Below are 112576 nucleotides of genomic sequence, written 5' to 3'. Positions count from 1 at the left end.
GAACCCGGGCAGCCCCGTCAGCTGCTGCACCAGCCCCAGCGACACCACCTCATTGAGCACGCAGACGCTGAGATAGGCCAGGAACAGGCCGCTCAAGGGGGCCCGCGTGCCCAGCCAGAACACCAGTTGCACGCCGATCAACAGCAGGTACAGCCCGAAATACAGGCCGAACGACAGGGCCTCGCGCCGCGTGTGGTTGTCGAACGCCAGTCGCTGCCACAGATCGATGCGGGTGACGAGCGCGTTGCGCGCGCGCAGGCGCACCAGCAACTCGTAAGACCCAGCGACAGGGGGCTCGAACTGGAATGCCGGACTGCGGTAGTCCACCGGCCAGGCGTGGCGCGGCACTTCTTCGCCGCTGCGCCCCAGCAGCTGCCAGGGGCCACCGGATCTGCGCACGTGGACCTCCACCTCGTCCAGCAGGGCATTGCCCAGCAGCAGCATCCAGCTGCCGGGCTGCTCCACCTGCAGCGGCATGCGCAGCCAGACCGCCACCTGCGTGAAGCTGGCGTTCAGGTGACCGGGCAGCGGCTGCCATCCAGGGGCGGCGTCGGCCTGCCCGGCGTCGAGCAGGCCAGCGGCGTCATCGAGCCGCTGCCACTGACCGGCGGTCTCCAGCATCGGCACATCGGGGTTCAGCAGGAGCGCCTGGGCCTGGGTCAGCAGCGGACACAGCAGCCAGGCCAGCAGCAGGAGGGTTGCACGGTAATATCGCATCGGAGGTCCACCACAGGGCCGCCAGCGTACACCAGCCTCCCGGCCTCGCCGCTCAGCCCCCTTCCCCCATGCTTGATGTGATCCTGCTCGAAGACGAGCCCGTGCTGCGCCATGAACTGGGTGAATTCCTGGAGGGCCTGGGCTACGCGCCGCAATGCGTTGCCAGCCTGCAGGAGTTCGACCGCCACTTCGACGCCCGGCGCCACCGCCTGGCCATCATCGACATCGGCCTGCCCGATGGCAGCGGCCTGGCCCTGATCCAGCGCCTGCGCCAGCAGGGCCAGCAACTGGGCATCATCGTGTTCAGCGCGCACAACACCAGCGCCAACCGCATCGACGGCCTGGAAAACGGAGCCGACCACTACCTGGGCAAAGGCTGTGATCTGGACGAGCTGGAGGCCACGCTGGCCGCGCTGGTGCGCCGCCTGGGCCTGCAGCAGCGCCAGGCGCGCTGGCTGTTGCAGCTGGGTCCGAGCCGCCTGCTGCCCCCATCGGCCCCGCCGGTCGCGCTCTCCCAGCAGGACCTGCTGGTGCTGCAGTGCCTCATGGGCCAGGCAGGCACCGAGGTGAGCCGCCGAAAGATCGTGCAGGCCCTGGGCGGCGACTACCTGGTCTACGACCAGCGCCGCCTGGACACCCAGATGCGCCGGCTGCGCCGCAAGGTGGAGGAGGCCAGCGGCCAGCAACTACCCGTCAAGACGCTGCGCAACAGCGGCTATTGCTTCTACCAGGCGGGCGAAGTGCAGGCCTGAGGGCGGGCCTGAAGGCGCCCGGCCTTGGGACCCGCAGAGAAATCAGACGACCGAACGCACCCAGCGCACGATCTCGCCGGCCGGCAAAGCGCCGGAGACACGGGCGATCTCGCGCCCTTCCTTGAACACCACCATGGTCGGGATGCTGCGGATGTTGTAGGGCGCAGCAGCCTGGGGATGGGCTTCGGTATCGAGCTTGGCCAGTTGCACGCCGGGCGCCAGCGCCTGCGCCGCCTGCTCGAAGGCCGGCGCCATCATGCGGCAGGGGCCGCACCAGGGCGCCCAGAAATCGACCACCACCGGCGCCTGGCTGCGCCCCACATGCCTGGCAAAGCTTTGCGCATCCAGCGCCACGGGCTGGCCGGTGACCAGCGGCTGGTGGCAGCTGCCGCAGTCAGGCGCGCTGCCGAGCTGGTCGGCCGCAATGCGGTTGGTGGTATGGCAATGGGGGCAGACGAAATGCAGCTTGTCGGACATGGGCGGCCTCTTGTTCGGAAGTCATGGGAGCAATGCCTGCATATACGGGCGGCGCGCCCGTGCTTCAAGCCATGCTCAGACCAGCTTGGCGATCAGGGCGGCAATCACGCTGAGCAACACGGTGCTGGCAATGGGCAGAAAAATCACGCGGCCGAACAGGCGAAAGCGGAAGTCGCCCGGCAGGCGGCCCAGGCCTATGCGCTCCAGCCAGGCGTGCAGGCCATTGAACAGCAGCAGGGCCAGGAAGATGACAAGGAGCCAGCGGATCATGGCGCCGAGTGTACGGCGGCGGCGCGTCATGGGCGGGACACATGGGCGTCCTACATTGGGAAAGTCCCGTGGCGGGAGGCTTCGGGACCATTCGCGACACGCCCCCTTCTTCCATGGCTCCATGCCGCAACAAGACAACCCCACCATGCAACACACATCCAGGCGCCTTCTTCTCGCCATCCTGCCTGCCGCCCTGCTGGCGGCCTGCGCCAGCGCTCCGGCCCCCACCACGGCAGCCGCAGCGTCGGGCGCCATCGACAACAGCGCCCTGCAGCGCAGCGATTTCCGCGCCCACCAGGCCACCTATGGCCTGGTCTACCGCCTGCCGGCCGATGCCACAGCCATCATGGACAGCCAGGTCACGCCCGTGGTGCACGAGCAGTTGCTGCGCCTGAAGCTGGTGGCCGAGGCCAACACCTTCAACCTGCCCCATGTCACCGTGGTGCATATCCACAGCGCCGACCCGTCCACACCGCGCAAGATGCTGGCCGCCCTGCCGGCATTGCCGCCCGTGCTGCAGGAGGTGCACCTGAAGAATTTCTACACCACCGAGGCCGCCAAGGGCGCCGGCAAGCCGTGGTGGCTGGACCTGGGCATCGTCAAGTCCGGCCCGGCCTACGAAGCCATGATGGACTTCAACACCCGCGCCACCGCCGCCATGGCACCGCTGCGCGACGGCCCGCTGCCGCGCGTGACGGGGCCCGTCTATGCCCGCATGAACGATTCGGCCAAGGCCATGGTGCAAAGCGTGGGCGTCAGCGGCATCAACCAGGTACAGGCCGGCAAGGAGGTGCGCAGCCACAACCCGCACAACACCCTGGTCTACAGCGAAGCTACCTTCACGCCCGAGATCGAGCGCGCCATGGGCGAGACCGCCGCGCGCCTGAACCGCATCCTGCCCGGCGGCTTCACGACCACGTTCGAGAACCTGTCCATCGTGGAGCTGGGGTTTTCCGGCAACGTCACGCGCGAGATCTACCGCATCAACCTCAAGGACCAGACGGCCTACGAGGTGAGCAACGGCCGCAGCGTCCAGCGCTGAGGCCGGGGCGGAGCTCTGGCCTCAGCGCTGGACGCTGCGGCCGGGGCGGAGCTCTGGCCGGCGGCTACAGGCGGTGCGTGCGGTCGCCGCGCACAAAGCCCATGGCATCCCAGGGCTCCACGCCCTTGGCCAGGCCGATGACCTTGAACAGCTCGCCCATCTCGTGCTCCATCATCAGCTTGGTGGCCATGGCGCGCGGGCCCTGGGCCAGGGCGTCGAGCTTGGGTCCCAGGCCGCAGTTGATGAGGAAGTGGGCCTGCGAGGTATAGCCCAGCACCTCGAAGCCCGCCTCCTGCGCGGCCACGGCCGTGCCCGTGAAGTTCACGTGGGCCGTGATGTCCTTGAGGCCGACCTCGGCCAGCGGGTCGTCGTCCACCTTGTGCAGGCGGTGGCAGACCAGGGTGCCCATGTGACGCTGCGGGTGGAAGTACTCGGACTCGCCGAAGCCGTAGTCGATGAAGAAGGCAGCGCCCCGCGCCATGCGCTCGCCCAGCGTGCGGATGAAGGCCTCGCCCTGCAGATGGATCTCGGTCAGGTAGTCGTGCTCGCCCTCGATCTCCATGGGCGGGCGCAGCTGCGTGGGCCGGTCTTCCCAGCCCAGGCTGCCGTCCGGCTGCAGCACCACGCCGCGCTCGTGCCAGACACCTGCCTTGCGCACCAGCAGTTGCACGGGCATGGCATCCAGCACCTCGTTGCCGATGACCACGCCTTCGAGCCGCTCGGGCAGGGCATCGGCCCAGTGCACCAGTCCTTCGTACTTCACCAGCCTGAGCTGCTGGCGCGCACGCAGCGTGCCCGACAGATCGACGATGGTGTAGCGGTCCGGCCGCACGCCCAGGGCGGCCAGCTCGTCCAGCACCTGCAGCGCCAGCGCGCCCGTGCCGGCACCAAACTCCCAGACTTCGCGGGTATGCGTGCGCTGCAGCGCCTCGGCCACCTGGGCGGCCAGCAGCTGGCCGAAGACCGGGGACATCTCGGGCGCGGTCACGAAATCGCTGCCCGACGATGGCATCAGCCCGAACTTGGCGGTGTCATTGGCGTAGTAGCCCAGGCCCGGCTCGTACAGTGCCAGGGCCATGAAACGGTCGAAAGCCAGCCAGCCTCCAGAGGACGCAATCTCTTGCGCAACACGGGATTGCAGGGCGGCCGTTAAAATTGAGGGTTCTGTCGTCACGATCCGTACATTGTCCTCGAATGTCCACACCTGCCCGAACACGCACCGTTTTGGTGACCGGCGCGGCCCGCCGCCTGGGGCGCGACATCGCGCTCGCGCTTGCCAGCGCCGGCTGGCAAGTGGCCGTGCACTACCGCGACTCGCACGACGAGGCGCTGGAGACGGCCGCCGCCTGCGCTGAACTGGCCGGCGACAGCGCCGCCCTGGATGCCGATTTCTTCAACGAGGATTCGGTGCGCTCGCTGGTGCCGCGCGCCGTGGCGCACTTCGGCCACCTGGATGCCGTGGTCAACAACGCCTCGCTGTTCGAGCATGACGATGCCGGCAGCTTCAGCTACGTGGCCCTGGAAGCCCACCTGCGCAGCAACACCGGCGCGCCCATCCTGCTGGCCCAGGCGCTGCATGCCCATATCGAGGACCGCGTGGCGGCCGGCGAGGAGCATGCCAGCGGCGCCGTGATCAACATGCTGGACCAGAAGCTCTGGAACCAGAACCCCGATTTCCTCAGCTACACGCTGTCCAAGGCGGCTCTCGAGGCCGCCGGCACCATGCTGGCGCTGGCGCTGGCCCCGCGCGTGCGCGTCGTCGGCGTGGCCCCGGGCCTGACGCTGACCAGCCACATGCTGAGCCAGGAGCGCTTCGAGTCGCTGCACCGCCTCAGCCCGCTGGGCCGCTCGTCCAGCGCGGCCGACGTAGCCGCCACCGTGTGCTTTGCGCTGGACAACCAGTCCATCACCGGCACCACCTTGCTGGTCGATGGCGGCCAACACCTGCAGCGCTTCGAGCGCGACTTTTCCATGATGTAGGCGCCTGCGCGCGCCGCCCAAACACTCCACGGCTTTTCCCCATGCACTCCGCCACCGGACAACAGATCCTGACGCTCACGGGTTTGCGCTTCGACGCCAACCTGGGCATCCTCGCCCACGAAAAACAGATGCCCCAGCCCATCCAGGTCGATGCCGAGCTGAGCCTGGGCACCCAACCGCTGGCGCCGCGCGACGACGACATCCTGCATGTGCTGGACTACCGCAAGGTGCGCCAGATCATCATCGATGAATGCACGGCCGAGCACGTCAACCTGCTGGAGAGCCTGATCGGCAAGCTGGCCCAGCGCCTGATGCAGCTGCCCGGCGTGCTGGGCGTGCGCGTGAAAATCGCCAAGCTGGAAATCTTTGAAGACTGCGAAGTGGCCATTCGCATAGAAACCGGACAATGGTGAACCCCATGAATGCAGTGACCGACAACCCCTGGCTGGCCGAAGAAGCCGCCCCCGAAACCGCCGCCGCCGATGCGGATGCCCAAGCCAATACCGCGAACGGCAACCGCATCAAGATCGAGCGCGAACAGGTCAAGCTGGAAAAGCGCCTGTGCCGCGAGGTGGGCCGCGCCATCACCGACTTCAACATGATCGAGGAAGGCGACAAGATCATGGTCTGCATGTCGGGCGGCAAGGACAGCTACACGATGCTGGACGTGCTGCGCAAGCTGCAAAAGCGCGCGCCCGTCAAATTCGAGCTGGTGGCTGTGAACCTCGACCAGAAGCAGCCCGGTTTTCCTGACCATGTGCTGCCCGAGTACTTCAAGAGCATCGGTGTGGACTACCACATCGAAACGCAGGACACCTACAGCGTGGTCAAGCGCGTGGTGCCCGAGGGCAAGACCACCTGCGGTCTGTGCTCGCGCCTGCGCCGCGCCATCCTGTACAAGGTGGCCGACGAGCTGGGCTGCACCAAGGTGGCCCTGGGCCACCACCGCGACGACATCGTGCAGACGCTGATGCTCAACATGTTCTACGGCGGCCGCATGAAGGGCATGCCCCCGAAGCTGGTCTCGGACGACGGCAAGCATGTGGTGATCCGCCCGCTGTGCTACGTGCCCGAGAAGGACACCGTCCGCTGGGCCCAGTACCAGAACTTCCCCATCATCCCCTGCAACCTCTGCGGCAGCCAGGACGGCCTGCAGCGCGTGGCCGTGGGCGAGCTGCTGCGCGAGTGGGACAAGAAATTCCCGGGCCGCGTGGAAAGCATGTTCCGCGCCATGGGCCACATCGTGACCACGCACATGATGGACCCCGAGCTGCACGACTTCAAGAACGCCAAGGCCACCGGCATTGCCGACCCCAACGGCGACATGGCCTTCGACCATGAAGAGATGCCCGTCTCCGCATCACTGCCCGGCCTGCAGGTGGTACAACTGTCGTCCTGACGGCTGAACCTATAACAATCGCCCCACTCCAACCAAGGCCCGTGCAAACGGGCCTTTTTTCGACCAAGGAGTACACCATGAAGCTGCGCTGCATCCATGTCCTGGCCATCGTGGCCACGGCCTTGCTCACGGGCTGCGCCAGCGTGCGCGAAGTCCAGAGCACCGTCCAGAGCTATTCCACGCTGGGCGCCCTGCCCGCGCCGCCCACCTACCGCCTGGAGGTGCTGCCCTCGCAACGCGAGGCGCAGACGCACTTCGCGGCCATCGAGTCCCAGGCCCAGCAGGCCCTGGGCCGCGTGGGCCTGCAGCGCGACGACTCCCGGGCCAGCCTGATCGTGCAGATCGGTGCCGACGCACGCTATGCGCGCGACTACGCCGCCTGGCCCTACTACGACCGCTGGGGCGGCCCGCGCTGGGGTTGGGGCGTGGGCTACGGGCGCGGCTGGGGCATGGGCTTTGGCGGCAGCTTCATGTTCGACGGCCCGCCGCTGGAGTACTACCGCGCCGTCAGCATCGTGATGCGCAACGCCACCACGCAGCAGATCGTCTACGAGACCTCGGCCCAGCGCCAGGATGTCTGGACCGATGACCCGGCCATCTTCGGCATCCTGTTCGACGCCGCCCTGACCGGCTTCCCCAACCCGCCCAAGGGCTCGCGCGTGGTGCGCACCACCATCGGTCCGGTGCAGCAGGGTGGCGCGCCGGCGCAGCCGCCGGCCCAGGCGGCACCTGCGGCGCAGGCGGCACCGGCCACGCCAGCACCCGCCCGGTAAGCCATCGTGTCTCAGAAGCAAAGGCCTGCATCCGCAGGCCTTTTTTGCATGGTGATGGCGCGTGAAGCAGTGCCTCAGTGCACATGCTCCATATCAGGCACGGCAGCCATCAGCGCGCGCGTGTACGCATGCTGCGGCGCATCGAGCACGGCGCCGGCCTCGCCGGCCTCGACCAGGCGGCCGCGCTGCATGACGCCGATGTCGTCGCACATGTGGCGGATCACGGCCAGGTTGTGGCTGATCAGCAGATAGGTCAGGCCGAACTCCTCCTGCAGGTCGCGCATGAGGTTGAGCACCTGGGCCTGGACCGAGACGTCCAGCGCCGAGGTGGGCTCGTCGCAGATGATGAATTCGGGCCGGCTGGCCAGGGCGCGCGCGATGGCGATGCGCTGGCGCTGCCCGCCCGAGAACTGGTGCGGATACTTGCGCGCATCGTCGGGCTTCATGCGCACGCGGCGCAGCGCCTCCTGCACGCGCTCGGCCGTCTCGTCCTTGCCGGCCGTGAGGGCCAGCACCTGCAGGGGCTCGGCAATCAGTTCCTGCACGGTCCAGCGCGGGTTCAGGCTGGCATACGGGTCCTGGAAAATCATCTGGAAGCGCCGGCGCATGGCCACGGTCTGGGCGGCCGGGCTCCACTTGTCCACGCCGTCGAACAGCACGGTGCCGCTGGTGGGCGGCGTCAGCCCGGCCACCATGCGCGCCACCGTGGATTTGCCCGAACCGGACTCACCGACCAGGCCGAAGGTGGAGCCCCTGCGGATCGAAAAGCCGACGCCGTCCACGGCCTTGAGGATCTTTTTGTCCTCGCGCGCCAGCAGCCGGGCCAGCCAGCCACTGGACAGGTCGAACTCCTTGCACAGATCCCTGACCTCCAGCAGGGCAGCCGCGGGCTCCTGCGCTCCGGCCCTGGGCTGCCAGGGCACGGCGGGCGCGGCCGGGCCGCCGCCCACCTCGGGCACGGGCAGGCGCTGCACGCGGTGGTGCACGCTGGGAATAGCGCCCATCAGCACCTGGGTGTAGGGCTGCTGCGGCGCGTCCAGCACCTGGCGCACGGGGCCGGTTTCCAGCACGCGGCCCTGGTACATGACCATGACGCGGTCGGCCGTCTCGGCGATCACGCCCATGTCGTGGGTGATCAGCATGGCGGCCGCGCCGCGCTCCTTGCACACGCGGCGCAGCAGGGCAATGATCTGCGCCTGCACGGACACGTCCAGCGCCGTGGTGGGCTCGTCGGCGATGATGAGTTCGGGCTCGGCGCACAGCGCCAGGGCGATGGCCACGCGCTGGCGCATGCCGCCCGAGAACTGGTGCGGATACTGGGCCATGCGCTCGCGCGCCTGCGGGATCTCCACCTCTTCGAGCAGGGCCAGCGCGCGGGCCTCGGCCTCGTTCTCGGAGACGGGCAGGTGCGTGCGGATGGTCTCCACCAGGTGCCGGCCCACGGTATAGACCGGGTTCAGGCTGGTCAGCGGGTCCTGGAAGATGGAGCCTATGCGCCGGCCGCGTATGCGCCGCAGGTCCTCGCCGCGCAGCGTGTCGATGCGCTCGCCGCGCAACTGCACCGTGCCGGCCGAGATGCGGCCCGGCGGCTCGATCAGGCCGATCACGGCGGCGCCCGTCATGGACTTGCCCGCGCCCGACTCGCCGACCACGCCCAGGATCTCGCCGGGCGCGATGTCGAAGGACACATCGTCCAGCACCTGCACGGGGCCCTTGTAGGTGTCGAAGGTGACGGACAGGCCGCGAACGCTCAGCACCGGAGGCTGTGCAGGGGGCTGCCCGGATTCTTGTGTCGTGCTCATTGCAGCTTGGGGTTCAGTGCGTCGCGCAGCCAGTCGCCGACGAGGTTGACGGACAGCGCCAGCGCCAGCAGCACCAGCGAGGGAAACAGCAATATCCACCACTCGCCCGAGAACAGGAAGCCCTGGCCGATGCGGATCAGCGTGCCCAGCGAAGGCTGGGTGGGCGGCAGGCCCACGCCCAGGTAGGACAGCGTGGACTCGGCCACGATGGCATGCGCGAAGCTGATGGTGGCGATGACCAGGATGGGCGCCAGCAGGTTGGGCAGGATGTGGCGCACCAGGATGGCCACGCGGCTGCGGCCTATGAGCTGGGCCGCCAGCACGTAGTCCTTGTGCTTTTCCACCATCACCGCGCCGCGCACGGTGCGTGCGTACTGCACCCAGTCGGACAGGCCGATGGCCACGATGATCACGAAGACCGCCATGTCGTCGCGGTAGCCCTCGGGCAGCAGGCCGCGTGCGATGCCGAAGACCAGCAGCGCCACCAGGATCACGGGAAAGGTCAGCTGCACATCGGCGATGCGCATCATCAGCGTGTCGAACCAGCCGCCCGCATAGCCGCAGACCAGGCCCAGCGGCACGCCGATCAGCAGGGACAGTCCCACGGCCGACACGCCCACCAGCACCGACATGCGCAGCCCGTAGAGGATGGCGCTCCAGACATCGCGGCCCTGGTCGTCCGAGCCCAGCGCGTACAGCGTGCCGCTGGTGCCCGCCTGGCCCGGGGGCGTGAAGGCATCCATCAGGTCCAGATTGGCCGGATCGAAGGGGTTCTGCCAGGCCAGCCAGGGCGACAGCAGCGTGGCCGCCACGATCAGCGCCAGCACCAGCGCCGCCGCCTGCACCAGGCGCGAGCGTGCAAAGGCGCGCTTGACCGGCGAGTCGCTGGCGCGCCAGCCCGTGGGAGGGATTGCTTGTTTGGCGGAATCGGTCATCGGTTTCTCAAGCGGGGGTCCACGATCACGTACAGGAAATCGACGAGCAGGTTGATGCCCACGTACAGCAGCGCGATGAACATCAGGTAGGCGGCGATCAGCGGCACGTCCACGCCCTGGATGGAGGAGATGAACAGCAGGCCCACGCCGGGCCACTGGAACACGGTCTCGGTGACGATGGCAAAGGCGATCAGCGAGCCGATCTGCAGGCCCGCGATGGTGATCACGGGAATCAGGGTGTTGCGCAGTGCATGGCCGAAGTACAGGTCGCGCTCGCGCAGCCCGCGCGCGCGGCCGAAACGCATGTAGTCGGCGCGCAGCACCTCCAGCATCTCGGCGCGCACCAGGCGCATGATCAGCGTCATGTTGTAGAAGCCCAGCGTGATGGCCGGCAGGATCAGCGCCGACCAGCCAGAAGCCGTCAGCAACCCGGTCTCCCAGCCGCCCAGCTTCACCGTCTCGCCGCGCCCGAAGGACGGCAGCCAGCGCAGCTCCACGGCAAACAGGTAGATCAGGGCGATGCCGATCAGGAAGGTGGGCAGGGACACGCCCACCAGCGACACCGTCATGATCGAGCGGCTCAGCCAGCCCTCTCGCCGTATGGCCGTGTACACGCCCAGCGCCACGCCGATGACCAGGGCGAACAGCGCCGCCGTCATCGCCAGCTCCAGCGTGGCGGGCAGGCGCTCGGCAATGATCTCGGTCACGGGGCGCTTGAGCCGGTAGGAGATGCCCAGGTCGCCCTGCAGCACCTTGCCCACGTAGCCCAGGTACTGCAGGGGCACGGGCTTGTTGAAGCCCAGGCTTTCCGTCAGCGCCTCGCGCTCGGCAACCGTCGCGTCCTCGCCCAGCAGGCTGATCGTGGGATCGCCGATATGGCGGAACACCATGAACGAGACAAAGGAAACGGCCAGCAGGACCAGGGCGGACTGGCCCAGCCGGCGCAGCAGATGGACCAGCATCGGCGCTTACTTCTTCTCGAACTTGACGAACTTGAAGTGCAGCGCGTTGTCCGGGTGCACGGGCACATTGATCCGGAGCACGGACGCGAAGTGGATCACCTGGTCATGCAGCGCAATGTAGAAGCGCTCCTTTTGCACCGTCTCCCAGATGCTCTTGATGGTGGCATCGCGCTTTGCCTTGTCGCTCTCCGAGGACAGGGACAGGATCTTGGCATCCACATCGGCATTGCTGTAGTGCGTCGCGTTCTGCGCGCCACGGCTGTCCTTGCCGCGCGTGTGCACCAGGAAGTCGAAGATGTAGGCCGAGTCATAGGTGGGCACGCCCCAGCCGTACAGGTAGAAGTCGCTGTCCGCCTTGGTCAGCGAGACGCTGTGCATGGCGATCGGCCGGGCCGAGACTTCGGTCTTGATGCCGATGCGGCCCAGGAAGCCCGCCACCGCCGTGGCAATGGCCTCGTCGTTCACATAGCGGTCATTGGGCGTGTTCAGCGTGATGGTGAAGCCGTTGGGGTAGCCCGCCTCGGCCAGCAGCTGCTTGGCCTTGGCGGCATCCGCCTTGGGATAGGCCGCAAAGGCCTTGTCATAGCCGTTGACGAACGACGGCGCGATCACGCCCGTGGGAATCGACAGGCCGCGCATCACCGAGCGCTTGATCGCATCGCGGTCGATGGCCAGCTCGATGGCCTGGCGCACCTTGGGATCGGCCAGCGGATTCTTGCCCTTGACGTTGCTGCTCTTTAGCTCGGCCGCACCCACGTTCAGGCCTAGGAAGATGGAGCGGTTCTCGGGGCCTTCATTGATGCGCAGGCGCTTGTCCTGCTTCAGGCGCGCCACGTCCTGCGCGGGAATGTCCTGGGCGAAGTCCACCTCGCCCGACAGCAGGGCCGCCACGCGCGTGGCCGGGGACTTGATGGGCAGGTAGATCAGCTCGGTCACCTGCAGCGGGAACTGGCCCTTGCCCCAGTAGTCGGGGTTGAGCTTCATCACCGTCTTCGAATCGACCTCGCGGCTGGCCAGCACGTAGGCGCCCGTGCCGTTGGCCGCGCGCGTGGCGCCGTTCTCGGTCTTGCTGGCCGTGTCCTGCGTGGTCTCGGCGCCGTTGGCCTTGGACCACTTCTCGCTCATGATGAAGAGGTTGGTCAGGTTGTCGGGGAAGATCAGGTTCGGGCCCTTGGTCTTCACCTGCACCGTGAGATCGTCCACGGCCTTGGCCTCCTCCATCGAGGACAGCAGGGACTTGACCTGGGCGTTCTCGCCCTTGGCGCGGTTCAGCGAGAAGACCACGTCGCGCGCCGTGAACGGCGTGCCGTCATGGAACTTGACGTTGGGACGCAGCTTGAACTCCCAGACCGACGGGTCGGAGGTCATCTTCCACGAGGTGGCCAGCGTGGGCACCAGCTTGCCGTCGGCCGAGCGGATGACCAGGGTTTCGTAGATCTGGTGCAGCAGCACGAAATTGGTGCCCACGTTGAAGGCATGCGGGTCCAGCGAAGTCGGATCGGAGCCGCGCGCCCAGCGCACGGTCTCGGCCTGGGCCAGCGCGGCCGAGGTCAACAGGCCTGCGGCCAGCAAAGAACTGCCCAGAATCTTCATGATCATTTGTCTGCTCCCCTGTGGATTGATTGGAAGGGCGGCGGTCATGCGACGCAGCAGCCCGGGCGCCGCAAGAAGCGGGCCATATAGGTGCGCCCCACTGTAAATAACTTTTACAGCTTGTTGAATTGATTTTTATACTTAAAAGCCATTTCCAAATAACAAGACCGCCGCCTGCGGCCCGCCATTGGCGTGCGGCCATCATGGACAGGCCAACGGCTTTGACAGCTAGTGAAAACGCGAAAGACCGCCACGGCCCACTCTGGCAAAGGTTTGCAATCGGGCACAGGTCTGCGCCGCACGGCGTGCTAATTTCAGGCCCTGTATCGAGCCTGCGGGTTGCCGCGGAAAGGAAGCATCCATGAAGACATCCATTGCCAGCGCACTGCTGTGCGCCATGCTGGGCCTGGGCGCCCTGCCCGCCCAGGCGTCAGGCCTGGGCGATTCGCTGCGCCAGGCCTCGGGCCTTGGCGGTGACAAGGCGGCCGCCAGCAGCGAAGGCGCCGGCTCCGGCCTCGGCGGCATGCTGGGTGCGGGGGCAGGCGGTGCGGGTGCGCTGTCCGCCCTGGGCCTGAGCCCCTCGGCCACGGCCGGCAATGCGGCAGGCGTCATCTCCTACTGCATGAAGAACAACTACCTCAATGCCGACAAGGCGGCCCAGGTCAAGGACCAGTTGCTGGGCAAGCTGGGCATGCAAAAGCAGGAAGAGCCCAAGGACACGGGATTCCAGAACGGCCTGGGCGGCCTGGTCACCGGCTCCAACGGCAAGAGCTTCAGCATCGACAAGCTCAAGGGCGACCTCAAGGAAAAGGCCTGCGATTTCGTGCTGAACAACGCAAAATCGCTGATCTGACCCCCTGAGCGGCTGCGCCGCTTCCCCCTTCTCGCTTCGCGGAGGGGGACGACGCCTTCGGCTGGGCGCCCCCGCCGCGAGGCGGCTCTTGCTCGGCGTCCCTGAGTTGGGCCGCGCCAGTTTCAACGGTGGCGCGCGATGCAGGCTTGCCTGGCTTGCGGGACAATGCCTGCTCCTTTTTGCAGCACCCCACGCCAGCCCCCCATGCAAGCCACGCGCATCATTGCCATCCGCCACGGAGAAACCGCCTGGAATGTGGACGCCCGCATCCAGGGCCATCTGGACATTCCTCTGAACGACATGGGACTTTGGCAGGCCGCCCAGGCCGGCAAGGCCCTGGCGGGCGAGCCGGTGGCCGCCATCTACAGCAGCGACCTTCTGCGTGCCTATGTCACGGCCGAGGCCGTGGCCGCAAGCACGGGGGCGACGCTGACGGCCGACAAGGGCCTGCGCGAGCGCTGCTTCGGCAGCTTCGAGGGCCAGACCTTCAACGATATCGAGGCGTCCCACCCGGAGGACGCGCTGCGCTGGCGCAAGCGCGATCCCGAGTTCGTGCCCGCAGGCGGTGGCGAGTCGCTGCTGATGCTGCGCGACCGCATCTCGGCCACGGTGAACCGGCTGGCCAGTGGCCATCCCGGCGAGCAGATCGTGATCGTGGCGCATGGCGGCGTGATGGATGTGCTCTACCGCCTGGCCACGCACCAGGAAGTGCAGGCACCACGCACCTGGGCGCTGGGCAACGCGGCCATCAACCGCCTGCTGTGGACGCCCCAGGGCCTGGGCCTGGTCGGCTGGGGCGATGTGCAGCACCTGGAAGGCGGTGCGCGCGACGAGGTTTTCAGCTAAGCACCCGCACGGGGAAGGGCGCCGCAGCGCACCTCACCGCCACTTGTCGCTTACCAGTTGTCGTCGTCCTTCTTGCCGACCGGGGCATCGGCCTCCTTGGCGGGCGATGCCGCGCGGCGTGCTGCGGGCGGTTGTGCAGCACGGGCCGGTGCGGCCTGGGGCTCACCGACCGCGGCCGTATCACCTGATACAGCCTGTGCGGCCAGCACGGGCGCGGCGGATGCCTTCAGCACTTCACGCACCTGCAGCCCGCCCGGTGGCAGGTCTTCCATGCCGCCGCGCATGTTCTCCAGGTGGCCGTAGGAGAGGTTGGGGGTCACGCGATCGACCACCAGTTCGCAGCACGGTGACTCCAGGCGCCCCAGGCTTTGCCCGGTCTGCGGGTCCTTCATCTCCTTGCCCATGGCCACCACCTGGTAGCGCGCGCCCTCCTTCACGGCCTGGCCGCCCTGGCTCAGCACCACGCTTTCGCCATCGCGGGCGACCACGGTCAGCGGAAAGGTGCGCTGCAGGATGGAGCTGACCACGCCGGCGACCAGCGCATCGCTCATGTCGGTCATGACCTTGTTGCCATCCACGCCCGCGCCCAGCGTGGTCGGTGCCGTGGAAGGGACGGAGCCGCGCAGCGAATCCGATGCCGTGACCTGGCGCGTGGCCACGTTCACCAGCTTCTGCGACAGGGCCCAGCCGCCCGAGTAGCTCACCAGTTGGCGGTCGCTGGTCTTGAGCTGGCGGGCATGGCGGTTGTAGGCAAAGCTGCTGACGCGGGCGCTCCACACCAGATCGGCGCTGGCGGCCTGGGACAGCTTGGCCAGCTCGGCGCTGGGCGCCTGGCCCGTGGCGATGATGGCCAGTTCCTGCTCGATCTCGGGGCTGAATTCGCGGTCCAGCACGGCAAAGCGGCCCGTCTGCACCAGGGCGTCGCTGATGCGTTGCCTCAGCGTTGCACCCACCTCGGCGGCGGAAACGCTGCGGTCGCCCATGGGCAGCGAGGCCTGCTCGAAGCGCACCGGCCCCACAACGACCTTGATCTTCTGCATCTCGGCCGAAGGCTTGAACTTGGAAATGTTGGCCTTGATGGTGTACTTGTAGCGCTTGGCCCAGGGCTTGGGCTCTTCCAGATCCACCACCTGGACCGACTGGATGACGCCACCGGACTTTTGCTTGACCACCTCGGCGAAGGCGCTGGCGCGCAGCGACGCGGCGTCCTGCCCCAGCGCCACATCCAGACCGTACTTGGCCGTGACCGAGGCGGACTGGATCACCGCGCCATTGACCTGCAGCAGCGCCATCTGCAGCGCCTGCGCCATGGCTTCGCCAGGGGACTGGCCCAGGCCGATGACCTGGACCTCGACGGTCTCCAGCCTGCCCACGTCGGGCACGGGCGGGGCGACGCTTTGGGGTTGTTCAGGCGCGTCGGTCCTGGGCTGCTCTGACGGCTTGTCGCCACAGCCGGACATGGCGGCGCAGGCAGCCACGACGGCCGCAATGATGCGGATACGCATAGAAAGTGCTCCTTGCCTGTACCGGATCACAGCTTGAGCGTGCCCAGCGCGGCCGTGGCGTCAGCCGCATTGGCCGGCACCTCGATGTCGTTGGCCCGCGCGAAGGCAATGGCCGTCTGCACGGTGCTGAACAGGTCGGAGGCCGAGCCGGGGAACTTGGACACCACCCAGGCCGCGGAGGTGAGCTTGGTCAGCTGCATGGGGTTGGCGCTTTGCAGGCTCTTGCCCATGACCGACACATCCTTGCCCATGCCGGCGTACTTCACGCTGCCGTTGACCAGGTGCACCAGCCCCTCGGCGAAGGTGGCCTTGGACGCGGCATCGAGCACGGGCTTCTTCGCCATGGACTCGGCAATCGCGCCGCTGGTGTCCGAGACCACCTTGTTGCCATCGCCCAGCGCGCCGATGGTCGCGCCATCGCCCAGGCTGTCCGCCGTGCTGGCGGCGCTGGCGGCCTGCTCCTTCAGGCCCAGGGCCGTGGCCATCTTGGCATTGGCGCTGAGCACCTCCTTACTGGCGCCCACATAGCTGCGCACCAGGGCGTCGCCCTGGCCGGCCACGTCGGCAGAGCCGCTGCCGCCCATGAGCTTGCCGACACCCGGGATGGAGGGCATGGAGAACTGGGCCTGTGTCAGGGCGGGGCTGGCCATGGCGGCGGCAACGGCGACGGTGGTGAAGAGCTTTTTCATGGAGATGGACTCGGGTTGCAGCAGTCCGTGAACGCGGACGGCGAAGATAAAAACGAGGTAGGCGTGGAAAACGTGGAAAGCGAAAGAACGGAAAAAAGGTCCGGCTGCATGGCAGCCGGACCTTGGAAGCCGCAGCGCTCAGCGCAGGCCCAGATTGGTGACCTGGCTGGTGAGATCGCGGGCCGCGTTGTTGGCGGCCAGCTTCAGCGCGTTGTTGCGCGCCTCATCCTCGGACGGACCCATGCCCGCGTACAGCACGGGGCCGACGGCGGCAATCGTGTCGGGAATGGTCTGGGCGATGTCCAGGATCTTGGCGTTGACCGTCACGCTCACGCGCATCAGGCCGGTCTGGGGATCGGGCTCGCCCATGCCCACATCCAGCGTGCCCAGGGCGATGTAGGGAATCTGCGCCGTGCGCATGCCGGCCACCATGGCCGCCAGCGTCGAGGGCTGCAGGTCCATGCCGCTCTTGTAGTCGTTCTCCACGGCCGCGACCTTGAAGTGGCCGCCCGTGTAGGGCTCCACCATGGCAGCCTCTGACACCTTGAAGCCGGCCTTGGCGAAGTTGGAGGAAAAGACCTGGGACAGGTTGGCGCTGGGGATCACGCGCCAGGTGGACTCGGCCGAGCGGCGCGTCGTGCTGCCGCCGGTTTCGGAAGTGCGGCTGCTCTTGACCGAGGCAGTGCCCGAGGTAGCCGTGGAGGCATTCGTGCTGATGCGTCCGCCACGGATGGATTCACCCTCGCTGCCCTTTTCAGAAGCGCTGACCTGGGCCTTGACGTCCTCGGTCTCGTCCACGCGCTTGTAGACGCGGTCATCGAAGGACTTGGTCGTGGCCACCTGGCGCGAGACGAACATGAAGGCCAGCGGCGACCGGCCTGCGGGACCGGCCTTGACCACGGCAGAGTTGGCCTTGACGGCATTGCGCAGATTGGCCACGTTCAGCGCCACGCGCACGGAGACCGTGTACTGCTTTCTGTCGGCGTTGTCCTCTTCGCTGAGCACGGTGTGCTCAAGGATGTAGCGATCGGGGTTGGCCAGGATCTTGTCGCGCACGGCGTCGAAATTCTCGGCCTCCGACTGGCCCGCTTCGGCGTAGTAGAACTCCACGGCCTTGAGCTGGGCCGCCATCAGCGCACGCTCCTTGTCCTGCGGGCTGACCTTTGAATCCTGGTAGCTGACCGAGGCCTTGCCGCGTGCCTGCTGCACCTGCGCGCCCGCACCGGCCGCGAACAGCGCCATGGAAAGGCACAGGAGGATTTTCTGGATTACTTGCATAGATTCATCAGGTCTTTTGTTTTGACAATTTGCGCTTCGATGTCGCTCTCGGCAGCAGCCGACTTGAGCCAGTCATTGCCCCGTCCAGCCGCCACCGTCTCGGCCAGCTTCACGAAAAGGCCGTTGAGCGAGTCATAGAACGCCGGAAAATCATCGACATGGGTTTGCGTGGAAGGCACCACCTTCACTTCCGCGTTCTTCAGCGAGGCGCCGAGAAACACCGGTCCATTGGGTTCCTGGATGCGCATATCGGCAAAGGTGCCGTAGACATAGCTGGTGCCGGCGCTGGATTCCTTGAACTTGAGCTTCTTGAATCCCTTGAAATCGACGCTGATGGCGTAGTCGGCACTGGGCAGCTGCAGCGTGTAGACCTCTCCGTCAAGCACCTGCATGCGCATCACATTGCCCACGGCATAGCCCATGGCAAAAGGAATGATGGGCACACCAATGCGGCTGGAAATGGCCTCGCCCACGATATCGGCCGCCCAGGTCTTGTGCACCTGCGGGTCCTGCAGATAGCCGGGCAGCATCTCGGCCATGGCGGCGGGAATCTGGATATCGGTGACCTGCAGGAAACGCGGAGTCTGCGAGGGCACGGTGGCCGTGGCCAGCACCTGGGCAAAACGGCCGAAGATGCCGGGCTTGCCTCCCGCGCCTTCGTATACCTTGGTCACGCGCTCCATGATTTCCTCTTGCGACGGCTCGTGGCGCAGGTTGTCGATGAAGGCAAAGCTGAGCGGATACGAACGCACCGCCGTCATGGACTTGAAGTCAAAAAACAGGGCCTGTCCACGAATCAGGATGAACAGCTTGCGCACGCCGCCAAAGCTTTCCACGGAGACCGTCTCGGAATTGAGCACCAGAGAAACCACCAGGGCCTGGTCGCGCCCCTTGAGCTCATCGATGGGATTGGTGGATATCTGCAGGTGCTGTGCAGGCGCCTGCTGCACGAATGCCAGTGCCCGTGCATAGGCACTGTGCCCGGCGGCCTTCAGGCGGCTCTCATACTGCTTTGAATAAGGGAATCGCTGTTGCTGCGAACTGGCGTCACCCGAATAGGCGACTCCCGCAAAAGTGACAGTGGGCCGGTCCTCGGCCATTGCAGCGCCCGACGCTGCAAGCGCAAAAAGCCAGAGCCATGCCATGGCCCGGCGCATGATTTTCTCCACCCCCACACCGCCCCCTTAAAAATGTAAGCGGAGGGTAACAGATTTCACACACCAATACGTGGCACTCGGCGCACAAAGGCGACTGCAGACAATGCCGCCGATTTCGCCGGCCCTGTCTTCATTCAATGGAAAAAAGCGGTCACCCGCTGACCGCCAGCGCGGCCTATTCCACCTGGATATTGGCGGACTTGACGATCTGCGTGTAGCTCGCCTTTTCCTTCTTCAGGAATTGGGCGAACGTGGCCGGCGTGCCCGAGCCGGGCGTGGCGCCACTGTCCTGCAGGCGCTTGCGGACCTCGGGCAGCTTCAGCACCTCGGCCAGTTCGGCGGCCAGGCGGCTGACCACGGGTTCGGGTGTGCGGGCGGGTGCGAACAGGCCGGTCCAGGCCTCCAGCTCGAAGCCCTTGAGATCAGGCGCCTCCGCAAAGCTCATGACCTCGGGAATCACGTCGATGCGCTGTGCCGAGGTCACGCCCACGCCTTCCAGCTTTTTCTGCTGCACCAGCGGCGTGGCGCCGGTAGTCATCAGAATGCCCAGATCGACCTGGCCGCCCATGACTTCGCTAGTCACCTGGGCCACGCCGCGATAGGGCACATGGACCAGGCGGATGCGGGCGCGCTCCTGCAGCCGTTCCATGGCCAGGTGCAGCACCGTTCCCACGCCCGGCGTGGCATAGGTCAGCGCGCCGGGCCGGGCGCGGGCCATGCTGATCAGCTCGTTGAGGTTGTGCACCGGCAGGCCAGGGCGGGCCACGATCACCATGGGCGCCGCGGTGACCAGACCCACGGGCGCCAGATCACGCTCGGCGTCATAGCGCACGGAGGAGTTCACCAGTTGCGCAATGCTCACCGGCCCGTCAAAGCCCAGCAGCAGCGTGTAGCCATCGGCGTGCGAGCGCGCCACCTTGCTCACGCCCAGCACGCCGCCCGAGGCCGGCACGTTGTCCACCACCACCGACTGATGCAGCCGCGCCCCCAGCTTTTCGGCGATCAGCCGCGCCGTGGCGTCCACATCGCTGCCCGCGCCAAAGGGCACGATCAGGGTGATGGGCCCGGCTGCCGGCCAGGGCTTGCCCGCGCCCGGCGCGGCCTGGGCGGCGGGTGCAGCGGCAAGGGCCGCAGCCAGTGAGGCGGCAGCCGATAGCAGGGAGCGGCGGGACAAGGGCATGGGGCTTGGGCATGCAAGGCGCATGCCGGCAAAGGCGGTGCGGGCTGGCGATGGCCTGCAGGGCAAGCACGTCCAGCGCGTGGAAAGCGGGCGATTCTGCCATAGGGCGCAATTTTCCTGCCATGCGCTTGCCATGAAGCCCCATTTATTGCAATCCGTTTCAACCCTTGTGATTCCGTGTCCTAGGGTTCACGCCTAAGGCGCCGCACAACGGCCCTGTCCAGAATTGGCAGGCCATGATGCCCTCACCCAGCCAAATCATCGTCTTCGCCACGCCGGCCTTTTTGCTGCTGATCGCGCTGGAATGGGGCGTGAGCCTGTGGCGCGGGCGCAATGCCTACCGGCTGGCCGATGCCGTCAGCTCCATCAGCCTGGGCATGCTCAGCCAGACCAGCGCCGTCTTCACCCAGCTGCTGCGCATAGGTCTGTACACACTGGCCTTCGATCATGTGGCGCTGTGGCGCAACGATGCCTTCTGGACCAGCATTCCCGGCTGGCTGCTGGCCCTGCTGCTCTACGACTTCTGCTACTACTGGCTGCACCGCATGGGCCATGAGGTGGCCGTGCTGTGGGCAGCCCACGCCGTGCACCACCAGAGCCAGGACTACAACCTGTCGACGGCGCTGCGCCAGACCAGCTCGGGCGCGCTGCTGGGCTGGCTGTTCTACCTGCCCATGGCGCTGGCCGGCGTGCCGCCGCTGGTGTTTGCCATCGTGGGCCTGATCGATCTGCTCTACCAGTTCTGGGTCCATACCGAGCAGGTGCGGCGCCTGGGCTGGTTCGACCGCTGGTTCTGCGCGCCCAGCAACCACCGCGTGCACCACGCCGTCAATGACTGCTATCTGGACAGGAACTACGGCGGCATCCTCATCGTCTGGGACCGCATGTTCGGCACCTTCAAGCCCGAGGACGACAGCGAGCCCTGTGTCTACGGCACGCGCGGCCTGCTGCAAAGCTGGGATCCGCTGTGGGCCAACGCCGTGGTGTACCGGCAACTCATCCATGACAGCTGGCATGCGCGGCGCTGGAGCGACAAGCTGCGCGTCTGGCTCAAGCCGCCCGGATGGCGCCCTGCCGATGTGGCGCAGCGCTTTCCCAGGCCGGCCTTCGACCTGGACGCGCACCGCGTGCTCTACGCACCGGGGATGGAGCGCGGCCTGCGCTGGTTTGCGGGACTGCAGTTCGTGGCGCTGATCGCCGGGGTGTCGCTGTTTCTCTGGCATGCCGACCAGTCCTCGACGGCCCGCAATGCACTGTGGTTTGCCGTGCTGCTGGCTTGCCAATGGGCGCTGGGCGCAGCCATGCAGGGGCGCATCAGCCTGTGGCTGGCACTGGCCATTGAGGCCGGCGCACTGGCCACCGCCACCGCCGCGCTGGACATGCTGCACTGGCACTGGCTGTTCAAGCCGCTGACCATGGTCTTTGCGCTGATCGCCGTCATGCAGCTGTGGCGCGGCAGCACGGCCTTCTCGGCACTGGCGAAACCCGCGCGCGGCGCCTGCTGGCTGGCCGCGGCACTGGCGGCATCCCTGGCGGGCGACGTGTTCCTGATGCTGCCCGATCTGTTCATCCCGGGCCTTGCCAGCTTCCTGCTGGCCCACCTGGCCTATATCGTGCTGCTGCGCCAGGACGCACCCTGGTTTGCGCACCGGCCCTCGCTGGCCGCCACGCTGGCCCTGGGCGCGGGAATGTATGCCGTGCTCTGGCAGGGCGGCCTGCCCGCCGCGCTGCGCCTGCCCGTGGCCGCCTATGTGCTGGTCATTGCGCTGATGGCGGCGCAGGCCCTGGGCCGCGCTCGGCATCTGGGCGGCAAGGCGGCCTGGCAGGTGGCCATGGGTGCCTGCTTCTTCATGGCCAGCGACTCGCTGCTGGCCATCAACCGATTTGTGCAGCCCTTCGACGGCGCGCAAGCCGGCGTGCTGTCCACCTACTACGCGGCGCAACTGCTGATCGTGCAGGGCTGGCTGGCCCGTGGCGCATCGACATCAGGGTTGACCCGAAGCAGCTCGCAAGGCACAATCGAGGGATCGCATTTTCAGGAGTCCTCCGTGGACAGTGCCAGTTCAACCAGTGACAAACAGCGCGCCGCAATGGCTTCGCTGCTGGCTGACTGACCGACTCCTGTGATGGGAGCGGCCATGTCGGTCGGCTTCCATCCATTGCTGCGTTTCCCCTTGGATCTTCGCGCCGCCCGGCGCTGCAGTGGCGCTTGGCCTGCATCAGGCACGCCGCTCCTGCACCGAAGATTCCAATGGCTGTTGATCACTGACCGCGTGCCCGTGTGGCTGCCATCGAGCAGCGCCCGGCCCACGCTGCTTGACGGCCCTGCCTACGGCGGTCTTCCTGGTTCGCCAAGGAGAAAGCCATGTCCACACCGTTCGTCCGCCCCGCAATGCAACGCCTGCAGCCTGCCACTGCCGCGCCCTGCCCCGGCGCCACCGGCACGCGCGTGGCTGCCTCCCAGGCAGCAATGCAGGCCAAGGCACAGGCACAGATGCAAGCCCAGGCCCCTTCGGCCATGGAGCACGCCATGCACCTGGACCTGCAGACCCACTGGCCCACGCACCGCATCCGCAGCTTTCTGAGCCTGCAGCCGCGCTGAACGCGCCGCCTGCCTTGTCCGTCCCCTCGTCAGAAAGGAGCGCCCCCATGGACCCCGATCCGAGTCGATCTTGCCCTGACCCCTCCGATACGGTCCGGCCGCACATGCCTGCGGCCCTTCCGCCTCATCCCAAGGCCCCGGCCGGGAGACCCGCGCACGTCCATTGATGGACAGATGCCGGGCTTCTTCCGCCGCAACGAAAGAAGCCCGCCATGCAACACGTCATCACCGCGCTGCGCACCCTGCCCGCAGCCACGCCGGCCGCCACACGCGCCGGCCACACCTCCCGCGCCAGCACCCTGCAGCTGGCCCTGCAAGCCGCCATTGCGGCACGCCACACCGGACAACTGCACGCCCTGCTGCAGCAACACGGCCCCGATCTCTTCGCCCATGCCCTCGTGGCGCTCACGCAGCGCCAGCAGGCCGACGTTCTGTCCCTGCTGGCGGCGCAGGAGCGCGCCGAGGTCTACCGCCACCTGCCTGCCCATGCCCGGCGCCAATGGCTGCAGTCGGCCACCGTGGCCCGCCCGCCGCTGCGCCGCCGCCTGCTGTGCGCCTGCCAGCGCAACTGGCACTGGCTGCGCGCCACCCTTCGTTCGAGCCAGGCCTGAGCCGCCAGGGAGGTCACCATGAAAAGCCTCAAGCACCTGTTCCAGGCGTTTCTGCGCAGCCGCCATGCCCTGGGGCTGTTCCGGCGCAATGCCCTGCCCTCGGGCACGGCCGTGCACCACTCGCGCTCGGTATCGCCGACCCTCACGCGCGAGCTGCTGCGCGCCTCGCGCGATGACATTGCCGCCGTGCTGGCGCGCACCGGCTCCAGCGAGGACGGCCTGACCCGCGAGCAGGCCCGCGCCGCGCTCACGCGTCTCGGCCCCAACGAGGTCGAGCACGAAAAGCCGCTGCCCGGCTGGCTGCACCTGTGGTACTGCTACCGCAATCCCTTCAACCTGCTGCTGACGCTGCTGGCCGTGGTCTCCTACGCCACGGAGGACATGAAGGCCACGGTCGTCATCGCCTCCATGGTGCTGCTGTCCACGCTGCTGCGCTTTGTGCAGGAAGGCCGCTCCAACCGCGCCGCCGCGCGGCTCAAGGCCATGGTCAGCAGCACGGCCACGGTGCTGCGCCGCAATGGCGGCCCCACAGCGCCAGCAGATGCCGACTCCGCAGACGCCCCGCACAGCGGCTTCGGCCAGCAGGCGCGCCGCTACGAGGTGCCACTGCGCGAGGTCGTGCCCGGCGATTTCGTGGTGCTGTCGGCCGGGGACATGATTCCTGCCGACTGCCGCGTGCTCAGCGCCAAGGACCTGTTCGTGAGCCAGTCCGCCATGACCGGCGAATCCCTGCCCGTGGAAAAGCGCGCCGACGCCAGTGCATCGAATGGCACCGGCGTGCTGGATGCCAGCAACCTGCTGTTCATGGGCACCAACGTGGTCTCGGGCACGGCGCTGGCCGTGGTGCTGGCCACGGGCAACCGCAGCTACTTCGGCACCATTGCCACGCGGGTGACCTCCAACGACCGCGCGCCCACGGCCTTCGAGACCGGCGTCAACAGCGTCAGCTGGCTGCTGATCCGCTTTGCGGCCGTGATGGTGCCCGTGGTGCTGTTCATCAACGGCTACACCAAGGGCGACTGGGCCGAGGCCTTCCTGTTCGCGCTGTCCGTGGCCGTGGGCCTGACGCCCGAGATGCTGCCCATGATCGTGACCTCCACCCTGGCCAAGGGCGCCGTGGTGCTGTCGCGCCGCAAGGTCGTGGTCAAGCGGCTGGACGCCATCCAGAACTTCGGCGCCATGGACGTGCTGTGCACCGACAAGACCGGCACGCTGACCCAGGACCGCATCGTGCTGGAGCGCCACACCGACGCCTTCGGCCAGCCCTGCGACGAGACGCTGCGCTTCGCCTACCTCAACAGCCACTACCAAACCGGCCTGAAGAACCTGCTCGACCATGCCGTGCTGGAACACGTGGAGCTGCACACCCAGATGCGCGTGGCCGAGGACTACCGCAAGGTCGATGAGATCCCCTTCGACTTCGAGCGCCGCCGCATGTCCGTGGTGGTGGCCGAGCGCGGCCACCACCACGAGCTGATCTGCAAGGGCGCGGTCGAGGAAATCCTGGGCGCCTGCACCCGGCTGCGCGAGGGCGATGGCACGCGCCCGCTGGACGAGGAGCAGCTGGCCCGCGTGCGCCGCGTGACGCGCGAGCTCAACCGCGAGGGCCTGCGCGTGGTCGCCGTGGCCATGAAGGAAGTGCCGCCGCACAAGAGCGACTACGGCGTGGCCGACGAGTCGGAGCTGACCCTGATCGGCTACATCGCCTTCCTGGACCCACCGAAGGAAACCACGGCCGAGGCGCTGGCCGCCCTGGCCGCGCACGGCGTGGCCGTCAAGCTGCTGACCGGCGACAACGAACTGGTGGCCGCCAAGGTCTGCCGCGATGTGGGGCTTCCTGCAGACCACATCATCCTGGGCACGCAGATCGAGCACATGAACGACGAGATGCTGCGCCAGACGGTGGAACGGCACCAGCTGTTCGCCCGGCTCACGCCGCTGCACAAGGAGCGGATCGTGCATGCGCTGCGGGCCAACGGCCACATCACCGGCTTCATGGGCGACGGCATCAACGACGCCCCGGCCCTGCGCGCGGCCGACATCGGCATCAGCGTGGACAGCGCCGTGGACATCGCCAAGGAAGCGGCCGACATCATCCTGCTGGAAAAAAGCCTGATGGTGCTGGAGCAGGGCGTGATCGAGGGCCGGCGCACCTTCAGCAACATGCTGAAGTACATCCGCATGACGGCCAGCTCCAACTTCGGCAACGTGTTCTCGGTGATGGTGGCCTCGGCCTTCATCCCCTTCCTGCCCATGCTGCCGCTGCACCTGCTGGTGCAGAACCTGCTGTACGACCTCTCGCAGATCGCCATCCCCTTCGACAACGTGGACGACGAACTGGTGCGCCAGCCGCTGCGCTGGAACCCGGCCGACCTGGGCCGCTTCATGGTGTTCTTCGGGCCCATCAGCTCGCTGTTCGACATCCTGACCTTCGCGCTGATGTGGTTCGTCTTCGCCGCCAACACGCCCGAGCAGCAGACGCTGTTCCAGTCGGGCTGGTTCGTCATCGGGCTGCTCACGCAGACGCTGATCGTGCACATGATCCGCACGCCCAGGATCCCCTTCCTGCAAAGCCGCCCGTCCTGGCCGCTGCTGCTGGCCACGGCGGCCGTGATGGCGGCCGGCATCTTCCTGCCGATGGGGCCGCTGGCCGGCTACTTCAAGCTGCAGGCGCTGCCTGCGGCCTACTTCCCGTGGATGATTGCCATATTGCTGGGCTACGCTTGCCTGGCCACGCTGCTCAAGCGCGTCTACATCCGCCGCTACGGCTGGCAGTGACGCCCCTTTCAACGACCCTTCAACCCATTCACCAGGAAAGCCCGGAACCCCATGCAGGCCCTGCAGAACCTCAACCCCGGCGCCATGCTGGACACCTTCGTCAGCCTGACCACGGCCTTCGTGTTCGGCGCCCTCATCGGCCTGGAGCGCCAGGTGCGCCAGCGCACGGCGGGGCTGCGCACCAACACCCTGGTCGCCGTGGGCGCGGCCGTCTTCGTGGACCTGGCCGTGCGCCTGGGCGGGGCCGAGGGCGCCACGCGCGTGGTGGCCTACGTGGTCTCGGGCGTGGGCTTCCTGGGTGCGGGCGCCATCATGAAGGAAGGGGCCAACATCACCGGGCTGAACACCGCGGCCACGCTGTGGGGCTCGGCCGCCGTGGGCGCCTGCGCGGGCGCCAGCCTGGTGGCCGAGGCCGGCCTGGCCACGCTGTTCGTGCTGGCCAGCAATACCTTGCTGCGCCCCGTGGTCAACCGCATCAACCGCCGCCCGGTGGATGACGAATCCACGGAGTCGACCTACTACGTCTACGCCATCTGCCACCGCGGCGCCCAGGGCGATGTGCGCGAGCAGATGCTGGAGCTGCTGGAGAACGCCAGCTACCCCGTGCGCGGCGTGGAAACCCATGCCTTCGGCCCGCAGGACACCGAGATCGAGGCCATGCTCTACGCCACCTCGGTGGACTCCGACGAGCTGGACCGCGTGATCGCCGCCATCGAGTCCCTGCCCGGCGTGCTGCAGGCCTTCTGGAACGCCGGCACGGAGGAGTGAGCCTGCGTCAGCTGGCGTCGTCGCCCGGCACCGGCAACCCGAGATGGCGGTACGCCGCCTGGGTCGCCATGCGCCCGCGCGGCGTGCGCTGCAAAAAGCCCTGCTGGATCAGATAGGGCTCGATCACATCCTCGATGGTGCCCGCTTCCTCGCCGATGCTGGCCGCGATGTTGTCCAGGCCCACGGGGCCGCCGTCGAAGCGGTGCACCACGGCCTCCAGCAGCTTGCGGTCCATGATGTCGAAGCCCTGGGGGTCGACATCGAGCATGGCCAGCGCACGGTCGGCCAGCTCGCGCGTGATGCTGCCGTCGCCGCGCACATCGGCATAGTCGCGCACGCGGCGCAGCAGGCGGTTGGCAATGCGAGGCGTGCCGCGCGAGCGGCGCGCGATCTCGAAGGCGCCCTCGTCATCGATGGGCGCGTTCAACAGGCCTGCACTGCGCCGCACGATGCGCGCCAGCTCCTCGGCCGTATAGAACTCCAGCCGCGCCACGATGCCGAAGCGGTCGCGCAGCGGGTTGGTCAGCATGCCCGCGCGCGTGGTCGCGCCCACCAGCGTGAACGGCTGCAGGTCCAGCTTGATGGAGCGCGCCGCCGGCCCCTCGCCGATCATGATGTCGATCTGGTAGTCCTCCAGCGCCGGGTAGAGGATTTCCTCGACCACGGGCGACAGGCGGTGGATCTCGTCGATGAACAGCACATCGTTGGCTTCGAGGTTGGTCAGCAGCGCCGCCAGGTCCTTGGGCTTTTCCAGCACGGGGCCGCTGGTCTGGCGCAGGTTCACGCCCAGCTCGGCCGCGATGATGTGCGACAGCGTGGTCTTGCCCAGGCCCGGCGGGCCGAACAGCAGCACATGGTCCAGCGCCTCGTTGCGCTTTCGGGCCGCGCCGATGAAGATCTCCAGCTGCTCGCGCGCCTTGGCCTGGCCCACGTACTCCTGCAGCAGCTTGGGGCGCAGGGCGCGCTCCATGGCCTCTTCCCCGCGCGAGACCGGCGCTGCCGAAATCATGCGCGGCTTGTCCGGTGCCTTGTCGGGCGCAAAGCCCCCCTGCGCAAAGCCGCCCTGCCCGAAATCGTCGGTATGGATGCTCATGCGCCGCTCACTTGGCCAGCGCCTTCAGCGCCAGCTTGATGCCTTCGGTCACGCCCACGTCGGGCGGCAGCTTCTTGAGCGCGGCGGCCGCATCCTTGTCGGAATAGCCCAGCGCCATCAGTGCCTGCACGATGTCGTTCTGGTCGTTGTTCACGAACAGCGACTGCGCGCCCGTATCGGCGCCGATCTTGCCCTTGAGCTCCAGCAGCAGGCGCTCGGCCGTCTTCTTGCCGATGCCCGGCACCTTGACCAGGCGGCCCACCTCCTGCAGCGTCACGGCCTGGGCCAGGTCCTCCACGCTCATGCCGCTGAGCACCGATAGCGCCATGCGCGGGCCGATGCCGGTGATCTTGATCAGCTCGCGGAACGCCTGGCGCTCGCTGTGCGTGCCAAAGCCGTACAGAAGCTGCGCATCCTCGCGCACCACGAAGTGCGTCAGCAGGCTGACCTTGGCCCCACTGGCGGGCAGGTTGTAGAAGGTGCTCATGGGCACCTGCACCTCGTAGCCCACGCCGCCGCAGTCCACCAGCACCTCGGGCGGGTTTTTTTCCAGCAGCGTTCCTGTCAATTTGCCTATCATTGGTGTCCTTTGCCGCCCTGGGGGCGGCTTTTCATGCCCGTCCGCAACCGAACGCCGGCCCATTCACAGGGTATGGCACCACGCCCTCGCGCTGGCCGCCGCCCGGAATCTCTGGAATTATCCGCGTGATCCTGCGCCACACCTTCACACCCCACGACAACAACCGGTTGAGCCACGTCTGCGGCCCGGCCGACGCGCACCTGCGCACCATCGAGATCGCAATGGGCGTCAAGATCGCCCACCGCCACGAGCAATTCAAGATCGACGGCCCCAAGGCCAAGGCCAACGACGCCCTGGAGCTGCTGCAGGCCCTCTACGAGATGGCCGACGACCCCATCCTGGACGACTCCCTGCAACTGATGCTGGCCGGTGATACCGAACTCATCGAGCAGCCCCAGGACGCCATCCAGCTGTCCACGCGCCGCCCCGACCTGCGCGCGCGCACGGCCAACCAGTCGGCCTACCTGGAGAACATCGCCCGCCACGACATCACCTTCGGCATCGGCCCGGCCGGCACCGGCAAGACCTACCTGGCCGTGGCCTGCGCCGTGGACGCGCTGGAGCGCAGCGCCGTGCAGCGCATCGTGCTCACGCGCCCCGCTGTGGAGGCAGGCGAGCGCCTGGGCTTCCTGCCCGGCGACCTCACGCAGAAGGTCGATCCCTACCTGCGCCCGCTGTACGACGCGCTCTACGACCTCATGGGCTACGAGAAGGTGCAAAAGGCCTTCGAGCGCAATGTGCTGGAGATCGCGCCGCTGGCCTTCATGCGCGGGCGCACGCTGAACAACGCCTTCGTCATCCTGGACGAGGCGCAGAACACCACGCCCGAGCAGATGAAGATGTTCCTCACGCGCATCGGCTTCGGCGCCCGCGCCGTGGTCACGGGCGACGTCAGCCAGATCGACCTGCCCAAGGGCGCCCTGAGCGGCCTGATCGATGCCGAACGCGTCTTGAAGCGCGTCAAGGGCATCGCCATCAACCACTTCACCAGCGCCGACGTGGTGCGCCACCCGCTGGTGGCACGCATCGTGGACGCCTACGACGCACGCGGCCAGGCCCCTGCGCGCCGTGCCGCACCGCGCCTTGCCGCGCATTGATCCCGACAGCCACAGCAGACGCCCGCCCACGGGCGCTCCAAAGCACAAGCCCAAGCTCACGCCCACGCCTCCTCCCATGTCCCTGAACCAACTGCAACTGTCCCTGCAATTCGCGCGCTTTGCCGAGGCACCTGTCCACCGCGCCGTGCTGTCCCGCAGCAAGGTCACGCGCTGGATACGCCACGCCCTGGCCGTCGATGCCGAAATCACCGTGCGCATCGTCGACGCCGAGGAAGGCCAGCAGCTCAACCGCGAATACCGCCAGAAGGACTACGCCACCAACGTCCTGACCTTCGACTACCAGCAGGAGCCCACGGCCATGGCCGACCTGGTGCTGTGCGCCCCCGTGGTCGAGCGCGAGGCGCGCGAGCAGAACAAGACGCTGGAGGAGCACTACGCCCACCTGCTGGTGCATGGCACGCTGCATGCCCAGGGCTGGGACCATGAGACCAGCGAGCAGGACGCCGAGGAAATGGAAGCCTACGAGACCGAGATCATGGTCGAGCTGGGCTTTGCCGACCCCTACGCCAAGTAGGCGGCACCAGAGCCCACGCGGGCCTCAGCGCGCCGTATCGATGACGACCCGGCCGCGCACCTGGCCGGCAAGCAGCCGGGGCGCCAGCGCAACCGCATCGGCCAGGCCCGCCTCTTCGGTATTGCGCTCCAGCACCTCGCGCGGCAGTTCGGCAGCCAGCCGCGCCCAGGCCTGCTCGCGCCGCGCCTGCGGCGCATAGACGCTGTCGATGCCCAGCAGCGACACGCCGCGCAGGATGAACGGCGCCACGGAAGCCGGCAGGTCCAGCCCCTGGGCCAGTCCGCAGGCCGCCACGCAGCCGCCGTAGCGCAGGCTGGCGCACACATTGGCCAGCGTATGGCTGCCCACGCTGTCCACGGCCGCCGCCCAGACCTCCTTTTGCAGCGGCTTGCCGGGCGCATCCAGGCTGCTGCGCTCCACGATCCGCGCCGCGCCCAGCGCCTTCAGGTGCTCGGCCTGTTCGGGCCGCCCGGTGCCGGCGTGCACCTCGAAGCCCAGGCGCGACAGCAGGGCCACGGCAATGCTGCCCACGCCGCCATTGGCCCCCGTCACCAGCACCGGGCCGCTGGAGGGCGTGATGCCATGCGCCTGCAGCGCCATCACGCACAGCATGGCCGTATAGCCGGCCGTGCCTATGGCCATGGCATCCCGTGCGCTGAAGGCCTCGGGCCGGCGGACCAGCCAGTCGCCGTTCACGCGCGCCTGCTGGGCGAGCCCGCCCCAGTGGGTCTCGCCCACGCCCCAGCCGTTGAGCAGCACGGCATCGCCGGGCTGGAAACGCGCGTCCTCGCTGTCCAGCACCGTGCCGGCCAGGTCGATGCCCGGCACCATGGGGAACTGGCGCACCACGGGCGAGCGCCCCGTGATGGCCAGTGCATCCTTGTAGTTGAGCGTGGAATGCGAGACGGCCACGCGCACCGCGCCGGCGGGCAGGCTGGCTTCGTCCAGCTCCACACACTCGGCACGGGTTTCACGCGGTACGGGTTGGGTCAGCAGCAAGGCTTTGAACATGGGGTCTCCAGCAAGGCAGTGGCAAAGGAATCCAAAGGCAATCAGGACTGCGGCGCGCCCAGCACGCCGCTGCGGCATAGGCGGGCGATGGCCTCATCCGCCATCCCCAGTTCCCGCAGCAGCGCAAGGTTGCCATCGCCCAGGACGGGGGCCGGCGCACCCGGCAGGGGCTCGGCATCCACCCACCGGAACCCCAGTCCCGGAGTGTCCACCGCAGCGCCGCCGGCGCCATAGCTCACAGGTGACACGGTGCCGGCGGCGCGGGCCTCGCCCAGGAATTCGCCCAGGCGCCGCACCCTGGCCGCAGGCACGCCCACGGCGTTGAGCCGGGCTTCCATGTCCCGTGCGCTGCGTGCGGCGAAGGCCTCGGCCAGACATGCCTGCAGCCGCTGCAGCGCGGACGCATCGCGCGCGGCGACAAAGCCGCCCTCGGGCGCATTGAAGGCATCGAGGTCCAGCAGCGTGGCGTCCTCGCACAGCGCATCGAGCCCCAGCACGCTGGCGAGCCTGCGGAACTGCTGCGGCGTGTTGGCGGCCGTGGACAGCCAGCCGTCGGCGCACCGGTAGGTGTCGGCCGCCGGGCTCCCCGTATAGCCCCGGTTGCCCACGCGCCGTGGCTCCACGCCATGGGTGAGATAGGTACAGGCATGCGGGTACATCAGCATCAGCGAGGCCTGCAGCATGGAGGCATCGATGTGCTGGCTGCGCCGCTCGCCAGGCGCCCAGGCGTTGCGCTGGTGCAGGGCCGCCGTGACCGACAGCGCCCCCAGCATGCCCACCGCCACGTCGATCACGGGAAAGCCCACCTTCACGGGCGGCGCTTCCTCGTCGCCCCCCGCCATCATCATCATGCCCGTGAGCGCCTGCACCACATGGTCATAGGCGCCACGCCCGGCCCACTCGCCCTGCTGGCCAAAGCCCGAGATGGAGCAGTACACCACGTCGGGACGCACCGCCCGGATGTCCTCGTAGCCCAGGCCGTGGCGCGCCACCACGCCGGGGCGGAAGTTCTCGATGAACACATCGGCCGTGCGCGCCAGGGCACGCACGATGTCCGCACCCTCGGGCTGGCGGATGTCCACCGCCAGCGAACGCTTTCCCGCATTGAGCGCCACGAAGCCCGAAGGCATGCCGCCCCCGGGCTCGCCGGGCGCCCGGCTGTTGCGCATGACCTCGCCACGCGTGGGCTCGACCTTGATGACCTCGGCCCCGAGCTGGGCCAGGTAGTGCGAGGCCAGCGGCCCCGCGATCACATGCGACATGTCGATGACGCGCACTCCTTGCAGCGGCTTGTCCATACCCGTCTTGCCTTTCCCTGGTTCAACTGTTGGCGGTGATGCCGGCCAGCTCGATGATGGCGGCCCACTTGCGGTTCTCGCTGCGCACGAAATCGGCGAAGGCCTGCGGCGAAGCGCTGGCCGTGGCCTCGTTGCCGACAGCCTCGAACGAGGCGCGCAGCGCTGGCTGGGCGGCGGCCTGGCGCACGGCGGCGTGCAGGCGCTCGACCACGGCAGGGGGCGTCCTGGCCGGAGCCCACAGCCCGAACCAGGACTCCTGCACTGCCAGCTCGCTGCCCAGCACCTCCTGCAGCGTGGGCACCTCGGGCAGCTGCGCCAGGCGCCTGCGGCTGGTCACCGCCAGGGCCCGCAGCTTGCCGCCCTGCACCTGGGGGATGCCGGTGCCCGCCACCGGAAACGCATACTGCGTATCGCCGCGGATCAGCGAGGCCGCAATCTCCACCGATCCCTTGAGCGGTATGTGCGTGACCTGCAGGCCCGCCAGCGAGGCCAGCGTGGCGCCCGCCAGATGGGCCGAAGTGCCTATGCCGCCCGAGCCGTAGTTGGCCTGCGCCGGCTGGGCCTTCAGCCCCGCGATCAGCTCCCGGGCCGTGCGCCAGGGCGCATCGGCACGCACCACCAGCACCGTGGGCGACGAGGCCAGGTTGCTGACGGGCGTGAAGTCGCCGATGGGGTCGAAGCGCAGGCCCGGTTGCAGCAGCTTCTGGATCAGGTGGGTGTTGGAGCCCATCAGGCAGGTGTAGCCATCGGCGGGCTGCTGCGCCACATACTGCGCGGCCAGCACGCCGGCCGCACCCACCTTGTTCTCGATCACGATGGACTGCCCCAGGATCTCCCCCAGCACCGGGCCGGCCTGGCGCAACTGCACATCAGGCCCCCCGCCCGCCGCATACGGGGAAATCACCCGCACCGGCCGGCTCGGAAAATCGCTGGCCCGCACCAGCGGAAGCGCGGCAGCCGCCAGGCTGCCTGCCAGAAAGACGCGTCTGTCCATGGTCCTGTCTCCTTGTCGCTTGTCGTCGTGGGGTCACGATAGAACGGCAGGCCCATTTCCAATAGTGATATGTTTGGATGGATGGCAAACCTCCGGTAATCACTCCACCCCCGGGAACATGCACGACTTCGACCCGCAACGCCTGCTGTCGCGGCTGCGCTTCAAGCACCTGCAGCTCCTGCTGGCCCTGCACCAGGGAGGCAGCCTGCGCGCCGCCGCCGGCCTCATGCATTTGACCCAGCCCGCGCTGAGCAAGGCCCTGGGCGAGATCGAGGCGGCCTTCGGCGTGACGCTGTTCCTGCGCAATGCGCGCGGGCTCGAACCCACGGCCCAGGGCGAGATCGCCATCCGCGGCGCGGCCATGCTGCTGGCCGAGCTGCACCATCTGGGCAGCGAGACCGCCCAGCAACCCGCCATCACCTTGCTGCGCATCGGCACCCCGCCCTTCGTGGCACAGGGCTACCTGCCCGGCGTACTGGCGGACCTGGCCGCACAGCAGCCCCATGTGCGGGTACAGCTCAAGGAAGAACGCGTGCCTTTGCTTGTGCAATGCCTGCTGGACGGCCAGCTCGATGCCCTCATCACCAGCTACCCCACCGAACTGCCCGAGGCTGCAGGCCAGCCGCTGCGCTACGAAAAACTGTTCGACACCGGCTTCACCGTCATCGCCCCGCCGGACCACCCTGCAGGCCACGCGCGCAGCAACCGCTGGGAGGAGCTGGCGCGCCAGCGATGGATCCTGCCCACGCGCAGCTCCATGCTGCGCCGCATGATGGAAGAGGTGTTCCGCCGCGAAGGCGTGATCGCGCCCACGCCCGTCATCGAATCCACCAGCCCCTTCACCAACCTGCAACTGGTCCGGGCCGGCCTGGGGCTCAGCGCCGTACCCGACTCCACGCTGCAGGCCTCGCCCCGGTCGCTGGGGGTGCGCAGGGTGCATGTCACACCCGCCATCTCCATGGGCCCCGTGGCGCTGATCTACCGCAGCGCCGTCGCCAACCCACGCGTCGCCCTGCTGCGCGCCACGCTGGGCCTGCCCGGCCCGGTGGTGGAGCCGCCCTAGTCGCCAGGTGGGCGCCACGCCGGCGCGATCCTGTCCTTTTGCGCAAAGCAGCCCTGACCCGCCGCCATGCCGGTGCGACAGCCCGCCCGATGGTCCGGCACTAAGATCGGCCTCGACCTATAACACCGGCCTGGCCGCGCAAGGCCACGGCGGCCTGCCGATGCCCGGCCCCAGGAGGAGACAACACCCATGTGGGACATCGCACTGCTCATGAGCGCCGCCTTCGTGGCCGGCGCGCTCAATGCCGTTGCCGGAGGCGGCAGCTTCCTCACCCTGCCCGCCCTGGTCTTCACCGGCGTGCCGCCCGTGGCCGCCAACGCCACCGGCACCGTCGCCCTGCTGCCCGGCTACATGGCCGGTGCCTGGGGCTTTCGCCAGGACATGGAGCCGCCGCCCGGCCTGGGCATGCGCGGCGTGATCGTGCTGTCGCTCATCGGCGGCTCGCTGGGCGCGGCCCTGCTGCTGGTCACGCCCGACCACCTGTTCCGCAAGGTCGTCCCCTGGCTGCTGCTGGCTGCCACCGCCATGTTCGCCTTCGCGCCCCAGCTCAGGCGCATGGCATCACGCGGCAGCGCCGAGCATGCCGCCCATGCATCGCCCCTGAAGGCCGGCGCCGGCATGCTGGCCGTGGCCATCTACGGCGGCTACTTCAACGGCGGCCTGGGCATCCTGCTGCTGGCCCTGTTCGGCCTGCTGGGCCAGACAAGGCTGCATGCCATGAACGGCATGAAGAACCTGGTCTCCGCCCTGCTCACGGCCATTGCCGTCGCCATCTATGCGGCCGGCGGCGTCGTGCAGTGGGAGCAGGCCCTGGTCATGATGATTGCCGCCACCGCAGGCGGCTACGGCGGCGCCCGCCTGGCGCGCCGCATCCCGCCCGAATGGCTGCGCGCAGGCATCGTGCTGACGGGGCTGGTGATGGCGGGGGTGTTTTTCTGGAGGCAGTGAGGCCAGAAAGCTACTTCTTCGGCGCCGCACTCTGCGCTGACTTCGATACGCGCTTGCCTGTGGATTTTTCCGGCGTCGCCGCATCCGTGTCTGGCTGAGGGCCTCGCTGCGGCAGGGCCAGGGCTTGCGCAAGCGATTGCAACCGCTCTTCGATACGCTTCACGGTTTCCAGCGTTTCGTCACCGACGCGGGTATCCAGATTCATTTGCGAACTACCGCTGTCCATGCCCGAAACGCGAGGCGCCGCAAAGGTCTGCTGTAGCCGAGCCACGACCTCGGCAGTCATTGAGCGCCGGTTCTCTTCAGAAGCGGCATCCAGCAGATCCTTCAACTCCTGAGGGATACGCATGTAGATGGTTGGGTCGTCGCGTGCCATCCGCGCACTTTGCCATGGAACACGCTTGCCATTTTCTATGCACAATGCATAGAATATTGAGTGCATAGATCGTGCATAGAAAGCCCGAGTCATTGAAGCGACGACAAAGGAATCGATATGACTGCGTCACAGCACTCAACGAACAAGCCCTGCACGATGGACACCGCTGCCTGGCCCACCATGCAGCAAATGATCGCCCTGTCCATTGCCCGCGCAGAGATGGGGCTGGTTGCCCTGATCGAAACACGCTGTGCCGACATGGACTGGCATGACGCGGATGTAGAGGTGGACCTGGCCGCAGACCTGGCGCTGAACCACATCCGGCAAATTCGGCACAAGGTATTCGAGGACGCCAGCGAATTCGACAACGAGTGGTACCTCGCCCGCGCAGCCATCGCCCTGGCCGCCCAGGTTTTCAATCGTCCACACAGTCTCTACGCCCGGCGCCTGAAACTGCTCCTGCAACTGTTTGATGAAGCACCGTCCTTTGTGGAATACGCGGAGCATGGCCCGGAGGGCTGAAGTCTCTGTCGCATCCGCAAGCTTTCTGGGCTGCCTATGCGGCAGCGAACCGGGTACTTGTCGCTGCCGTGGGCTTTCCAGTTTTCTGAGCTCCCTACGCGGCAGCGAACTGCTCGACCGCCAAGGAATTCGAGGTTGGTCTTTTCTGAGCTGCCTACGCGGCAGCGAACACTATCCTGGCAACAAGCTCGCCGTGATCTCTTTTCTGAGCTGCCTACGCGGCAGCGAACCATGTCAGCTCTCCTTGTGCCCAGTGGGGCGCTTTCTGAGCTGCCTACGCGGCAGCGAACGGCCCTGATCCTGGATACCCAGGACCTGGATTTTTCTGAGCTGCCTATGCGGCAGCGAACGCCACATCCTGTCCAAAGTCTGCTTTGGCGCCTTTCTGAGCTGCCTATGCAGCAGCGAACTGTGCAGACCAACTGCTGGTGACAGCCTGTATTTTCTGAGCTGCCTATGCGGCAGCGAACGTGCCCTGTACGACATCAGGGGAAAGACCAAATTTCTGAGCTGCCTATGCGGCAGCGAACAGCTCGTGGTGTTGGGGTGCTCGCGCGTCATTTTCTGAGCTGCCTACGCGGCAGCGAACGGCGCGTGGGCTTGCCGCAGTCGCGCTGCTCATTTCTGAGCTGCCTACGCGGCAGCGAACCAGACCGGCCACGTTGATCTGCGCGGGCTCAATTTCTGAGCTGCCTACGCGGCAGCGAACATGCCGGAATGGTTTGGCGTGCCTGAGATTGATTTCTGAGCTGCCTACGCGGCAGCGAACACTGCTGCCGCCAAACGCCATCGATCTCTGCATTTCTGAGCTGCCTACGCGGCAGCGAACGTCGGGCAAGACGCCAACGCCAGACTGGGGCGTTTCTGAGCTGCCTACGCGGCAGCGAACGCCGCCATTGCCGGCATGCAGGCCCCGGTGCTTTCCTGAGCTGCCTACGCGGCAGCGAACGCAACTTCGGGATCAGGCGTGAAATAGGCGACTTTCTGAGCTGCCTACGCGGCAGCGAACGCAGGCTGGACGCAGTACCGTCTGATGGCCACTTTCTGAGCTGCCTACGCGGCAGCGAACCCAAGACGATCAACCAGTCCATCCAAGTTGGCTTTCTGAGCTGCCTACGCGGCAGCGAACGCGGTGGTGATGCGGGTGGTCCGGCCAGGTCATTTCTGAGCTGCCTACGCGGCAGCGAACCTCGCCCTGGCCCCAAATGGCTTGGTCCCGCATTTCTGAGCTGCCTACGCGGCAGCGAACGGGCAGCGGCGTGCACTGCCACACGTATGTCATTTCTGAGCTGCCTACGCGGCAGCGAACGGCATGCCCAACGTGGCGGCCAACGCCATCTCTTTCTGAGCTGCCTACGCGGCAGCGAACTATCACGCCACCAAGCAGGCCAAGCGCCACCATTTCTGAGCTGCCTACGCGGCAGCGAACACCATTAACGCGGATCTCTCCCGACTTACATTTTTCTGAGCTGCCTACGCGGCAGCGAACGCCCAGGAGCGCCAAAATCGCGGTCACGATCTTTTCTGAGCTGCCTACGCGGCAGCGAACTCGTGAAGAAAGAGATTGGTGTCACGCTCACATTTCTGAGCTGCCTACGCGGCAGCGAACTTGGCCTGCCATTCAGCTTCGCTGTCGTCCATTTTCTGAGCTGCCTACGCGGCAGCGAACTCCACGGGGGTGGTCATGAACCCCATCGACTGTTTCTGAGCTGCCTACGCGGCAGCGAACGTCCAGGCATACAGCGCCCAGGTCCAGGCCAATTTCTGAGCTGCCTACGCGGCAGCGAACGTTTTTGATAACGGCAGCTGGAGCTGCCTCAATTTCTGAGCTGCCTACGCGGCAGCGAACCTCACAGATCCACCTCTCGGGCCGCGCTAATTTTTCTGAGCTGCCTACGCGGCAGCGAACGTCGATGCTTTGCCTCATCGCTCATCCGTTCTTTTCTGAGCTGCCTACGCGGCAGCGAACGGCGGCCTCCATGGGTGATCCCTGAGCGTTCTTTTCTGAGCTGCCTACGCGGCAGCGAACATGGGGTCTGCTTCACGTAGCGCGGTGGACCATTTCTGAGCTGCCTACGCGGCAGCGAACCAGGCGCTGGGACAGCATGGCCTTCTCGCTGCTTTCTGAGCTGCCTACGCGGCAGCGAACTCGACCGGCCCGATGTGAGCAGTTGAGCGGATTTTCTGAGCTGCCTACGCGGCAGCGAACACGAAGACCAAGGCCATCAAAGCAGGCCTGCATTTCTGAGCTGCCTACGCGGCAGCGAACGACGAAAAGCAGTTGCTGGGCGACGAGGGCGGTTTCTGAGCTGCCTACGCGGCAGCGAACCCGATGATGGAAGAGCCTGCGGCCGTCAGCGTTTTCTGAGCTGCCTACGCGGCAGCGAACTCGTAGCCCGGCACGAAGATCGGGCGGTTCTGTTTCTGAGCTGCCTACGCGGCAGCGAACGCGCACCCCAATGCAAGCAATGTGGTCGTGAGTTTCTGAGCTGCCTACGCGGCAGCGAACACGGAGGAGCGATTCGGGGAATTCCTGGAAGATTTCTGAGCTGCCTACGCGGCAGCGAACGGGCGGACTTCGTAGTTGCCGGCCATGGGCACTTTCTGAGCTGCCTACGCGGCAGCGAACGCCCTGGGTCCGGAAAAGCTGGGCTGGACCATTTTCTGAGCTGCCTACGCGGCAGCGAACACCTGTGTGCCGCTCGGATCTTTGACCACGAATTTCTGAGCTGCCTACGCGGCAGCGAACTTGCCGGGCGCTGCGCTGGCCTGGGTGGCTTCTTTCTGAGCTGCCTACGCGGCAGCGAACCCAAACATCGACAACGCACAGAGTTTCGGACTTTTCTGAGCTGCCTACGCGGCAGCGAACGGCACACCCGGGCCGAACCCCTGGGACCCCGTTTTCTGAGCTGCCTACGCGGCAGCGAACGTGCGCCGCCCAATATCGCCGTGTGGGATGCGTTTCTGAGCTGCCTACGCGGCAGCGAACTTGATGTCGGTATCCGCCTTGGCGCGGATCTCTTTCTGAGCTGCCTACGCGGCAGCGAACTGGTGAAGCCGGCGCGCGCAAGGTTCATGACTTTTCTGAGCTGCCTACGCGGCAGCGAACCTTACCGCTTCTGCGGATCGTGGCCAGCAACTTTTCTGAGCTGCCTACGCGGCAGCGAACGCTTCGTAGATTGCGTCGTACTCGGGCTTTGATTTCTGAGCTGCCTACGCGGCAGCGAACGCCCTGCCCCTGTGACCCACCGGCAGAGAAAATTTCTGAGCTGCCTACGCGGCAGCGAACCCTGTGCAGACGGAGGAGGCGATGGCGCTTGATTTCTGAGCTGCCTACGCGGCAGCGAACGATGGTGTCGAGCTCGGCCATGGCGCGGCGCATTTCTGAGCTGCCTACGCGGCAGCGAACAGGGTGTCCAGGTTGTTCGCAAGGGAGTCGATTTTCTGAGCTGCCTACGCGGCAGCGAACATGCCGAAGCCGCGGATCTGGTGGCGATCACATTTCTGAGCTGCCTACGCGGCAGCGAACACGCCCAGGGCCGCGCCATCACGCTGGCCGCATTTCTGAGCTGCCTACGCGGCAGCGAACATCCAGCCGTCGCCGAATGGCTGCGCAGTGCTTTTCTGAGCTGCCTACGCGGCAGCGAACGCTGCCAGCTCGGCTTTTTCGAGTTCCTCCGTTTTCTGAGCTGCCTACGCGGCAGCGAACTCCTTGAGGTTGGCCACCATCACGGTATAGGCTTTCTGAGCTGCCTACGCGGCAGCGAACTAGGCGAAAAATTCCCCAATCCATTGATTTTGAAAGAGCTTTCACCTCCAGCTGGCAAACACCCCAAATTCCGGGGCATCCGCCAAGCTGTTGATTTACAAGGCAGTCTTCAGGCCGCCAGAAAAAGGGTCAGAACCAGGGAACAGCAGTTCCCAGGCTCAGCCCGTAGGTATTGAAGCCTTCCTGGCCCACCGTGCCCTGCACCGCTTTCTGCTCCACGAACAGGCAAAACGGCTGGCCGGTGCTGGCGCTGCGCAGTTGAACGTAGGGCAGGTCCGGGGTGCGCTCCACGCTGTCGGGGATGGCGGCCGCAGCCTGTTCAGCGGTTTCTCCCTTGCGCCGCATGCGGCGGCGGCGCAGGCGGTCGGGGCTGGTCTTGAACTGCCGGCGTTGCACCAGGTAGGGCACGGCGCCCTCTGGTACCAAAGCTGGCGGCGTGCAGTGCACGTGATCGCGCATGCCCTGCAGCCAGGGCTGTTCCATCAGGCCGCGCAGCGCGGCTTCACTGCCATGCAGGCGCAGGATGGTGCCCAGAGTGCGTGGACGCAGGCTGTAGCCGGGAAAGCTGATGCCTATGTCAGCACTGCCCAGTTGCACGAGCGCGCGGTGCAGCTTGGCGACCAGCGCGCCCAGCAGGTGGGCGTGGCTGAATTCCGGGTCAGGCAGCAGCGTGATGTCGATGTAGTGCGAGGTCATGGCCATCAGCTCGCATCGCCGAAGACACCACCGCGGATCAGCACGGCCATCACAAAGTGCTGCTGCTCGACGGGCGGCACCTTGTCCTTGAGCAGCCAGTCGTCCAGCAGGGTGTAGAAGTCCTGCTTTTGCTTGGGCTGGCGCCAGGCCTTGCCCTGGGTGGTGACGGACCCGTAGGGCTCGACCGCGATGGGGCCCAGGTCCTGCGCGCCGTCGTACCAGGTGTCGATGGTGCGCAGGGCGTTGCCGATTTTCTGGGAGTGGATGGCGGCGACCTCCTGGCCTTTTTCCCCGATCTGGTAGAGCGTCTTGCTCTTTTTGGTGCTGCCCTTGTCGAGGATCAGTTCCTGCGAGGGGAAGACTTCCTGGCCCGCGCCCAGGCGCACAAAGGCGGTGATCTGCAGCAGCACATGGGCCTTGCCCTCAAGCCCCTGCGCGATCACGCTGCCCAGCGCAGCCACTTTCTCGTCAGGCCGCTCCAGCGTGCGCAGGTTGTGGGCCAGCGCATCGAACGACCATGCCTGCCCGGCCTTGCCATCCTTGAGCTGCACCACCTGCACCTGCACGCTTTCCGCGCCCACGCGATTGCGCCACAGAAAGCGCCCGTTCGCCAGGTTGGCCGCATAGCGGTTGGCCAGTTCGGCAAAGCCCTGGGCCGAGGCATAGGTCTGGACGGTCTGCGCGAGCCTGGCCTGGTATTCGGCGCTGTTGCAGGCAGACGGCGTGCCCGCGCCAGACAGCACGCGCAGCGTGAACTGCACCTTGAGCGTGTCGGCATCGGCGGGCAGGGCTGCCACGTCCACGGTCTGCAGGTTGGGGTTCTCGATGGCGGCGTCGAGCTTGGCCGGGTCCTGGTCCTTGGTCTTGAGGCGGTTGGAGATAGTGCCGCGCACGGATTTCTCGCGCAGCTTGACGGAGGGCCAGGAGGCGGAGGCCGCCCGGTCATCCCAGTTGCCTGCGTGGAAGACAGCGTCGGAGGGGTCGAGCTTGCGTTCGAAGGCGAGGACGGATGCGGTCTTGAGGGTGCTGGACATGGTGTTCAATCCTTTGGCAATACGGTGTGAAAGGCGGCGGTGCAAGGACGCTGGTCAGGTGTATGCATAGCTGTCGTCGTCTTCCTGCTCCTGGGCTGCGGCGTCGTCAGGGTCGGCCACGGCTGCGGGGTCTGGCACGTAGCCGCTGCGGCAGCGGTAAAGGCCCCGCTCCTCATCGGTTTGCGCATGCCACAGCAGTTGCTCCAGATGGGTGAGGCGGTGCGGGCTGATCCATTCGCCCAGCGAATAGACCGACTCCACGAAGCGCAGCGGCGTGGTGGCATCGCGGGCGTTGAGCACTTCGCCTGCGGCATGTGATGGCGAGAGTGCCGCGTAGCCCACGGGCACAGGCACGATCCAGCCGCTGCCGGGGCCGCGCCAGGGGTCTGCCCATGGATGCTTGCCATCGGCAGGCGGGGGCTGGCCTTCGGCCACTGACACGGGCTCGTGGTTGAAGCGCGATGCATGCAGCCAGGCGTCGAGCAGCGTGGTGTGCGCCGCTTTGTCGCGCAGCCTGTGCAGGCGGTCGGCCAGCAGGTCGTCACGCCCCACCAGGGCGAAGCCCGGCAGCCACTGGCGCCGCCATTCGCGGAACTGTCGGCTGCGCTCGGTGGCGTCTTCTGCCAGCACGGCCAGCCTGGGGCGCACACGCCTGCCGGGCGCGGCGCGCGATGGCAGCAGGCTGCCGCCGGCCACCCGCATTTGCGACAGGATTTGCCCGGCTTCATCGGCCCATTGCTGCATCGGCTCGGCAGCGCTTTGCACCAGGGTCGGGGCCGAGTTGGAGCCAGGGACGCGTTTTTCCGAGACGGTGAAGACCAGGGAGATGTCGAGGTGGATGCGCCCTTCCTCCACGATGGCGGCGGTGCTGCCGTCCTTGTCCACCGGGTTGCGCGTGAGGTTGAAGCTGCGCACATAGCCCTGCGTCACCTGCTCCTGATGGTGGTGGCAGACCACGCCCACTGCGTGCAGGCGCAAGGGGATGCCGGCCTGCGCCAGCTTGCGCTCCAGCGCCCACATCAGGCCGGTGAAGGCGGTGATGGAGGGGAAGCCGTGCGTGAGCGGGCTGGAGATGGCGTTGGCGTTCTGGACGCGCAGATGGGGGAAAACGAGAAGCGCTTGTGGAGACTGGCTCATTGCGCGTCCTCCCTGTCTTCAAGCCGTTTGCGCAGTTCGCGCAACTGCTGCACAAAACCATCCTCATCGGTCAGCAGTTCTTTCCGCCACACACGCGCCTCGGCGTCGCCCACAGGCAACTGGCCGAACAGCTGGCTGTTGAGCCAGTTGGCAAAGCGCTTGCCTACCTCGGCAGGCCAGTCCATCCAAAGCCATTCGCGGGCGAAATCTGCTTCATCGCGCAGTTCGGCCCGCAATGGGTCCAGCCACAATTGCTCTTCACGCACCAGCTTGCCGAAGCGTTCCGAGTCGCAGCTCCAGCCAGCTGGCAGGGCCTGCTGCACTTCGCCGGCGAGCGAGACCATTTCATCGATCAGCGCATCGACGAAGGCTTCGCGGCGCTCGCGCGTTTGCAGGTTGGGCTCCGGGTCGGTCGCAAGGAAGGCACGCAGCTTGCGCACCGTGCTGCGCACCTCGGGACGGCCGATGAACAGCTTGTCGAACACGGAGCTGGCATGCACCGGCAGCCGTACATCGCTGCTGCGCCAGACCGGTGGCAGCGACGCCAGCAGGTAGTTGACCCCGCCACGCTCGCTGTTGAGCTGGGAAATATTCTGTGGCTTTGTCCCTCCCATCTTCTGGACGGCCAGCCCAGGGTAGTCATGGAAGACGCCGTCATGCGCCTTGCGCTCGCGCCGCGCCTGCCGGGCCGCCTTGTTGCTTTCCCCAAAGCGGTCTTCCTGCACCTGCGCATGCACGGCATGCGCCAGCGAGGTGGCAAACAACGGCGCCAGCAATTCATAGCCTTCATCGGCACAGGCATCGCTGCCCGTCAGCCAGTACAACTGCTTGGCCCGCGTGTGCGAACTGGGTGCGCCCGCGCGCGGCTGGGTCAGGCCTACGAAGGCATCGCGCAAGCCCATGGCCTGCTGCGGGTCCTCATGCAGGGCCTGGAGCGCGCCCGGGTCTTGCGCCAGCAGCGCGGCCAGCAGACTGGTGCCGTCCACCTCGACCTTGAGGAACTTGTAGACGTCAAGCGCCGCCGCATTGCCCACCACATCGCCAGAGAAGGACTGCCCCAGCGCATGGCTGCCCAGTTCTTGCAGCGCTGGCAGGCCGGCCGGCTCCACATAGAGATTGGTGCCGCGCGCATCGGGGTGTATGGGTTTGAGGGAGTGGGTGACGGCCTGGATTTGCGTCACCCGGCGGGCGGCGTCTTCCATCCAGGTATCGCGCTGGTGCTGAGCCAGCAGCTCCTGTCGTTTGGGGTCATCTTCGGCCAGCTTGTCCAGCTTGGCCTGAAGCCGTTCCTGGATAAAGATGGCGATGGCGTCATGCCAACGCATGGCGCTTGGGGTGGGCGGCATTGCTTCTCCTCCTTGCAAGAAATTCAGAACAAACCCACGATCTGCGTGGTCTGCAACGATGTCCTTCAACGAACGGTGCGGGTGGTCTTGCTCCTCTGCGCTTCGTTTCCTTTCTGCTGCAAAGCGTTATACCGAATAACGGTAAACGGTATAAAATTCCTGACTTATGGCGATCACTTCCTTCAAGTGCCCGGAAACCCAGCGCCTGTTCACCAGCGGCAAGACCCGCCGGTTCGCCAACATCCAGAGCGTGGCGGAGCGCAAGCTGGCTCAGTTGGATGCGGCTGTGACACTTGAATTTCTGCGCAGCCCTCCTGGCAATCGCCTGGAAATGCTCGTGGGAGATCGGCAGGGCCAGCACAGCATCCGCATCAACGACCAGTGGCGCCTCTGCTTTGTCTGGACGGAAAAGGGAGTGGTTGACGTAGAGATAGTGGATTACCACTGACGAACAATGACATGCCTTCGCTGCCGCATCGGCGGCTTGGGAACCGGCGCCTCCCGGCAATGAGGGGCACAGGAGAAAGACATGCTTAAAAACGGCATGCGCCCCATACACCCAGGTGAAGTCCTGCGCGAGGACTACCTGAAGCCCATGGACATGAGCGCCAACGCGCTGGCCAGGCACCTGCACGTTCCCGCCTCGCGCGTGAACGACATCGTGCTGGAGCGGCGCGGCATCACGGCCGACACGGCGCTGCGGCTGAGCCGCTTCTTTGGGGGCGACGCGCAGTCCTGGCTGAACCTTCAGACCGCCTACGACCTGCGCACGGCAGAGCTGAACGCGGAGTTGCAGGCGTCCGTGAGGCAAGTTCATCCGATGCAGCTGCATACCGCCTGATCCTCAGGCCCGGCCCACAAAGCCCAGCACGCCATGCCAGCGCCAGCCCTGTGCCTTGTCGGGCAGGCTGGCCGTGGCGTACTTGCTTGCACAGGCATCCAGCGCCAGCCCCTTGCCCTCCGCCAGGGCTAACAGTTCCTGCATCAGGTCGGCCTGCCCCCATGCAGTGACCGTCCCCTTCCGTAAGTCCAAGGGCTCCCGGTGCAGCAGGCTGTCCTGCACCAGCACATGGAGCTTGTCGCCCCGCCGCTGGCCATCGACCACGCGGTGCAGTTGCAGGCCCTCTTCCTCCTCGTCCGGCAGAAACACCACATCCACGCGCGGCAACGGGTCGTAGCGAAAGCGCTGGAACTGCGGCAGCAGGCCCGTGAGCCAGAAGCAGGCAGGGCTGGCCCAGTGCAGGCTGGCGGCGCGCAAAACCGGCGTGGCATCCGGGCTGTCTGCGGGGCGCGGCAGCATGGTGTCGTGCATGCGGGCGTGTTCCAGGTCCACGAGGTTCCTGGCCGGGTGGAACTGCTCCCTGGCCACTTCGATGCGGGCGCGGGCATCCACGGGCCAGAGGGGCTCGCCCTTGGTGTGCTTGGCCAGCAGCGATTGCAGGTCATGCGAGCGCAGGTGGAAGTACCGCGCCGTGTCCGCCTTGTCATCCACCGGCTCCATCTCGAAACCCGGCTTGCAGAATGCCGCCCGGCCTGGATGCTCGAAAGCGCGCAGGTTGCTGTCCAGCACCCGCATGTTGGCCTCCTGCACCGCACCCGGCCGGTGGCGCCGCACGCGTCCGGCCAGCTGGATCAGCGAGCGCATGGACGAGGGCTCGACCACGGCCCAGTCATAGTCGTGGTCGCGGCCCACTTCGGTGACGGGGGAGCCGAGCACGATGAAGAGGTGATCGGCCTCATTGTTGGCATCAAGCAATGCGCGGATGGCCGGCCTCTGGAAGATGGGGTCTGCGCCGTCGGGGGTGCGGCGGTCCAGCATGGTGTCCAGGTGCCGCTCGATGCTGGAACGCGCCAGCAGCGGAAACTGCGAGTGGTAGACGCACAGGTGCACACGCACGCCCGGTGCAGGAGCGCCCTGGCCGTACATTGCCAGGGCCACGTCGAACAGCGGCTCGATGTTGGCCATGCGGATGAGGCCGAAGCTCACACGCTTGCCACTGGCGGGGTCGATGCCATGGTTGCCCGGCTGCTGGTGCAACTGCCATGCATGCTCCAGCGCGATGCGCGCAAAATCCCGGCGCCGCGCGGCCGGGTCCAGTCCCTGCCAGCCGGCAGGCAGGGGAGCGATGGCAGCCAGGCGCCGCACCTCGGCCCGGGCGAGCTGGGCCACGCGCTTTTGCACAAAGCCTTCATGGCCTGTGCGAAACCCTGCGCCATCGGCGCAGTCCAGTGCCTGCTGGTGGAATTCGTCCACCCACAGGCAGCAGATGGCCACGGGCTCACCGGGCCGCTCGCCGCGATGGCGCTGGAAGATCTCGCGCCCGGCGCGGTAGGCCAGGTACAGCCCCTCCACCAGCGCTGGCGGCAATGTGGCCGAGGACAGCAGCACGCGCGAGCCGAGCAGGCCCGCCCAGTGCACGAGCCGGGTGAGCGCGGGCAGGTCGGCCATGTCGAAATCATCGGGCTCGTCCAGCACCAGGTCGCCCGTCATGAGGCGCAGCATGGGCGCGATCTGCCGGCCGCCGCGCAGGCTTTCAGTGGCGGGCGTGAGGTGGTCCACGGTGCAGGCCAGCACGGGCGCGGCGATCAGCGAGCGCACCTGCGCATCGTCGGTCAGGCGCTGCAGCAGCGGGTGCTGGTCATTGCCGTCAAACAGGACTTGCCCGCCTTCGTCGAGCAGCGCCTGGCGCGAGGCCGAACCCGTGGCCTCGGCCTGCGCTTCCCAGTACTCGAACAGCGCGCGGCTGGCCGCGCCGCCGACCTTGATGGCGAGCTGGTCGTCGCCCAGGCCCAGGTCGCTCTGGAACACCCGCCCCGTCTGCAGCGTGAGCGTGCGCAGGCCGATGGCGAAGGCACAGCGCATGCCCACGCCCGGGTCGGCCAGCGCATTCATGATGCGCGCATTGCCCAGCGTCTTGCCGCAGCCTGTGGAGGCCATATTGACGATGAAGCCACCCTGGCTGGCGGCCCGGTGGCGCACGCTGGCAGCCAGGTCGGCGGCCTTGTCCTGCCACTGGAAGCGCGCGTTGCTGCTGCGCTTCTTGAGGCCGCGATGGCTGCGCAGGGCCGGCAGGCTGCGCGCCAGTGTGGGCAGCGAGCGCGCTACCAGCGTGGCATGGGCCTGCACGCCCAGCAGGTGTTCGTCCAGCGTCTGGTTGAAAGCGGACGCGGCGCCTGGAGCTGCACTCTTGCGCCGGGTATTGGCGTACAGCGGATAGCCCGCGTTGCGGAAAGGCTGGCGGCGCGCTTCGTCCTCGATGCTGGAGTAGTGATGGTCGGCCAGCATCAGGCACAGGCGCGAGAGGTGCAGCGTGAACGGATCGCCCAGGCTTGCAGCGTCAAGCGACCGGCCCGCCAGCTCCTGCAGCTTGAGCGCATAGCGCGCCGCCTGCTTGCGCCAGGCTGCCGTGGCCACCGGAAGGCCCTGCGGGAAGTCCCAATGGGCCTGCACCTTCGCCGGCTCGGCTTTCTCGCGCGGCTCGTTCCAGTCGGCTGTGATGCGCTGCAGCAGCTGCTCGATCTCATTGCTGTTGACGAAGCGCGGGCGCGCGCCGAAGCGGCACCATTGGCGGCGGTCGGGCTCCAGCTCGTCGTCGGACTCCTGCCGGCCTGCAGCGACCGGCATGCAGGGCAGCCGATGGTGTGTCAGAACCAGCCAGGCCACGGCGGTGGCCAGCGGCGGCAGCGCCTTGAACGGCAGATGCTGGCTGGCCTGCGGCTCGTCCAGGCCATCGCGCAGAAGGCGGCCGCTGCGGTGATCCAGCCATTGCGCCTCAAAGGCCCGGGCATTGGCGGCCTCATCCACACAGGCTGCCAGCCTTTGCAGCCATGCCATGTCGCTGTCGCCGCCCACGAACGCCTGGAACAGCCGCACCGACACCCATTCATGGCGGTAGTGGTTGCGCTCGCGCAGGCCAGGATTGTTCAGCCGGTCCTGGAATGCCTGGGTGGCCTTGCCCAAGTCATGCACCAGGGCCGCCAAAGCGGCCAGCGCCGTGATCAGTGGCAGGTGGTGCCAGTGGCTTTCGTCTTCTGCGCGCAGCACGTTACTGGCCGTGGTGTTGGTGGGCACGGCGCCTTCGGCGTTGAACTGGCGCCCGCCGCCCACGATCCACAGCAGTTCGCTGTGGTCGCGCCCGCGTATCCAGTGGCAGGCCACGGCGGTGTTCTTGCGCGCGCTCTGGCGCAGCAGCTTGCGCACGGTGTCGAGCCCAGCCGCGGTGATGGGCGTCTGCCAGGTGCGATCGCCGCGCCGCTCGGCAAACTGGTCAAGGATGCGGCGCGTTTCGGTGAGGGCGCGCTTGCTGCACTGGGAGACGAAGAGCACGTTCATGTGTCGGCCTCCTGCGCAGCGCCGGGCGTTGTGGGCGTTGTGGGCGCGCCGGCCATGCGCGCCGTGTCAACGGCAATGCGCTTGAGCGTGTCGATGATGAAGTCCAGCGATTCGCTGCGCGTGAGCGCCTCGATGCATTGGCGGCGAAATTGCGGCTCGTCGTCGCCGTGCATGGCCGACAGGAAGGCCTGGGGCAGGATGGCCGCATCCTTGACCAGGTCGGCCGCATCGAACACCAGGCCACCACGCCGCGTCTTGCCATGCAGAACGGCCAGGCCGTGGGGCAGGCCCAGCACCCAGGTGGCCGTGGCGCCCAGTCCGTAGGCCAGGTAGTTGCCATGGTCCAGATAGCGGTTGGCTGCATCGGTGCCGGTGCCGCGCTTGGCGCGCGTGAATTCGCCATATCCCACGGCGTCCACGGCGAGCTTGAACAAGGCCTTGGTCAGCCGTGCCTCATCGGTCAGCAGTGTCATGACATCGGGCGCATTGGCCATCAGCGCCGCAAATTGCTGCACCAGCGCCTTCAGGCGCTCCATATCCACGGCAAAGCCGGATTCACGCAAGGCACGTGCACCCCATTCCTGCTGCAGCCGCTGCAATCGCAAAGCCTGCAATTGTTTGGCGGCATGCAGGCGCAGTTCATCGTCAAACCAGAATTGGACCCAGGCCTGCAGGTATTCAGTGGGGCGGTACTCGCTTTGCGGAGTGAGCCAGGCGACTTCCACATCGACTTCATTGGCGCTGAACAAAGGCGTGCCGCCGCCGCCGCAAAAGCCGACCAGCACGCCCGCCTTGGCCAGTTCCCGCATGGCCGCCTGCGTGATGGAGGTGCCGGTGCCCAGCAGGATGCTGGTGGTGTTGGCAATGGGAATATTCCAATACAGGCTGCGCTTGCCGGCATCGGTCACATATTCCACCCGCCCGCCATTGACCAGGACACGGCAGTGCTCAAGGTAATAGATGTTGGCGCGTTTGGAATGGAGAATGGTCTTGAGATCCTGGCCCTTGATATCCTGCATTGCAGCCTCCCGCAGGCAGTTGTATCAAATTGCCAATCCCCTTCAATGGCTTGTCCCAGGAATAAAAAGGCGCCTTGCTTCCACAAGGCGCCTTTCTTTACATCCCAGTGAATGATCACTGCATCTGCTTCAGATTCCCGATGCGCACCAGCATTTCTGTGAACATCTGCATGTCGGCGCGCAGGTCGGGCAGTTCCTTGTATTCGAGCGCGTTGTGCGCCGTGTACTTCTTGCCGGGCATGGCAGGGCCGAAGTTGATGGCGTTGGGCATGAGCTTGGCCGTGGTGCTGCCGGCCGTGGGCACGGGCTTGGCGTCCAGGCCCGTGGTGTCGCCGAAGATGTTGAGCAGGGTGGACAGCCAGGCCCCCTTGGGGTCGCGCGCCATCCAGTTGCCCTGGGTGTATTGCAGGGTCAGGGGGACCTTGGCGGCCGCGCTCCAGCGGGTGATGCGTTGCTCGACTTCGGTGCGCAGTTGCTCGGGCGTCTTGCCGCGCGGCATGCGCACGTTGGTGGTGACTTCCAGCTTGCCGTCTGCCGCCTTGATGAGGTTGGGCGACAGGGTCAGCGGGCCCATGAAGTCGTCGGCATAGGCAACGCCCAGCTGCTTGCCGAAGTAGTCGAGGCCGAAGGCGCCGTTGATGTAGCGCAGGGCGTTGCTGTAGGCATTGGGCTGAACCAGGGCCACGCCATCGGTGGGCATGAGCACCTGTTGCAGGAACAGCGTCAGGCGCGGCACGGGGTTGACGCCTTCCTCAGGGCGCGAGCCGTGGGCCGAGGTGCCCGTGACCTTGACGGTGGCTGCGGTGCCGCTGCGCTGGATGTCGATGGTGAACGGCCCGCCCTGCCCTGCATAGCTGGTGGTGAAGTCACCCTTGGCCGCCTGCAGGCGCGCGGCGATGGCTTCGATGGCGGCTTCGTCGCCGGCCGTGATGGTGGCGGTGGCGGTCTGCGCAATGGCGTTGGCCGAGGCGGCGCCGGCCATGGCGGTGATGGCGGGCTGGGCGGGGTCGGCCTTCACGTCGTCGAACACGGCCTTGAGCGCGCCCGAGCCCTTTTCCGCGACGACGGCCGGGTACTTGCTGTCCAGCACGATGTTGTAGGCAGGCAGCGTGGTCTTGCCCTGGTAGTACTTCATGGCGTCGCCGCCGGTTTCCTCGGTGGTCTCGATCATGAGGCGTATGCCGCGCGACAGGGGCAGGCCGCTGTCCTTGACGGCCTTCATGGCGAACAGCACGGTGGCGATGGAGCCCTTGTCGTCGATGGTGCCGCGCCCGTAGAGCTTGTCGCCCACGCGCGTGACCTTGAAGGGGTCGATGGCCTGGCCGTCCAGCACCCATTCGGCGGGGACGACGGGCACGACGTCTGCATGGGTGAGGATGCCGAATTCATCGGTGCCCGAGTTCGAGGCACTCGCGGTGTTCGCAGGCAGGGTGACTTCGAAAATGCGGTTGTCCACGTTGCGGTACTGCAGGCCGAAATCCCTGGCCATCTGCTGCACCAGTTCGCCGAAAGCCAGGATGGCCGGGCTTTCGTGCGGCGGCACCTTGGCATCGCGCACCGTGGGCAGGGCGACCATGCGCTCGATGCTGGCCAGCACCGCCTGCTCCTGCGTGAGCCGCGTGTACAGGCCCAGCAGGCGGGCGATGTGGTTGAGTTCATCCCCCGTGAGCGCGGCGCCTGCGGCATGGCGCTGCACGGCCTGGGCGATGGCAGGCTGCGCGGCCGCGGCCTGCTTCAGGAAGCTGGCGAAGTCGGTGGGTGCCGGCTGCGCCTGGGCCAGCGCGTCCAGCGCAGGCTTCCTGAGGGTGTCGGCGCCGGCCGCGCCGCTCCACGCCAGGGCCATGCTCATGGCAAGGGCCAGGGTGGAGGCTTTGAACGGATGGTTCTTCATGGTCGTCGGTCTGTCGATGAATGCTGAGGCCGCAAGAATACGGGCTTTGCAGGCATGTTCCGGCCAGGACGTGCTCGCAGATCGCGCCAGAATCCGCCCCAGAACAGCAGGTCTGCGGCGCGCTATGCCGCGGTGGCCGGAGCTATAGACAGCGGAATGGTCACGGGTCCGTCGTTGAGCAGGTGCACCTGCATGTCGGCGCCGAAGCGGCCCGTGGCCACGTCGGGATGCAGGGCGCGCGCCCGCTGGACGATGTAGTCGTACAGGCGCTCGCCCTCGGCCGGTGGCGCGGCGCGCGTGAAGCTGGGGCGGTTGCCGCCGCCGGTGTCGGCCGCCAGCGTGAACTGGCTGACGATGAGCAGGCCGCCGCAGGCGCCCTGCCCGTCCAGGTCCTGCACGCTGCGGTTCATCTTGCCCGCGTCGTCGGCAAAGATGCGCAGCTTGAGCATCTTTGCCAGCAGCTTGTCGGCTTCGGCCTCGGTGTCGCCGCGCTCTGCGCAGACCAGGGCCAGCAGGCCGGGGCCTATGCTGCCGGCGACCTGGCCGTCGATTTCCACGCGGGCCTGTTTCACGCGCTGCAGGATGCTGATCATTGTTCGGGGTTCGGGTTCTTGTCGGTGGATGGGGAAGGAGTGTCCGCCTGGCCTGCCGCCTCGATGGCGGCTTCCATGGCGGTCTGCATGCCCAGGGGCAGCAGCTCGATGCGCGCATACAGGCCGGGCACGGCCTGCAGCAATTCGGCCTCGATCTCGGTGCGCAGCCGCGCGGCGCGGGCCACGCTCCAGTCGCCGGGCACATGCATGTGCAGGTCGGCAAAGCTGCGCTCGCCGGCACGCCGGCTGGAGATGTTGTCGAAGACCACGCCATGCTCGCGGTGCGCATGGCGGTCCAGAACGGCGTCGATGCGCAGGCGCTCGGGCGCGTCCAGCGCCTGGTCCATCAGGCCCTGGGAAGATTGCCAGACCAGTTGCGCGCCCTGCACGCAGATGTTGAGTGCCACGCCTATGGCCACGGCCGCATCCAGCCACAGCCAGCCTGTGAGCGATGCGCCGATCAGGCCGATGACGACGCCTGCCGAGGTCCAGACATCGGTGAGCAGGTGGCGGGCATCCCCCTCCAGCGCCATGGAGCGGTGCTGGCGCGCCGAGCGCAGCATGGCCACGGCCAGCAGCCCGTTGAGGGCCGAGCTGACCACGGACAGCGCCAGGCCCCAGCCCAGTTGCTCCAGCGGCTGCGGGTTCCACAGCCGCGCCAGCGCCGCCCAGGCGATGGCCAGGCTGGCGCCGATGACCAGGATGCCCTCGAAGCCCGCAGAGAAGTACTCGGCCTTGTGGTGGCCATAGGGATGATCGGTGTCGGCCGGCCGCTTGGCGATGGTGACCATGGTCAGCGCGAACACGGCACCGGCCAGGTTGACGAAGGATTCGAGCGCGTCCGACAGCAGGCCCACCGAGCCCGTGAGCCACCAGGCCAGGGTCTTGAGCACGATGGTCAGCAGCGCCACGACCACCGAGATGCGCAGCAGGCTGTGCGGCGCCATCCAGTCGGGTGCGTTGGCGGTAGATGGAGTGGACTCGGCCATGCTGCGCTGCGATAGGTGGGGGTGCTGCGGATTAGACCACTGCCTGCGCGGGCCGCATGCCAGAATCCGCGCCATGAATGGATGGCAGCGATCAGCGGGGTGGGTGCTGGCCTGGGCCGTGGCCGCAGGCTGCGGCGCGGCCTGGCTGGCGCACGCTCGCCTGCAGTCGCTGCGCGAGGTCTTCGATACCGATGCCCGCATTGCCCACCGGCTGCTGAGCCAGCGCATGGTGCAGCACGATGCCATCCTGGGCACGCTGGCGCTGCTGCAGCCGCGCCAGCCCGCGCCCGACCAGGCCTCATGGAAGCAGTTGCCGCGCCTGTATCCGCAGGTGCTGGATGTGGCGCGCCGCTCGGCCGCCGCAGGCGAGTCCTGGCCCGCGCCCTGGCCGCATGGCATGGCCGAGGCCGAGCGCCGCTCCCAGGCCAGCGGCCATGCCGAACTGGCCCTGGCCGATCTCACCCGGGGCCGCCTGTACCTGGTGCAGGCCGGGCTGCCGGCCAGCTATGCATTGCTGCTGGACCTGCGCTCCACCATTCCCGCCGACGAATGGCCCATGCCACCGGCCACCAGCCCGGTGCGCGCCTGGCTGGCCCTGGGCGGGCAGGAATTCCTGATCCAGCCAGGCAGCACCGGCTCGCCAGGCTGGAACACATGGTCCTGGGAGGTGAGCAAGACCCTGGCCTCACCCAGCCAGCCGCTGGTGCTGTACCTGCGCCAGCCGCTGGACGCCTCGGTACTGCCCTGGACGGCCATGCTGGGCTGGGCCCTGGGTTGTGCGCTGGCCGTGGCCGCGCTGCGCGCCCTGCTGCGCCAGCGCGTGGCCCGCCGCCGCGCCGAGCAGTTGCTGCAGCTGGGCCAGGTGGCGCGGCTCAATACGCTGGGCGAACTGGCCGCAGGCATGGCGCATGAGCTGAACCAGCCGCTGACGGCCGTGCTGTCCAACAGCCAGGCCGCGCGCCGCCTGCTGGCCGAGGACCCGCCAGAGATGGACGCCGCCCGCCAGGCCATGACGCAGGCGGCCGAGCAGGCCAAGCGCGCGTCCGCCGTGGTAGGCCGGCTGCGCCGCCTGGTGGAGCAACCGGGGCTTGCGCCCCAGGCCGAGCCGCTGGATCTGAACCAGGCCGTTGCCGAAGCGCTTTATCTGCTGGAGCCCGAGCTGCGGCGCCGCCAGGTCCAGGTCAAGGTGCAGATGAAAGTGCAGGCAGCCGATCTGCCCGCCGCCCAGGCCGACCCCGTGGCCGTACAGCAGATACTGCACAACCTGCTGGTCAATGCATTGCAGGCCATGGACGAGCAGCCGCCCGCAACACGCCATCTGCGGGTGGAGCTGGAACGACGCGACACCCGCCTGCTGGTGGCGGTGCAGGACAGCGGACCCGGCGTGGCGCCCGAGATGCGCCAGCGCCTGTTCACCCCGTTTGCCACGGGCCGCGCCCAGGGGCTGGGCCTGGGCCTGACGTTGAGCCAGAGCCTGGCCGAATCCATGGGCGGCAGCCTGGAGCTGGCCGCCTCGGGACCGGGCAGCGGAGCCCGCTTCGAACTGCTGCTGCCTGCGGCGTGCGCCAGTGCATGCGCCAATGCATCCACGGCACGCGCCGCCCCCACCGCATCCACACCACCACCACCACCGAACCCATGACCGCCGCGCCTGCCCAAGACCTGTCCCCGCTGATCCATCTGGTCGATGACGACGAGGCCGTGCGCGACAGCCTGGCCTTGCTGATCGGCACCGTGGGCCTGCGCGTGCAGTGCTGGGCCGATCCGCTGGCCTTTCTCGAAGGGCTGGACCGCCAGGGCATAGGCGCCATCGTGATGGACGTGCGCATGCCCGGCATCGGCGGGCTGGCCCTGCTGGGCCGGCTGGTGGAGCAGGGCGTGGACCAGCCCGTGATCATGCTCACCGGCCATGGCACGGTGGACATGTGCCGGCGCGCCTTCAAGGCCGGCGCGGCCGAGTTCCTGGAAAAGCCCGTGGACGACGAAGTGCTGATCGACGCGCTGCAAGGCGCAGTGCGCCAGCATGTGCAGTCGCGCGAACGCCAGCAGGCCGACCGCGATGCGCAGCAGCGCTTCGCCCAGCTCTCGGCACGCGAGCGCGAGGTGCTGGCGCTGATCGTGCAGGGCCTGACCAACAAGGAGATAGGCCGCAGCCTGGAGCTGTCGCCGCGCACGGTGGAAACGCACCGTGCCAACCTCTTCGCCAAGCTGGAGGCGCCCAGCCTGGCCCAGCTCATACGCCGCTACGCCAGCCTGGCAGACACGGCGTCAGGCGCCTGAAGCGCCACCTCCTCGCCCAGCGGCGCGCCTGGCTTCTCCGTATTTCTACGCAGCGCCGCGCGTAGCCGTCCGAATGGTGCGCGGCGACGGCATTTTCTACAGTGCATGCATGCCGTCCGGGCTTGTGGCCCGGGCCGTCCTGACCCCCAAGGAGAAGACCATGCAACGCCACGCCACCAAGCTCGCCACCCTCGCTGCCCTGACCCTGGGCCTGATCGCCACCGCCGCCCAGGCCGAGGCCGTGCGCACGGAAAAGAACATGTCGCTGGAGCTGGCCAACCAGATCGCCGCACGCAGCGTGGCCGCCTGCGCCGCCGACGGCTATGCCGTCACCGCCACCGTGGTGGACCGTGCCGGCACCGTGCGCGCCGTGCAGCGCGCCGACAATGCCGGCCCCCACACGCTGGAGGCCAGCCGCCTGAAGGCCTATACGGCCGCATCGGCCAAGAACAGCACGCTGGCCATCATGGAAGGCGCGCAGAAGAACCCCGGCGCCGCCAACCTGGTGAACATTCCCGGCTACCTGCTGCTGGGCGGCGGCCTGCCGGTGAAGGTGGGCAACGAGGTGATCGGCGCCGTGGGCATCGGCGGCGCGCCCGGCGGCCACCTGGACGACAAGTGCGCCCAGGCTGCACTGGGCCAGGTGCAGGACCTGCTCAAGTAAAGAAGCCGCGCCGCACGTGATGCGGCGCTGCAAAAAAAAGACAGGCCGCCACGGCCGCCCCGGAGGCTCGACAGCCGCACGCGCCCCCTCGCGTCAGCGGCCGCTCACCCTCGCACAAGAGCGCTATCAAAATCTCGGCGATTCCGCTATAAATCCCCAGCGAGGGGGACGAATGCCAGAGAACGTCGATGCGCAAATCACGGGGCCCAACGATACGCTGCTGCGGCTGATAGCAGATACAGCTCCGGCCATGCTGGCCTACTTCGATGCGCGCACGCTGCGCTGCCGCTTCGCCAACATCAACTACGCACGCAATTTCGGATTGACGCCCGCCGAGGCGGTCGGCAAGACCGTGCGCGAGATCGTGGGCGAAGCCGTGTGGCAGCTCATCGCCGAGCATGTGGAGCGCGGCCTGCGCGGCGAACATGTGCGCTACGAGCGCGAGGTGCCCCAGCCGGATGGACCGCCTCGCCATATCGAATCGCTGCTGATGCCGCACTTCGAGCACGGGCAGCTGCAGGGCGCCGTGGTGCAGATCACCGACGTGAGCCACCACCACCATGTGGCGCAGAAGGTGCGCGACAGCGAAGAGCGCATGCGCAAGTTCACCGAGGTCACCACCGAGGCCATCGTCATGCACCGCGACGGCCTGATCATCGACGGCAACGAGGCCCTGTCCCGCTTGGCCGGCTACACGCTGGACGAGCTGACCGGCCGCCCCATCCTCGACTACATCTGCCCCGAGTTCCGCCTCTACGCACTGCAGTACATGCGCAGCGGCCGCGAGGACCGCTTCGACGGCGCCATCCAGCACAAGGACGGCCACCGCATCCCCGTGGAGATCGAGGCCAAGACCATGCCGGCCGAGGGCGGGCCCTACCGCATCGTGCTGGTGCGCGACATCACGCTGCGCCAGCTGGCGCAGGAGCGCATGGACTTCCTGGCCCAGCACGACCAGCTCACCCAGCTGCCCAACCGCGTGCGCCTGATCCAGATGCTGCGCCAGGCGCTGTCGCTGGCCTCGGTCAAGCGGCGCGCCCTGGCCGTACTCATCATCGACCTGGACCACTTCAAGACCATCAACGACTCGCTGGGCCACCAGGCCGGCGACCTGCTGCTGTGCGAGGTCGCCCAGCGCCTGCGCGGCAGCGTGCGCGCCCACGACCTGGTGGCGCGCGTGGGCGGCGACGAGTTCGTGGTCGTGCTCACCGACGACCCCGATCCGCAGGAAACCGAGACACAGGCCAGCCACCTGCAGCGCATCATCGAGGCGCCCTGTGCCATCGATGGCACGCCGCTGGTGATCTCGCCGTGCATGGGCATCGCCATGTACCCCGGCGACGGGAAAAACGCCGAAGAGCTGCTCAACCGCGCCGAAAGCGCCATGCACATGGCCAAGGACAGCGGCCGGCGCAACCTGCAGTTCTATGCACCCGCCCAGGACGGCCAGGCCACCCAGGCCCAGATGCTGATGCAGGAGCAGCAGCTGCGCGGCGCGCTGGAGCGCGGCGAGTTCGAGCTGTACTACCAGCCCCAGACCTTCACGGCCGATGGCCGGCTGGCGGGCTTCGAGGCCCTGGTGCGCTGGCGCCACCCGCAGCGCGGCCTGGTCCTGCCCGGCGAGTTCATCGGCTTTGCCGAGGCGCGCGGCCTGATCTCGGCCATAGACCACTGGGTGCTGCGCGAGGCCTGCCGCCAGGCGCGCCAGTGGCAGGACGAGGGCCTGGCGCCGGTGCCGCTGTCCGTGAACCTCTCGGCGTTGGAATTCCGCCAGCGCGACATGGCGCGCGAAGTGGCACAGGTGCTGGAGGAAACGGGGCTGGAGGCGCGCTGGCTGCACATCGAGCTGACCGAGTCCACGCTGATGCACACCAGCGGGCAGGTGCAGGACACCTTGCAGGCGCTGCAGGCCCTGGGCGTGGGCCTGGCCATCGACGACTTCGGCACCGGCTACTCCTCCCTGGCCTACCTGCGCCGCCACCCGATCAACCAGCTCAAGATAGACCGCTCCTTCATCGCCGACGTCCCCGATAGCGAGGACGACACGGCCATCGTCACCGCCATCGTGCAGATGGGCCACAGCCTGCACCTGGACATCGTGGCGGAAGGCGTGGAAACACCTGCCCAATTGGCGCTTTTGCGCGAGCTGGGCTGCGGCATGATGCAGGGATACCTTGTGGCGCCGCCCCTGCCGGCCGAGAGGGCGCGCGCCTGGCAATTGCACAACAGTCATCCAGTCCAACGACAATAGCCCATGGTTTTGCTTCACAACCCCTCGCAGGCCTCCAGGGCCGCAGCCACCTTGCACACCGACCCCCAGCGGGCCCTGGAGCACGTACAGCAGATCTACCGGGAGCAGATAGAGCACCTTCGCTCGAACATGCAGCGCTTCGTCTCCGGCGAAACCCCGGCCGCTCCCGTCCACGCCTACTACCCCTTCGTTCGCATGCACACGAGCACCGTGGCGCGCGCCGACACGCAGCTGGCCTATGGCTTCGTCGAGGGCCCGGGCACGCACGAGGCCACGCTCACGCGGCCCGACCTGTTCTCGCGCTACTACGCCGAGCAGTTCCGCCTGCTGATCAAGAGCCACGGCGTGCCGCTGGAGGTGGGGCTGAGCGACAAGCCCATTCCCATCCACTTCTCGTTCGCCGAGAACGACCACATCGAGGGAACGCTCACGCGCGAGCGGCGCCAGCTGATGCGCGACGTGTTCGACCTGCCCGACCTCGAAGCCATGGACGACGGCATTGCCAACGGCACCTGGCGCCCGCATCCCGGCGAGGCCCTGCCGCTGTCCCTGTTCACCGCCCCGCGCGTGGACTACTCGCTGCACCGCCTGCGCCACTACACGGGCACCCAGCCCGAGTGGTTCCAGAACTTCGTGCTGTTCACCAACTACCAGTTCTACATCGACGAATTCATCCGCCTGGGCCACGCCGAGATGGCCCGGGAAGACAGCGAGTACGTGGCCTTCATCGAGCCCGGCAACGTGGTCACGCGCCGCACCGGCCTGCCGGCCCAGCCCAATGACGAGCTGGGCACACCGCCGCCGCGCCTGCCGCAGATGCCGGCCTACCACCTGGTGCGCGCCGACCACAGCGGCATCACCATGGTCAACATCGGCGTGGGCCCGGCCAATGCCAAGACCATCACCGACCACATCGCCGTGCTGCGCCCGCACGCCTGGATGATGCTGGGCCACTGCGCGGGCCTGCGCAACAGCCAGCAACTGGGCGACTACGTGCTGGCCCACGCCTATGTGCGCGAGGACCATGTGCTGGACGAGGAGCTGCCGCTGTGGGTGCCCATTCCCGCGCTGGCCGAAATCCAGCTGGCACTGCAGCAGGCCGTGGCCGACGTCACGCAGATGGACGGCCCCGACCTCAAGCGCATCATGCGCACCGGCACCGTGGCCAGCACCGACAACCGCAACTGGGAGCTGCTGCCCAACAACCTGCCCCAGCTGCGCTTCAGCCAGAGCCGCGCCGTGGCGCTGGACATGGAAAGCGCCACCATCGCGGCCAACGGCTTCCGCTTCCGCGTGCCCTATGGAACGCTGCTGTGCGTATCCGACAAGCCGCTGCACGGCGAGATCAAGCTGCCCGGCATGGCCAACCACTTCTACCGCGAGCGCGTGGACCAGCATCTGCGCATCGGCATGCGCGCCATCGACATCCTGCGCGAAGGCGGCACCCAGCGCCTGCACAGCCGCAAGCTGCGCAGCTTCGCGGAGGTGGCGTTCCAGTAGCGCCCCGCCACCGGCCACCGCTTCTCACGGGCCACGCTTCGCACCGCCATCCAGGGACGCACATGCCATCCACGCTGCCCACCCTGGACTTTTTCTCCATGACCGCCGTCGTGGCCATCAACATGATGGCCATGTCGGCCGCCCTGCCGCTGGCCATGGGGCGGCGCGTCAGCGGTGCGGCGCGCCATGCGCAGCACTTCTTCCTGATGCAGGCCATGGCCTGGACCCTCATCCTGATCGCCAGCCGCCTGCCCCACGGCCTGATGGGACGTGACCTGCTGTCGCTGGGCGCGGCGGCGTTGGCCGCCACCGCCCAGTGGCAGATGGCGCGCGCCCTGCGTGAATGGTTGGGGCCGCGCCCGATGCTGCTGGAGCGCGGCCTGATCGCGCTGTGCGTGCTGGGGCCGCTGGGCTTTGCGCTGCTGCTGCCCCAGGCGGCCCTGCGCACCGGCTGGTTCAGCGCCGTCCATGGCCTGTGCCTGATGGCGCTGGCCGGCCTGTGCCTGGACCCACAGCGGCCCGTGGCGCGCAGCTGGCGCTACCTGATGTGCGGCGTGGCCGCCTTCATGGGGCTGATGCTGTTCGTGCGCAGCTACCTGGCCCTGGCCACGCCCTTCCTGCCCAGCTTCACCGCGGACAGCGGCGCCAACCAGATCTTCGCCCTGCTGACCACGCTGAGCAGCACGCTGCTCATGGTGGCCGTGCTCGTGGCCTGGCGCGACGAGACCAGCCAGCAACTGCGCGACCTGGCCTTGCAGGACATGCTCACCGGGCTGCCCAACCGCCGCGCCTTGCTGGAGCGCGCACCCGCCATGCTGGCCCATGCCCAGCGCCATCGCCAGGCCCTGGCCCTGGTGATGCTGGACTTGGACCACTTCAAGCATGTCAACGACGAGCACGGCCACGCCGTGGGCGACCAGACGCTGTGCCTGTTCGCCCGCCTGCTGCAGCAGCAGCTGCGCAGCGACGAAATCGCTGCGCGCTGGGGCGGCGAGGAGTTCTGCCTGCTGCTCTACACCACGGACGACGGCGTGGACACCCTGTGCACCCGCCTGCAGTCCGCGCTGCTGCAGGCCTCGCGCAAGGTGCTGGGCTTCGAAGTCCGCTTCAGCGCCGGCTGCGCCCACGCACCCCAGGCCTGGAACGGCCTGTGCCTGGAACTGATGCTGCCCCCCGCAGACGCCGCCCTCTACGCCGCCAAGCGCCGCGGGCGCGACTGCTGGACGCAGGTGCGGCTGAGCCCGGTGGCCGCGTCCGAGGAGCAGGGACCGCAGCCGTCGGCCTCCATCCCGGAGCAGGCCATGGCGCACGGGCGCACGCCAGGCACCTAGCGCGCGCCGTGGCGGATCATGTCCACCGCCTTCTCCGCGATCATCACCGTGGGCGCATTGGTGTTGCCGCTGACGATGCGCGGCATGACCGAGGCATCGACCACGCGCAGTCCCTTGATGCCGTAGACACGCAGCTGCGCATCGACCACGTCCATGGGCCCCGGCCCCATGCGGCAGCTGCCCACGGGGTGGTAGATGGTGTCGGCATGGCTGCGAATGAAGGCCTCGATGTCTGCATCGTCCTGCGCGCCGGCCGAGGCCGGCATCTCGCGCCCGCCCAGGGCCGCCAGCGCCGGCTGGGCCAGGATCTCGTGGGCGCGGCGCACGCCGTTCACCATGCGCCGCAGGTCCTGCGCGTCGGAGAAAAAGGCCGGGTCCACCAGCGGCAGGGCCAGCGGGTCGGCACTGGCCAGGCGCAGGCTGCCGCGGCTGGCCGGCTGCAGCACGCAGACATGCAGCGAATAGCCATGGCCCCAGACCGTCTTGCGCCCGTGGTCCACCAGCTTGGCGACGACGAAGTGCAGTTGCAGATCGGGCGCAGGCTCGCCAGGGCTGCTGCGGATGAAGCCGCCCGCCTCGGCAAAGTTGGTGGTCAGCATGCCGCGCCGCTGGCTGCGCCATTGGCCCACGGCGGCCAGCAATCTGCGCGCACCGCCCAGTGAAAGGCCGAAGCTGTCGGTCAGCTGCGCGCCATCGACCACCAGCACCACATCCGGGTGGTCATGCAGATGGGCACCCACGCCGGGCAGATGGTGGACCACATCGATGCCCAGCGAACGCAGGTGATCGCCCGGCCCCACGCCAGACAGCATCAGCAGCTGCGGCGACAGCAGTGCGCCGCCGCAAAGCAGCACCTCGCGCCGGCAGTGCAGTTGCTGCACCGTGCCGCCCTGCAGGTACTCCACGCCCACGGCGCGCCGGCCCTCGAACAGAATGCGCAGCACCTGGGCACCCGTTTCCACGCGCAGATTGGGCCTGGCACGGTGCGGCGCCAGATAGGCCTTGGCGACGTGGTGGCGCTCGCCATTGCGCTGGGTGACCTGGTACAGCCCCACGCCCTCCTGCGCCTGGCCGTTGAAATCCGCGTTGTGCGCATGGCCGGCCTGCACGCCCGCCTGCACGAAGGCCCGGGACAGCGGGTTGGGATCGCGCAGGTCGGCCACGTTCAGCGGCCCGCCCGCGCCATGCCAGGCATCGGCGCCGCGCTCGTTGTGTTCGGCGCGCAGGAAATAGGGCAGCACCTCGCTCCAGCTCCAGCCCGGGTTGCCCTGGGCCGCCCAGTGGTCGTAGTCGGCCGGCTGGCCGCGCACATAGACCATGGCGTTGACCGCGCTGGAGCCGCCCAGCACCTTGCCCCGCGGCTGGTGGCCGCGCCGCCCGCCCAGGCCCGGCTGCGGCACGGTGGACAGGCCCCAGCTGTGGCGCCCGCCCTTGGCCATGGCGGCCATGCCCGCCGGACAGTGGATGAGCACGCTGGAGTCGGGGGGCCCGGCCTCCAGCAGCGCCACCTGCGTCTCGGCATCCTCGCTGAGCCGCCCGGCCAGCACCGAGCCCGCCGATCCCCCTCCGATCACGATGTAGTCCAGCATGTCTCCCCTCCCCTGCGGTGTAGCCATCCACTGTTGCAGTCGCCTGCGCACCGCCGCAAGCCGGGGCAAACCCGGTGGATGCTCCGAATCCCGCTACGATCGCCGGATCGCATTCACGTTCGCATTCACTTTGTTCGTTTGAGGAGACTGACAGTCATGGCAATTCAAACCGTAGGCATCATCGGCGCAGGCACCATGGGCAACGGCATCGCGCAGGCCTGCGCGGTATCGGGCATCGACGTGGTCATGGTGGACATCTCTGAGGCCGCCGTCCAAAAGGGCGTGGCCACCGTCTCGGGCAGCCTGGACCGCCTGATCAAGAAGGAAAAGCTGACCGAGGCAGAGAAGACCGCAGCCCTGGCCCGCATCAAGACATCGACCGACTACGCGGCGCTGAAGGGCGCGCAACTGGTCATCGAGGCCGCCACCGAGAACTACGAGCTCAAGGTCAAGATCCTCAAGCAGCTGGACGCGCTGCTGGATGCCGACGTCATCGTCGCCACCAACACCTCGTCCATCTCCATCACCCAGCTGGCCGCCGTGACGGGCCGTGCCGACAAGTTCATCGGCATGCACTTCTTCAACCCCGTGCCCATGATGGCGCTGGTGGAGATCATCGTCGGCCTGCAGACCAGCGACGAGACGCACGCCACGGTCAAGGAACTGTCCGAGCGCCTGGGCAAGAGCCCCATCACCGTGAAGAATGCCCCCGGCTTCGTGGTCAACCGCATCCTGGTGCCCATGATCAACGAGGCCTTCTTCGTGCTGGCCGAAGGCCTGGCATCGGCCGAGGACATCGACGCCGGCATGAAGCTGGGCTGCAACCAGCCTATCGGCCCGCTGGCCCTGGCCGACATGATCGGCCTGGACGTGTGCCTGGCCGTGATGGAGGTCTACCTCAAGGAATTCGGCGACAGCAAGTACCGCGCCTGCCCCCTGCTAAAGGAAATGGTGGCCGCCGGCCGCCTGGGCCGCAAGACGGGCCGCGGCGTGTACAGCTACTGATACACGGCCTTTGCCTGCCGGCCCGCACGGGCCGGCCGTCTTCTGCGCGACTGCGCCCTCCAGCGGCCTGCTCTAAGGTCCATGCGCAGGAGACAACCATGGACATCAACACCCCCACCCCGCCGCCCGAAGGCTGCATCAGCTGCGAAGTGCGCGGCCATGTGCTGCTGATCGGCATCAACCGCCCCGCCAAGCGCAACGGCTGGACACCGCCCATGTTCCAGCAACTGGCCGAGGCCTATACGCGCCTGGACGACGATCCCGAGTTGCGCGTGGGCGTGCTGCATGCGTTTGGCAGCCATTTCACGGCGGGGCTGGACCTGCCGGTGATGGCGGAGTACCTGCGCTCGGGCAGGAAGGCCATCCCGCAAGGCCTGGTGGAGCCGCACGACTACGGCCTGGTCGGCTACCGGCGCCGCGCCAAGCCCATGGTGGTGGCGGTCAAGGGCATTTGCTTCACGGTGGGCATCGAGCTGATGCTGGGCGCCGACATCGTGGTCGCGGCCGATGACTGCCGCTTTTCCCAGCTGGAAGTGCAGCGCTGCATCATGCCCACGGGCGGCGCCACGCTGCGCATGGCCGAGCGTGCGGGCGTGGGCAATGCCATGCTGCACCTGCTCACGGCCGATGAGTTCGACAGCGCCGAGGCCTATCGCCTGAACTTCGTGCAGAAGGTGGTGCCGGCCGGTCAGGAACTGGCCGAGGCCCTGCGCATTGCCGAGCGGATTGCCGCCCAGGCCCCGCAGGCTGTGGTGGCCACGCGGCTCAATGTGCTCAAGGCCATCGAGCTGGGCCAGGCCGCCGCCGTGGCCGACTTCATTCCAGTGCAGCAGCGCCTGGCCAGCAGCGAGGATGCCGCCGAAGGCGTGCGCTCCTTCATCGAGAAACGCCCCGCGCGCTTCACGGGCCGATAGGCCTTTCTCACCCTCCCGATCTTCCCCCTCCGATCTGGAGGGATTTCATCAATTAAGTTGTGCACAATTTAATTGACGGCAATAATTCAGCCCATGCCACGCAACGCCCTGCCCACCGACACCCCCGAGCTTCTGCGCCTGGACAACCAGGTCTGCTTTGCGCTGTACTCGGCGTCGCTGGCCATGACCAAGCTCTACAAGCCCCTGCTCGACGGCATCGGCCTGACCTATCCGCAGTACCTGGTGATGCTGGTGCTTTGGGAGCGCGACGGCCTGACCGTGTCGGAGATCGGCGAGCAGCTGACTCTGGATTCGGGCACGCTGACGCCGCTGCTCAAGCGGCTCGAAGGCGCGAACCTGCTGGAGCGGGTGCGCGATGCGCAGGACGAGCGCCGCGTGCGCATCACGCTCACCCCGCAAGGCCGGGCACTGCGCGATGCGGCTGAAAAGATTCCCGCCTGCGTGCTGCAAAGCACGCAGTGCACGCTGCCCGAGTTGCAGGCGCTGACGCAGCAACTCGGCGCACTGCGCGAGCGGCTGGCGCCGCGCCGCAGCGACTGACAACGGATTGCCGATTTCCTCCACCCGTCCGCACAGCCGGACAACTTTGCAAAAGGAAGACACCATGGCCCAGCTCGAAAAAGTCCTGTACACCGCACGCGCCCACACCACCGGCGGCCGCGACGGCGCCTCGCGCACCGATGACGGACGCCTGGACGTGACCCTTTCCTCGCCAGGCACCAGCGGCACGGGCACCAATCCCGAGCAACTGTTCGCCGCAGGCTACTCGGCCTGCTTCATCGGCGCCATCAAGGCAGTGGCCGGCAAGCAGAAGATCAGCCTGCCGCAGGACCTGTCCATCGACGCAGAAGTGGACCTGGGCACCATCCCCAACGCCTACGGCATCGCTGCCCGCCTGAAGGTCAGCCTGCCCGGCATGGACAAGGCCGCCGCCCAGGCCCTGGTGGACGCAGCCCACCAGGTCTGCCCCTACTCCAACGCCACGCGCGGCAACATCGACGTGCAGATCACCCTGGTCTGATCAGGCCCAGCCCGGCCGCTCCCGCCATTGCAGCCTGCGACCCCGGAGGTCGTAGCGTGCATGGCAGGTCAGCGGGCCGTGCAAGGCGTCGGCCGCGTAGCTGACCAGCGCGATCTCGCCCACGGCGGCCTGCCAGTGCTCCAGCACCGGCAGGCCGCTTATCCATTGCAGCACCTGGGCGCGTGGCCAGGCGGCGTTCCAGGCGCCCAGCGTCACATGGGGCACGTAGGGGCGCAGTGCCTCGGTCAGCGCCAGTTCGGGTCTTGCCGGCCTGAGTGCGCCATGCAGCATGCCCAGCGTGGGCCCGCCCTGGCTGCGGTCGCGCACCTGCAGATACGGCGCCATCTCGAAACTGCCCCAGCCGCCGAATTCCAGTTGCAGCGGTGCGGCCGGCAGGTCCTGCAGCGCGCGCAAGTCGCGCGATAGTTCCGCCGCGCCGTAGGCGTCCGGCAGGGCCGCATCGCCATCCAGAAAGCCGGCCGTGGCCAGGGTCACATGCAGTTGCCGCTCGTACCGAGGAACCAGCGCAGCGGCCAGGGCCTGGCACGCCTGCGCACAGGCGCGGCGCACGGCTTCGCCCTCGGCAGGGCCCAGCGCATGGAGCTCCAGCACCCAGACCGCATAGCGGCGCCGGCCCAGGTGCCAGCCGCTCCAGTCGTCGGATGCGCCTGCCGCACTGGAGTTGGCGTTGGCGTTGGCGCTCGCTATGGCATGGGATTGCAGGAAATGGGGCAGCAGCGGCACGGCGGGCGAATCGGTGAAGGCTAGGCAGCCGCACAGCTTAAGCCAGCCCGGCGACAATCGCCCCATGTCCGCCACACCGCACGATCCTGATCTGAATGTCGTCTCCGACGACGACTCGCACGCCTATGCCCGCCTCACGCCCGACGTGGTGCTCGACGCCCTGGCCTCGGTCGGCCTGTGGGGCGACGGCCGGCTCACGGCCCTGGCCTCCTACGAGAACCGCGTCTACCAGGCCGTACTGGAAGACGGCGATCGCGTCGTGCTCAAGTTCTACCGCCCGGGCCGCTGGAGCCGCGATCAGATCCTGGAGGAGCACGCCTTCAGCGCCGAGCTGACGGCCGCCGAAGTGCCCGCCGTGCCCCCGCTGGTGCTGGAAGGCGCCACGCTGCACAGCCACGCGGGCTTTGATTTCTCGGTCAGCCCCTGGCGCGGAGGCCGTCCGCCCGAGCTGGACGACTTCGAGGTGCTGGAGTGGACCGGGCGCTTCCTGGCCCGCATCCATACCGTGGGCGCGGCCCGGCCCTTTGCGCACCGGCCGGCGCTGGACCTGGCCAGCTTCGGCCACGACTCCATGCAGTGGCTGCTGGCCCGGCAAATGATTCCGCTGGAAGTGGAATCCACCTGGAAGGCCGCCTGCCAGCGCGCGCTGGACCTGATGGCACCCGCCGCCGACGGCATGAGCGCAGCCGGCCACTTCGGCCTGCACAGCGCGCGCACGCTGCGCCTGCACGGCGACTGCCATCCCGGCAACGTGCTGTGGACGCCGCTGGACGACGAAGGCCGCGGCGGCCCGCATTTCGTGGACCTGGACGATGCGCGCACCGGCCCGGCCGTGCAGGACCTGTGGATGCTGCTGTCGGGCGACCGGGGCCAGCGCACGCGCCAGCTGGGCGCCCTGCTGGATGGGTACGAACAGTTCCGGCCCTTCGACCGCCGCGAGCTGGCCCTGATCGAGCCGCTGCGCACGCTGCGCCTGATCCACTACAGCGCCTGGCTGGCGCGGCGCCAGGACGACCCGATCTTTGCCATCAACTTCCCCTGGTTCGGCACGCCCGACTACTGGCGCGGGCAGGTGGACATGCTCAACGAGCAGATCGAGGCCATGCAGGAAGAGCCTCTATACGCCTGAGGCCACCGGGCTGCCTGCCTCCCGAAGACAGATATCTTTACAAATTGTCCAGGCCCGCGGCGCCCTATCCAGGGCTGCGGGTTCCGGGGTATTCTCGGCCCGAAATCCCATCGGCCATGCCCTACTCCGCCTTCCCACCATCGCTGCCCAACCCGCTACAGCCCTTGCCTGCCGCGCAAAAGGTGCTGGTGGTGGACGACGTTCCGGACAACGCCACCATCATCTGCCAGGTGATCAAGGATCTGTGCAGCCCGCTTGTGGCCTACACCGGCGAGGAGGCGCTGGCCTTGGCCCACCAACACCAGCCCGACCTCATCCTGCTGGACATCCGCATGCCGGAGATGGACGGCTTCGAGGTCTGCCGCCGCCTCAAGGCCGACCTGCAGACCGCGCATATCCCCATCATCTTCCTCACCGCGCTGACCGAGCCCCATTGCGAGGAACTGGGCCTGAACCTGGGCGCCGTGGATTTCGTGACCAAGCCCTTTCGCCCGGCCGTGCTCAAGGCACGCGTGCGCACGCATCTGGAGATTGCCCAGCAGCGCCAGATGCTGCAACTGCTGTCGCACAGCGACGGGCTGACGGGCGTGGCCAACCGGCGTTTCTTCAGTGCCCAGCTGGAGCGCGAGTTCATGCGCCTGCAGCGCCTGGGCGAGCCGCTGTCGCTGGTGATGATGGACGTGGACCACTTCAAGGCCTACAACGACCACTACGGCCATCTGGTCGGCGATGAATGCCTGAGCCAGATCTCCCAGGCCATTCAGGGTGCGCTGCACCGGCCGGGCGACCTGCTGGCGCGCTATGGGGGCGAGGAATTCGTCTGCCTGCTGCCCCATACGGCGCTGGATGGCGCGGTGCTGGTGGCGCAGGGCATCGTCGATGCGCTCAGGCTGCTGGACCTGCCCCATGCCGCCTCGCCCCTGGGCCAGGCGCTGACCGTGAGCCTGGGCGTGGCCTGCATTGCGCCTTCGCCCACCAACAGCGCCCAGCAACTGCTGGCCGATGCCGATAGGCGCCTTTATCTCGCAAAAAACGCTGGTCGCGACCGCATCGTCTGGGAGGGGTGATCAGAAGCACCCCCTGAGGCGCTACGCGCCGTTCCCCTCTCTCGCACCGGCTCAGCAACGTCCATCGACGCGGCAGGTCGGCACGACCTGACCGCTGGCATCACGCCATTGCACCTGGCCGGCCGGGGTCTGAGGCGGGGCTGCAGGCGCTGGCTCCTGAGCCGGTTGAACGTTGGAGCGCTGCGGATCGTGCAGCACGGTGGATGAACCCACGCCCACGCCGACCCGCGCGCCACCCACACCTGTGGAGGCGCCCACGCCTGCGCTGCCCAGCACTTGGCCGCTCTGGTTGACGCCGACGCCAACGCCGACCGGGCCCACGCCCGTGCCGACTCCGGCACTCAGCCCGCCGCTGCCCAGCCCCACGCCCACCGACACGGGGCCGACCGGAATTCCGATGCCCACGCCGCCGCCCACCGAGCCGCAGCCGGCCAGCAGCAGCGCGCAGGCGCCAAGCGCGGTCCACGCTGCCTTGCGGGATGGCTGGGAGGTCATGAAGGCGGAGGATGGAACTGGCATGCCGGACTCTCTGGACAAGGGAAAACACAGGGACGGCCACAGGGTACACCCGCCCGCCCGGCGCACGTTGCCAGCGGTATGCCCGGGTCCATGCCAGGGGCTCGGAGGCAGCGAAACACCCAGGACACGCGGGTTTCTTAGAATTCACCCATTGGCCTGCGGGTCATTCCAGATTCCATGCGCTCCTGGACAGTGCCGTGGCGCCCCGGTGGCGCCAAGCCTGCGTGGCGCCGCTTTCCCCTTCGCTTTCTTCGCGCTCCCTTTTCGCTCCCTTTTCTATGCAAACCCGTTGGCCACCCTATGCGTGGGTGTGTTTTTCCATGTGCGTGGGTGTCATGGGCACCGCCCTGGCCAGCCCGCTGTACCCGCTGTACCAGCAGGCCTGGGGGCTGCAGCCCAGCCACATCACGCAGATCTTCGTGGCCTATATGTTCGGCGCGCTGGCCAGCCTGCTGTTCCTGGGCCGGCTGACCGACCGATTCGGCTTTGTCACCGTGCTGCGCGCCGGGCTGATCCTGATGACGCTGGGCGTGCTGGCCTCCGCCGTGGCCTGGAACGTGCCCAGCTTTGCGCTGGGGCGCGTGGTCATCGGCGTGGCTTCGGGGCTGATCACCACTTCGGCCTCGGTGGGCATGACCCGGCTCAACAACCGGGGCGACCTGCAGCGCGCCGCGGCCACGACCAGCCTGACCATTGCCTTCGGCTTCGGGCTGGGCCCCGTGGTGGGCGGGCTGATCGCGCAGTGGCTGCCCTGGCCGCTGGTCACGGCCTACATCCCCTCGCTGGGGCTGGGCCTGCTGGCCGTCTATGCGCTGTACCAAGTGCGCATCGCCGAGCCGGCCGAGCTGGCCTCCACCCAGGCACGCGCGCTGCACTGGCGTGATTTCATGCCCACCATCACGCTGCCGGAGCGCCGCTTTGCGCGCCACTACGCACTGGGCGGCATGTGCGCGTTCTGCGCCTTCGGCATGTTCAGCCTGTTCGCATCGCTGGCGCCCAGCTTCATGCAGCGCATGGTGCCCTGGCACGGGCCGGCTGTCTCGGGCCTGTCCATCGGCGTGATCCTGTTCCTCTCGGCTGGCTTCCAGTACCTGGCGCGCCCGCGCCCGACCAAGGGCTCGGCCATTGTGGGATTTGCCTGCCTGGTGGCCTGCAACCTCCTGCTGCTGGTCAACAGCTTCGCGGGCTCGGCCCTGCTGTTCGCGCTCAGCGTGATCGCCACGGCGGCGGGCCACGGCCTGTGCAACCTGGCGGGCATGTCCATCGTCAACAAGGTCTCCACGCCGGCCACGCGCACGGGCCTGCTGTCCACGTACCTGGTGGTCGGCTACCTGGGCACCATCGTGCCCATCCTGGGCCTGGGCTGGCTCTCGGACCATATCGGCATCACCGAGGCCCTGGTCGCCTACTGCATCGTCATGGGCGCGCTGGCCGGCTGGCTGTGCTGGATGTGCACGCGCACGCCCACGCTGCCCATGCCCAAGCACTAGTTCCGCCAAGGGTGCATGCCTGTTCAGCGAAAGTGCGGCCCCGGCCCGTCTTCGGCCAGGCAGTCGCCGTCATTGCGCAGCGGGCAGACCTTGAGGGACAGGCAGCCGCAGCCTATGCAGCCGTCGATCTGGTCGCGCAGCTGGGTCAGGCCCTGGATGCGCGCATCCAGCGCATGGCGCCAGCGCGCGGACAGCGCGGCCCAGTCGGCCTGCGTGGGCGTGCGGCCGCTGGGCAGGTCCTGCAGCGCCTCGGCAATCTCGGCCAGCGGCACGCCCATGCGCTGGGCCACCCTGATGACCGCCACGCGCCGCAGCACGGCACGCGCAAAGCGGCGCTGGTTGCCGGGCGTGCGCAGGCTCTCGATCAGTCCCTGGCGCTCGTAGAAATGCAGGGCCGAGACGGTGATGCCGCTGCGCCGGGCGACTTCGCCCACGGAGAGGATGGCCGGCCCGTCATGGTCGGACGCGGTGACACCGGCAGAAGACAGATTCATGGCAGCAGGAAAATAGGCGCAGGAAAAATAGGTCCAAGCAGGCCTGCATTTGACCTCAACTTTGGTTGAGGTTTCACACTGGCAAGCCTCGCCGCCCGGTCCGGCCCACTCTCAGACTCCAAGCCATACATGCCACACGACGCACTTGCCACCTCCTCGGCACAGCCCGCAGCTTCCACGGCCCCGCAACTGCAGCATCTGCAGCCCGCCGGCCTCTACGACGCCACGCCCAACGGCTACACCCATGTGGTCACCGTGCACGGGCCGGCGCAATGGGCCTTCGTCTCGGGCCAGGGGGGCGAGAACCAGGCGGGCGACCTGCCCGACAGCTTCGCGGCCCAGGCGCAGCAGGCCCTGTCCAACCTCAAACTGGCGCTGCAGGCGGCGGGCGCGGACATGGGCCAGGTGGTCAAGCTGACCCTGCTCATCGTTGACCACTCGGAGGCCCGCTTCAACGACTGGCAGGCCGCCGTGCGCCTGCATTGGAGCGACGGCGCCCCCGGCGATGGCGCCCCCGGCAATACCCTGCCGCGCTTTCCGGCCTGCACCCTGATCCCCGTCCCCCGGCTGGCCCTGCCCGGCATGCTGATCGAGGTCGATGCCGTGGCCGCACTGCCCGCCCACGCCCAGCCCGCACGGCCGCCGCTGTGGGTCTGAGCCATCCGTTTGCCACCCATAAGCAGATAACACAGGCATTCGTCCGATGAACAGATCCTCCCCGGCCCCCGCCCTGCCCTCGCCGCCCATGCAGGCCACCGCCACGCCCGTGCTGCCCCAGAGCACCCTGCTGCTCATGGCCACGGCCTGCGGCCTGTGCGCGGGCGCCAATTACTTCAACCAGCCGCTGCTGCATTCCATCGCCATCGACCTGGGCATCAGCGAGGCGCGTGCCTCGCTGACGGTGACCATGGCCCAGGTCTCCTATGCGCTGGGACTGCTGCTGCTCGTGCCGCTGGGCGACATGCTGGAACGCCGCCGCCTGGTGCTGGGCCTGATGCTGCTGGCCGCGCTGGGCATGTTGGCCAGCGGCATGGCGCACAGCTTTGCGCTGCTGGCGGCGGGCACGCTGATGACGGGGCTGTTCTCGGTCGCGGCCCAGGTGCTGGTGCCCATGGCGGCCAGCTTTGCGGCGCCCGGCGCCAGCGGGCGCGCCGTGGGCCTGGTCATGAGCGGGCTGCTGATCGGCATCCTGGCGGCGCGCAGCGTGGCGGGCCTGTTGTCGGAGCTGGGCGGCTGGAATTCCGTCTACTGGGTGGGCGCCCTGGCCACGGCCGGCGTGGCCCTGCTGCTGCGGCGGGCGTTGCCCCTGGCGCAGCCGGCCCAGCCCATAGGCTATGGCGCGGTGATGCGCTCCCTGCTCACGCTGGCGCGCGAGCAGCCGCGCCTGCGCAGCCGGGCGCTGATCGGCGGCATGGGCTTTGCCACGGTGAGCGTGCTGTTCTCGACCATGGCACTGCTGCTGGCCGGGCCGGGCTACGGGTTTGGCGACGCGCAGATCGGCCTCATCGGCCTGGTCGGCGTGGCCGGCGCCCTCATGGCCAACATGGCCGGCCGGCTGGCAGACCGGGGGCTGGAGCAGCGCACCACGCTGGCCGGCGGCCTGCTCATGCTGGCGGGCTGGGGGGCGCTGTGGCTGGGCGGCACCAGCCTGTGGTGGTTCCTGGCGGGTCTGCTCATCGTCGATGCCGCGCTGCAGGCCCTGCACATCAGCAACCAGAACGTGATCTATGCGCTGGCACCCTTGGCGCGCTCGCGCATCAATGCGGTCTATATGACGGGCTATTTCATCGGCGCCTCGGCAGGCTCGGCCGTGGGCTCGGCGGTCTGGCTGCACTGGGGATGGACAGGTGCCAGCGTGGCGGGCCTGATTCTGAGCCTGGCCACGCTGGCCGTCGTGGCCTGGGACAGAAGCCTGGCGCGTCAGACCCGGGCAAACGCGTAAGAAAGAGCACCAGCCTGCGGCACGCTGCGCAAGAATGCACTGCAAACGTGCCGTCTTGCGCGCCTTGCCATGCAGGAAACGCACCAATCCGATGCGCCAGCGCACCAGCATGGCGCAACCGCCACTGCACCGGATTGGCACGCTAAATGCATGACAAAGGCCGTTACCACCCACACGCCCTGTACCGTCCGCCCCGCCCATGTCCGCAGCGCTACCGATCACCGCCGTGCCCGCCTGCGCCTCGGGCTGGCAGGCCATGCTGGACCTGCGCTTCGGGCACCGCGCCGGCCAGGGCAGCGTGCTTTCCCACGCACGCCACAGCGGCCCGCTGCGCGTGCAAAAACCGCTGCACCCTGAAGGCCCCGGCATCTGCCATGCCGTGCTGCTGCACCCGCCCGGCGGCGTGGCCGGCGGCGACCAGTTGCAGATCGATGTGACCGTGGAGCCCGGCGCCCACGCCCTGCTGACCACACCGGGCGCCACGCGCTGGTACAAGTCCCAGGGCCGCCCGGCCGCGCAGCGCGTGCGGCTGCGCGTGGAAGAAGGCGCCATCCTGGAATGGCTGCCACAGGAAAACATGCTGTTCGCCGGTGCCGACGCCACCATGGCGCTGGACCTGGATCTTGCGCCGGGCGCGCGCGCCATCGGCTGGGATGCCGTGGTGCTGGGCCGCTATGGCGCGGGCGAGCACTGGAACCACACCGGCGCCGCGCCCACCGCTGCCGCGCGCCTGCAGCTTCACAACCGGCTCGCATGCGGCGGACGGCCGCTGTGGCTGGAGCAAGGCGAACTGCACGCCGGCCATGCCCTGCTGTCCAGCCCCGTTGCCTGGGCAGGCTTCCCCATACAGGCCAGCCTCTGGGCCGTGGCCCCCGAACCCCTGGCGGCCATGGAGTCATTGAGCGAGCAACTGGCCACCAGCCTGCCCTGGAGCGATGAAGTGCGCGCCGGCGCCAGCCTGCTGGCCGGCCAGGGTGGCGCGCCCTCGGTGCTGCTGCTGCGCGTGCTGGCCCGGCGCATGGAGGCGGCACGGGCCGTGCTGCATGAAGGCTGGCGCCTGCTGCGCCCGGCCCTGCTCACTCAACAAGCCCGCCCCCCGCGCCTGTGGGCCACCTGATCAACGGAGACTCATCGATGGAACTCACGCCCCGTGAAAAAGACAAGCTGCTGCTGTTCACCGCAGCCCTGGTGGCCGAGCGGCGCAAGGCGCGCGGCCTGAAGCTCAACTACCCCGAGGCCGTGGCGCTGATCAGCGCCGCCGTGCTGGAGTGGGCACGCGACGGCAGGACCGTGGCCGAGCTCATGCACCTGGGCACCACGGTGCTGACGCGCGCCGATGTGATGGAGGGCATTCCAGAAATGATCCCGGACATCCAGGTCGAAGCCACTTTCCCGGACGGCACCAAGCTGGTCACCGTTCATCATCCAATAGTTTGACCCCCTGAGCGGCTACGCCGCTTCCCCCAAGGGGGACGGCGCCATCGCTGCGGGGCGGCGCGGCCAGCTTAGGCCCTTGCTGGGCACCCCCAACCAGCCCGCTGCATCCGCTTGTGCCGTGGGCAGATCCAGTCTCGATAGCGATCAAGGAGATCTCCATGTTCAGATTCCGCAACACTTTCAACTACCTGCTCGCCCCGGCCCTGCTGGCCGCCGCCACGGCCGCCAGCGCCCATACGGGGGCCGGCGCCCACCTGCATGCCGGTGACGGCGCCATGCAGGCCCTGATGGCCGGGCTGTCCCACCCCATCGCGGGCCTGGACCATCTGCTGGCCATGCTGGCCCTGGGCCTGTGGTGCGGGCTGATGCTGCAGCGCCAGTGGCTGCCGCCCGTGGCCTTTGCCGCCTGCATGGCGCTGGGCCTGGCGCTGACGCAGACCCCGCTGGAGCTGCCGGCCGTCGAGCCCATGGTGGCCGCCTCGCTGCTGGCCTTCGGCCTGCTGCTGGTGGCCCAGCGCCGCCTGCCCGTGGCCCTGGCCATGGTGCTGGCCGGCGCCTTCGCGCTGTTCCACGGATACGCGCATGGCGAGGTCTTCCCCCACGCGCTGCCCGCAGCCGTGTTCTGGGCCTACATGGCGGGCATGGTCGCCACCACGCTGGTGCTGCATGCGCTGGGCGTGGCCTTTGGCCGGGCCATGCGCGGCGGCACGGCATCGGCCTGGGCCGCACGCCTGGCCGGCGTGGCCGCCATGGGCTACGGTGCCGTGGCGCTGGCAGGCTGAGCGCGGGAGCCGCACATGACCGAGCGCATCATCCCCGGCGAACTGCTGGCCGAGCCCGGCGAGATCCTGCTGAACGCAGGCCGGCCCGTGCAGACCCTCACGGTCACCAACACCGGCGACCGGCCGGTGCAGGTGGGCTCGCACTTTCATTTCTTCGAGGTCAACGAGGCCCTGCACTTCGACCGCGCCGCCGCACGCGGCTGGCGGCTGAACATCGCGGCCGGCACGGCCGTGCGCTTCGAGCCGGGCCAGGAGCGCACGGTGGAACTGGTGGAAATCTCCGGCGACCGCATCATCTATGGCTTCAACGCCAAGGTGATGGGGCCTCTCTGAAAGGGAACATTCATGGCAAGCATCACGCGCCAGGCCTATGCCGAGATGTTCGGCCCCACCGTGGGCGACCGCCTGCGGCTGGCCGACACGGCCCTGGTCATCGAGATCGAGAAGGACCACACGATCTACGGCGAAGAGGTCAAGTTCGGCGGCGGCAAGGTCATCCGCGACGGCATGGGCCAGAGCCAGCGCATGGCCGCCGACTGCGCCGACACCGTCATCACCAATGCCGTGATCATTGACCACTGGGGCATCGTCAAGGCCGACATCGCCATCAAGAACGGGCTGATCGCAGGCATAGGCAAGGCCGGCAACCCGGACATGCAGCCGGGCGTGACCATCGTCATCGGCCCCGGCACCGAGATCATTGCGGGCGAGGGCATGATCGTCACGGCCGGCGGCATCGACACGCACATCCACTTCATCTGCCCGCAGCAGATCGACGAGGCGCTGACCAGCGGCGTGACCACCATGATCGGCGGCGGCACGGGCCCGGCCACGGGCACCTTCGCCACCACGGTCACGCCCGGCCCCTGGCACATTGAGCGCATGCTGCAGGCCGTGGACGGCTACCCCATGAACATCGGACTGCTGGGCAAGGGCAACGCCAGCCAGGCCGCGCCGCTGCGCGAGCAGATCGCGGCGGGCGCCATCGGCCTGAAGCTGCACGAGGACTGGGGATCGACGCCCGCCGCCATCGACTGCTGCCTGGGCGTGGCCGACGAGACCGACACCCAGGTCGCCATCCACACCGACACGCTCAACGAGGGCGGCTTCGTCGAGGCCACGGTGGCCGCCTTCAAGGGCCGCACCATCCACACCTACCACACCGAAGGCGCGGGCGGCGGCCACGCGCCCGACATCATCAAGGTCTGCGGCGAGGCCAACGTGCTGCCCTCGTCCACCAACCCCACGCGGCCCTACACGGTGAACACGCTGGACGAGCACCTGGACATGCTCATGGTCTGCCACCACCTGGATGCCTCGATTGCCGAGGACATCGCCTTCGCCGAAAGCCGCATCCGCCGCGAGACCATCGCCGCCGAGGACGTGCTGCACGACCTGGGCGCCTTCTCCATGATCTCCAGCGACAGCCAGGCCATGGGCCGCGTGGGCGAGGTCGTGCTGCGCACCTGGCAGACCGCGCACAAGATGAAGGTCCAGCGCGGCAGCCTGCCGGGCGACAACGCGCGCCACGACAACTTCCGCGTCAAGCGCTACGTTGCCAAGTACACCATCAACCCCGCCCGCACGCATGGCATCGCCCATGTCGTGGGCTCGGTCGAGGTCGGCAAGCTGGCCGACCTGGTGCTGTGGCGGCCTGCGTTCTTCGGCGTCAAGCCCAGCCTCATCCTCAAGGGTGGCAGCATCGCCAGCGCCGCCATGGGCGACCCCAACGCCAGCATCCCCACGCCCCAGCCCGTGCACTACCGCCCCATGTTCGCGGGCCAGGGCAGCGGCGTGGCGGCGGCCAGCCTCACCTTCATCTCGCAGGCCGCCCAGCAGGCCGGCGTGGCAGACCGCTACGGCCTGCGCAAGCGCACCGTGGCCGTGGAAAACTGCCGCAGCGTCAGCAAGCGCGACATGGTGCACAACGACTGGCAGCCCGACATCAGCGTCGATCCCGAGACCTACCAGGTCGTCGCCGACGGCCAGCTGCTGACCTGCGAGCCCGCCACCGAGCTGCCGATGGCGCAGCGGTATTTTCTGTTCTGATCACCCCATGCTCACCGTCAACAAACACATGCCCCAGGGCGGCGGCCTTGCCGCCGTGCTGGTCAGGCGCGCCGCCACGCTGGAACTGGACTGGGACATGCGCCAGAAGAGCCGCTTTGCGGCCATCGACTCCACGGGGCGCGAGCTGGCCGTGGTGCTGGCGCGCGGCAGCGTGCTGCGCGGCGGCGATGTGCTGGTGGCCGAGGATGGCAGTCTGGTCGCCGTGCGCGCGGCGCCCCAGGCGGTGTTGCGCGTGATGGCGGCCACGCCGCTGGGCATGCTGCGTGCGGCCTACCATCTGGGCAACCGGCATATCCCGGTGGAGGTCACGCCCACGCACCTGCACCTGGAAAACGACCCCGTGCTGCACGACATGCTGCTGCGCCTGGGCGCGCAGGTGGCCCTGGTGGATGCGCCCTTCGAGCCCGAGGCCGGTGCCTATGGCGGCGGCCACCGCCACGGCCATGACGCCAGCTTTGCCGAGGACCAGGCGCTGGCGCAGAGCGTGTATGCGCTGCATGACCATGGGCACGCACACGATCATTCCCACGGGCATGAACATGGCCACGACCACAGCCATGACCATGATCACAAAGGCTGCTGCGGACACGGGCACGGCCACGACCATCCGCATGGCTGACCTGTCGATACAGGGGCTGTGCGCCCTGCTGCACCTGGCATCGCCCCAACTGCCCGTGGGCGGCTTCAGCTATTCGCAGGGGCTGGAGGCCGCCATCGAGCACGGCCTGGTCACGGATGCCGGCACGGCGCGCACCTGGATTGCCGATGCGCTGGCCCACGGCTTTGCACGCTGCGAGGCGCCGCTGTGGCTGCTGCTGCGCCGGGCCTGGAGTGCGAGCGACGAGGTGGCAGTGCACGAATGGAACCAGTGGTTCATTGCCAGCCGCGACAGCCGCGAGGCCCGTGCCGAGACGCTGCAGATGGGCTGGTCGCTGCACAGCCTGCTGCGCTCCGTGCCCTGGGGCGGCGAGGCCTTTGCGCCCCGCATCGCACAACTGGGCGCCCTTGTGGAGGGGCCGGGCCTGGCCTATCCCACGGCCTTTGCCTGTGCCTGCGCCGCCGTGGATGCCGACGAGGACCATGCCCTGCTGGCCTATGGCTTTGCCTGGCTGGAGAACCAGGTGGCCGCCGCCATCAAGGCCGTGCCGCTGGGCCAGGTGGCGGGCCAGAGCCTGCTGCTGGCCCTGCATCCGCTGCTGGAGCAGGCCGTGGGCGAGGCACGCCGCCGCGCCAGCGAGGCGCCGCCCCGGCTGGACACCATGCTGCCCCAATGGAGCGTGCTGCAGGCGCGGCACGAACACCAGTACTCCCGGCTCTTCCGGTCCTGATCACTCATCCCAAGTCCACCATGAACACCCGCACCAAGAAACTCCCCCGCTGCGCGTCGGCATCGGCGGCCCTGTCGGCTCCGGCAAGACCACGCTGCTGGAGATGCTGTGCAAGGCCATGCGCGCCCACTACGACCTGGTGGTCATCACCAACGACATCTACACCAAGGAGGACCAGCGCCTGCTGACAGTGGCCGAGGCCCTGCCGCCCGAGCGCATCATGGGCGTGGAAACCGGCGGCTGCCCGCACACGGCCATCCGCGAGGACGCCTCCATCAACCTCGAGGCCGTGGACCGCATGCTGCGCCAGTTCCCCGAGGCGGACATCGTCTTCATCGAAAGCGGGGGCGACAACCTGGCCGCCACCTTCAGCCCCGAGCTGTCGGACCTGACCATCTACGTGATCGACGTGGCCGGCGGCGAGAAGATTCCGCGCAAGGGCGGCCCCGGCATCACCAAGAGCGATCTGCTGGTGGTCAACAAGACCGACCTGGCGCCCTACGTGGGCGCCAACCTGTCCATCATGGAAGCCGACACGCAGCGCATGCGCGCCCACAAGCCCTATGTGATGGGCAGCGTGAAAAGCGGCAAGGGCCTGCGCGAGGTGATCGACTTCATCACCGAGCGCGGCCTGCTGCCGCCCATGCCCGCGCAGGCCTGAAGACGGCCGCGCATAACCTTCAGCGCTGCGGCGTGCCGCTGGTGGCCTTGGCCTTGGGCAGGGTGGCCGCGCTGCTGGAAGACACCAGCGGATGGCCGGTGGAGGTGGCCGCGCCATCGGTCTGGCGCCAGGCCGAGGGCTTGGGTGCCACCATGGGCTGCGGTGCGGCAGCAGGCGCGCGGCTGCGGTTCCAGGCCGGCAGCAGCACGCGGCGCACAAAGCCCATGTCCAGCGCCAGCCACAGCAGCACCGGGCACAGCGTGGGCACCATCAGCCCGCCCATCTGGTAGGCGTAGACGATGGCCTCCAGCTGCCATGTCTGTATGCCCAGCACGTTGAGGTCAAGCCGCGCCGCAAGGCACAGCTGCATCAGCACCTGCGAGACCACGCTGAAGGTCTGCAAGGGCAGCAGCGCCACATAGCCCACCAGGATGCGCCACCACCGGCCCGGACCCCAGGCCGCCAGCAGCATGGCCACCAGCACCGGCAGGCCGTAGCCGTAGCGGGCGGGATCGACCTCGACGATGGCCTCGGCGCGGCGCCAGCCGGTCTGCTCGTTCGATACCTGGACCGAGGAATTGACGACCAGGTTGCGGGGCGTCTCCAGGTCCACGCGCTGCACCCAGCCGTTGGCGGCGTTCTCCAGCACCCACTTGCTCATGCCGGACACCGGCACGGCCAGCCAGCCGGCCGCCAGCGTCCAGGCCAGGGTCAGCACCACGATGCCGCCCATGGCCAGGGCCGCGAAGCGCGAGATGGGATTGCGTCCGATCATGGCCTGCTCCTCAGGCGGCCACGGCGGCGGAAGCTGCAGCGGCAGGCGGCAGCGGCGGCTGGCCGCCGTCATCCTGCGACGGCGCCTTGCGGCCGCTCCAGCGCACCCACAGCAGCCAGAACACCAGCACGTCCAGCATGATCAGCGCCTGCCAGAGGTACTCGTGCGCGAAGTTGAAGGCCGTGGTGCTCCACTGGCCCAGGTAAAACAGGCTGATGACGCGCAGCACGTTGATGGCTTGCACGGCCACGAAGCCGGCCAGCAGGCCCGCCAGCTTCTGGCGCCATGAGGAGGGGAAGGCCATCACGGCGGCAAACAGCACGATGTAGGCCTCCAGGCCGTTGCAGCCGGCCTCGATGGAGACGCCGAAGCCCGTGGCCGTGTTCCACAGCACCTTGCCCGTGGCCGAGGCCGTGCTGTCGAACCAGGTCACCAGCGAGGCGCAGATGTGCGCCAGGAAGGCCGTCCAGGGCAGCACGATGTGCTGCTGCACCCAACTGAGCAGGTTCAGCCCGAACATCGTCAGCTGGATGGCCAGAAAGATCAGAAAGAAGCGCAGCATGGCAGGTCTTGGAGTGTTGGTTGCCGGGCTTGCGACCTGGCAGTTGCGAAACAGTGTCCCTCTATAGGCTCGCATTATCTTCGGACCGCTCAAAGACGACAAAGGCCGGTGCGTGAATCACGCCACCGGCCCTTGTCGTCACGGGCGCATCACCGACGCTCGCGCCTGCGCATGGTCCCCAGCGCCATCAGCGCCAGCAGGGACGACATCAGCATCAGGCCCCACTGCGACAGCGTGGGGATGCTGGCCGTGGTGTCCGGGCCCGGCTTGAGCGGCGTGGTGGTCGTGCTCTTGTCGTTGTCGGGATTGCCGTCACCGGGCACCGAGACCGTGGCCGAGTTGACCAGCGGGCGGGCGCCCTTGTAGGGCTTGTCCAGCTTTGTCTCCAGCGTGAAGACCGCCGTGCCGCCCTGGGCCAGCTGCGGCACGCTGCAGGTCACGGTGCGCGTGCCGCTGGCGTAGCTGCAGCCTGCCGAGGCCGAGACGAACTCCAGCCCGGCGGGCAGCACGTCGGTCACCGAGCCGCCCGCGGGCGACTGCGGATCGCGGCCGTAGTTGGTGACGGTCAGCGTGTAGCTGGCCGTGTCGCCATCGTCCAGCGGGCCGGCGGGGCCCTGCTTGCCGATCCCCAGGTCCACGGCATTGCCCTGGCGGCTGGTGGAGGTGCGGTCGGTGGTGGTGTTGTTGACGATCACATCGCCGCCATTGCTCAGCCATTCCGTCTCGAAGGGCTTGACCGAGGCCTCGTGGTAGATGGTGCCGCCCGATGCCTTGTCGGGCAGGGTCTGTGCGCGCATCTTGAACTTGATGGTCATGCTCTGGCCCGGAGCCAGCGCCGGGATGGTGCACTGCAGCGGCCCGCTGGTCGCGTTCAGCGCCGGCTGCACGCCGCACCAGGATGCGGAGGCGCCGGGAATGCCGGCCAACGCCAGGCCGTTCTGGTAGCTGAAGGTGGCCGTGGAGCCCGATGCGGGGAACTTGTCGGTCACGACCACCTGGGTGGCGTAGGAGGGGCCGGAGTTGGTCACCGTGATGGTGTATTCGGTGTCCTCACCCAGCACCAGGCCGTCTGCAGTGTGGCGCATGCTGATGTTCACATCCAGCTCGGCACGCTTGAGCCGGGCCTTGGCCTCGGCCTGGTTGTTGGCCTTGGTCAGCTCCTCGGTGGTGGTGTCCACCGCCACGGTGTTGGAGATCTCCGTATCGGCCGCCAGATCGCCGCGCGAGCGCATCTTGTAGCTCACGGTGTACTGCTCGCCTGCAGCCAGCGGATCGGTCCAGGCGCATTCCAGCGTTCCGCCCTGCACGCCATCGGTGGCAGCCGGAGTGCAGGTGCCGCCGCCGGAGACCGTAGGCGTGCCGATGAAGATGGCGTCTGCAGGCAGCACGTCCTTGAGCGTGACATTGGCGGCCGACGAGGGGCCGTAGTTGGGCACCGTGACCGTATAGGTCAGCGGCTCGCCCGCAGCCGCCACCTTGGGCGAGACCTGCTTTTGCGCCGCGATTTCCGCGATGGCCTGCACGGTGATGCTGGCCGTAGAGGAATCGTTGCCGGGATCGGCATCATGGATGTCCAGGGACTGGGCCGAGGCCGCGTTGGCATAGGTGCCGGTGGTGGCGCGCTTGGGGCGGATCTTGACCTCGATCACCACCTCGGCCTCCGGGGCCATGGAGGAGATGTCGCAGGTCAGATCGCGCGTCTCGCTGTTGACGCCGCCCGAAGGGGTGCCGCAGCTGGCGTTGGCGCCGGAGACGATGCGGCTGGAGACAAAGCCGCCGCCCGGGTAGGTGTACGGCACGGGATTGCCGGCCTCGTCCACCGGGTTGCCGCCCACGATACGCACGCCGTCAATTTGCTTGACCAGGGACTGCAGCGCGTCGCGCACGCGGACATTCGTCACCGTCGTGCTGGCCGAGTGGTTCTTCACCACCAGCTGGTAGGTGACCTCTTCACCGCTCTTGATGGCAGCCGGCGGCACGGGGCTGACCACGCTCTTGACGATGCCCACATCCACCTTGTCGGCAGACACGGTGACGGTCGCGGAGGTGGTGGCCGATGCATTGTCCCGGCCGATCACGCCAGCGGAGGCGTTGTTGGTGAAGTCCAGATGGCCCGAAGCCAGCGTGACCTTGGCCCTGACCGTGATCCGGCGGCTGGCGCCCACGGCCAGGCCCGCGGTCGAGGTGCAGCTTTGGGTGGCGCAGGTCCAGTCCCCCGCGCCGGTGCCCGCACCGGACATGCCGATGACGGTCATTCGGTTGTCCGCAGGGGTGTCGGATACGGTGATCAGCTGATTCGGCAGCACAGGCATGGGACCGTTGTTGGTCACCGTGATCGTGTACTGGAACTCCTCACCCGCCAGCACCGGGCGGCTGGGGCCGGCCTTGACGAGGCGCAGCCGCGCATCGTTGCTGAAGCTCACCGCCGCGCTATCGGTGTTGTTGGTCTTGTTGGGCTCGTTGAGTTCGGGTGGAACCCCGATCACGCCCTGGTTGACCAGTTGCGCACCCGGCGTTCCACCCGCAGCCACGCTGGCCTTGAAGCGGATGGCCTGCATGTTGGCGTAGCCGGCCACCGGGTACTCGCCCGCGTGGGTGCAGGTGATGGTGCCGCTGTTGTGGCCGCAGTTCCAGGGCGCCGTGCTGCCGTCGAAGCCCGTGAAGGTCACGCCGGCCGGCAACGTGTCGGTGATGGTGAGATCGCGCGGCACGAGCGAGCCGCCTTCGCGGCGCGGCTGCAGCGTGTAGGTGACCTCGGTCGCCTGCAGCGCATCCAGCACCGTGGGCGCCACCTGCTTGCGCAGCGAGACATCCACGAACTCGCTGCCGCTGGAGACCACGGCGGCGCTGGCGGTGTTGTTGCCGGACTGGCCGTCAGGCATCTCGGTGCTGGCGTCCGTGTAGCCCTTGACGCTGGCAGCGCCGGCAATGGTGCCGCTCATGTTGGCGATGGCCGGCACGGAGATGGAAGGCAGCACGGCGCCCGGCAGCACGGGGCCGCTGCGCGTGCAGCTGAGTTCGCCCGAGATCAGCGGATAGCCCGAGGCCGGCGTGCAGCTCCAGCCGCTGCCTGAGGGCACGCCCGTGACCACGGCGCCGTTGGGCACGGGGAAACGCACCACGGTACGGCCACCGGCGGGCACCTCGGATGGGCCCTTGTTCTGCACGTCGATGGTGTACTGGAAGGCGCCGCCGTTGGCGACGCTGGCGGGAGCCGCCATCGCGATGGCCAGATCGGCGGCCTCGGTGGTGGTGAAGTTGCGATCGAGCTGCGTGTTGTTCTGGTCGTTGTCGTAGTCGGGCGAGGCCATGCGCGCGCTGGCCACGGCGCGCCAGTTGGTGCCGACGGTCGGCAGGATGACCTCGAAGCCCACGGACTTGAAGCCGTCGGCGGGCGCCAGGTTGCCGATGTTGCAGACCAGCGTGTTGTTGCCTGCGGTGAGCACCGTGCCGGCAGCCGGTGCCGTGCAGGTGATGCCGCCCGGGCTGCTGCTGTAGCCCTGGAACACGGCGCCCACGGGCAGCACCTCGGTCAGGGTGACGCCTACGGCGTCGGGACCGATGTTGTTGTGCCTGACCTTGGCCACATAGGTGAAGGTGCCACCGGCAGGCCCTGCCGATGCGTCCTGTCCGTCATAGAGACCATCCTGGTTGACCAGGATGTCGGTATCGGCCGGCGCCGCCACGGCAGCCGCTGTTGCCAGCAAGCCGCCGGACAGCAGCGCACGCGCCAGCCAGCCCTTTCTCGTGAAAGCCATACAAACCTCTCTTTTGCTTCGTTGACAGCGCCGAATGCCGCAGGCACGGACGCACGGGGTGCCCGGCTGGAACAGCTCTGTCAAAAAGCCGACAACCGGACGCACCAAAGGGAGGCATGATGGTTCTTTATTACCAAAAGTAAATATGATCTGGAATTTTTGACAAAAGTGAGTATTTAGAGGAATTTGTGAGTTTTCCGTGAGTCCACCGACGACTACCGGTTTTCCTCACGGATTGCAGACGTGAAAAAGCCGGTGGCAGCTTGGCTGGCACCGGCTTGGAAGGCTTGTCTGCCGTGCGCTGGCACGACAGTGAGCAGGCACTGAGGCCTATGGAATGCGCCTGGGCGATCCTTGTGAGGAACTCACGCGAGAAGAGCGTTCACGCGCTTGACGTAGGCGGCCGGGTCCTCGGGCATGCCGCCTTCGGCCAGCACGGCCTGGTCGAAAAGGATGTTGGCCAGGTCATGGAAATGCACCGATCCGTCCAGCTTCTTGACCAGCGGATGCTCGGGGTTGACCTCCAGCACGGGGCGGGCGTCCGGCGCCTGCTGGCCGGCCTGCTTGAGCAGGCGCGCCAGCTGCAGGCTCATGCCGCCGTCCTGCACCACCAGGCAGGCGGGCGAGTCCACCAGGCGCGTGGTCACGCGCACGTCCTCGGCCTTGTCCTTGAGCGCTTCCTTGAGCTTGGCCAGCAGGGGCTTGAAGGTCTCGGCTGCTTCCTCGGCGGCCTTCTTTTCCTCTTCGTCCTGCAGCTTGCCCAGGTCCACGGCGCCCTTGGCCACGGACTGCAGCGGCGTGCCGTCGAATTCGGTCAGGTAGCCCATGGCCCATTCGTCCACGCGGTCGGCCATCAGCAGCACTTCGATGCCCTTCTTGCGGAAGACTTCGAGCTGCGGGCTGTTGCGGGCTGCGGTCAGGGAGTCGGCCGTGATGTAGTAGATCGCGTCCTGGCCTTCCTTCATGCGGGCCTTGTAGTCGGCCAGCGAGACGATGGCCTCGTCCTGGCTGGTGGAGGAAAAGCGCAGCAGCTTGGCGATGCGTTCCTTGTTGGCAAAGTCCTCGCCCAGGCCTTCCTTGAGCACGGGGCCGAACTCGGCGTAGAACTGGCTGTACTTGCCTTCCTTGGCCTTGTCCTCTTCGCTGACCACGTCGGTGACGCCGTCGGCCGCCGCGTCAGCGGCAGCGTCGTGGCGATCGTGCTTGGCCAGGTCTTCCAGCATGGACAGCACGCGCTTGGTCGAGCCGTCGCGGATCAGGCGCACGTCGCGGCTTTCCTGCAGCAGCTCGCGGCTGACGTTCAGCGGCAGGTCGGCCGAGTCGATCACGCCCTTGACGAAGCGCAGGTAGCCGGGCATCAGCGCCTCGGCGTCATCCATGATGAAGACGCGCTTGACGTAGAGCTTGACGCCGGCCTTCTTGTCGCGGTTGTAGAGGTCGAACGGCGCCTTGGCCGGGATGAACAGCAGCTGCGTGTACTCGGTGTTGCCTTCGACGCGGTTGTGGCTCCAGGTCAGCGGGTTCTCGAAGTCGTGGCTGATGGCCTTGTAGAAGTCCTGGTACTGCTCGGCCGTGATGTCCTTCTTGGGACGCGTCCACAGCGCGCTGGCCTTGTTGATGGTCTCCCACTCGCCCGTCTTCTCCATGGTGCCGGGCTGGTCGTTCTCGCCGTCCTTCCACTCCTCTTTTTCCATGAGGATGGGCAGGCTGATGTGGTCGGAGTACTTGCCGATGACCTGCTTGATCTTCCAGGCGTTGAGGAACTCCTCGGCCTCGGGGCGCAGGTGCAGCGTGATGCTGGTGCCGCGCTGGGGGCGCTCGATCTGCTCGACCTCGAACTCGCCCGTGCCGCCGCTGGTCCAGCGCACGCCTTCGGAGGCCGGCAGGCCCGCGCGGCGTGTTTCCACGGTGATCTTGTCGGCCACGATGTAGCCAGAGTAAAAGCCCACGCCGAACTGGCCGATCAGCTGCGAGTCCGACTTCTGGTCGCCCGACAGCTTGTCCATGAAGGCCTTGGTGCCGCTCTTGGCGATGGTGCCCAGGTTGTCGATGGCTTCCTGCTCGCTCATGCCGATGCCGGTGTCGGCAATGGTCAGCGTCTTGGCAGCGGCGTCGAAGGACACGCGCACTTCCAGGTTGGGCTGGTCCTCATAGAGGGAGGCATCGTTGAGCGCCTCGAAGCGCAGCTTGTCGCAGGCGTCGGAGGCGTTGGAAACCAGCTCGCGCAGGAAGATCTCGGGGTTGGAGTACAGCGAATGCGTGACCAGGTGCAGCAGTTGTGCAACTTCGGCCTGAAAAGAATGGGTTTGCTTGCTCATGCAGACAGTGTCCTATGTCCTATGGGTTCACAACAGGGAAAAAATCAGCCCTCATCTCGGGCCGGCGAGCGCATTATCAAGACCCCGCCGCCCCTGTGGCGGCGCAGGCTCTGGACGATTGTTCACTTTTTCGCCCTCACGGCGGGGCTGGCGCAGGGCTATAACTGCGCCACTTTCCGCTGTGCGGCGGACGGTGCGCGCAGGGCCCGGGCGCAATGGCGGGCCTGCTTCAGGAGATTTTCCATGCACAGCTCTGTTCAAAAATGGTCCGCAGAATTCCTCGGAACCCTGTGGCTGACCCTGGGCGGCTGCGGTGCGGCCGTGCTGGCCGCCGCCTTCCCGCAGGTGGGCATCGGCCTGGTCGGCGTCTCGCTGGCCTTCGGCCTAACGGTGCTCACGGGCGCCTATGCCTTCGGGCCCATCTCGGGCGGGCACTTCAACCCGGCCGTCTCCGTGGGTCTGGCCATGGGCGGGCGCTTTGCCTGGAGCGAACTGCCGGGCTACATCGTCTCTCAGGTGCTGGGCGCCATCACGGGCGCGGCCATCCTCTATGTGATCGCCACGGGCAAGGCCGGTGCCGACATCGGCGGCTTTGCCACCAACGGCTACGGCGCGCATTCGCCGGGCGGCTACGGCATGACGGCAGCCCTGGTCACCGAGGTGGTGATGACGGCCTTCTTCATCCTGGTCATCCTGGGCGCCACGGCCAAGCGCGCGGCAGCCGGCTTTGGCGGGCTGGCCATCGGCCTGTGCCTGACGCTGATCCACCTGATCTCGATTCCCGTGACCAATACCTCGGTCAATCCCGCGCGCAGCACGGGCCCGGCCCTGTTCGGTCCCGAGATCGCGATCTCGCAACTGTGGCTGTTCTGGGTGGCCCCCATCGTGGGTGCGCTGATCGGCGCCGTGATCTACAAGGCCCTGCTGGCCAACCCGGCCAACGAATAAGGCCAGGGACGGGCGCGGCAGGCGCCCCGCAGCAGACTCAAGCGGCTGGCGACAGCCGCTTTTTTCATTGAATCTTTGGTGAAACACGGTTTTCGTTTGTTGCATGGCGGCAACGCGAATGACTTTCACCCGGCACAAACCGGCCAACTTTACGAAGCAGAAACCGAACACTAGTGATTCGCAATAACAATCCGCGGGCTTTCATCGGAGTGAACATGAGCAAAATCCAACAAATCCTCCCCCCGCGAACCTCACCCAGCTGGCCCTTGCCGCAGCCCTGTGCCTTGCTGGCACCCCGGCCTTTGCGCAGGCCAGCACCACGCTGGGCACCGTGAACGTGACGTCTTCGACCGAAGCGCCCGTCAAGACCGACAACGCCTCCTCGGCCAAGTTCACGGCCCCGCTGGTGGACACGCCCAAGACGGTGCAGGTCATCAACGAGGAAATCATCAAGCAGACCGGCGCGACCAGCCTGCAGGAAGCCCTGCGGTCCACGCCCGGCATCACCTTCGGCAACGGCGAAGGCGGCAACCCCTCGGGTGACCAGCCCTTCATCCGCGGCATGGATGCCCAGGCCAGCACCTTCGTGGACGGCATGCGCGACATTGCGGCCGGCACGCGCGAGGTGTTCAACCTGGAAGCGGTGGAAGTCATCAAGGGCGCCGATTCGGCCTATGCAGGCCGTGGCGGCGCGGGCGGCTCCATCAACCTGGTGACCAAGAAGGCCAGGAACGAGAACTTCATCAGCGGCGACGTGGGCCTGGGCACGGACAGCTACCGGCGCGCCACCATCGACGCCAACCGCGTGCTGGGCGAAGGCGTGGGCCTGCGCCTGAACGCCATGGTGCACGACGCCGACGTTCCCGGCCGCAGCGGCCCCGAGAACAAGCGCTGGGGCATTGCACCCACGGTGACCTTCGGCATGGGCACGCCCACGGAGGTCTCGCTGTCCTGGCAGCACCTGCAGACCGACAACATTCCCGATGGCGGCGTGCCCTACCTGTACAGCAGCACGGCTGCGGCCGGCCTACGCGGCGGCAGCGTGGTGCGTCCCACCTACGGCAACAACCGCGACAACTGGTACGGCCTGACCAGCCGCGACTACGAAAAGGAAAAGAGCGACCTGTTCACGGCCACCGTGGAGCACAAGTTCACCGACACCCAGAAGTTCCGCAACAGCCTGCGCTACAGCAAGACCGAACAGGACTACCTGTGGACCCAGCCCGACGACAGCAAGGGCAATGTCGTCAACGGCTATGTGTTCCGCCGCGGCAATGCACGCGTGGCCGACATCAAGACGCTGCAGAACCTCTCGGAATTCACGGGCAAGGCCCAGACCGGCAGCGTGGGCCACAGCTACTCGTTCGGCCTGGAACTGTCCAAGGAAAAGGCCGAGTCCCGCACCGCCGCGCTGCAGACCACCAACACCACCTGTACGGCCGCCAGCCTGTGGTGCGCCTCGCTGAACACCCCCGACAGCAGCCCGCTGTGGAACCTGCCCGTGACGCTGGGCGACCCCAGCCACAACCAGATCGACACCGTGGCGCTGTACGGCTTCGACACGCTGAAGTTCAACGACCAGTGGTTGCTCAATGCCGGCCTGCGCATGGACCACTACAAGATCAGCTCCTCCGGCCCCGCCGGCCGCACCACGCCGGCCTATGACCTGAGCCGTTCGGACACATTGTTCAACTACCAGCTGGGCCTGGTCTACAAGCCGGCCACCAACGGCAGCATCTACGCCAGCATCGGAACCTCCTCGCGCCCCGGCGGCTCCATGCTGGGCAACGGCAACGAGGACCTGGGCATCTCCACCGACCAGCTGGCCAACCTCGCTCCCGAGAAGACCCGCTCGCTCGAGCTGGGCACCAAGTGGGACCTGATGGAAAAGCGCCTGGCGCTGACCGCCGCGCTGTTCCGCAACGACGTGACCAATGCGCGCATCACCGAAAACGGCGTCACCTACATGGGCGGCAACAAGGTGGTCAACGGCGTGGAACTGGGCTTCACGGGCAGCGTGCTGCCGGGCCTGAGCGTCTTCGGCGGCTACACCTACATGGACAGCGAGCAGAAGAACGCAGGCGCGGGCAGCGTGGCCAATGGCCAGCCCTTCCCCAACACGCCCAAGCACAGCTTCAGCCTGTGGACCAGCTACAAGCCCATGGCAAAGCTGACCGTGGGCCTGGGCATCTACGCCCAGAGCAGTGTGAACCAGAGCTACATCCTGTCCACCGTGGATGGCGGCATCGTCACCAAGGGTGCCAGCGGCTATGCGCGCTACGACGCCATGGTGGCCTACCAGATCGACCGCAACCTGACCGTGCAGCTGAACCTGTACAACCTGGGCGACAAGGTCTACTACAGCGGCATCCGCTCGCCCCACTACGCGACCATGGCCGCAGGCCGCTCGGCCGTGGCCTCGCTCAAGTGGACGTACTGATCTGCTGATCGCCCCGGGCGACCGCGCAGCGGCTTGACGCTGCGCAGATCACCGCAAAGCCCCGCAGGCCATCGCCGCCTGCGGGGCTTTTTTGCGGGACACTCATTGATTCCCCCTGAGGACCGCCTGCCATGATGCTCCGCATACCCGCCCTGCTCAGCCCCGACGAAGTGCGCCAGTGCCGCCAGGCGCTGGAGCAGGCCCCGTGGCAGGACGGCCGCGCCACGGCCGGCCCTCTGGCAGCCCAGGTCAAGGCCAACCTGCAGCTGCCGCTGGACAGCCAGGCAGGCCAGGCGATAGGCAACCTCATCCTCGACAAGCTGGGGGCCAGCGCGCTGTTCATGTCGGCCACCCTGCCGCTGAAGGTGCTGCCGCCGCGCTTCAACCGCTACGAGGGCGGCGGCACCTACGGCAACCATATAGACAACGCCATCTTCACCATCCCCGGCACGGCCATCAAGGTGCGCAGCGATGTCTCCACCACCGTGTTCTTCAGCGAGCCCGACGAGTACGAAGGCGGCGAGCTGATCGTGGAAGACACCTTCGGCCACCAGAGCGTGAAGCTGGCCGCAGGCGACGCCATCGTCTACCCCGGCACCAGCCTGCACCGCGTCAACCCCGTCACGCGCGGCACGCGCTACGCCAGCTTCTTCTGGACGCACAGCCTCGTGGCCTCGGACGAGAAGCGCCGCATCCTGTTCGACCTGGACCAGCAGATCCAGCAACTGACGGTGCGCCACCCGGGCGACCCCGCTCTTTCCGCGCTGTCCGGCACGTACCACAACCTGTTGCGGATGTGGTCGCAGGCCTGACGACAGAGCGGTCCGGGAGCCGCATCAGAACCTGTACCGCGCAGTCAGCAGCACATTGCGCGGATCGCCATACACGCCCGTGCCATAGGAGCCCAGGCCCGGCATATAGGTCTTGTCGAACAGGTTGTTGACGTTCAGCGTCACCGACCACTGGCGGTCCACGTCGTAGCGCGCCATCAGGCCGACCAGCGCATAGGCGCGCTGGTCGGCGCGTGCATAGGGGGCGGAGGATTGCTGGTAGTAGGTCAGGCTCTGCCAGGCCAGCCACCCGCCCACGGTCCATTGCGAGCCCAGCCGGTAGCTGGTGCTGAGCTTGAACAGGTGGCGCGGCTGGTTGGTGTTGACGGCGCTGAGGATCACATCGGGCTGGGCCGGCGCGCGCGAGGTACGGTAGGTGTAGCCGCCGTAGATATTCCAGGCCGGCGTGATGCTGCCCGACACCTCCATCTCCACGCCTTTGCTGGTCACGCCGTCGATGGCCGCATAGACCTCTTCCCCGGTTTCCGGATTGGCGCTGACGTACTGCGCGGCATTGCGTTGCTGGATGTGGAACAGCGCCAGCGAGGCGTTGAGCCGGCCGTCCAGGAACTCGCCCTTCACGCCCACTTCGCGGCTGCGGCCCGTAAGCGGTGGCAGCGGGCTGCCGGCTGCGTCCTTGTAGTAGGTCTGCGGATTGAAGATATCGGTCTGGCTGGCGTACAGCGACAGCTGGCGGCTCAGGTCATAGACCACGCCTGCATAGGGCACGGTCTTGTGCGCCACGCGCAGCGCGTTGTTCACGCCGTAGCTGCCGTCCAGGCCCGTGGTGTCGTCCAGCATGTCGTACCAGCTCACGCGCGCACCCAGGATCACCGACAGGTCGTCCGTGGGCCGCAGGCGCGCGGCGCCGAAGACGCCCTTTTCCACGATGCGCGTCATGCGGTGGTCACGCAGCTGGAAATCGGGCCGCGGCACCTGGCCGTCCCACTCGAAGTAGTTGCCCACGGGGCCGTAGGCGTTGCTGTAGCCGGGCGCATGCCGACGCTGGCGCGACCAGCTGGCGCCGAACGACAGCTCATGCTCGCGCCCGAACAGCTGCAACGGCCCGGACAGCGCCGCATTCACGGCCTGCGTGGTGGCATCGGTGGGAATCTTGTTGGACAGCATGTTGATGCCCAGGCCGCTGACCGGGTCCACCATGCCGTGGGCGGCCACGCCGACCTCCACGTCGCGCGACTGGCGCAGCCGGCTGGCCGACAGGTCCGCCTTCCAGCCATTGCCGAAGCTGTGCTTGAGTTCGGCAAACAGGTTGGTGCTGTCGTTGTCCCAGTAGGACCAGCGCGCCGCAGGGTTCAGCGAGGTGGGGAAATGCGTGCGGCTGCCATCCTTGAAGAACAGCGGGATGTGGCCGAAGCTGGCCCCGTTGGCGCGCGTCTGCATGTGGTCAATGCCCAGGCTGGCCACCGTGCCCGGACCCAGGTCGGCCTCGATGATGCCGTACAGGCTGCGCACGTTGCGGCTGTAGTCGTCCACATGGGACTTGGCGTTCTGCGCCACGGCCACCACGCGGGCGCGCACGCGGCCATCCTCTGTCAGGGGAGCGGAGATGTCGCCCACGCCGCGCAACCGGTCATGGCTGCCGATGGCCGCCTCGGCCGAGGCCTGGAAGGTCTTGGTGGGCCGCTTGCGCACCAGGTTGACCACGGCCGACGGATAGCCCGCGCCCGTGAGCAGGCCTGTGGCGCCCTTGACCACCTCCACGCGGTCATAGATGGCGCTGTCGGCCAGCGAGGTGGTGTACTGGTTGGCCGAGTCCATGGTGTTGGGCACGCCGTCGAACTGGAAATTCTCGATGGCATAGCCGCGCGAGTAGAAGGTGGTGCGCTCGCTGTCGTTGCGGCCCACGGTAATGCCGGGCGTCTTCTCCAGCACCTCCGGCAGGCTGGTCAGGCCCTGGTCGTCCATGAGCTGGCGCGTGACCACGCTGACGGACTGCGGCGTCTCGCGCTGCGACAGGCCCAGCCGTGTGGCCGTGCTGGACTGGCGCGTGGCGTAGGAGCCCGTGCCTTCGGAGACCGCGCTGCGCTCGGCAGCGGCCGTCACGTTGACCGTGGCCAGCGTGGCGCCTGCAGCGGCAGCGGGCACCACCTGCTCCACCCGCCGCAGCGCATAGGCGCCGCTGGCCTGGCGCACGGCCTGCCAGGCGGTGCCGGCCAGCAGGGCCTCGAAGGCAGCCTCCACCGTGTAGCTGCCGCGCAGTCCCGCGCTGCGCTGCCCGGCCGTCTGATCGGCCGTGAAGATCAGGGCCACGCCGGCCTGGGCGGCCGTGCTGCGCAAGGCGGCATCCAGCGGGCCGGCAGCGACGTCATAGCTGCGCTGGGCCTGGGCCAGCACGGCGGCGGGCATGAGCGCGATGGCCAGCGCCAGCGCGGGGCGGGGCATGAAAAGGGGTTGCATGGTCCTGGGTTCTCCCTGTGTTCCGATGTCGAAAATCAAAGCTCTCGGAAACAAGGAAGCGCGGCGCGGGAAATCGGGTCACCCCCGGCGAAAAAAAAGCGAAAAGGAAGAAAAAGCCTCAGCCGCGCGCCTGCACAGGCTCCACCACCACCCACCAGCGCGTGCGCCAGCGCAGTTGCACGGGCAGCGCACCGGGCAGCATGACCAGCACGGCGTCCGTGCCATCGATGCCGCCTTCGTCCAGCGGGAACACGCCCGAGAACCGCAGCCCGGCCACGGCCGGATCGGCGTGCAGCCAGCCGGGGCGGTAGCGGTTGAGCTCGGCCAGGAAGTCGTCCAGGCGCTGGTTGTCCACCCACAATTGGCCCCGGCTCCAGGCGTCGTCCGCAGGGCCGGCCGGCTGCACCGTGCTCCAGCCCGTGCGCGTGAAGTCCATGGCCTCGCCCGCCTGCAGACGCAGTGCGGATGCGCCTGTACCGGCCGTGCGCAGTTCCACGGCGCGCTCGAACACCGCCACGCGCGCACCTGCATGGCTGCTGCGCACCATGAAGCGCGTGCCCAGGGCGCGCACGCGGCCGTGGACGGTCTCCACCACAAAGGGCAGATCGCCCAGCGCACCTGCGGGATGGCCGGTGGTGAACAGCGCCTCGCCGGCCAGCAGGCGCAGCCGGCGTTCGCTGCCGTCGAACTGCAAGGCCACGGCGCTGCCGGGGCCCAGCAGCATGTCCGTGCCGTCGGGCAGGGTCCAGCGGCGGCGCTGCGTGCCCGAGGCGTAGTCGGCCGCCATCTGCTGCCACTGCGGCGTGCGGCTGGCCAGCCAGCCCGCGCCCGCCGCCGTGCCCAGGCCCGCAAACAGGCCCAGCAGGCGCCGCCGCGCAGCCCGGGGAGCGGCGGACAGGCTGCGATAGCCCGCGCCACCGGCGTTGAGCCCCGTCAGCGCGCCCGTGACGGCCTGCAGATGGGCCCAGGCGCGGCCATGGTCGGCGTCTTCATCGAGCCAGCGCTGCCAGCGCGCCCGGTCGGCGGCCGAGGCCTGGCCCGATTGCAGCAGCGCAAACCAGCCGGCCGCCGCCCGCGCCACGCCGGCCGGCAAGGGCCGGCCCAGCGCCTGGGGCGCCTGGATACTGCTGCCGGGTAGCGGCGCGGCGCTGGACAGGCGCCGAGGATCGGAAGGAGGCACCGGCGCCATCAGGACAGCGCCAGCACGAAGCAGCGCTCATAGCCCTGGGCCAGGTAGCGCTTGACGCTGGTCATGGACACGCCCAGGCGCGTGGCGATGTCCGCATAGCTCAGGCCTTCGAGGTGGGCCAGCAGGAAGGCCTCGCGCACCTTGGGCGCCAGCGCGTCCAGCGCCTGGTCCACGGCCTGCAGCGATTCGAGGGCGATCAGCCGCTCTTCGGGCGAAGGGGCAAGTTCAGCGGGCAACAGGGCCAGGGTGTCGAGATAGGCGCGCTCCAGCAGCCGGCGCCGGTGCTGGCGGATCACAAGATGGCGGGCCACGGTGGCCAGAAAGGGGCGCGGCTGCTCGATGCGGCCGGCCATGCCCGAGGTGATCACGTTGACGAAAGTGTCGTGCGCGATATCGGAAGCCTCGAACACATTGCCCAGCTTGCGGCGCAGCCAGCCTTGCAGCCAGCCGTGGTGTTCGACATAGAGGGTGTGTACGGGATCGGCCGGTGCGCGCATGAAAAGACGGACGCGCCCCGGACTGGCGTGCCGCAGCGCTGAAGCTCGTTTGAGAATGGTTCGCATTCTAAACACGAGCTCAAAACCGTCGCTGCCCAAATCAGGGGCACCGAGGAAGGGCCGTCCCGCACCGAGGGTGCCGTCCCCCTCCCGCGAAGCGAGAGAGGGGGAAGCGGCGCAGCCGCTCAGGGGGTGCTAAAAATTCTCGTGTGCACCCAGGTAGCGCCACTGGCCCACAGGCAGGTTGCCCAGCGTCACGCGGCCGATGCGGATGCGCTTGAGGCCCACCACGCGCAGGCCCACCAGTTCGCACATGCGGCGGATCTGGCGCTTCTTGCCTTCGGTCAGCACAAAGCGCAGCTGCTCGGGGTTCTGCCAGTCCACCTTGGCGGGCTTGAGTGCCTCGCCGTCCAGCGACAGGCCATGGCACAGGCGTGCCAGCTGTTCGGCCGGGAACACGGATTGCACGTCGATGTCGCGGTCGCCGTAGGTCACGCGCACCAGGTACTCCTTGTCCATCTCCGAGTCTTCGCCAATGATCTGGCGCGCCACGCGGCCGTCCTGGGTCATGACCAGCAGGCCCACGGAGTCGATGTCCAGCCGGCCGCAGGGCGCCAGGCCCTTGAGCTGCGCGAAGTTGAAGCGCGTGCGGCTGGTGTCCTGGTTCCAGTGGTTCTGGGGCGTGACCAGGACCACGGCGGGCTCGTGCCCGTCCTCGGCCTGGCCGCTGACATAGCCCATGGGCTTGTGGATCAGGATGGTGACCTGCTGGTCCTGGCGCTCGCGCGCCTCGCGCTCGACGGTGATGCGGTCAGCCGCCACCACGTTCTGGCCCATCACGGCGAGTTCGCCGTTGACGCGGACCCAGCCCTTGTCCACCCACTCGTCGGCCTCGCGGCGCGAGCACAGGCCCATGTCGGCCAGGCGCTTGTTGATGCGCACGCCACCGGGAACCTGCTCCTGCAACGGCTCGGGAGCACGCTTGACGGGGATTTCGCGGCTGGCGCCACCGTCGGCGGGACGGTAGGTGCGGATGCCGCTGAGCGGACGGTAGGCGGGCTCGGCCTGGGGCGCCTCGTCGCGGCGCGGGCCACGGGCGTCATCACGGCGGGGACCACGGGCGTCGTCGCGGCGCGGTCCGCGCGCATCGTCACGGCGGGGGCCGCGAGCGTCGTCGCGGGGACGGTCGCGGAAACCACCTTCACGCGGGCCGTCACGGGGACCGTCGCGCTGGCCGTCACGCTGGCCATCGCGCTGACCATCACGCGGACGCTCATCGCGCTGGCCATAGGGCCGGTCGCGGCGATCGTCCGGGCGGGGCGGGCGCGGGGGGCGGGCATCGCGCGTATCACGGGCATCGCGCATGTCGCGCTGCTCGCGCGGGGCACGGTTTTCGCCGCCGCCCTGTTCGCGCCAGTCGCCACGCGGCTGGGAACGGTCCAGGTCCTCGGCACGGCCGAAACCGCTGCTGCGCGGGCGCTGGTCACGGGCGTCGTCGCGGGGTGCTGCACCGCGGGCATCGCCTCGGGGTGCCCCACCGCGGGCATCGCCGCGAGGGGGGCCATCACGGCGGTCGGAGCGCTCGTAACGATCATTGCGGCCGCCACGGTCGCCGCCACGTTCATTGCGGTCGTTGCGGTCACTGCGCGGGCCGCCGCGTGCGCCCGCAGATTTGCCCGCGCCACCCGAAGGGCGGCGGGCATCGCCAGCCGGCTCGGCCTGTGGCTTTTCGGGGCGGCGCAGCACAGGGCGCGCGGAGGGCGCTGCCGCCTCGTCGGCGCCGGGCCGGGACGGTTTGGAAGAAGTAGGGGATGACATTAGACCGCCATTGTCGCGCGGCAAGGCCCGCAGCGGCTGCGCCCTGCGGCCAATACGGGCATTGCGCTCGGCTATCGGGCGACTATCGGGCGGCCTGCGGGCAGGCCGCCAGGGCCCCCTTGCCAGCCCCGCCGCCCGGTCCTGCGCCCCGGCGGGCTCGCCATGTTCCGCACCACTCATTCATGCCCATGCAATGCGCCCGGCGGCCGGCCCATCCCGATCGCTGTATCCGGCGCGATATGCACAACCGGATGAATCCTCAATGAAAAATCGACAAGAAGCGAATCACATCGGCAAAACATCTTCAATCCGGCCGATTGGGATCTTCCAATGCACGGCATGCGATATGTAAAAAACTGTATTTTATTTGGGCGATTTCATTCATTGGCGATTGCAAATCAACCCATTGGGCTTGCCATTGCCCATACATCTCCCCATAGAATGGCGCCCGTCCAGAAACGGGGGGCTCTTTCGAGACAACAGCCCTTCGCGCAGCGCCTGCTGCGGTATCCAGACCATCCCGCCCGGACTCCCGCCTCATTCAACAAGGAAAACCATGAGCGATACACCCAACCTATCGAATTCCACTCCATTGAAAGAACAATTCAAGGCGCTGCTTATCACCAAGCCGGACTTGACTGGAATCGAGTGGTCCGATATGGAGACCGCCATCGGCCCGAATGCTGAAAAATACCGGCCACTGTGGGAGCGCATGGTCAGCGGGAAAAAGGGCTTTTTCGCATCCATGAGTCCCTGCTGGACCGCCATTCCCTTCATGGGCGTTTCCTGGGCCATTGCGCGCCGCGTCTACGCCTATGCCGTGGTGGCCTTCATCACCCTGTTGATCATCAATCTGCTGATGCCCGGCACGGGCGGCGCCGGGCGCGTGCTCGGCATCGCGGTGGCCATCTCGTTCACGGTCAAGCGCACCTACCTGCAATGGCTGGTCACGCGCATACAGCAGATCAACCAGAGGGGCCTGGTGGGCGCTGCGCGCGAAGAGGCGCTGCGCCAGATCGGCGGCCTGGACCAGAAGAACGGCTGGATCTCCTTCGGCGTGCTGCTGGCCATCGGCATCGTGCTGGCCGCTTTCTGAAGCGCCAGGCCCGCAGATCAGCGGTCCACGGGCAGCCGGTCGCACAGGGCCACCAACTGCGCCAACTGGGGGCCCACATCCCGGATCAGCGTGCGGGCCGGCATGCGCAGGCCCGGCACGGCGCAGTTGAACAGCAGGCGGCGCGACCCGTAGCGGATGCGCGAGGCCGCACCCACGGCGCACACGCCCAGGCCGGAGTCGCCCATGTTGACCGCGAAGCCCCGGGCGGCATAGTGCGCCAGGCTTTCGCTGGCGTTGTCCATGCAGCGCGCATATTCCTCGGGCCGCTGGCTGCGCACGCGGTCCAGGAAGCGCTGCAGTTCCCCGGCATCGAGCTGGGCCAGCCCTGCCCGGCCCATGGCCGTTTCCAGCACGCCGCGCACGGCGCCCACGCCGGGTCGCTTGAGCGTGCCGCCCTCCCAGGCGCAGGTATCCAGATAGACCACATCCAGGTCCATGACCACGCCCACCGACACCGCCCCCTTCACACGGTCGGCCAGCGCCTGCATGGGCAGGCGCAGCGGGCCGAGCAAGGGCGTATTGATCACATAGGGGTAGCCCAGGGCGACAGCGGCCGGGCCGACGAAGTAGCGGTCCAGCCGCTCGTCATGGTCCAGGTAGCCCATGGTCTGCAGGCTGCGGCACAGCCTGGACACAGTGGGGCGCGGCAGGCCCAGGCGGCGGGCCAGCTCGCTGTTGGCATGCGGGCGCGGGTCGCTGACGAAGCACTGGAGAATCATCAGCCCCTTGGCCAGCGTGCCAGCGAAATACGGGTCCTGCTCGCGGATGCGGCAGACATCCTGCGAGTCCCTGGGTTGGTGGGCAATGGGGGTGTGGGGCACGTGGCGATTGTGCGGACCACCGCCGCAAAGCCGCAACTGCATTTCAATATTTGAAACTGCATTGCAGCCCTGGTGCCCGCGCTTCCTACAGTGCGGCCCATGAGCCAAGCCCCCACCCCCCATCCCGCCGACGCCCGCCTGCAGGCGTTGATTGCAGACATCCGCCATTTCGTGCGCCACCGCTGGCATCCGCTCGAAGAGCAGATCGAGCGCGACGACAGCATTCCGCCCGCCGTGGTCCAGGAGCTGCGCGACAAGGGCTATTTCGGCTGGAGCATTCCCCAGGCCTACGGCGGCCTGGGCCTGAGCACCGAGGAGCTGGTGCGCTGCGCCTTCGAGCTGTCCCAGGCCTCGGTGGCGCTGCGGGCCCGCGTGGGCACCAACACCGGCATTGGCTCGGAAGCCCTGGTGGCCGACGGCACCGAGGCGCAAAAGCAGCGCTGGCTGCCGCGCATGGCGCGCGGCGAGCTCACGGGTTGCCTGGCGCTGACCGAGCCGGACGCGGGCTCGGAGGCGAGCAACATCCAGACCACGGCGCGCCGCGACGGCGACCACTACGTGCTCAACGGCAGCAAGCGCTTCATCACCAATGCGCCGCTGGCCGATGTGTTCACCGTCATCGCCCGCACCGGCGAAGGCAGCACGGGCAGCGAGGGGTTGACGGCCTTCTTCGTGGAGCGCTCGCCGGGCCTGGTGACGGGCCAGCCCTATCGCAAGATGGGCCAGGCGGGCTCGCCCGTGTCCGACGTGCATTTCCAGGACTGCCGCGTGCCGGCCGACCAGATCATCGGCGGGCGCGAGGGCCAGGGCTTCAAGACCGTGATGAAGGTGCTCAACAAGCAGCGCCTGCACCTGGCAGCGCTGTGCACGGGGCCGGCGATCCGCATGCTGGACCTGGCGCTGGCCCATGTGCGCCAGCGCGAGCAGTTCGGCCAACCGGTGGCGAACTTCCAGCTGGTGCAGGCCATGCTGGCCGACAGCCGCACCGAGATCTTCGCGGCGCAATCCATGATCCTGGAGGCCGCCCGCGCCCGCGACCGGGGCGAGGACGTGGCGCTGTCCGCCTCCATGTGCAAGTACTTCGCCTCCGAGATGTGCGGCCGCGTGGCCGACCGCGCGGTGCAGATGTTCGGCGGCGCAGGCTATGTGGCCGACTTCAGCCCCATCGAGCGCTACTTCCGCGACGTGCGCCTGTTCCGCCTCTACGAAGGCACCAGCCAGATCCACCAGCTCAACATCGCCAAGCTCATGCTGCGCGAGAGCGCCTGACACCGGAGGCCCCCATGACACACCCCCTCACCTCGAAGCACCTGGCCACCCTGGGCCTGCTGGCTGCGCTGTGTGCCTGCGCGCAGGCTGCCCAAGCGGCACAGACGGCCCAGGCGGCCCAGGCGACTTTCCCCGATCGACCCGTGCGCGTGATCGTTCCCTTTCCCGCAGGCGGCAGCACCGACCTCGTGGCCCGCGCGCTGTCGGTGGAACTGGGCCAGGCCCTGGGCCAGCCGGTGGTGGTGGAGAACAAGCCGGGCGCAGGCAGCCTGGTCGGCTCGGAACTCGTGGCCCGCGCCGCGCCCGATGGCTACACCCTGCTCATGGCAGGGCTGAGCAATGTCTTCCTGCCCCATGTGCACGCCAACCTCAAGTGGAATCCGCTGACCGACTACGAGTACATCGGCCTGGTGGCGGACCTGCCCAACGTCATCGCCGTCAACGCCAAGACCCCCTACCGCACGCTGGCCGAACTGGTGGCGGCCGACAAGGCCAGGCCCGGCACGCTGTCCTTCGGCTCGGCCGGCACGGCCACGCCCTCGCACCTGGTCTGCGAGATGGTCAACCACCGGCTCGGCACCAAGATGCAGCACCTGCCCTACAAGGGCAACGCCCCGGCCGTCAACGACCTCATGGCCGGCCACATCCCGGTGATGTGCAACAACCTGGGCGGCACCCTGCCCTACATGCAGGGCGGGCAGATCCGCATCCTGGCGCAGACCGGCAAGAGCCGCTCGCCCGCAGCGCCCGACATTCCCACCTTTGCCGAGCTGGGCGTGGCCGGGCTGGACACCGGCCTGTGGGTGGGCCTGGCCGCGCCCAAGGGCACGCCGCAGCAGATCGTGGCCACGCTCAACCAGGCGCTGGCCAAGGCCATGGCCTTGCCCGAGACGCGCGACAAGCTGGCGCGCCTGGGTGCCACGCCGCTGCCCACGCAGACGGCAGACTTCCACAAGCGCGTGGCCGAAGACCGCCGCGCCTGGGAGCCCGTGCTGAAGAACGTGGACCTGAAAGGCAACTGATGCAGCGCCAAGGCTATCCGCTGGAGGGTGTGCGCATCCTCGACATGGCCACGGTGCTGGCCGCCCCCTTCTCGGCCACGCTGTGCGGCGACCTGGGCGCCGACGTCGTCAAGCTGGAGCTGCCCGGCGGCGGCGACACGCTGCGCAGCCTGGCCCCCGTGCACGACGGCCACGCCGTGTTCTGGAAAACCGCCAACCGGGGCAAGCAGGGCATCTCGCTGGATGTGCGCAAGGCCGAGGGCCGCACGCTGTTCCTGCGACTGATCGAGGATTTCGACGTGCTCGTGGAGAACTTCCGCACCGGCACGCTGGACCGCTGGGGGCTGGACGTGGCCACCTTGCATGCCCGCAACCCGCGCCTCATCGTGCTGCGCCTGACAGGCTTCGGCCAGACCGGCCCCTATGCGCGCCGGCCGGGCTTTGCGCGCATCTTCGAGGCCATGAGCGGCTTCGCCCACCTGACGGGCGAGGCGGGCGGCCCGCCCCAGCACATGAACTACCCGCTGGGCGATGCCGTGGCCGGCCTGTTCGGCGCCTTCTCCATCGCGGCCGCACTGGCCGAGCGCAACGCGCAGCCGCCCGGCGAACGGCGCGGCGTGGAGATCGACCTGTCGGCTACCGAAGCCATGCTGCGCCTGCTGGACCCTCTGGCGGCCGAATTCCAGCTGGGCGGACAGGCTCGCAGCCGCACGGGATCGTGCGCGGGCTACACGGCGCCCTCCAACGTCTACCGCACGCGCGACGGTGCCTGGCTCACCGTGGTCGCCACGGGCGACGCCATCTTCGCGCGCCTGTGCCAGGCCATGGACCGCGCCGACCTGGCCACCGACCCGCGCTTTGCGGACAACGCCGCGCGCATCCGCCACCTGCAGGCGCTGGATGCGCAGATCGTGCAATGGTGCGCAGCCCTGGACTGCGCCCAGGCCACGGCCGCCCTGGCCGCGCACGACATTCCGTTCAGCAAGGTCTGCTCGGCCCAAGACGCGCTGCAGGACCCGCATTTCGCGGCACGCGGCAGCTTCATCACCCTGCCCGACCCCGACCTGGGCCCCCTCACCGCCCCCGCGCCCGTGCCCCGCTTCACGGGCCGCCAGGCCCCTTCGCCCCGCAGCGGCCCGGCCACTGGCCAGGACAATGCACGCATCTATGCGGCGTTGGGGCTGGATGCGCAGCAGCAGGAGCGGCTGCGGGGCGAAGGCGTGATCTGAGGCCGCAAGTGGGTGGCAGTGGTCGGCGTCAAGCCGCCCGCCGCGCCGCCGCAAACAGCCCGCTGCGCAGCGCTTCCAGGTCAAGCACGCGCAGGCCGCCGTACTCCACGACGATGGCGTTTTCGCGCTGCAGCACGGACAGCGCCTCGTTGACGCGCTGTCGCGACAGGCCGACCAGGTAGGCCAGTTCCTGCTGGGTGATGCGCAGCACCTCGCCCACGCCCGGGTACAGCAGCGGGTGAAAGAGCGCGGCCAGGCTGCGGGCCACGCGCAGGTCGGGGTTGGTGAGGCGGTCGATTTCGCGGGCCGAGATGAATTGGCCCAGGCGCTCGTTGAGCTGGCTCATGACGAAGCGGTTGAAACCGATGGAGTGGTCCAGCAGCCAGTGGAAGGTTTCTATGGGCAGGCCGCCGACCACGCTGCGGCGTATGGCCTGCACGTTGTAGCGGTAGGGCTCGCGCTTGACGGCCGTGCCTTCGCCGAACCAGCCGCCCGGGGGCAGGCCGGCCAGGGTCATGCTGGCGCCATCGGCGCCGTCGGTGTTCATCTTGAGCAGGCCTTCGACCACGCCGAACCAATAGGTGGGCGCGCGGCCGGTGCGGCAGACATAGTCGCCGGGCTGGGCGTCGCCGACGACCAGCGCCTTCTGGGCCCGTTCGCGCTCGGCGGGCTGGAGTACGGCCAGCCAGGGAATGCCTTCGAGTTCCTCGGGCCGGGGCGCGCGGCGGCGCTGGTGCAGTGACAGTTCTTGGCTCATGGAGTCGCGGCGAGGGTGCGCGGATCAATCATCAAAACCACCCAAGCATTGCCCGAGCCCGGTGGCTGGCGTGAGCGGGATTTCCAGAAGGACCGCGGCACGCGCACATTCCCGGATGCGCAAGCCCCCAAGCGGGACATGAGACCGTTTTGGCACCTTTTGTTACGGCGCGTTTTCCCGATGATGAGTTTCCCGCGGATTGTCGTCAAACAGACACCACGGCGTCAAAGCCAGTCCTAGGATGCAGTCCAAGCCGGTAGGTCACAGCCTGGGCATCTGCACCATGCGGCCACCATTCACGAACATCCAAGGACATGGAATGACGACCACGTTCCCGCACCTGCTGCTCCAGCATGCCGCCCAGCGCCCCCAGGCGCCGGCGCTGCGCGAGAAGGAATACGGCATCTGGCAGACCTGGAGCTGGAGCGAGGCCGCCGAGACCGTGCGCCACATGGCCTGCGGCCTGGCGGCCCTGGGCCTGGCGCGCGGCCAGAATCTGGCCTTCATCAGCGACAACCGGCCCCATGTCTACATGGGCTTCATTGCCGTGCAGGCGCTGGGCGGCGTACCGATCCCGCTGTACCAGGATGCCGTGGCCGCCGAGATGCGCTTCGTCATCGAGGATGCCGAGATCGACTTCGCCTTTGCCGAGAACCAGGAGCAGGTCGACAAGCTGCTGGAGGTGCGCGAGAGCGTCGCCGGCCTCGGCCACATCATCTATGACGACCCGCGCGGCCTGCGCCACTACGACCAGCCCGGGCTGATCAGCACCGAGGCGCTGCTGCAAAAGGGCCAGGAGTGGGATGCCGCACACCCGGGCGCCTGGGATGCGATGCTGGCCGCGCTGTCGCCCGACGATGTCTCGGTCATCCTCTACACCTCGGGCACGACCGGCAAGCCCAAGGGCGTGTGCCAGACGCACCGCAGCTTTGGCGAGTCGGCACGCGGCGGCGTGCAGGTGGACCGCCTGGGCCCCGGCGACAACGTGATCTCCTACCTGCCTCCGGCCTGGGTGGGCGACCACCTGTTCTCCTTCGCGCAGTGGCTGGTGGCGGGCTTCACCATCAACTGCCCGGAGTCGGCCTCGACCGTGTCCATCGACCTGCGCGAGATCGGCCCCAGCTACTACTTCGCGCCACCGCGCATCTTCGAAGGCATGCTGACCTCGGTGTCCATCCGCATGGAGGACGCCGCGCCATTCAAGCAATGGATGTACGGCCGCGCCATGGCCGTGGCGCGCCGCGTGGGCTCGGACATCCTTGACGGCAAGACGGTGGGCACGCTGGACCGCCTGAAGTACGCGCTGGGCGACCTGTGCATCTACGGGCCGCTGCGCAACGCCATGGGCCTGTCGCGCATCCGCGTGGCCTATACGGCGGGTGCGGCCATCGGGCCCGAGCTGTTCCGCTTCTTCCGCTCCATCGGCATCAACCTCAAGCAGCTCTACGGCCAGACCGAGACCTGCGCCTATGTATGCATACAGCGCGACGGGCAGGTGGAGCTGAGCAGCGTGGGCCAGGCCGCACCGGGCATCGAGCTGAAGATCGCCGACAACGGCGAGGTGCTGCTCAAGGGCGTGTCCGTGCTCAAGGAGTACTACAAGCGCCCCGACGCCACGGCCGAGGTGGTGGATGCCGACGGCTGGTTCCACACGGGCGATGCCGGCGTGATCGATGCCAGCGGGCAGCTGCGCATCATCGACCGCGCCAAGGACGTGGGCAAGACCAGCCGGGGCGCCATGTTCGCGCCCAACTACATCGAGAACAAGCTCAAGTTCTTCCCACAGATCAAGGAGGCCGTGTGCTTCGGCCACGGCCGCGACCAGGTCTGCGCCTTCATCAACATCGACTACGAGGCCGTGGGCAACTGGGCCGAGCGCCAGGGCCTGCCCTATGGCGGCTATGTGGACCTGGCATCGAAGGCCAAGGTGCTGGAGATGGTGGCCGACTGCGTGGCCCAGGTGAACGCCGACCTGGCCGCCGAGGCCGGCATGGCCGACACGCAGGTGGCACGCTTCCTGGTGCTGCACAAGGAGCTGGACCCCGACGACGACGAGCTGACCCGCACGCGCAAGGTGCGCCGCGGCTTCATTGCCGACAAGTACGGCGTGCTGGTCGATGCGCTGTACACAGGCAAGCGTGAGCAGTTCATCGAGACCCAGGTCAAGTTCGAGGACGGCCGCACCGGCAGCGTCAGCGCCACGCTGTCCATCATCGATGCCAAAACCCATTCGGTGGCTGCCACCGCCAGGGCCTGACCGGAGCCGCTGACATGACCCACAAGAAGATCGGCGATGTCATCCTCGACATCAAGAACATCAGCCTGCGCTTCGGCGGGGTGAAGGCGCTGACGGACATCTCGTTCGATGTGCGCGAGCACGAGATCCGCTCCATCATCGGCCCCAACGGCGCGGGCAAGAGCTCCATGCTCAACTGCATCAACGGCGTGTACACGCCGTCCGAGGGATCGATCACCTTCCGGGGCAAGACCTTCAGCCACATGAACAGCCGCCAGGTGGCCGAGATGGGCGTGGCGCGCACCTTCCAGAACCTGGCGCTGTTCAAGGGCATGAGCGTGATCGACAACATCATGACCGGCCGCAACCTGCAGATCAAAAGCGGCATCCTGATGCAGGCCCTGCGCCTGGGCCCGGCCCAGCGCGAGGAGATCCGCCACCGCGAGTTCGTCGAGCACATCATCGACTTCCTGGAGATCCAGGCCTACCGCAAGACCCCCGTGGGCCAGTTGCCCTACGGCCTGCAAAAGCGCGTGGACCTGGGCCGCGCCCTGGCCATGCAGCCGCAGGTGCTGCTGCTGGACGAGCCCATGGCCGGCATGAACGTGGAGGAAAAGCAGGACATGTGCCGCTTCATCCTCGATGTCAACGACGAGTTCGGCTCCACCATCGTGCTGATCGAGCACGACATGGGCGTGGTCATGGACATCAGCGACCGCGTCGTGGTGCTGGACTACGGCAAGAAGATCGGCGACGGCGCACCCGACGAGGTGCGCCAGAACGAAGACGTGATCCGCGCTTACCTTGGCACCAGCCATTGAGGGGACTGACATGGGATTTTTTCTGGAAACCTTGTTCGGCGGCCTCATGGTGGGCACGCTGTACGCGCTGATCGCCATTGGCTTCGTGCTGATCTTCAAGGCCTCGGGCGTGTTCAACTTCGCCCAGGGCGCGATGGTGCTGTTCTCGGCCCTGGCCATGGCGCGCTTTTCCGAGTGGATTCCGAAGTGGATCGGCATGGAGCCGGGCTGGTTCACCAACCTGCTGGCCATCTGCGTGTCGCTGGCCATCATGGTGGTCGTGGCCTGGGTGATCGAGCGGCTGGCGCTGCGCCACCTGGTCAACCAGGAGCCCATCACGCTCTTGATGGCCACGCTGGGCATCGCCTACCTGCTCGACGGCCTGGGCCCGATGATCTTCGGCAGCGCCGTCTACAGCATCAACGTGGGCATGCCCAAGGACCCCATGTTCATCCTCGAAGGCCTGTTCCAGGGCGGCGTGCTGCTCAGCCAGGAAGACCTGTACGCGGCCTGCATCGCCGCGCTGCTGGTGGCTGCGCTCAGCGTGTTCTTCCAGAAGACCAAGACCGGCCGCGCGCTGCGCGCCGTGGCCGACGACCACCAGGCGGCGCAGTCCATCGGCATCCCGCTGTCGCGCATCTGGGTCATCGTCTGGTCGGTGGCCGGCGGCGTGGCCCTGGTCGTGGGCATCATCTGGGGCTCCAAGCTGGGCGTGCAGTACTCGCTGTCGCTGGTGGCCCTGAAGGCCCTGCCCGTGGTGATCCTGGGCGGCCTGACCTCACTGCCCGGCGCCATCATCGGCGGCCTGATCATCGGCGTGGGCGAGAAGCTCTCCGAGGTCTACCTGGGCCCCATGGTCGGCGGCGGCATCGAGACCTGGTTCGCCTACGGCCTTGCCCTGTGCTTCCTGCTCGTGCGGCCCCAGGGGCTGTTCGGCGACAAAATCATTGATCGCGTTTGACCGTTACGGAGAACTTGCACCATGTTTTATCGTGAGAACGGTCAATTCAAGACGACCTACGCATCCGACCAGCAGATCTTCGGCGTCGCCCAGGACCGCTGGGCCATCGTGGCGCTGCTGGCCGTCGCCTTCCTGGTGATTCCCTTCAGCGTCAGCGACTACACCTTCCAGGCCGTGCTGATCCCCTTCCTGATCATGTCGCTGGCGGCGCTGGGGCTGAACATCCTGGTCGGCTACTGCGGCCAGATCTCTCTGGGCACCGGCGCCTTCATGGCCGTGGGCGCCTACGCGGCCTACAACCTGCAGGTCCGCTTCGAGGGCATGCCGCTGCTGGTGGCCCTGATCGGCGGCGGCGTGCTGGCCATGGTCTTCGGCGTGATCTTCGGCCTGCCCAGCCTGCGCATCCGCGGCCTGTACCTGGCCGTGGCCACGCTGGCCGCCCAGTTCTTCGTGGACTGGCTGGCCAGCCGCGCGGCCTGGGTGACGAACAACTCTTCCTCGGGCTCGGTGAGCGCAGGCCCGCTGTCCATCATGGGCTGGAAGATCGACACGCCCATGGAGAAGTACCTGCTGTGCCTGGGCATCCTGTGCGTGCTGGGCCTGGCCGCCAAGAACCTGGTGCGCGGCGCCATCGGCCGCGAGTGGATGGCCATGCGCGACATGGACGTGGCCGCCAGCGTGATCGGCATCCGCCCGACCTACGCCAAGCTCAGCGCCTTTGCCGTGAGCAGCTTCATCGTCGGCGTGGCCGGCGCGCTGTGGGGCTTCGTTCACCTGGGCGCCTGGGAGCCCGCGGCCTTCAGCCTGGACCGCTCGCTGCAGCTGCTGTTCATGATCATCATCGGCGGCCTGGGCTCGGTGGTGGGAAGCATCTTCGGCGCGGCCTTCTTCGTGCTGCTGCCGCTGCTGCTCACCCAGGTGCCGCACTGGATGGGCCTGCCGCTGTCCACGGCCACGGCGACCTACCTGGAGCACATGATCTTCGGTGCGCTGATCGTGTTCTTCCTGATCGTGGAGCCGCATGGCCTGGCAAAACTGTGGGCGACCGCAAGACAAAAACTGCGTGTCTGGCCCTTCCCGCATTGAGTTGATCTGTATCGAGACAGGGCGCCACAGAGTGCCGGATAACCGGGGAATCTTCCCCAGCCAACTAGGAGACAACGTCATGATGTTCAAGAAAGTCGCCATCGCCGCTGCCACGGTCGCTGCTGGAATCGGCGCTCTCGTGGCCGCCCCTGCCGCACAGGCCCAGGACCAGTTCGTGCCGCTGCTGGTCTACCGCACGGGCCAGTTCGCGCCGCTGGGCATTCCATGGGCCGATGGCAAGCAGGACTACATCAAGCTGGTCAACGCCAAGGGCGGCATCAATGGCGTGAAGATCGCCTACGAGGAATGCGAGACGGCCTACGACACGGCCAAGGGCGTGGAGTGCTATGAGCGCCTGAAGGGCAAGGGCGGCGGCGCTGCCGGTTTCGATCCGCAGTCCACCGGCATCACGTTCGCCGTGACGGACAAGGCGCCGGGCGACAAGATGCCCATCATCACCACGGGCTATGGCCTGTCGCAGTCGGCCGACGGCAAGGTCTTCGAGTGGAACTTCCCGCTGCTGGGCAACTACTGGACGGCGGCCGATTCCATCATCCAGGACATCCTGAAGAAGGAAAAGGGCAGCCTCAAGGGCAAGAAGATCGCCCTGGTCTACCACGACTCGCCCTATGGCAAGGAACCCATTCCGCTGCTGCAAAAGCGCGCCGCCAAGGAAGGCTTCGACCTGACCCTGCTGCCCGTGACGGCGCCCGGCGTGGAGCAGAAGTCCACCTGGCTGCAGATCCGCCAGCAGCGCCCCGACTACGTGCTGCTGTGGTCGGCCGGCGTGATGACGCCCACGGCCGTGCGCGAGGCGCAGGCCACCGGCTACCCGCGCGAGAAGATGTACGCCATCTGGTGGGCCGGCTCGGACCATGACGTGAAGGACATCGGCGCCGGCGCCAAGGGCTACAACACCGTGACCATCCACAACACGGCCGAGCACGACAAGGTGCACGACGAGGTCAAGGCCATGGTCTACGACAAGGGCCAGGGCACGGCCACCGACGCCAAGGAACTGGGCGCCATGGCCCACACGCGCGGCATGGTGATCTCCATGCTGCAGGTGGAGGCCATCCGCACGGCACAGGAAAAGTACGGCAAGGGCAAGGTCATGACCTCCGAGCAGGTGCGCTGGGGCCTGGAGAACCTGAACCTCACGCAGGAGCGCCTCAACGAGCTGGGCTTCGGCAAGATCATCCGCCCCGTCAAGACCAGCTGCGACAACCACCTGGGCACCGACTGGTCGCGCATCGCCCAGTGGGATGGCGCCAAGTGGAAGGTGGTCTCCGACTGGTACCAGGCCGACAAGTCCATGGTCGAACCGCTGGTCAAGGAGTACGCGGACAAGTACGCCAAGGAAAAGAACGTAAAAGCTAGAACTTGCACCCCCTGAGGCGCTTGCGCGCCTTCCCCCTCTCTACCCGCTTCGCGGCGGAGGGGGACGACACCCTCGGTGCGGGGCGGCCCTTCCTCGGTGTCCCTGAGTTGGGGCATGCCCCGCGCAGAGATGCTCCGAGAGTTGCGGCCCCGCACTCCGCTTTCGTATCAACGCCCATGGACGACGCCATGACCACCGCACCCACCTCCGCCCCGGCCGCCAGCGATCCGCTGCTCGTGGTCAATGGCATCGAAGTCATCTACAACCATGTGATCCTGGTGCTCAAGGGCGTTTCGCTCCAGGTGCCGCGCGAGAGCATCGTGGCCATTCTGGGCGGCAACGGCGCGGGCAAGACCACGACGCTGCGCGCCATCTCCAACCTGCTCAAGGGCGAGCGCGGCGAGGTGACCAAGGGCACGATCGAGCTGGAGGGCGAGCGCATCGAAAGCCTCACGCCCTCCGAGCTGGTGCAGCGCGGCGTGGTCCAGGTCATGGAGGGGCGGCACTGCTTCGCCCACCTGACCATCGAGGAAAACCTCATGACCGGCAGCTACACGCGCACTGACAAGGGCGAGATAGCAGCCAACCTCGAGAAGGTCTACAACTACTTTCCGCGCCTGAAGACGCGCCGCACCTCGCAGGCCGCCTACACCTCGGGCGGCGAGCAGCAGATGTGCGCCATCGGCCGCGCGCTGATGGCCAATCCGCGCATGGTGCTCCTGGACGAACCCTCGATGGGCCTGGCCCCGCAGATCGTCGAGGAGGTGTTCAACATCGTCCGCGACCTCAACAGCAAGGAGAAGGTCACCTTCCTGCTGGCCGAACAGAACACCAACATGGCCCTCAAATATTCGGACTACGGCTACATCATGGAAAGCGGCCGCATCGTCATGGACGGCGCGGCCTCGGACCTGGCCAGCAACGAGGACGTCAAGGAGTTCTACCTGGGCGTGGGCGGCGGCGAGCGCAAGAGTTTCAAGGACGTGAAAAGCTACAAGCGCAGAAAACGTTGGCTGGCCTGACCGGCGGACATTTCCCAGCCCCTGCCCCAGACCCTTCTTCCACAGGACTAGCCATGAGTGCCTTCTACGACGCGCTGGAGACGCGCACCCCTGACGAACGCGAAGCGGCGCTGCTGTCCGCCCTGCCCCGGCAGATCGCTCATGCGCAGCAACACTCTGCCGCCTTCGCCCAGATCCTGGCCGGCGTCGATGCCACGCAGATCACCAGCCGCGAGGCCCTGGCCCGCCTGCCGGTGACGCGCAAGTACGAGCTGCTGCAGCGCCAGGCCGAGCAGCGGCCCGCGCAGATCTTCGGCGGCTTCAACGCCATTGGCCTGGGCCAGCCCATGCCGCGCCTGTTCTGCAGCCCCGGCCCCATCTACGAGCCCGAGAGCCGCCGCCCCGACTACTGGCGCATGGCGCGCGCGCTGCATGCCTCGGGCTTTCGGCCCGGCGAACTGGTGCACAACTGCTTCAGCTACCACTTCGTGCCCGCGGGCTCGATGATGGAAAGCGGCGCCCATGCGCTGGGCTGCACGGTGTTCGCAGGCGGCACGGGCCAGACCGAGCAGCAGGTGCAGGCCATGGCCGACCTGCGGCCCGCCGGCTACGTGGGCACGCCCAGCTTCCTCAAGATCATTGTGGAAAAGTCCCTGGAGATGGGCCTGCCCATCCCCTCCGTGACCAAGGCCATGGTATCGGGCGAGGCCTTCCCGCCCTCGCTGCGCGACTGGCTGGCAGAGCGCGGCATCGCGGGCTACCAGTGCTACGCCACGGCCGACCTGGGCCTGATCGCCTACGAGACCGAGGCCCGCGAAGGCCTGGTGCTGGACGAGCAGGTCATCGTCGAAATCGTGCGCCCCGGCACGGGCGACCCGGTGGCCCCCGGCGAGGTGGGCGAGCTGGTGATCACCACGTTCAACCCCGACTACCCGCTGATCCGGTTCGGCACGGGCGACCTCTCTGCCGTGCTGCCCGGCCAGTGCCCCACGGGCCGCACCAATGCGCGCATCAAGGGCTGGATGGGACGCGCCGACCAGACCACCAAGGTGCGCGGCATGTTCGTGCACCCGGGCCAGATTGCCGACGTCGTGCGCCGCTTCCCCCAGGTGGAGCGCGCGCGGCTGGTGGTCACAGGCGAGATGGCCAACGACCAGATGCAGCTGCTGGTCGAAACCCGCGAAACCTCACCGGGCCTGGCCCAGCAACTGTCCGATGCCGTGCGCGAAGTCACCAAGCTGCGCGGCGATGTGCAGATGGTGTTGCCGGGCACACTGCCCAATGACGGGAAGGTCATTGAAGACGCGAGGTCGTACAAGTAGCCACCGAGGCGCGGGTACGGCGGCCTCGCCGCCGAGCAGCATTCGCAGACCCTGAAAACATGACGCCTGTCAAGACTCCCAGGGTTTGCACTAGATCAATGGCAAGGGAATCTGCTGCGGCGCAATAGAAACAATTCTTAAAATCCGTCTCCTCGTGCATTCGGTTTCTCTTGCGTGTTTGCCCTCGAAGGCAAATGCGCATCGCCCCCTATCATTTGCACGCTATTTACTTGGAGACACTATGAAAGCATTGTTCAAGATCGCAGCCATTGCGCTGGCAGCCGGTGCAGCCCTTGGCGCCCACGCGCAGGACTATCCTGCCGCAGGCAAGACGATCACCCTCATCGTGCCGTTCACCGCAGGCGGCCCGACCGACAAGGTGGCCCGCGATCTGGCCGAGTCCATGCGCAAGCAGTTGAACAATGCCACCATCGTGGTGGACAACGCCGACGGCGCCGGCAGCACCATCGGCACGGCCAAGGCCGCACGTGCCCGTCCTGACGGCTACAC

At 67.7% G+C, this 112576-nt stretch carries 100 protein-coding genes and 1 CRISPR repeat array (2 of these 101 only partly in view); of the genes, 58 read left to right on the top strand and 42 right to left on the bottom strand.

Going from position 1 to position 112576, the window contains the following annotated elements; all coding sequences use genetic code 11:
- Positions 1–717, bottom strand: the beginning of a protein-coding gene (locus BO996_RS06450; RefSeq protein WP_071954309.1) for a sensor histidine kinase. It extends 1236 nt beyond the left edge of the window; only the first 717 of its 1953 coding nucleotides appear in the window; the start codon lies at positions 715–717; its stop codon lies off the left edge, out of view.
- Positions 718–785: 68 nt separating this feature from the next.
- Here BO996_RS06450 and BO996_RS06445 point away from each other — a divergent pair, with 68 nt between their 5' ends.
- On the top strand, positions 786–1469 hold the full coding sequence (locus BO996_RS06445) for a response regulator transcription factor (protein ID WP_013804275.1): 684 nt from the start codon (positions 786–788) through the stop codon (positions 1467–1469).
- Positions 1470–1511: 42 nt separating this feature from the next.
- Here the strand turns inward: BO996_RS06445 and trxC are convergent, their stop codons facing one another.
- Both trxC and BO996_RS06435 read right to left on the bottom strand, forming a co-directional pair.
- On the bottom strand, positions 1512–1946 hold the full coding sequence (trxC, locus tag BO996_RS06440) for a thioredoxin TrxC (RefSeq protein WP_065345346.1): 435 nt from the start codon (positions 1944–1946) through the stop codon (positions 1512–1514).
- A 75-nt stretch (positions 1947–2021) separates the two neighbouring features.
- Positions 2022–2216, bottom strand: coding sequence for a DUF2905 domain-containing protein (locus BO996_RS06435; RefSeq protein ID WP_012203183.1), 195 nt, complete (start codon positions 2214–2216; stop codon positions 2022–2024).
- A gap of 145 nt (positions 2217–2361) precedes the next feature.
- Between BO996_RS06435 and BO996_RS06430 the strand changes: the two genes are divergently transcribed.
- Positions 2362–3258, top strand: coding sequence for a hypothetical protein (locus BO996_RS06430; RefSeq protein ID WP_071957040.1), 897 nt, complete (start codon positions 2362–2364; stop codon positions 3256–3258).
- A 64-nt stretch (positions 3259–3322) separates the two neighbouring features.
- Here BO996_RS06430 and BO996_RS06425 read toward each other — a convergent pair whose 3' ends face one another.
- Complete coding sequence (locus tag BO996_RS06425; RefSeq protein WP_012203181.1) at positions 3323–4336, bottom strand: class I SAM-dependent methyltransferase; 1014 nt, start codon at positions 4334–4336, stop codon at positions 3323–3325.
- A 116-nt stretch (positions 4337–4452) separates the two neighbouring features.
- Here BO996_RS06425 and BO996_RS06420 point away from each other — a divergent pair, with 116 nt between their 5' ends.
- The 4 genes from BO996_RS06420 (at position 4453) to BO996_RS06405 (ending at position 7410) form a co-directional block, all read left to right on the top strand.
- Positions 4453–5238, top strand: coding sequence for an SDR family oxidoreductase (locus tag BO996_RS06420; RefSeq protein ID WP_012203180.1), 786 nt, complete (start codon positions 4453–4455; stop codon positions 5236–5238).
- Positions 5239–5279: 41 nt separating this feature from the next.
- A complete protein-coding gene (locus tag BO996_RS06415; RefSeq protein ID WP_013804281.1) occupies positions 5280–5651 on the top strand; it encodes a dihydroneopterin aldolase in 372 nt (123 codons plus the stop codon).
- The gene (gene ttcA, locus BO996_RS06410; RefSeq protein WP_043825704.1) at positions 5645–6637 is read left to right on the top strand and encodes a tRNA 2-thiocytidine(32) synthetase TtcA; all 993 of its coding nucleotides are present in this window, start codon (positions 5645–5647) and stop codon (positions 6635–6637) included. The genes BO996_RS06415 and ttcA overlap by 7 nt, the downstream gene beginning before the upstream one ends.
- A 77-nt stretch (positions 6638–6714) precedes the next feature.
- Positions 6715–7410, top strand: coding sequence for a DUF4136 domain-containing protein (locus BO996_RS06405; protein WP_013804283.1), 696 nt, complete (start codon positions 6715–6717; stop codon positions 7408–7410).
- A gap of 74 nt (positions 7411–7484) precedes the next feature.
- Here the strand turns inward: BO996_RS06405 and BO996_RS06400 are convergent, their stop codons facing one another.
- From BO996_RS06400 to BO996_RS06385, 4 genes are read right to left on the bottom strand one after another with little or no spacing between them, the layout of a single operon-like run.
- Positions 7485–9212, bottom strand: coding sequence for a dipeptide ABC transporter ATP-binding protein (locus tag BO996_RS06400; protein WP_071954308.1), 1728 nt, complete (start codon positions 9210–9212; stop codon positions 7485–7487).
- The gene (locus BO996_RS06395; protein WP_012203172.1) at positions 9209–10147 is read right to left on the bottom strand and encodes an ABC transporter permease; all 939 of its coding nucleotides are present in this window, start codon (positions 10145–10147) and stop codon (positions 9209–9211) included. The genes BO996_RS06400 and BO996_RS06395 overlap by 4 nt, the downstream gene beginning before the upstream one ends.
- Entirely contained in the window at positions 10144–11109 is a 966-nt protein-coding gene (locus BO996_RS06390) for an ABC transporter permease (protein ID WP_012203171.1), read from the bottom strand. Before BO996_RS06390 ends, BO996_RS06395 begins: the two co-directional genes overlap by 4 nt.
- Positions 11110–11115: 6 nt before the next feature.
- Positions 11116–12708, bottom strand: coding sequence for an ABC transporter substrate-binding protein (locus BO996_RS06385; RefSeq protein WP_071954307.1), 1593 nt, complete (start codon positions 12706–12708; stop codon positions 11116–11118).
- A gap of 355 nt (positions 12709–13063) precedes the next feature.
- Here BO996_RS06385 and BO996_RS06380 point away from each other — a divergent pair, with 355 nt between their 5' ends.
- Positions 13064–13555 carry a DUF2501 domain-containing protein gene (locus tag BO996_RS06380; protein WP_013804286.1) on the top strand — a complete coding sequence of 164 codons (492 nt, stop codon included), beginning with the start codon at positions 13064–13066 and terminating at the stop codon, positions 13553–13555.
- Between the two features lie 204 nt (positions 13556–13759).
- The gene (locus tag BO996_RS06375; protein WP_065345339.1) at positions 13760–14401 is read left to right on the top strand and encodes a histidine phosphatase family protein; all 642 of its coding nucleotides are present in this window, start codon (positions 13760–13762) and stop codon (positions 14399–14401) included.
- A 50-nt stretch (positions 14402–14451) separates the two neighbouring features.
- Here BO996_RS06375 and BO996_RS06370 read toward each other — a convergent pair whose 3' ends face one another.
- From BO996_RS06370 to BO996_RS06350, 5 genes are all read right to left on the bottom strand, one after another.
- On the bottom strand, positions 14452–15906 hold the full coding sequence (locus BO996_RS06370) for a CsgG/HfaB family protein (RefSeq protein WP_071954306.1): 1455 nt from the start codon (positions 15904–15906) through the stop codon (positions 14452–14454).
- Positions 15907–15932: 26 nt separating this feature from the next.
- Positions 15933–16595 carry a hypothetical protein gene (locus BO996_RS06365; protein ID WP_012203166.1) on the bottom strand — a complete coding sequence of 221 codons (663 nt, stop codon included), beginning with the start codon at positions 16593–16595 and terminating at the stop codon, positions 15933–15935.
- Between the two features lie 138 nt (positions 16596–16733).
- The gene (locus BO996_RS06360; protein ID WP_232240472.1) at positions 16734–17837 is read right to left on the bottom strand and encodes a hypothetical protein; all 1104 of its coding nucleotides are present in this window, start codon (positions 17835–17837) and stop codon (positions 16734–16736) included.
- A gap of 26 nt (positions 17838–17863) precedes the next feature.
- Positions 17864–18823, bottom strand: coding sequence for a hypothetical protein (locus BO996_RS06355; RefSeq protein ID WP_232240471.1), 960 nt, complete (start codon positions 18821–18823; stop codon positions 17864–17866).
- 382 nt (positions 18824–19205) lie between these two features.
- The gene (locus BO996_RS06350; protein WP_071954304.1) at positions 19206–20210 is read right to left on the bottom strand and encodes a Bug family tripartite tricarboxylate transporter substrate binding protein; all 1005 of its coding nucleotides are present in this window, start codon (positions 20208–20210) and stop codon (positions 19206–19208) included.
- 239 nt (positions 20211–20449) lie between these two features.
- On the opposite strand from BO996_RS06350, the gene BO996_RS06345 reads away from it, so the two are divergent.
- From BO996_RS06345 to BO996_RS06325, 5 genes are all read left to right on the top strand, one after another.
- Entirely contained in the window at positions 20450–22324 is a 1875-nt protein-coding gene (locus BO996_RS06345) for a lysoplasmalogenase family protein (RefSeq protein ID WP_013804292.1), read from the top strand.
- Positions 22325–22575: 251 nt separating this feature from the next.
- Positions 22576–22812 (top strand): hypothetical protein, encoded by a 237-nt coding sequence (locus tag BO996_RS06340; RefSeq protein WP_012203161.1) that lies wholly within the window; start codon positions 22576–22578, stop codon positions 22810–22812.
- Positions 22813–23024: 212 nt separating this feature from the next.
- Complete coding sequence (locus tag BO996_RS06335) at positions 23025–23423, top strand: hypothetical protein (RefSeq protein WP_071954303.1); 399 nt, start codon at positions 23025–23027, stop codon at positions 23421–23423.
- 18 nt (positions 23424–23441) lie between these two features.
- On the top strand, positions 23442–26201 hold the full coding sequence (gene mgtA / locus BO996_RS06330; protein WP_071954302.1) for a magnesium-translocating P-type ATPase: 2760 nt from the start codon (positions 23442–23444) through the stop codon (positions 26199–26201).
- A 51-nt stretch (positions 26202–26252) separates the two neighbouring features.
- Entirely contained in the window at positions 26253–26969 is a 717-nt protein-coding gene (locus tag BO996_RS06325; protein ID WP_071954301.1) for an MgtC/SapB family protein, read from the top strand.
- Between the two features lie 7 nt (positions 26970–26976).
- On the opposite strand, the gene ruvB is transcribed toward BO996_RS06325, so the two are convergent.
- Both ruvB and ruvA read right to left on the bottom strand, forming a co-directional pair.
- Positions 26977–28062: a Holliday junction branch migration DNA helicase RuvB gene (ruvB, locus tag BO996_RS06320; RefSeq protein WP_071954300.1), complete on the bottom strand. Its 1086-nt coding sequence runs from the start codon at positions 28060–28062 to the stop codon at positions 26977–26979.
- A gap of 7 nt (positions 28063–28069) precedes the next feature.
- Positions 28070–28642 carry a Holliday junction branch migration protein RuvA gene (gene ruvA, locus BO996_RS06315; RefSeq protein WP_012203156.1) on the bottom strand — a complete coding sequence of 191 codons (573 nt, stop codon included), beginning with the start codon at positions 28640–28642 and terminating at the stop codon, positions 28070–28072.
- A 125-nt stretch (positions 28643–28767) separates the two neighbouring features.
- Between ruvA and BO996_RS06310 the strand changes: the two genes are divergently transcribed.
- Both BO996_RS06310 and ybeY read left to right on the top strand, forming a co-directional pair.
- Entirely contained in the window at positions 28768–29739 is a 972-nt protein-coding gene (locus BO996_RS06310) for a PhoH family protein (protein ID WP_012203155.1), read from the top strand.
- A 76-nt stretch (positions 29740–29815) separates the two neighbouring features.
- The gene (ybeY, locus tag BO996_RS06305; RefSeq protein ID WP_012203154.1) at positions 29816–30274 is read left to right on the top strand and encodes an rRNA maturation RNase YbeY; all 459 of its coding nucleotides are present in this window, start codon (positions 29816–29818) and stop codon (positions 30272–30274) included.
- A gap of 24 nt (positions 30275–30298) precedes the next feature.
- On the opposite strand, the gene acuI is transcribed toward ybeY, so the two are convergent.
- From acuI to BO996_RS06290, 3 genes are read right to left on the bottom strand one after another with little or no spacing between them, the layout of a single operon-like run.
- Positions 30299–31285 carry an acrylyl-CoA reductase (NADPH) gene (gene acuI, locus BO996_RS06300; protein ID WP_071954299.1) on the bottom strand — a complete coding sequence of 329 codons (987 nt, stop codon included), beginning with the start codon at positions 31283–31285 and terminating at the stop codon, positions 30299–30301.
- Between the two features lie 41 nt (positions 31286–31326).
- The gene (locus BO996_RS06295) at positions 31327–32583 is read right to left on the bottom strand and encodes a CaiB/BaiF CoA transferase family protein (RefSeq protein WP_071954298.1); all 1257 of its coding nucleotides are present in this window, start codon (positions 32581–32583) and stop codon (positions 31327–31329) included.
- A 22-nt stretch (positions 32584–32605) separates the two neighbouring features.
- Positions 32606–33577, bottom strand: a complete 972-nt coding sequence (locus tag BO996_RS06290) for a tripartite tricarboxylate transporter substrate binding protein (protein WP_071954297.1) — start codon at positions 33575–33577, stop codon at positions 32606–32608.
- A 118-nt stretch (positions 33578–33695) separates the two neighbouring features.
- Here BO996_RS06290 and BO996_RS06285 point away from each other — a divergent pair, with 118 nt between their 5' ends.
- Both BO996_RS06285 and BO996_RS06280 read left to right on the top strand, forming a co-directional pair.
- Positions 33696–34640 (top strand): LysR family transcriptional regulator, encoded by a 945-nt coding sequence (locus BO996_RS06285; RefSeq protein WP_071954296.1) that lies wholly within the window; start codon positions 33696–33698, stop codon positions 34638–34640.
- 189 nt (positions 34641–34829) lie between these two features.
- Positions 34830–35588, top strand: a complete 759-nt coding sequence (locus tag BO996_RS06280; RefSeq protein ID WP_012203149.1) for a sulfite exporter TauE/SafE family protein — start codon at positions 34830–34832, stop codon at positions 35586–35588.
- 10 nt (positions 35589–35598) lie between these two features.
- Here BO996_RS06280 and BO996_RS06275 read toward each other — a convergent pair whose 3' ends face one another.
- Complete coding sequence (locus BO996_RS06275; protein WP_071954295.1) at positions 35599–35964, bottom strand: Arc family DNA-binding protein; 366 nt, start codon at positions 35962–35964, stop codon at positions 35599–35601.
- A gap of 156 nt (positions 35965–36120) precedes the next feature.
- Here BO996_RS06275 and BO996_RS06270 point away from each other — a divergent pair, with 156 nt between their 5' ends.
- A complete protein-coding gene (locus tag BO996_RS06270) occupies positions 36121–36486 on the top strand; it encodes a hypothetical protein (protein WP_071954294.1) in 366 nt (121 codons plus the stop codon).
- Positions 36487–36508: 22 nt separating this feature from the next.
- Positions 36509–40255: a CRISPR direct-repeat array (repeat unit 28 nt; unit sequence TTTCTGAGCTGCCTACGCGGCAGCGAAC).
- 129 nt (positions 40256–40384) lie between these two features.
- On the opposite strand, the gene cas6f is transcribed toward BO996_RS06270, so the two are convergent.
- Genes cas6f through csy1 form a run of 4 tightly spaced genes read right to left on the bottom strand, consistent with a single transcriptional unit; the run spans position 40385 to position 44468 of the window.
- Positions 40385–40951 (bottom strand): type I-F CRISPR-associated endoribonuclease Cas6/Csy4, encoded by a 567-nt coding sequence (gene cas6f / locus BO996_RS06265; RefSeq protein ID WP_065345397.1) that lies wholly within the window; start codon positions 40949–40951, stop codon positions 40385–40387.
- A 5-nt stretch (positions 40952–40956) separates the two neighbouring features.
- Complete coding sequence (gene csy3 / locus BO996_RS06260; RefSeq protein ID WP_071954293.1) at positions 40957–41985, bottom strand: type I-F CRISPR-associated protein Csy3; 1029 nt, start codon at positions 41983–41985, stop codon at positions 40957–40959.
- Positions 41986–42039: 54 nt separating this feature from the next.
- Positions 42040–43122 carry a type I-F CRISPR-associated protein Csy2 gene (gene csy2 / locus BO996_RS06255; RefSeq protein WP_071954292.1) on the bottom strand — a complete coding sequence of 361 codons (1083 nt, stop codon included), beginning with the start codon at positions 43120–43122 and terminating at the stop codon, positions 42040–42042.
- Positions 43119–44468, bottom strand: a complete 1350-nt coding sequence (gene csy1, locus BO996_RS06250) for a type I-F CRISPR-associated protein Csy1 (RefSeq protein WP_071954291.1) — start codon at positions 44466–44468, stop codon at positions 43119–43121. The genes csy2 and csy1 overlap by 4 nt, the downstream gene beginning before the upstream one ends.
- A gap of 166 nt (positions 44469–44634) precedes the next feature.
- Between csy1 and BO996_RS06245 the strand changes: the two genes are divergently transcribed.
- The gene (locus BO996_RS06245) at positions 44635–44916 is read left to right on the top strand and encodes a type II toxin-antitoxin system RelE/ParE family toxin (RefSeq protein ID WP_043789322.1); all 282 of its coding nucleotides are present in this window, start codon (positions 44635–44637) and stop codon (positions 44914–44916) included.
- An 81-nt stretch (positions 44917–44997) separates the two neighbouring features.
- A complete protein-coding gene (locus BO996_RS06240) occupies positions 44998–45309 on the top strand; it encodes a HigA family addiction module antitoxin (RefSeq protein WP_012203141.1) in 312 nt (103 codons plus the stop codon).
- Between the two features lie 3 nt (positions 45310–45312).
- Here BO996_RS06240 and cas3f read toward each other — a convergent pair whose 3' ends face one another.
- From cas3f to BO996_RS06215, 5 genes are all read right to left on the bottom strand, one after another.
- On the bottom strand, positions 45313–48801 hold the full coding sequence (gene cas3f / locus BO996_RS06235) for a type I-F CRISPR-associated helicase Cas3f (RefSeq protein ID WP_071954290.1): 3489 nt from the start codon (positions 48799–48801) through the stop codon (positions 45313–45315).
- Positions 48798–49820 carry a type I-F CRISPR-associated endonuclease Cas1f gene (gene cas1f / locus BO996_RS06230; RefSeq protein ID WP_071954289.1) on the bottom strand — a complete coding sequence of 341 codons (1023 nt, stop codon included), beginning with the start codon at positions 49818–49820 and terminating at the stop codon, positions 48798–48800. Before cas1f ends, cas3f begins: the two co-directional genes overlap by 4 nt.
- Positions 49821–49935: 115 nt before the next feature.
- Positions 49936–51711 carry a dipeptidase gene (locus BO996_RS06225; RefSeq protein WP_071954288.1) on the bottom strand — a complete coding sequence of 592 codons (1776 nt, stop codon included), beginning with the start codon at positions 51709–51711 and terminating at the stop codon, positions 49936–49938.
- A 122-nt stretch (positions 51712–51833) separates the two neighbouring features.
- Entirely contained in the window at positions 51834–52304 is a 471-nt protein-coding gene (dtd, locus tag BO996_RS06220) for a D-aminoacyl-tRNA deacylase (protein WP_016451888.1), read from the bottom strand.
- On the bottom strand, positions 52301–53293 hold the full coding sequence (locus BO996_RS06215; protein ID WP_071954287.1) for a cation diffusion facilitator family transporter: 993 nt from the start codon (positions 53291–53293) through the stop codon (positions 52301–52303). Before BO996_RS06215 ends, dtd begins: the two co-directional genes overlap by 4 nt.
- Before the next feature lie 73 nt (positions 53294–53366).
- On the opposite strand from BO996_RS06215, the gene BO996_RS06210 reads away from it, so the two are divergent.
- From BO996_RS06210 to BO996_RS06185, 6 genes are all read left to right on the top strand, one after another.
- Complete coding sequence (locus tag BO996_RS06210) at positions 53367–54935, top strand: sensor histidine kinase (protein ID WP_071954286.1); 1569 nt, start codon at positions 53367–53369, stop codon at positions 54933–54935.
- The gene (locus BO996_RS06205; RefSeq protein WP_071957038.1) at positions 54932–55573 is read left to right on the top strand and encodes a response regulator transcription factor; all 642 of its coding nucleotides are present in this window, start codon (positions 54932–54934) and stop codon (positions 55571–55573) included. Before BO996_RS06210 ends, BO996_RS06205 begins: the two co-directional genes overlap by 4 nt.
- 160 nt (positions 55574–55733) lie before the next feature.
- Positions 55734–56237 carry a GlcG/HbpS family heme-binding protein gene (locus BO996_RS06200; protein WP_185070627.1) on the top strand — a complete coding sequence of 168 codons (504 nt, stop codon included), beginning with the start codon at positions 55734–55736 and terminating at the stop codon, positions 56235–56237.
- Positions 56238–56409: 172 nt separating this feature from the next.
- Positions 56410–58488, top strand: coding sequence for a putative bifunctional diguanylate cyclase/phosphodiesterase (locus tag BO996_RS06195; protein WP_013804316.1), 2079 nt, complete (start codon positions 56410–56412; stop codon positions 58486–58488).
- 3 nt (positions 58489–58491) lie between these two features.
- Entirely contained in the window at positions 58492–59988 is a 1497-nt protein-coding gene (locus BO996_RS06190; RefSeq protein ID WP_012203132.1) for an AMP nucleosidase, read from the top strand.
- A 62-nt stretch (positions 59989–60050) separates the two neighbouring features.
- Positions 60051–61319 (top strand): GGDEF domain-containing protein, encoded by a 1269-nt coding sequence (locus tag BO996_RS06185; RefSeq protein WP_071954284.1) that lies wholly within the window; start codon positions 60051–60053, stop codon positions 61317–61319.
- Here BO996_RS06185 and BO996_RS06180 read toward each other — a convergent pair.
- The gene (locus BO996_RS06180) at positions 61316–62908 is read right to left on the bottom strand and encodes a GMC family oxidoreductase (RefSeq protein WP_071954283.1); all 1593 of its coding nucleotides are present in this window, start codon (positions 62906–62908) and stop codon (positions 61316–61318) included. The two genes, BO996_RS06185 and BO996_RS06180, sit on opposite strands and share 4 nt — an antisense overlap.
- Positions 62909–63064: 156 nt before the next feature.
- Here BO996_RS06180 and BO996_RS06175 point away from each other — a divergent pair, with 156 nt between their 5' ends.
- The 4 genes from BO996_RS06175 to BO996_RS06160 all read left to right on the top strand — a co-directional run bounded on the left by BO996_RS06175 (position 63065) and on the right by BO996_RS06160 (position 65869).
- On the top strand, positions 63065–63913 hold the full coding sequence (locus BO996_RS06175) for a 3-hydroxybutyryl-CoA dehydrogenase (RefSeq protein ID WP_012203129.1): 849 nt from the start codon (positions 63065–63067) through the stop codon (positions 63911–63913).
- 98 nt (positions 63914–64011) lie between these two features.
- A complete protein-coding gene (locus tag BO996_RS06170) occupies positions 64012–64827 on the top strand; it encodes a crotonase/enoyl-CoA hydratase family protein (protein ID WP_012203128.1) in 816 nt (271 codons plus the stop codon).
- A gap of 93 nt (positions 64828–64920) precedes the next feature.
- Positions 64921–65388, top strand: coding sequence for a MarR family winged helix-turn-helix transcriptional regulator (locus tag BO996_RS06165; protein WP_012203127.1), 468 nt, complete (start codon positions 64921–64923; stop codon positions 65386–65388).
- Between the two features lie 64 nt (positions 65389–65452).
- Positions 65453–65869: an organic hydroperoxide resistance protein gene (locus BO996_RS06160; protein WP_012203126.1), complete on the top strand. Its 417-nt coding sequence runs from the start codon at positions 65453–65455 to the stop codon at positions 65867–65869.
- Here BO996_RS06160 and BO996_RS06155 read toward each other — a convergent pair whose 3' ends face one another.
- Positions 65870–66679 carry a 2'-5' RNA ligase family protein gene (locus BO996_RS06155; protein ID WP_071954282.1) on the bottom strand — a complete coding sequence of 270 codons (810 nt, stop codon included), beginning with the start codon at positions 66677–66679 and terminating at the stop codon, positions 65870–65872.
- Between BO996_RS06155 and BO996_RS06150 the strand changes: the two genes are divergently transcribed.
- A complete protein-coding gene (locus BO996_RS06150) occupies positions 66678–67742 on the top strand; it encodes a serine/threonine protein kinase (protein ID WP_071954281.1) in 1065 nt (354 codons plus the stop codon). The genes BO996_RS06155 and BO996_RS06150 overlap by 2 nt on opposite strands.
- Positions 67743–67858: 116 nt before the next feature.
- Entirely contained in the window at positions 67859–68809 is a 951-nt protein-coding gene (locus BO996_RS06145; protein ID WP_071954280.1) for a diguanylate cyclase, read from the top strand.
- Between the two features lie 51 nt (positions 68810–68860).
- Here BO996_RS06145 and BO996_RS06140 read toward each other — a convergent pair whose 3' ends face one another.
- Positions 68861–69328, bottom strand: a complete 468-nt coding sequence (locus BO996_RS06140; RefSeq protein ID WP_071954279.1) for a hypothetical protein — start codon at positions 69326–69328, stop codon at positions 68861–68863.
- Positions 69329–69663: 335 nt separating this feature from the next.
- On the opposite strand from BO996_RS06140, the gene BO996_RS06135 reads away from it, so the two are divergent.
- Complete coding sequence (locus BO996_RS06135; RefSeq protein WP_442856948.1) at positions 69664–70818, top strand: MFS transporter; 1155 nt, start codon at positions 69664–69666, stop codon at positions 70816–70818.
- A gap of 23 nt (positions 70819–70841) precedes the next feature.
- On the opposite strand, the gene soxR is transcribed toward BO996_RS06135, so the two are convergent.
- Complete coding sequence (soxR, locus tag BO996_RS06130; protein WP_071954277.1) at positions 70842–71312, bottom strand: redox-sensitive transcriptional activator SoxR; 471 nt, start codon at positions 71310–71312, stop codon at positions 70842–70844.
- A 129-nt stretch (positions 71313–71441) separates the two neighbouring features.
- Here soxR and BO996_RS06125 point away from each other — a divergent pair, with 129 nt between their 5' ends.
- The 10 genes from BO996_RS06125 (at position 71442) to ureG (ending at position 79532) form a co-directional block, all read left to right on the top strand.
- Positions 71442–71969: a RidA family protein gene (locus BO996_RS06125; protein ID WP_071954276.1), complete on the top strand. Its 528-nt coding sequence runs from the start codon at positions 71442–71444 to the stop codon at positions 71967–71969.
- 46 nt (positions 71970–72015) lie between these two features.
- Complete coding sequence (locus tag BO996_RS06120) at positions 72016–73254, top strand: MFS transporter (protein WP_071954275.1); 1239 nt, start codon at positions 72016–72018, stop codon at positions 73252–73254.
- 199 nt (positions 73255–73453) lie between these two features.
- Positions 73454–74371 (top strand): urease accessory protein UreD, encoded by a 918-nt coding sequence (locus BO996_RS06115; RefSeq protein ID WP_071954274.1) that lies wholly within the window; start codon positions 73454–73456, stop codon positions 74369–74371.
- 17 nt (positions 74372–74388) lie between these two features.
- A complete protein-coding gene (locus tag BO996_RS06110; RefSeq protein ID WP_012203116.1) occupies positions 74389–74691 on the top strand; it encodes an urease subunit gamma in 303 nt (100 codons plus the stop codon).
- Between the two features lie 158 nt (positions 74692–74849).
- The gene (locus tag BO996_RS06105; protein WP_013804329.1) at positions 74850–75473 is read left to right on the top strand and encodes a HupE/UreJ family protein; all 624 of its coding nucleotides are present in this window, start codon (positions 74850–74852) and stop codon (positions 75471–75473) included.
- 27 nt (positions 75474–75500) lie between these two features.
- On the top strand, positions 75501–75806 hold the full coding sequence (locus BO996_RS06100) for an urease subunit beta (protein WP_174538844.1): 306 nt from the start codon (positions 75501–75503) through the stop codon (positions 75804–75806).
- A gap of 12 nt (positions 75807–75818) precedes the next feature.
- Positions 75819–77522 carry an urease subunit alpha gene (gene ureC, locus BO996_RS06095; RefSeq protein ID WP_071954273.1) on the top strand — a complete coding sequence of 568 codons (1704 nt, stop codon included), beginning with the start codon at positions 75819–75821 and terminating at the stop codon, positions 77520–77522.
- A gap of 7 nt (positions 77523–77529) precedes the next feature.
- Complete coding sequence (ureE, locus tag BO996_RS06090) at positions 77530–78162, top strand: urease accessory protein UreE (RefSeq protein WP_071954272.1); 633 nt, start codon at positions 77530–77532, stop codon at positions 78160–78162.
- Positions 78155–78871: an urease accessory protein UreF gene (locus BO996_RS06085; protein WP_071957037.1), complete on the top strand. Its 717-nt coding sequence runs from the start codon at positions 78155–78157 to the stop codon at positions 78869–78871. The genes ureE and BO996_RS06085 overlap by 8 nt, the downstream gene beginning before the upstream one ends.
- Positions 78872–78920: 49 nt before the next feature.
- Entirely contained in the window at positions 78921–79532 is a 612-nt protein-coding gene (gene ureG / locus BO996_RS06080) for an urease accessory protein UreG (RefSeq protein ID WP_156898015.1), read from the top strand.
- 19 nt (positions 79533–79551) lie between these two features.
- Here ureG and BO996_RS06075 read toward each other — a convergent pair whose 3' ends face one another.
- The 4 genes from BO996_RS06075 to htpG all read right to left on the bottom strand — a co-directional run bounded on the left by BO996_RS06075 (position 79552) and on the right by htpG (position 86945).
- Positions 79552–80307: an exosortase H-associated membrane protein gene (locus tag BO996_RS06075; protein WP_012203109.1), complete on the bottom strand. Its 756-nt coding sequence runs from the start codon at positions 80305–80307 to the stop codon at positions 79552–79554.
- A gap of 10 nt (positions 80308–80317) precedes the next feature.
- Positions 80318–80869 carry an exosortase H gene (gene xrtH, locus BO996_RS06070; RefSeq protein ID WP_071954271.1) on the bottom strand — a complete coding sequence of 184 codons (552 nt, stop codon included), beginning with the start codon at positions 80867–80869 and terminating at the stop codon, positions 80318–80320.
- A gap of 149 nt (positions 80870–81018) precedes the next feature.
- Positions 81019–84627, bottom strand: a complete 3609-nt coding sequence (locus tag BO996_RS06065) for an IPTL-CTERM sorting domain-containing protein (RefSeq protein WP_071954270.1) — start codon at positions 84625–84627, stop codon at positions 81019–81021.
- Positions 84628–84992: 365 nt separating this feature from the next.
- A complete protein-coding gene (gene htpG, locus BO996_RS06060; RefSeq protein WP_071954269.1) occupies positions 84993–86945 on the bottom strand; it encodes a molecular chaperone HtpG in 1953 nt (650 codons plus the stop codon).
- A gap of 243 nt (positions 86946–87188) precedes the next feature.
- Between htpG and aqpZ the strand changes: the two genes are divergently transcribed.
- From aqpZ to BO996_RS06045, 3 genes are all read left to right on the top strand, one after another.
- Positions 87189–87893 (top strand): aquaporin Z, encoded by a 705-nt coding sequence (gene aqpZ, locus BO996_RS06055; protein ID WP_012203105.1) that lies wholly within the window; start codon positions 87189–87191, stop codon positions 87891–87893.
- A gap of 331 nt (positions 87894–88224) precedes the next feature.
- Positions 88225–90333 (top strand): TonB-dependent receptor, encoded by a 2109-nt coding sequence (locus tag BO996_RS06050; RefSeq protein WP_232240469.1) that lies wholly within the window; start codon positions 88225–88227, stop codon positions 90331–90333.
- A 131-nt stretch (positions 90334–90464) separates the two neighbouring features.
- Positions 90465–91145 (top strand): Fe2+-dependent dioxygenase, encoded by a 681-nt coding sequence (locus BO996_RS06045; protein WP_012203103.1) that lies wholly within the window; start codon positions 90465–90467, stop codon positions 91143–91145.
- Between the two features lie 24 nt (positions 91146–91169).
- On the opposite strand, the gene BO996_RS06040 is transcribed toward BO996_RS06045, so the two are convergent.
- From BO996_RS06040 to BO996_RS29385, 4 genes are all read right to left on the bottom strand, one after another.
- Complete coding sequence (locus BO996_RS06040; protein ID WP_071954267.1) at positions 91170–93581, bottom strand: TonB-dependent siderophore receptor; 2412 nt, start codon at positions 93579–93581, stop codon at positions 91170–91172.
- Between the two features lie 118 nt (positions 93582–93699).
- On the bottom strand, positions 93700–94770 hold the full coding sequence (locus BO996_RS06035; protein ID WP_071954266.1) for a FecR domain-containing protein: 1071 nt from the start codon (positions 94768–94770) through the stop codon (positions 93700–93702).
- Positions 94770–95267 (bottom strand): sigma-70 family RNA polymerase sigma factor, encoded by a 498-nt coding sequence (locus tag BO996_RS06030; RefSeq protein ID WP_013804342.1) that lies wholly within the window; start codon positions 95265–95267, stop codon positions 94770–94772. The genes BO996_RS06035 and BO996_RS06030 overlap by 1 nt, the downstream gene beginning before the upstream one ends.
- 195 nt (positions 95268–95462) lie before the next feature.
- Positions 95463–97085 carry a pseudouridine synthase gene (locus tag BO996_RS29385; protein WP_442856947.1) on the bottom strand — a complete coding sequence of 541 codons (1623 nt, stop codon included), beginning with the start codon at positions 97083–97085 and terminating at the stop codon, positions 95463–95465.
- A gap of 556 nt (positions 97086–97641) precedes the next feature.
- Between BO996_RS29385 and BO996_RS06020 the strand changes: the two genes are divergently transcribed.
- Positions 97642–98181, top strand: coding sequence for a hypothetical protein (locus BO996_RS06020; protein ID WP_013804344.1), 540 nt, complete (start codon positions 97642–97644; stop codon positions 98179–98181).
- Between the two features lie 17 nt (positions 98182–98198).
- Here BO996_RS06020 and BO996_RS06015 read toward each other — a convergent pair whose 3' ends face one another.
- Positions 98199–99065 carry an IclR family transcriptional regulator gene (locus tag BO996_RS06015; RefSeq protein ID WP_071954265.1) on the bottom strand — a complete coding sequence of 289 codons (867 nt, stop codon included), beginning with the start codon at positions 99063–99065 and terminating at the stop codon, positions 98199–98201.
- A 57-nt stretch (positions 99066–99122) separates the two neighbouring features.
- Here BO996_RS06015 and BO996_RS06010 point away from each other — a divergent pair, with 57 nt between their 5' ends.
- The 3 genes from BO996_RS06010 to BO996_RS06000 are packed head-to-tail and all read left to right on the top strand — an operon-like array spanning position 99123 to position 102522.
- Positions 99123–100292 (top strand): acyl-CoA dehydrogenase family protein, encoded by a 1170-nt coding sequence (locus BO996_RS06010; RefSeq protein ID WP_071954264.1) that lies wholly within the window; start codon positions 99123–99125, stop codon positions 100290–100292.
- Positions 100293–100306: 14 nt separating this feature from the next.
- Entirely contained in the window at positions 100307–101314 is a 1008-nt protein-coding gene (locus BO996_RS06005) for a Bug family tripartite tricarboxylate transporter substrate binding protein (RefSeq protein ID WP_071954263.1), read from the top strand.
- A complete protein-coding gene (locus BO996_RS06000; protein ID WP_071954262.1) occupies positions 101314–102522 on the top strand; it encodes a CaiB/BaiF CoA transferase family protein in 1209 nt (402 codons plus the stop codon). The genes BO996_RS06005 and BO996_RS06000 overlap by 1 nt, the downstream gene beginning before the upstream one ends.
- Before the next feature lie 28 nt (positions 102523–102550).
- Here BO996_RS06000 and BO996_RS05995 read toward each other — a convergent pair whose 3' ends face one another.
- Complete coding sequence (locus BO996_RS05995) at positions 102551–103279, bottom strand: Crp/Fnr family transcriptional regulator (RefSeq protein ID WP_012203091.1); 729 nt, start codon at positions 103277–103279, stop codon at positions 102551–102553.
- A 319-nt stretch (positions 103280–103598) separates the two neighbouring features.
- Between BO996_RS05995 and BO996_RS05990 the strand changes: the two genes are divergently transcribed.
- The 8 genes from BO996_RS05990 to BO996_RS05955 form a co-directional block, all read left to right on the top strand.
- On the top strand, positions 103599–105536 hold the full coding sequence (locus BO996_RS05990; RefSeq protein WP_071954261.1) for an AMP-dependent synthetase/ligase: 1938 nt from the start codon (positions 103599–103601) through the stop codon (positions 105534–105536).
- Positions 105537–105550: 14 nt separating this feature from the next.
- Positions 105551–106336: an ABC transporter ATP-binding protein gene (locus BO996_RS05985; protein WP_013804350.1), complete on the top strand. Its 786-nt coding sequence runs from the start codon at positions 105551–105553 to the stop codon at positions 106334–106336.
- A gap of 10 nt (positions 106337–106346) precedes the next feature.
- A complete protein-coding gene (locus BO996_RS05980) occupies positions 106347–107276 on the top strand; it encodes a branched-chain amino acid ABC transporter permease (protein WP_012203088.1) in 930 nt (309 codons plus the stop codon).
- A 21-nt stretch (positions 107277–107297) separates the two neighbouring features.
- The gene (locus tag BO996_RS05975; protein ID WP_012203087.1) at positions 107298–108362 is read left to right on the top strand and encodes a branched-chain amino acid ABC transporter permease; all 1065 of its coding nucleotides are present in this window, start codon (positions 107298–107300) and stop codon (positions 108360–108362) included.
- 79 nt (positions 108363–108441) lie between these two features.
- Positions 108442–109758, top strand: coding sequence for an ABC transporter substrate-binding protein (locus BO996_RS05970; protein WP_013804351.1), 1317 nt, complete (start codon positions 108442–108444; stop codon positions 109756–109758).
- Positions 109759–109931: 173 nt separating this feature from the next.
- Positions 109932–110765: an ABC transporter ATP-binding protein gene (locus BO996_RS05965; protein ID WP_016446597.1), complete on the top strand. Its 834-nt coding sequence runs from the start codon at positions 109932–109934 to the stop codon at positions 110763–110765.
- 53 nt (positions 110766–110818) lie between these two features.
- Positions 110819–112066 (top strand): phenylacetate--CoA ligase family protein, encoded by a 1248-nt coding sequence (locus BO996_RS05960; protein ID WP_071954260.1) that lies wholly within the window; start codon positions 110819–110821, stop codon positions 112064–112066.
- A gap of 241 nt (positions 112067–112307) precedes the next feature.
- Positions 112308–112576: the start of a tripartite tricarboxylate transporter substrate-binding protein gene (locus BO996_RS05955; RefSeq protein WP_012203083.1), read on the top strand. The gene runs 721 nt beyond the window's last position; only the first 269 of its 990 coding nucleotides appear in the window; the start codon lies at positions 112308–112310; its stop codon lies beyond the right edge, outside the window.

Origin of the sequence: Delftia sp. HK171, from assembly GCF_001886655.1 — a bacterium.
Taxonomy (GTDB): domain Bacteria; phylum Pseudomonadota; class Gammaproteobacteria; order Burkholderiales; family Burkholderiaceae_C; genus Comamonas; species Comamonas acidovorans.
Note: the sequence above shows the minus strand (reverse complement) of the source record. Positions and strands in the feature narration are given on the sequence as shown.

Excerpts from the sequence above, each read along its gene's own strand:
- BO996_RS05995 (WP_012203091.1), bottom strand. The coding sequence starts at position 103,279 with ATGAGCCAAGAACTGTCACTGCACCAGCGCCGCCGCGCGCCCCGGCCC.
- BO996_RS06345 (WP_013804292.1), top strand. The coding sequence starts at position 20,450 with ATGCCCTCACCCAGCCAAATCATCGTCTTCGCCACGCCGGCCTTTTTG.
- BO996_RS06335 (WP_071954303.1), top strand. The coding sequence starts at position 23,025 with ATGCAACACGTCATCACCGCGCTGCGCACCCTGCCCGCAGCCACGCCG.
- BO996_RS06115 (WP_071954274.1), top strand. The coding sequence starts at position 73,454 with ATGTCCGCAGCGCTACCGATCACCGCCGTGCCCGCCTGCGCCTCGGGC.
- ureC (WP_071954273.1), top strand. The coding sequence starts at position 75,819 with ATGGCAAGCATCACGCGCCAGGCCTATGCCGAGATGTTCGGCCCCACC.
- soxR (WP_071954277.1), bottom strand. The coding sequence starts at position 71,312 with ATGAATCTGTCTTCTGCCGGTGTCACCGCGTCCGACCATGACGGGCCG.
- BO996_RS06380 (WP_013804286.1), top strand. The coding sequence starts at position 13,064 with ATGAAGACATCCATTGCCAGCGCACTGCTGTGCGCCATGCTGGGCCTG.
- BO996_RS06295 (WP_071954298.1), bottom strand. The coding sequence starts at position 32,583 with ATGGACAAGCCGCTGCAAGGAGTGCGCGTCATCGACATGTCGCATGTG.
- BO996_RS06125 (WP_071954276.1), top strand. The coding sequence starts at position 71,442 with ATGCCACACGACGCACTTGCCACCTCCTCGGCACAGCCCGCAGCTTCC.
- BO996_RS05990 (WP_071954261.1), top strand. The coding sequence starts at position 103,599 with ATGACGACCACGTTCCCGCACCTGCTGCTCCAGCATGCCGCCCAGCGC.
- BO996_RS06140 (WP_071954279.1), bottom strand. The coding sequence starts at position 69,328 with ATGCCAGTTCCATCCTCCGCCTTCATGACCTCCCAGCCATCCCGCAAG.
- BO996_RS06145 (WP_071954280.1), top strand. The coding sequence starts at position 67,859 with ATGCCCTACTCCGCCTTCCCACCATCGCTGCCCAACCCGCTACAGCCC.
- BO996_RS06085 (WP_071957037.1), top strand. The coding sequence starts at position 78,155 with ATGGCTGACCTGTCGATACAGGGGCTGTGCGCCCTGCTGCACCTGGCA.
- BO996_RS06065 (WP_071954270.1), bottom strand. The coding sequence starts at position 84,627 with ATGGCTTTCACGAGAAAGGGCTGGCTGGCGCGTGCGCTGCTGTCCGGC.
- dtd (WP_016451888.1), bottom strand. The coding sequence starts at position 52,304 with ATGATCAGCATCCTGCAGCGCGTGAAACAGGCCCGCGTGGAAATCGAC.
- BO996_RS06105 (WP_013804329.1), top strand. The coding sequence starts at position 74,850 with ATGTTCAGATTCCGCAACACTTTCAACTACCTGCTCGCCCCGGCCCTG.
- BO996_RS05970 (WP_013804351.1), top strand. The coding sequence starts at position 108,442 with ATGATGTTCAAGAAAGTCGCCATCGCCGCTGCCACGGTCGCTGCTGGA.
- cas1f (WP_071954289.1), bottom strand. The coding sequence starts at position 49,820 with ATGCAGGATATCAAGGGCCAGGATCTCAAGACCATTCTCCATTCCAAA.
- BO996_RS06020 (WP_013804344.1), top strand. The coding sequence starts at position 97,642 with ATGAGCGATACACCCAACCTATCGAATTCCACTCCATTGAAAGAACAA.
- ttcA (WP_043825704.1), top strand. The coding sequence starts at position 5,645 with ATGGTGAACCCCATGAATGCAGTGACCGACAACCCCTGGCTGGCCGAA.
- BO996_RS06385 (WP_071954307.1), bottom strand. The coding sequence starts at position 12,708 with ATGATCATGAAGATTCTGGGCAGTTCTTTGCTGGCCGCAGGCCTGTTG.
- BO996_RS06435 (WP_012203183.1), bottom strand. The coding sequence starts at position 2,216 with ATGATCCGCTGGCTCCTTGTCATCTTCCTGGCCCTGCTGCTGTTCAAT.
- BO996_RS06030 (WP_013804342.1), bottom strand. The coding sequence starts at position 95,267 with ATGCGCGCACCGGCCGATCCCGTACACACCCTCTATGTCGAACACCAC.
- BO996_RS06215 (WP_071954287.1), bottom strand. The coding sequence starts at position 53,293 with ATGGCCGAGTCCACTCCATCTACCGCCAACGCACCCGACTGGATGGCG.
- BO996_RS29385 (WP_442856947.1), bottom strand. The coding sequence starts at position 97,085 with ATGTCATCCCCTACTTCTTCCAAACCGTCCCGGCCCGGCGCCGACGAG.
- BO996_RS06375 (WP_065345339.1), top strand. The coding sequence starts at position 13,760 with ATGCAAGCCACGCGCATCATTGCCATCCGCCACGGAGAAACCGCCTGG.
- cas3f (WP_071954290.1), bottom strand. The coding sequence starts at position 48,801 with ATGAACGTGCTCTTCGTCTCCCAGTGCAGCAAGCGCGCCCTCACCGAA.
- BO996_RS06160 (WP_012203126.1), top strand. The coding sequence starts at position 65,453 with ATGGCCCAGCTCGAAAAAGTCCTGTACACCGCACGCGCCCACACCACC.
- BO996_RS06180 (WP_071954283.1), bottom strand. The coding sequence starts at position 62,908 with ATGCTGGACTACATCGTGATCGGAGGGGGATCGGCGGGCTCGGTGCTG.
- BO996_RS06360 (WP_232240472.1), bottom strand. The coding sequence starts at position 17,837 with ATGGCGCTGTTCGCGGCCGGTGCGGGCGCGCAGGTGCAGCAGGCACGC.
- BO996_RS06210 (WP_071954286.1), top strand. The coding sequence starts at position 53,367 with ATGAATGGATGGCAGCGATCAGCGGGGTGGGTGCTGGCCTGGGCCGTG.
- BO996_RS06195 (WP_013804316.1), top strand. The coding sequence starts at position 56,410 with ATGCCAGAGAACGTCGATGCGCAAATCACGGGGCCCAACGATACGCTG.
- BO996_RS06175 (WP_012203129.1), top strand. The coding sequence starts at position 63,065 with ATGGCAATTCAAACCGTAGGCATCATCGGCGCAGGCACCATGGGCAAC.
- BO996_RS06420 (WP_012203180.1), top strand. The coding sequence starts at position 4,453 with ATGTCCACACCTGCCCGAACACGCACCGTTTTGGTGACCGGCGCGGCC.
- csy1 (WP_071954291.1), bottom strand. The coding sequence starts at position 44,468 with ATGCCGCCCACCCCAAGCGCCATGCGTTGGCATGACGCCATCGCCATC.
- BO996_RS06365 (WP_012203166.1), bottom strand. The coding sequence starts at position 16,595 with ATGAAAAAGCTCTTCACCACCGTCGCCGTTGCCGCCGCCATGGCCAGC.
- BO996_RS06370 (WP_071954306.1), bottom strand. The coding sequence starts at position 15,906 with ATGCGTATCCGCATCATTGCGGCCGTCGTGGCTGCCTGCGCCGCCATG.
- BO996_RS06245 (WP_043789322.1), top strand. The coding sequence starts at position 44,635 with ATGGCGATCACTTCCTTCAAGTGCCCGGAAACCCAGCGCCTGTTCACC.
- BO996_RS05980 (WP_012203088.1), top strand. The coding sequence starts at position 106,347 with ATGGGATTTTTTCTGGAAACCTTGTTCGGCGGCCTCATGGTGGGCACG.
- csy2 (WP_071954292.1), bottom strand. The coding sequence starts at position 43,122 with ATGAGCCAGTCTCCACAAGCGCTTCTCGTTTTCCCCCATCTGCGCGTC.
- BO996_RS06430 (WP_071957040.1), top strand. The coding sequence starts at position 2,362 with ATGCAACACACATCCAGGCGCCTTCTTCTCGCCATCCTGCCTGCCGCC.
- ruvA (WP_012203156.1), bottom strand. The coding sequence starts at position 28,642 with ATGATAGGCAAATTGACAGGAACGCTGCTGGAAAAAAACCCGCCCGAG.
- BO996_RS06035 (WP_071954266.1), bottom strand. The coding sequence starts at position 94,770 with ATGGCGCCGGTGCCTCCTTCCGATCCTCGGCGCCTGTCCAGCGCCGCG.
- ureE (WP_071954272.1), top strand. The coding sequence starts at position 77,530 with ATGCTCACCGTCAACAAACACATGCCCCAGGGCGGCGGCCTTGCCGCC.
- BO996_RS06270 (WP_071954294.1), top strand. The coding sequence starts at position 36,121 with ATGGACACCGCTGCCTGGCCCACCATGCAGCAAATGATCGCCCTGTCC.
- BO996_RS06045 (WP_012203103.1), top strand. The coding sequence starts at position 90,465 with ATGATGCTCCGCATACCCGCCCTGCTCAGCCCCGACGAAGTGCGCCAG.
- acuI (WP_071954299.1), bottom strand. The coding sequence starts at position 31,285 with ATGTTCAAAGCCTTGCTGCTGACCCAACCCGTACCGCGTGAAACCCGT.
- BO996_RS06395 (WP_012203172.1), bottom strand. The coding sequence starts at position 10,147 with ATGACCGATTCCGCCAAACAAGCAATCCCTCCCACGGGCTGGCGCGCC.
- BO996_RS06405 (WP_013804283.1), top strand. The coding sequence starts at position 6,715 with ATGAAGCTGCGCTGCATCCATGTCCTGGCCATCGTGGCCACGGCCTTG.
- BO996_RS06170 (WP_012203128.1), top strand. The coding sequence starts at position 64,012 with ATGGACATCAACACCCCCACCCCGCCGCCCGAAGGCTGCATCAGCTGC.
- BO996_RS06165 (WP_012203127.1), top strand. The coding sequence starts at position 64,921 with ATGCCACGCAACGCCCTGCCCACCGACACCCCCGAGCTTCTGCGCCTG.
- BO996_RS06415 (WP_013804281.1), top strand. The coding sequence starts at position 5,280 with ATGCACTCCGCCACCGGACAACAGATCCTGACGCTCACGGGTTTGCGC.
- BO996_RS06350 (WP_071954304.1), bottom strand. The coding sequence starts at position 20,210 with ATGCCCTTGTCCCGCCGCTCCCTGCTATCGGCTGCCGCCTCACTGGCT.
- BO996_RS06000 (WP_071954262.1), top strand. The coding sequence starts at position 101,314 with ATGCAGCGCCAAGGCTATCCGCTGGAGGGTGTGCGCATCCTCGACATG.
- BO996_RS06240 (WP_012203141.1), top strand. The coding sequence starts at position 44,998 with ATGCTTAAAAACGGCATGCGCCCCATACACCCAGGTGAAGTCCTGCGC.
- htpG (WP_071954269.1), bottom strand. The coding sequence starts at position 86,945 with ATGAGCAAGCAAACCCATTCTTTTCAGGCCGAAGTTGCACAACTGCTG.
- BO996_RS06225 (WP_071954288.1), bottom strand. The coding sequence starts at position 51,711 with ATGAAGAACCATCCGTTCAAAGCCTCCACCCTGGCCCTTGCCATGAGC.
- cas6f (WP_065345397.1), bottom strand. The coding sequence starts at position 40,951 with ATGACCTCGCACTACATCGACATCACGCTGCTGCCTGACCCGGAATTC.
- BO996_RS06040 (WP_071954267.1), bottom strand. The coding sequence starts at position 93,581 with ATGCAACCCCTTTTCATGCCCCGCCCCGCGCTGGCGCTGGCCATCGCG.
- BO996_RS06200 (WP_185070627.1), top strand. The coding sequence starts at position 55,734 with ATGCAACGCCACGCCACCAAGCTCGCCACCCTCGCTGCCCTGACCCTG.
- ruvB (WP_071954300.1), bottom strand. The coding sequence starts at position 28,062 with ATGAGCATCCATACCGACGATTTCGGGCAGGGCGGCTTTGCGCAGGGG.
- BO996_RS06015 (WP_071954265.1), bottom strand. The coding sequence starts at position 99,065 with ATGCAGTTGCGGCTTTGCGGCGGTGGTCCGCACAATCGCCACGTGCCC.
- BO996_RS06325 (WP_071954301.1), top strand. The coding sequence starts at position 26,253 with ATGCAGGCCCTGCAGAACCTCAACCCCGGCGCCATGCTGGACACCTTC.
- BO996_RS06110 (WP_012203116.1), top strand. The coding sequence starts at position 74,389 with ATGGAACTCACGCCCCGTGAAAAAGACAAGCTGCTGCTGTTCACCGCA.
- BO996_RS06425 (WP_012203181.1), bottom strand. The coding sequence starts at position 4,336 with ATGGCCCTGGCACTGTACGAGCCGGGCCTGGGCTACTACGCCAATGAC.
- BO996_RS06155 (WP_071954282.1), bottom strand. The coding sequence starts at position 66,679 with ATGGGGCGATTGTCGCCGGGCTGGCTTAAGCTGTGCGGCTGCCTAGCC.
- BO996_RS06275 (WP_071954295.1), bottom strand. The coding sequence starts at position 35,964 with ATGGCACGCGACGACCCAACCATCTACATGCGTATCCCTCAGGAGTTG.
- BO996_RS06205 (WP_071957038.1), top strand. The coding sequence starts at position 54,932 with ATGACCGCCGCGCCTGCCCAAGACCTGTCCCCGCTGATCCATCTGGTC.
- trxC (WP_065345346.1), bottom strand. The coding sequence starts at position 1,946 with ATGTCCGACAAGCTGCATTTCGTCTGCCCCCATTGCCATACCACCAAC.
- BO996_RS06010 (WP_071954264.1), top strand. The coding sequence starts at position 99,123 with ATGAGCCAAGCCCCCACCCCCCATCCCGCCGACGCCCGCCTGCAGGCG.
- BO996_RS05975 (WP_012203087.1), top strand. The coding sequence starts at position 107,298 with ATGTTTTATCGTGAGAACGGTCAATTCAAGACGACCTACGCATCCGAC.
- BO996_RS06390 (WP_012203171.1), bottom strand. The coding sequence starts at position 11,109 with ATGCTGGTCCATCTGCTGCGCCGGCTGGGCCAGTCCGCCCTGGTCCTG.
- BO996_RS06190 (WP_012203132.1), top strand. The coding sequence starts at position 58,492 with ATGGTTTTGCTTCACAACCCCTCGCAGGCCTCCAGGGCCGCAGCCACC.
- csy3 (WP_071954293.1), bottom strand. The coding sequence starts at position 41,985 with ATGTCCAGCACCCTCAAGACCGCATCCGTCCTCGCCTTCGAACGCAAG.
- BO996_RS06150 (WP_071954281.1), top strand. The coding sequence starts at position 66,678 with ATGTCCGCCACACCGCACGATCCTGATCTGAATGTCGTCTCCGACGAC.
- xrtH (WP_071954271.1), bottom strand. The coding sequence starts at position 80,869 with ATGCTGCGCTTCTTTCTGATCTTTCTGGCCATCCAGCTGACGATGTTC.
- BO996_RS06185 (WP_071954284.1), top strand. The coding sequence starts at position 60,051 with ATGCCATCCACGCTGCCCACCCTGGACTTTTTCTCCATGACCGCCGTC.
- BO996_RS06280 (WP_012203149.1), top strand. The coding sequence starts at position 34,830 with ATGTGGGACATCGCACTGCTCATGAGCGCCGCCTTCGTGGCCGGCGCG.
- BO996_RS06135 (WP_442856948.1), top strand. The coding sequence starts at position 69,664 with ATGGGCACCGCCCTGGCCAGCCCGCTGTACCCGCTGTACCAGCAGGCC.
- BO996_RS06340 (WP_012203161.1), top strand. The coding sequence starts at position 22,576 with ATGTCCACACCGTTCGTCCGCCCCGCAATGCAACGCCTGCAGCCTGCC.
- BO996_RS06400 (WP_071954308.1), bottom strand. The coding sequence starts at position 9,212 with ATGAGCACGACACAAGAATCCGGGCAGCCCCCTGCACAGCCTCCGGTG.
- aqpZ (WP_012203105.1), top strand. The coding sequence starts at position 87,189 with ATGCACAGCTCTGTTCAAAAATGGTCCGCAGAATTCCTCGGAACCCTG.
- ybeY (WP_012203154.1), top strand. The coding sequence starts at position 29,816 with ATGTCCCTGAACCAACTGCAACTGTCCCTGCAATTCGCGCGCTTTGCC.
- BO996_RS06005 (WP_071954263.1), top strand. The coding sequence starts at position 100,307 with ATGACACACCCCCTCACCTCGAAGCACCTGGCCACCCTGGGCCTGCTG.
- mgtA (WP_071954302.1), top strand. The coding sequence starts at position 23,442 with ATGAAAAGCCTCAAGCACCTGTTCCAGGCGTTTCTGCGCAGCCGCCAT.
- BO996_RS06075 (WP_012203109.1), bottom strand. The coding sequence starts at position 80,307 with ATGATCGGACGCAATCCCATCTCGCGCTTCGCGGCCCTGGCCATGGGC.
- BO996_RS06120 (WP_071954275.1), top strand. The coding sequence starts at position 72,016 with ATGAACAGATCCTCCCCGGCCCCCGCCCTGCCCTCGCCGCCCATGCAG.
- BO996_RS05965 (WP_016446597.1), top strand. The coding sequence starts at position 109,932 with ATGACCACCGCACCCACCTCCGCCCCGGCCGCCAGCGATCCGCTGCTC.
- BO996_RS05985 (WP_013804350.1), top strand. The coding sequence starts at position 105,551 with ATGACCCACAAGAAGATCGGCGATGTCATCCTCGACATCAAGAACATC.
- BO996_RS06290 (WP_071954297.1), bottom strand. The coding sequence starts at position 33,577 with ATGGACAGACGCGTCTTTCTGGCAGGCAGCCTGGCGGCTGCCGCGCTT.
- BO996_RS06445 (WP_013804275.1), top strand. The coding sequence starts at position 786 with ATGCTTGATGTGATCCTGCTCGAAGACGAGCCCGTGCTGCGCCATGAA.
- BO996_RS06285 (WP_071954296.1), top strand. The coding sequence starts at position 33,696 with ATGCACGACTTCGACCCGCAACGCCTGCTGTCGCGGCTGCGCTTCAAG.
- BO996_RS05960 (WP_071954260.1), top strand. The coding sequence starts at position 110,819 with ATGAGTGCCTTCTACGACGCGCTGGAGACGCGCACCCCTGACGAACGC.